This is a genomic window from Pseudomonas sp. BIGb0164 (assembly GCF_024810135.1).
Lineage (GTDB): Bacteria > Pseudomonadota > Gammaproteobacteria > Pseudomonadales > Pseudomonadaceae > Aquipseudomonas.
This window is the reverse complement of record NZ_JANUEA010000001.1, coordinates 288358-403700: the sequence shown is the minus strand read 5'-3', so window position 1 is coordinate 403700 and position 115343 is coordinate 288358. Positions and strand designations below refer to the sequence as shown.

Sequence of the window (115343 nt, the reverse complement as noted above, 5' to 3'; positions counted from 1 at the left end):
CGGAGCCGTAGAAGTTGTTTTCCTTGGGGTCGTCGGCATGGGTGAACACGGCAGCAATGTCGTAGCCGGCAGTCAGCAGGGCTTCAATGCCTGCACAGCCAATATCGTGGTAAGCGAAGACAACGGCTTTTGAATTCATGACGAAACCTGATCGGAAGGAGAAGTAGAAGTGGAGGTATGGGAAGACACCAGGCCGTCAACGACGACCACGGGGGCCGGTGCTGCCGGTGTGTTGCGCAGCACTTTTTCGATAAAGAAGCGCGGGCGGGCCCGCACGTCGCTGTACATGCGGCCCAGGTATTCACCCAAGAGGCCCATGCCGATGAACTGGCCACCGGTGAACACGAACAGCACCGCAAACAATACGAACATGCCGTCGCCGGCCCATTGCGCGCCGAAGGCCAGGCGCAACACGATCAGGGCAATGGCGAACAGTACGCCGAGGGCCGCCAGGCTGAAGCCGACCACGGAGAGCAAACGCAATGGCGTGGTGGTCATGCAGGTCAGCAGGTCGAACATCAGGCTGATGAGGCGCATCGGGCTGTATTTGGACTCGCCGTGCTCGCGCTCGGCGTGGTGCACCAGGATTTCCGTGGTGTGGCGGGCAAAGCCGTTGGCCAGGATTGGGATAAAGGTGCTGCGCTCGCGGCAGGCGAGCATGGCGTCGACGATGGTGCGGCGGTAGGCGCGCAGCATACAGCCGTAGTCGGTCATGGCCACGCCAGTGGAGCGTTGCACGGCCAGGTTGATCAGGCGCGAAGGCCAGCGGCGGAAGGCCGAGTCCTGGCGGTTGTTGCGCACGGTGGCAACCACGTCGTAGCCCAGGGCGGCTTGCTCGACCAGGCGGGGGATTTCTTCGGGCGGGTTCTGCAGGTCGGCGTCGAGGGTGATCACCACCTCGCCACGGCACTGCTCGAAGCCGGCCATGATCGCCGCGTGCTGGCCGTAGTTGCGGTTGAGGATCACCGCCACCACGTTGCTGCCGTCTTCTGCGGCAGCGTCTTCCAGCAGTTGGGCCGAATTGTCGCGACTACCATCATCGACCAGGATGATTTCGTATTCGTAGGCCAGTTGCTTGCAGGCTGCCGTCGTGCGACGCAGCAATTCAGGCAGGCTCTCTTGTTCGTTGTAGACCGGGATAACGATCGACACGCAATGAATAGGGTAGGGTTTCAAAGATTCATGACCTCGGGGCTAGAGCAGGTTGGAGCGTGAAAACGGCAGTAACCAGTGGCTGAAACTCAGTGAACTGATTAAACATGGCGTGGGGTTGCGGCATTCATTCGACGTTCCTGAGGACGGGCATTGGTTTCTTCCATGGGCTAGCTGAGTAAAGACGAAAGTTGTGAAAGGTAAAGCGTAATCAACAGGTTAGTCGTAGAACACGCGGCTTGTTCTCAAGTCCTGGGGCAGAGATTAAGCGGAAAAATGTTGAACGAATATGAAAGGCTGATGAAAAACTCGTTTATTTGACAGGTAGACAGCTAGGGTTCAGCTAAGCGACTGACACGCCAACGGATACTGTTTGCGGGCAAAACCCGAGGGTTTTCCCTAGGGCGTCGAGTGCTCGTTGTTTTATTCAACAATCTTCTCTGCATTGGCCTTCAAGTGCCGGTAAAGTAAGCCATCTCTTGCCAGGGTACTCGGATGAATAGCGTGCAGCTTTTGCGCGGCCAGTTGCGGCCGGCGTTGATGGGATTGTTGATGGCCGTGGCCTGTGTCACCACCGTGCGGGCCGATGACGGCGTGGCGCTGACCAGCATCGACCAGGTGCCGGACGGCGTGGAAGTCCGTGGCAAGCAGGTCGCGGCCTACACCTGGGACGACCATCAGGGCAAGAACCTGTTGGTGCTCGCCGAGCAGGTCAGCGAGCGCGACGATGACGGCACTCAATCGGCGTTTGTCTACGCGGCGCAGTACCTGCTGAGTGGCGACCATCCCAAGCGCGTCTGGATGCTCTACGACGACGTGCAACACTGCCAATTCGATGCATCGTTGCGCTTTGACATGGCGGCCACCAAGGTCACCGACCTCTCCGGCGACGGTATCACCCAGGCCACCGTGGGCTATTCACGCACCTGCACCAGTGACGTCAGCCCCAACGAATTCAAGTTGATCATGCACGTGGGCAAGTCCCAGAAGTACCGATTGCGCGGTGTCGACCGCGTGGGCGCCAGCTGGTGGGATGAGGAGGCCGGCGCCCTGCGCGGCATGCCGCTGCCCAAGGATTGCAGCGTGGCGGCGCAACAGGCGCTGGTCAGCCAGTACAAGGAACAGGGCACCGAATTGCCGCTGCCGGGCTGCTACAGCGAAGAGAAGGATTTCGCCAAGGCGCCGGAGGGTTACCTCACGTTCATGCGCCAGCACTGGTTTGCACTGATGCAGAAACAGGACGCCGACTGGAGCCAGTCCCAGGCCCAGCCGCAGGACCCGACCGACGACGAAGAGTAAGCCGTGATTTTGTGCCAGGGCTGATCGTGGGGTAGACTCGGCCTTCGCCAATTCACTAAATACCTCTATTAAACAAAGGCTTGTTAGAGGTATTTAATCCAAAGGCTGATCTACCTTGACTGAGTCTATCCGCAACCCGCTGACCCTTTACCTCACCCGTCTGGCGCCCTCCAGCCAGCTGACCATGCGCTACGTGCTGCAAGATGCGGCCGACCGCCTGGGCTTTGAAGACATCAACCTCGAAGACATCGACTGGCATTTGCTGCAGCCGGAGCACGTGATTGCCCTGGTGGCCGCGCTTCGCGAGGACGGCTATGCGCCGAACACCTCGTCGCTGTACGTGAACGCGGTGCGCGGCGTGATGAATGAGGCCTGGCGGATGAGCCTGATCAGCCAGGACCATTTGCTCAAAATGCGCTCGGTGAAGGCGGCTCCCGGCACTCGCCTGGGCCAGGGCCGCAACCTGCGCCGTACGCTGATCCGCGAAATGATGGCAGCCTGCGCCGCCGACCCGCGTCCCCAGGGCCTGCGTGATGCTGCGGTGATCGGCATCCTGTATGGCTCGGGCATGCGCAAGTCGGAATCGGTCAACCTGGACCTGGCCCAGGTCAACTTTGACGAACGCAGCCTGCGGGTGACCGGCAAGGGCAACAAGGAATTGATCAAGTATGCGCCGGCCTGGGCCTTTGAAAAGCTGCAAGCGTGGCTGGCATTTCGTCGCGAACAGCTCAAGGAGGGGGAGCAGGACGATGCTTTCCTGTTCAACCGCATTCGCCGGGGCAGCCACATTACCCGCGAGCGCATCACCAAGCATGCGATCTACTACATTGCCCGCCAGCGCGGCGAACAGGTGGGGGTGAAGATCATGCCTCACGATTTCCGCCGTTCCTTCATCACCCGGGTGATCGAAGAACACGACCTGTCGATCGCGCAGAAACTGGCGCATCACACCAACATCCAGACCACCGCCAGCTATGACGTGCGTGAGGACAACGAGCGGCGCCGCGCCGTCGACCGCTTTGACCTGTAGCGCGGATCAACCGTGCTGGCAGGCATCGCCGACGCGCACGTAGTCCAGCTCATGGCGCACGCCCTGGCTGTCCACGTACACCACGTGGCCCTTGACCGGCCCGCAGGCGGTCGATGCCGCGCTGGTGTTGCGCACGGCCTTGGCGATGTCCAGGTCTTCGGAATAATCGTCGGCCTGGGTGGCCGGCGCGTTGGCCCCGGGGCTGGGCGCATCCTGGGCGGCGGCGAAGGTGCTGAACAGGCTCAGCACAGCGGCAATAAGCACATAACGCATGATGACCTCCAGCACCGATCGGTAGCGGTTTGACTGTGGCCGCCATTCTATAAAGCCCGCCTGTGCGCCAGAAGGCATTGCGGCCGATACCGGACATCAGCCAAAACAATAGAAGTTTAAGCTTATGCATAAACGGTATTTCCATGCCGATGCTTAGGCTTCTTAAGATGACGTCATAACTCGTTATGACAAGTGACCTTGATGAACGAATCCGCCGTTGCCTTATCCCCGCTGTCCAGCATTCCCCTGCATGCCCAACTGCGTGATTTGTTGCGCAGCGGCATCCTGGATGGCCAATACGCCCCCAATACGCAGATGCCGTCCGAAGCCGAGTTGGGCGCGCGCTTCAAGGTCAGCCGGATCACCGTGCGCCAAGCCTTGGGCGACCTGCAGAAAGAAGGGCTGATCTTCAAGATTCACGGCAAAGGCACCTTCGTGTCCAAACCCAAGGCCTACCAGAACGTCAGCACCCTGCAAGGCTTGGCCGAATCCATGACCGAGCGCGGCTATGAAGTGATCAACCGCTTGCGCAGCTTTCGCTTTGTGCCAGCTGACAAGCAAGTGGCCGAGCGCCTCGGATTGGAGGAGGGCACCACGGTGGCGCAGATCAAGCGGGTGCGCCTGATCAACCGCGAGCCGGTGTCCCTGGAGATCACCTACCTCAACCAGGCAGTGGGCGAACGCCTTGAAAAAGCCGACCTGGTCACCCGCGACATCTTCCTGATCCTGGAAAACGACTGCGGCCTGCAACTGGGCCATGCCGACGTCGCTATTGATGCAGTCCTGGCCGACAGCGACCTGACCCAGGCGCTGAACGTTGAACCCGGCTCGCCGATCATGCACATCGAGCGCCTGACCCACACCGCCGACGGCCAGCCCGTGGACTTCGAGCACCTGTATTACCGTGGCGATGCGTTCCAGTACCGCCTGCGTATCGACCGCGAGCGAGGAACCCGCCCATGAGCCGCCAGACCCTGGAACTGGAATACGACATCGTGGTGATTGGCGGCGGTACGGCCGGCCCCATGGCCGCAATCAAGGCCAAGGAAGCCAACCGCGACCTGCGCGTGCTGCTGATCGACAAAGCCAACGTCAAGCGCAGCGGCGCGATCAGCATGGGCATGGACGGGCTGAACAACGCGATTATCCCGGGCCATTCGACGCCCGAGCAGTACACCAAGGAAATCACCATCGCCAACGACGGCATCGTCAACCAGGCGGCGGTGTATGCCTACGCCACCCACAGTTTCGAGACCATCGAGCAACTGGACCGCTGGGGTGTGAAGTTCGAGAAGGATGAGACCGGCGACTACGCGGTGAAGAAGGTCCACCACATGGGTGCCTACGTGCTGCCCATGCCCGAAGGCCACGACATCAAGAAAGTCCTGTACCGACAGCTCAAGCGTGCCCGGGTGAACATCACCAACCGTCTGGTGTGCACGCGCCTGCTGACCGACAGCGAAGGCGCGGTGAATGGGGTGATGGGCTTTGACTGCCGCACGGCGGACTTCCAGGTGATCAAGGCCAAGGCGGTGATCCTTTGCTGCGGCGCGGCTGGTCGCCTGGGCCTGCCGTCTTCGGGCTATTTGATGGGCACGTATGAAAACCCCACCAATGCCGGCGACGGCTACGCCATGGCCTACCACGCCGGGGCGGAGCTGGCGAACCTGGAATGTTTCCAGATCAACCCCCTGATCAAGGACTACAACGGCCCGGCGTGCGCCTACGTCACCGGCCCGTTGGGCGGTTACACGGCCAACAACAAAGGTGAACGCTTCATCGAGTGCGACTACTGGAGCGGCCAGATGATGTGGGAGTTCCACCAGGAGCTGGAAAGCGGCAACGGTCCGGTGTTCTTGAAGCTGGACCACTTGGCCGAAGAAACCATCCAGAACATCGAGCAGATCCTGCACAGCAATGAGCGCCCCAGCCGGGGCCAGTTCCACGCCAACCGGGGTACGGATTACCGCAGCGACATGGTGGAAATGCACATCTCCGAGATCGGCTTTTGCAGCGGGCATTCGGCCTCGGGCGTGTGGGTGAATGAACGTGCGGAAACCTCGGTAAAGGGCCTGTATTCGGCCGGCGACATGGCGGCGGTGCCGCACAACTACATGCTCGGCGCGTTTACCTATGGCTGGTTTGCCGGCACCAACGCTGCGCAGTACGTGGCTGAGCGAGAGTTCAGTGCGGTCAGCGCTGAACAAGTCGCCGCCGAACAGTCCCGGGTGTACGCGCCACTGGACCGCGACACCGGGCTGCCACCGGCCCAGGTCGAATACAAGCTGCGTCGCTTCGTGAATGACTACCTGCAACCGCCCAAGGTCACCCGCAAGATGGAGATCGGCCTGCAGCGCTTTGGCGATATCCAGCGCGACCTGGACCAGATGAAGGCCCACAACCCTCACGAATTGATGCGCGCCATGGAAACCAGTGTGATCCGTGATTGCGCCGAGATGGCTGCCCGCGCTTCGCTGTACCGCGCCGAAAGCCGCTGGGGGCTGTACCACCACCGTGTCGATCACCCGCTGCGCAATGACGCCGACTGGTTTTGCCATTGCCACCTGAAAAAGGGTGAAGACGGGCAGATGGTCAGCTTCAAGAAGCCGGTAGAGCCCTACGTAATCCCCCTGGACGCCGACGAGCTGCAAGCCTATGACCGCCTGCGTGTCGGTGCCGCCTGAGGCAATCCGTAATACCTGCAGAGAGCGCAAAAGCGCCAAGGACACCGTGAAATGGCCTACCAGCCCCAGGAAATATTCTTCCGCTCCAACGCGCCGGTGACGATCGACGAAGACAAGTGCATCGCCGAAAAGGGCTGCACGGTGTGCGTCGACGTGTGCCCCATGGACCTGCTGGCAATCAACCCGGCCACGCAGAAGGCCTACATGGCCTTCGACGAGTGCTGGTACTGCATGCCCTGCGAGAAGGATTGCCCCACCGGCGCCGTCAAGGTCGAGATCCCGTACCTGCTGCGCTGAGTGTGTTGATTCAAAGCCATCCGCCTACACCGGACGCCCACGCTGCACCCCCTCGTTTCCCACCGTGCCCGATCACGGCGGAGACGATCCTATAACCATGATTCGAGGGGAAATACCCAATGTTCTTGCGCGCAACCGTTGCCAGCCTGGTGCTGGCCTCCCTGAGCCTGTCCGTGCAGGCCCAGACCATCCGGGTGGCCATCGGCACCCAGGACACCACCATCAATTGCGCCGCTGGCGGCCTGCTGATCCGCGAACTGGGGCTGCTGGAAAAATACTTGCCCCACGACGGCCAATACAAGGACGCCACCTACGATATCCAGTGGAAGAACTTCACCAGCGGTGCGCCACTGACCAATGAAATGGTCGCCGGCAAGCTCGACTTCGGCGCCATGGCCGACTTCCCCGGGGCGTTCAACGGCGTGGCCTATGAAACAGCGGGCAAGCACAGCCTGTTTATCAGTGTGCTGTCGGGCAATATCAAGGGCAGCGGCAATGGCATCGTGGTGCCGGCAGGGTCTTCGGCCCAGTCCCTGGCAGACCTCAAAGGCAAGACCCTCTCCGTGCCGTTCGCCTCCACGGCCCACGGCATGCTGCTGCGTGCCGTGGCTGCCCAGGGCTGGGACCCGCTCAAGGACGTGAACATCATCGCCCAGGCGCCTGAAGTCGCCGGGTCGGCGTTGCAGGCTGACAAGATCGACGCTCACGCCGACTTTGTGCCGTTCGCCGAGTTGTTCCCCAACCGTGGCTTTGCCCGCAAGATCTACGACGGCTCGCAATCCAACACCCCGACTTTCCACGGTGCCCTGGTGGATGAACGCTATGCGCGCCAGTACCCCGAAGTGGTGGTCGCCTACCTGCGTGCGAGTATCGAGGCCAATCAATTGCTCGCCGCAGAGCCTGAAAAGTACAGCGAGCTGATCGAAAAAGTCACCGGCGTGGAGGCCGAGGTCAACTACCTGTTCCACGGGCCGCTGGGTGTGCAAACCCGTGACCTCAGCTGGAAGCCGGAATACCGCCAGGCCGTGGGCACGGCCATCGACACCCTCAAGCTGCTGAAAAAGGCCGACCGTGGCCTGGACCTCAACACCTTCATTGACGACCAGTACATCCGCGCTGCCTTTAAGGCGTCGGGCCTGGATTATCAAGCGCAACTGGCCAACTACGCCCAGGCGCCGCTCAAGGCCAACGATGCGCTCACGGGCAAGCCCATCACCGACTGGACCCACGTCGCGCAGATCTGGGTCAAGGGCGAGCCCAAGGTACGTGACTACGCCTCGGCCGAAGCGGCGTTCAGCGCACTGGCCAGTTTGAAAAAAGACGGCAAGGCCGTGCGTGCGGTGTACGCCCAGGCCCAAGACAGCGGCATCAAGCTATTGGCCAGCCAGGCCTGGTTTGCCAGTGATCGCCAGGGCAAGTTGAGTGCCTTCCTGCTCAAGGGCCAGGCGCAGCAATTCGCCGATGCCCAGGGCGGCCAGGTGTTTGACTTCACTCGCGCCGGCGCCCAAGCCGTCGCCGGTCGCTGACAGGAACATGCCCATGCCAACTGCCGCTTATCGCTGGCTGCCCCGGGCCAGTTCCTTGCTGGTGTGCCTGCTGTTCTGGCAACTCGCCGCCAGCCATCACTGGAACCTGTGGCTGGTGACCTTCGCCAATGTGCCCACGCCTGGCGCCGTGCTGGAGGCGGCGCTGGCCCTGGTGGACTCGGGCAAGCTGGCCCGGCACCTGGGGGCCAGCCTGGGCCGGGTGTTTGAAGGTTACTTGGTGGCGGTGCTGGTGGGCATCGGGTTGGGGATCGCCATCGGCCGCTGGAAGTGGGCCGAAGATGTCTTGCTGCCGCCGCTGGAGGTGATCCGCCCGATTCCTGCGGTGGCGTGGATTCCCCTGGCGATCCTGATGTTCCCGTCGTCGGAACTGTCGATGGTGTTCATCACCTTCACCGGCGCGCTGTTTCCGATTTTGCTCAATACCGTGCATGGCGTTGAAGGGGTGGACCCTCGATTGATCGCCTCGGCACGCAGCCTGGGGGCAGGGCGGGGTGCCATTCTGCGCGAAGTGATCGTGCCGGGCGCTGCGCCGAGCATCATCACTGGCCTTGCCATTGGCATGGGCACGTCGTGGTTCTGCCTGGTGACGGCCGAGATGATCTCGGGGCAGTTCGGTATCGGTTACTACACCTGGGAGTCATACACCTTGCAGAACTATGCCGACATCGTGGTCGGCATGTTGTTGATCGGCGTACTGGGCATGGGCAGCAGTTGGCTGGTCAAGCGCCTGGGCGCGGCATTCACCCCTTGGCATCGCCTGCGAGGTAAAGCCTGATGGAAGGTCGTATAGCAATCAGCGGGTTGTCGATTGTGCTGGGCGAAAAAGCCCAGGCTTTTGAGGCGGTCAAAGCACTTGATTGCAGCATCGAGCCGGGCCAGTTCGTGTGCATCCTGGGCCCGTCGGGCTGCGGCAAGTCCACCTTGTTGGGGGCGCTGGCTGGCCACCTGGTGCCGAGCCAGGGCACTTTGCACATGGACGGGCAGGCGGTGTCCGGGCCGTCCCAGCAGCGTGGCATGGTGTTTCAGCAACACACGCTGTTCCCCTGGCGCAGTGTGCGTGAGAACGTCGCGTTCGGCCTGAAGATGCGCGGCGTCGGCAAGGCCGAGCGGTTGGCGGCGGCGGATGAAATCCTCGCGCTGGTGGGGCTGGAAGGCTTTGCCGAACGCTGGCCGAATCAATTGTCGGGCGGCATGCAGCAGCGGGTGGAAATCGCTCGGGTGCTGATCAATCGCCCGCGTCTGTTGCTGATGGATGAACCGTTTGGCGCGCTGGACGCGCTGACACGCATGAAGATGCAGGCTTTGTTGCTGGATATCTGGACGCAGATCCGCACCACCGTGGTGTTTGTCACCCATGACATCGATGAAGCGTTGTTCCTGGCCGACCGCATCCTGGTGATGAGCCCGCGCCCAGGCCGCATTATCGAAGACTTCACCCTGGACTTCCCACGCCCGCGCCACACCGGGCTGATGACCACCCCTGAATTTACCCACCTCAAGCGCCACTGCCTGGAACTGCTGCACCACGAAGATGGACGCCAGTTGCCCCGGTTGAACCCGCTTGGGTTGCCCATTGATCATTCCATACCGCGATTTGCCATATGACCTATAACCCCGAAATAGAAGCCCTGCGCCCGCGCCTGCAGGCATCGGACGCTGCCATGCGACGCATTGCCCTGATCGACCTGGCCGACCTGGAAGAACCCGACGGCCTGGCATGGCTGGTGGACAGCCTGCGCCAGGACCCGGCCGTGGAAGTGCGCGCCCAAGCCGCCGCCTTGCTGGAAGCCTGGGAAGAGGATGAGGTGGTGCAGGCACTGTGCGAGGCGCTGACCGATGCGGAACCTGCGGTGCGCGAGGCGGCCGCGCAAAGCTTGAGCGTCTTGAAGACGGCCGAGGCGGGCAGACTGTTGTTGCCCTGGACCGAACACGCTGACGTGAGTGTGCGCACGGCGATCTTCCGTGCCCTGCGCGAGTTGCGCCTCGAGGCCGCTGCGCCCTCGGCGTTGCGGGCGCTGGCAGATGCCGATGCGGGTATCCGCCGCGAAGCCGTGGGTGTGCTCGGTTGGCTCAAACACCTGCCCGCGCTGGAAGCGTTGGCCAGATTGGCCAGCAGCGACCCGGACACCGAAGTACGCCGCGCTGCCACCGGCGCCCTCGGCCTGGCCAGCGATGAGCAGGTGTTGCCAGCGTTGTACCGGGCCCTGCTGGACCCAGCGTGGCAAGTGCGTGAAGAGGCGGCGACCACCCTGGGCAAAGTCGGCAGTCACAGCGCCGGCGAAGCACTGGTTGGCGCATTGAGCGATGAATACTGGCAAGTGCGCTTGCGGGCCACCCGCAGCCTGGGGCGGTTACGCTATGCGCCGGCGCTCGACGCACTCGTCCAGGCGTTGGGCCACAGCATCAGCAACCTGCGCAAGGAAGCGGCGTTGTCATTGGGTGAGTTGGGCGATCGCCAGGCGTTGAGTGCCCTGCGGGATGCGGCCGACGACGCCGACCCGGAAGTGCGCAAGGCGGTGCGGATCGCACTGGCGCAACTGCAATGACCACCGCTCCCAGTGGGATTGGCAAGGGCGCGGACGGGCGATTGCGCCTGGAATGGGCCGACCGCACCCAGTGGATCGAGCATGCGCGATTGCGTCGCGAATGCCCGTGCTCACAATGCCGGGCGTTCCGCTTGCGCGGCAGCCAACCCAGGGTGTCGGACGCCGTGCGTGTGCTGCAGATCCACCCACAGGGCTATGGCGTGCAACTGGTGTTCAGCGATGGGCACGAGCGTGGTATCTACCCGTGGGCGTACCTGGCCGGCCTGGGCAGCGACGCCTAGCGCAGCCGGCAGATACCGGCCTTGTCGATCAAGTGGTCGAGCACCGCCAGGGCGGCGATCGACAGGGATTTACGGTTCGGGTACACCGCATAGAACCCCTCGGTGGGCAGGTAGTATTCCGGCAGCACGCGTATCAGGTCCTTTTGATCGAATTGGGTGGTTACGTTGTTCAGCAGGGCAATTCCCAAGCCCTGGTGGGCCGCGTTGATCAGGCCCAGCATCGAGTCCGAAGAAAACCGGCCACGAATAGGCACGCTGTGGGTTTCATCGCCACGCATCAGCGTCAGCAGGTTTTCGTGGGTCTTGCCCAGGTACTGCAAATGTTCGTGGCCCATCAAGTCATCCAAGGTGTGCGGCGTGCCCTGTGTGGCCAAGTAGTGCGTGCTGGCATATAAGCCCAAGGTCACGTCGCGCAACTTGTGTATGACATAACTGGTTTTTTTCGGTTTACCCACGCGCAGCAGTAGATCGATACCTTCTTCAGTCAAGTTGGGTTCTATATCCGAGACGATCAGCTCCAGTTCGATCACCGGGTACTTGTCGAGAAAGACTTGCAAGAAGTTAGTGTCGGAGTATTCAAAGAAACTGGTGGACACATGCACCCTAACTTTGCCACGGGGTTCGCCGTCCATGTGTTTGATGGATTCTATCGCGGCATGAAGGGCGTCGATATTAGTGCAACTGTGCTGGTATAACCGCTCGCCGGCTGCGGTGCAGCGCAGGGCGCGGGTAGAGCGGAACAACAGCGGCGTGCCCATCATCTGCTCCAGGCTGGCCAGGCGGCGCCCCAGTGTATTGGCGGGCATGTCCAGTTTTTTACTGGCCAGCGCAAGGCTGCCGCTGCGCACGATTTGAACGAAGATAGCCACATCATCCAGCATAACGACCCTAGGCGCTCAGGTGAGCGAAATACGTAAGACGCCAAGCAGTACGCTATAGCGGAATTAGTTGTAATCAATGAAGTTTCAGGGGCCGCGATAGTACGGTTTGAGCGACTAATAATAAATACCTAAATATGGATTTCACTCCTCCATATTTGGATTTTTCATGTTTCGTTTATTCTTTGTTCAGCCAATGATATTGTGCGATGGCATTTTGACTCATCGCCAAGTAACAGCCTGGTTGTTTATCGAGCAAAGTGCTCCATTAACTTAAATCTGCCCCCAGACGCTATCGCACACCTGCGAGGCGTCGGCGTTTCTGCGCGCCGAGCAAACGGGAGCAACGAGGTTGTTACTTATGTCGCGTGGATTTGCCCTGGAACATCTGACTGTGCGCCGCAAGCTGGGCTTGGGCTTTGGTTTGCTTTTGGCATTTGCGGTGCTGCTGGCACTGACGGGGTTGTACGCCTTGCGCAGCGACGGCCAATCGCTCAAGCGCATCAACCGGCTGGGCAATCTGTTCGACCAGACCGTGTTCTCCCGTGACGCCAACTTTGTGTATGCCTTGACCGCAGACGCCACCCAATTGACCCGACACGATGCCAGCCTCGGGCAGATGGAAAAGCTGCTCGCCGGGATCGTCGCCGACGTGCACGCCGGGCAGTGGCCCCAGGAAGACCTGGCCAAGATCCGCCGCCTGGATGACAAGCTGCGCGCTTACATGAAAGCCCATGATGCGGTGGAAGTCGGCGTCAATGCAGGCCCCACGGTGCTCAAGTTGAATGCCGATCTAGCTGCCCTGCAAGATGAAATCAATGTGCTCTACGACGTTGAAGCGGTGCGGGCCAAGCGCCGTGTCGAAGCGGTGGTGATCGTGCTCGGCTCGCTGACGTTACTGGCCTTGCTGTTCGGCGGGTTGCTCGCGTGGCGCATTGGCCGGCAGATTGTCGCGCCATTGCAACAGACCCTTGAGGCGGCCGAACGTATCGCCAATGGCGACCTGACCGTGGAACTGCACAGCGAGCGTGCCGACGAACTGGGCCAGTTGCTGCGTTCGATCAACCACATGAGCCACCGCCTGCGCGACATGATGGCGCTGATCGGCGGCAGTTCTCATCGCCTGGCCGCATCCGCCAGCCAGTTTGCCGCAATCACCGTGCAAACCCGCGCGGGCATCCATAGCCAGAAGACCGAGACTGACCAGGTGGCGACCGCCATGGCCGGGATGACCACCACCGTGCTGGAAGTGGCACGCCATTCCGAACAGGCCGCCCAGGCTGCCAAGGAGGCCGACACCCAGGCCAGCAGCGCCTTGCAGGTGTCACAGCAGGCCGTGGAGCAGATTGAAACCCTGGCGCGGGACGTGGGTATGTCGGCCGAGTCGATGACCTGTCTGTATAAAGAGAGCGAGCGCATTGGCGGCGTGCTGGATGTGATCAAGACGGTGGCCGGGCAAACCAACCTGCTGGCGCTCAACGCGGCCATCGAAGCGGCAAGGGCAGGGGAGGCGGGCCGTGGTTTTGCCGTGGTCGCCGACGAGGTACGCAGCCTGGCCAAACGCACCCAGCAATCCTCCGAAGAAATCGAGAACCTGATTGCCGGGCTGCAACGCATTGCCGAGGAAAGCTCGCGGCGCATGCAGGCCAGCGTGGTGCAGACCCAGTCCACGGTGATCGGCGTGCGCGACACCGGTGAAGCACTGGCGACCATTACCCGCCAAGTGGCGGGTATCCAGCACATGAGCCTGTTGATCGCCACGGCGGCGGAAGAGCAGGCCAGCGTGGCAGACACCATCCAACGCAGCGTCATGACCGTGCGCGAAGTGGCCGACCAGTCGGCGCAGGCCAGCGCCGAGATGGCCGATTCCAGCGCCGACCTGGCCCAGTTGGGCGGCGAACTGCAGAACCTGGTCAAGCGGTTCAAGGTGTAACCCATGGCAGAGGCGCTCGAACACCGCAGCTGGCTGTTGCCCGACGATGCACCCGTGCGCAGGCATCGGCTGCGTGCCTTGTCCCGGTTGGGCAAGGTGTCCCTCAGTTTTGTGCTGATTCACCTGCTGGTGACCCTGTTGTTTACCGTCAGCGGTTATCGCTTCAAGGCCGCGGCCGATGACGCGCTGCTGGGTACGCGCCTGAGCGCCATTGTGCAGGCGCTGCCGGTGGTGATCGGCGATGACTACCTGGGCGAACTGCTGGGTGACGGACCGTTCGATGAGCCACGCTACCAGGCGATGTTGCAGCGCCTGGACGGCTACGCCAAAAAAGCCGGGGTGGATTCGATCTACGTGCTCACCCAGCGCGGGGGCCACACGCTGTTCGTGATGGACTCGGCCAATACCGCCGAGATCGCCAGCGGGCGCTACGGCCAGCATTTGGGCCACTACGACAGCGCGCCGCCGGAACTTGACGAAGTGTTTGCACAACGCCGCAGCCGGTTTGTGGAATACAGCGACCAGTTCGGCGATTTTCGCTCGCTCTTCCTGCCCATCAGAGGGCCGCACGGCAGTCAATTGGTGCTGGGCGCGGACGTCAGCCTGGAGGCGATCAAGGCCGAACGCCGCGCGTGCCTGTTGCTGTTCCTCGGCATCGGCTTGACCACCTTTGTGTTGGGCTTGCTGGTGATTGCCAGCCGCGAGTTGCGCATCTCTGAGTTGGCGTTTGAAGACCCGCTGACCGGGCTGCCCAACCGCACGCGGTTCATCATGGACGTCAACCGGGCCATCGCTGCCGGCCATAGGCCGCTGTCGGGGCTGACCGTGGCGATCTTCGACATCTGCGACGTCAAGCGCATCAACGCGCTCTACGGCTACGGCGATGGCAACCTGCTGCTGCAAGGCGTGGCAAGAAGGCTGGCCGCGGTGCTGGGGGAGGGGGAGTTGCTGGCACGGCTGCCCTCGGACGGTTTTGCCTTGCTGCTGCGCTGCGACCAGGACATCTGCCTGGCGCGGTTGGCGCGCACCTTGGACAAACCGTTCAGGCTCGGCGGCCAGCACGCGGTGATGGTCAAGGCACGCCTGGGGTTGGCGCGCTACCCGATCCACGGACGCAGTGTGCAGGACTTGTTGTGTTACGCCGAAGTGGCACTGGATGCCGCCCGTCACCAGGCGGTGAGCCATGTGTTCTATGACCCGGAACTGGAGCAGCGGCGTTTGCAGTCGATGGCGTTGCTGGATGATTTCGACCAAGCCATCGAGGCCGGTGAATTGCGCGTATTCCTGCAGCCCAAGGCGCGTTTGAGCGACGGGCATATCGGCGCAGCAGAAGCGTTGGTGCGCTGGGAACACCCGCGCCTGGGCCTGATTGCTCCGGGTGTGTTCCTGCCGATCATCGAGGACAACGGTCGGATCTGCGCCCTGAGCCTGTGGCTGTTGCGCGAGTGCATGCAGTTGAGCCGGGCATGTGACCTGCGCATCAGCGTCAACTTGAGTGTGCAGGATTTGGAGTCGCCGACGTTCCCGACTCAGGTCCAGGCCTTGCTGGCCCAGACCGGCGCCGATGCGGCGCAGTTGTGCCTGGAGATCACCGAGTCCAGCGCCATGCGCAACCCTGAGCAAGCGTTGGTGACGCTGACCCAGTTGCGTCAGTTGGGGTTCGCGCTGGCGATCGACGACTTTGGCACCGGCTATTCATCGCTGGCTTACTTGTCTCGGCTACCGGTGGACGAACTGAAGATCGACCGCTCGTTCATCACCCAGTTACACCAGCCCGAGCAACAGGAAATCGTGCGGGCCATTATTCAACTGGGCCTGATCATGAACCTGCGGCTGGTGGCCGAAGGGGTCGAAGACCGGCAGGTGTGCACGCTGCTGGCCAGCTTTGGTTGCCATGAAGTCCAGGGTTACGTGATCGCCCGGCCGATGCCGGCCCACGTGTTTCTCACTTGGCTGGCGGTACGTGCGGGGCATTGGACGCCAGATGCGCTGGCAGACGGCGCAAGGTCCACAGCGTAACCAGCATCGCCGCCAGGGCACACAGCGCAATGCCCACCACCATCGGTGCCGGGGTGTGGTCGGCAAACACGCCAACCACACTCATGCACGCCGCCGCCGTGATCATCTGGATCGCACCCAGCAGGGCCGACGCCGAGCCAGCTACCGCACCGTGATCCTCCAGGGACAACACGCCGGCTGCCGGCAACAGCAGGCCGAGAAAACCGAAACCGATGAACAGCAGTGTCATCATCACGGCCAGGCTGTTGCCCCATGCCAGGGTGACAGCGAGCAACGCCATCACCGCCGCCACGGCCATCACCGAGCTGCGGATCACCCGCGCCAGGCCAAAGCGCGCGCTCAGACGCGCGGTGAGTTGGCTCATGGCAAAGAACGACGCGGCGTTGAGGGCGAAGCACAGGCTGAACTGGGTGGGCGTCAGGCCGTAGTACTCGATGTACACGAACGGCGCGCTGCCGATGAACACAAAGAAAGTGGCCAGGCCAAACCCGCTGACCACTGCCAGCCCGATAAACACCGGGTCGCGCAGCAATGCGCCGTAGCTGCCGATGGCCGAGCCGAGGGTCTTGCCCAGGCGCCGCTCGGCCGGGTGGGTTTCGGGTAACTGCACGGCGGTCATGACCAGGCACAGCACCGCCACGACAGCCAGCGCCACAAACACTTCACGCCAACTCCACAACGAAATCACCACGCTGCCGGCCAACGGCGCGAGGATCGGCGACACGCTCATCACCAGCATCAGCAACGCCATCAGGCGCGCGGCCTCATGGCCGGTGTACAGGTCGCGCACGATCGCCCGGGGAATCACCATCCCGGCACACGCGCCGAAGGCCTGCAAGGCGCGAAAACCGATCAACACTTCAATGTTGGGTGCCAATGCACAGCCGACACTGGCCACGGTAAAAATCACCAGCCCCGCATAAATCGGCAGCTTGCGCCCGAACACATCGCTGATCGGCCCGTAGAACAACTGGCACACGCCGATGACCATGAAGAACACGGTAAGGCTCATCTGCACGGCGGCCGGCGAAGCCTGCAGGCTGGCGCCCAGGGTGGGCAGGGCAGGGAGGTAGCTGTCGATGGCGAACGGGCCGATGGCGGTGATCAACCCCAGGAGCAGGGCGAGGTGGGCGATGCTTCGAGACATGGGATATCCGGGGCAGGGCGACAAAAAAGAGTGCCAGCTTAGGGGGCGTACCGGGTGCATACAAGCGCCATTGACGTGGGTGCGCCCCTGACGTTGAATGAGCCCCTTCATTTGCCGCCAGCCGGGACATTGCAGTGCTCAGAAACGTGACGGACATGGATCTGCGGCTGCTGCGCATTTTTGCCGTGGTGGTCCGATGCGGCGGGTTCACGGCGGCCCAGGCCGAACTGAACATGAGCCAGTCGAACATCAGCACGCATATTTCCGGGCTGGAAAAGCGCCTGGGTTATCGAATTTGCGAGCGTGGCAAGGGTGGGTTCCGCTTGACAGAAAAAGGCCAGCGCATCCTCAAGGCGTCAACCGCCTTGTTCGGTGCGGTGGATGCGTTTCGTGACGAGGCCCAGGACTTGGCCGGGCGCCTGGTGGGAGACCTGTACCTGGGCTTGGCCGATAATATCGCCACTTTGCCCACGGCGCGCATCGATGCGGCCATCGCGCGCTTTTACCAGCGCGAGCACGACATGCACCTGCATATTTTCGTCAACTCGCCCACGGAGCTGGAACTGGCGGTGATCGATGGGCAGTTGGACATGGCCATCTCCTACTTTAGTCGGCCGCTGCCCACCTTGGCCTATCAACCGCTGTATAGCGAAGCCATCGGGATCTTCTGTGGGAGCAAGCACCCGCTGTACAGCGTCGCGGCCCCCAGCCTTGAACAGTTGGAGGCGTGTGACTGGATCAAGCACGGTTTTCTGCCCGCCGACCAGGTGCTGCCGGTGGTGCCCAAGCGCGCGTCCGCCACCGCGTACCATATGGAAGCCGTGGCCCATGGCGTGATGGCCGGGACACACCTGGGTTACCTGCCAGCCCATTACGCCGCCCCGTGGATCGCCAGTGGGCATATGCGTGCGCTGCACCCCGAGACCCTGCATTACGCCGTGCAACACAGCATGATCACCCACGTGGGGCACCCGCAAAGCGAAGCCGTGCGGGCGTTTATCGAGGATTTACTGCAGGAACACCGCGGGTAGTTCGCCGTAGACCGCGTGGCGATAGACCTGGCTGTAGGCCTGCGCATCGAGAGGACGGGCATTGGTGTCCGAGGACGAAGTGTCTGCCAGAGCTTGTGCACCGACCCACTCGGCGACGTCGGCGTCCAGGCCGATCTCACTCAACGTGTGCGGAATGCCCAGGCGTTGGCGCAAGTCCAGCACCCATGCCACGAAACCTTCGAAATCCGGCTGCGGCAACTCCAGGTAACGGGCCAGTCGGGCGATGTCGGTGCTGATGGCCTCGCGGTTGGCGACCAGCACGTAAGGCAGCAGGATCGCATTCAACAGACCATGGTGCTTGTGAAACCGCGCGCCGAGCGGGTGGGCGAGGGCATGCACGCCGCCCAGGCCTTTCTGGAACGCCACGGCGGCCATGGCGGACGCCACCAGCATGCCTTCGCGTGCAACCAGGTCTTGGCCATCGGCATGGGCCGCGAGCAGGTGCTGTTGCACCAGGCGCACGCCTTCGACGGCAACGCCGGACGACATCGGGTGGTACAGCGGCGAGCAAAAGGCCTCGATGTGGTGGGTGAGGGCGTCCATGCCGGTGGCGGCCGTGAGTGCCGGCGGCAGGCCACGGGTGAGCACTGGGTCGAGGATGACGGTGGCCGGCAACAACTCGGGATGGCTGATCACCTGTTTGATGGTGTGCTCGCTCAAGGTCAGCACGGCTTCGCGGCCCAGTTCAGAGCCGGTGCCGGCAGTGGTAGGCAGTGCGATCAGCTTGGGCAGGCCAAGCCGGGGAAAGTCCGCCAGGCTCGGGTAGCGGCTGACCACCTGGGACCATTCGAAACGCTCCAGGCCATGGCGGTCGACGGCGGCCAGGCTGATGCCCTTGGCCGCGTCCATGGCACTGCCGCCACCCAGGGCGATCAACGAGTCGTGGCCACCGGCCTGGAAGGCTGAGACGCCTCGGGCCGCGTCGCACATCGTTGGATTGCTGTGGATGTCACTGAAGACCGCAAAGGGAATGTCCGCCTGGCTCAACTGAGCCTTGAGCAGCGCCAGTGGTTCCAGGGCCAGCATGCCAGGGTCGGTGACCAGCAGGGGGTTGCGCATGTCCAGCAACTGGCAGCGTTGCACCAGGATCTCCAGTGCGCCAGGGCCGCAGAAGATGTCCGTGGGGTAATTCCAATAATGAAGGGCAGGCATCTGAAGCTCCGAGTCCAGGTTAATGTGTGCGCAGCGCAGGGCTGGCAAGGCGTTGATTGGGCTTGGCCCAGAACAGGTAGATCAGACCCAGCAGCGCGAGTACCGAAAACACCAGGATCACTGCCCAGACCTGGAACCACGGCGCATCGGGCGGCGCCAACGCTGCCCGGGGCCAGGCGACGTTGATGCTTTCGAACACCAGCCAGATAAACGCTGCGACGTTGACCGGCATGCCCCAGCGACCGAGGCTGAAGGTGCCTGGTTCGGCTTTCCAGGTGCCGTTGAGGCGGGCGAGCAGGGCGCAGCTCACCACGATCAGGAAGACAAAGAAGAAGCCGCCACTGCCGAACGCGATCAAGGTACCGACGGCGGTGGCATTCAAGCCCAGGGCCAGGCCGAAGCTGGCAAACAACGTGCTGAACACCATGGCGGCGAAGGGCACCTTGCGTGCGTCAACCCGGCGCAACAGCGCCGACCCCGGCAGGATTTCATCCCGGGCCATGCCGAACACGGCGCGACCGATATAGGTTTGAACCGACACCACGCAGGCGATAAAAGCCACCAGCACCACCGCCACGAAGGGACGTTCGGCCCAGGCACCGAAGGCATCGACCACGGCCGGTGTGACAGGGTCGATGACTTGGCCGGACACCATCGCGTCGGTGTTGGTGTAGGACAGCGTCACGGCAAAGGCGGTGAGCATGACGGTCAGGCCCACCAGGATCATCGAACGCAGGATGGCGCGTGGCGTCGAAGTGCGGGCATCGGCGGTCTCTTCGGAGACTTGGGAGCAGGCGTCAAACCCCAGGAACGCCCAACCGCCCACGGCCATGGCCGTCAGGAAACCAGACACGTACGAGCCCTCGCTTGCCGGACCAGGCGTGATGCCTTCCAGCAACAAAGAAAACGAATGGTTGCGAAAGAACAACAACAACAGCACGCCAATGCCAATTGAAGCGATGGCCTCGGCGACGATTCCGGCATTGACGAAGTACTTGAGCGGGTTGATCCCGAACAGGTTCACGCCGAGGCCGACCAACAGCAAAATCGCGCCGCAGAACACCTGGGCATTGGCCGAAGGCGGCTCGCCGGTAAAGAACAACCACAACCAGAAACCACCCAGGTAGGCCACCGTGGTCAGGGACGCCAGCGCAGACGCCAAGTACATGAACCCGGTAAACCAGGCCCAACGATCACCTGCCAGGCGCTTGACCCACTGGTAGCAACCGCCTGCGAGGGGATATTGCGAAGCAAGCTCGGCATACACCAGGGCCACCAACAGTTGCAGGGCCAGGCATAGCGGCACGATCCAGACCCAGGCAGGGCCGGCATTCATGGCGCCCAGGGACATCACGGAATAGATGCCCACCACAGGGGAGACCGTGGCGAACCCCACGGAAAACGACGACCACAGCGAGAGCCCCCGATGCAGTTGCTGGTCATAGCCATGGCTGTGCAACAGGCGCTCATCGGCGTTTTGCCGTTCAGACAAATGAGAGGACATAGGTATTCCTTGGGTCGGCAGACACATTATTTTTAGGATCGCCCTTGTGATCAGGGCGTACCGACGACGCGTGCTCCATCACGGGGAGGAGTGAGGAGAGCTTAAAAGGCGCAAACATTTGGAAAAATCCATATGTTTGTAGGCTGACATCTAGAAAAAGTGATGTGTCGGACGTGAAGTTGTTAGCGCCGTGGAGAGACACAGCCGTTAACTCAACTAAATAGTCATTTAGTTGAGTTGGCTATCAGGGCAGGGGGCTCAAGGCTGGGAGAGGGCGGCAGTACGTCGTTCAGCGATGCGTTCAACGGTTTGCATATGTTCCGTTCCCCATTGGCAAAGCGCCCCCAGCGCCGTAGCCAGGGAATGCCCGAAAGGGGTCAGCGAGTACTCGACCTTGGGCGGTATTTCCTGGAAATCCACGCGAGAGATGATCTCGTCGCGCTCCAACTCCTTGAGTTGCTGGATCAGCACCTTATCGGTTACGCCGCCAATCGCGCGTCTTAATTCACCGTATCGATGAACATTTTGCGCCAGGTTGAACAGCACCAGGGGCTTCCATTTGCCGCCAATCACCGCCAGGGCGGCTTCGAGCCCGCAATTGAATGAGTTATTGGCCATGATCTAGAAGGCTCCACATAGGGTACTTACTAAAAGGTGCATACTATTCAAAAAAATAGCGCAGATCTACAGTTGGGCCTCAACCTTATTCTTTGGAGTTCACCATGAGCAGGCTCAACGGAAAAATCGCAGTGATTACTGGCGGCAACAGCGGCATCGGCCTGGCAACCGCCATTCGTTTTGCGGCGGAAGGCGCTCAAGTCGTCATTGTAGGACGCCGGCAAGAGGAGCTGGACAAAGCGCTGCAACTGATCGGTCCTGAAGCCATTGCCATACAAGGCGACATTTCAAAACTGGACGACCTTGATCGCGTGTTTACGCAAGTCAAAGCCGCCAAGGGCCGAGTTGACGTGCTGTTTGCCAACGCCGGCCTGGGGGATTTCCAGCCGATCGGCGCGATCACAGAAGAGTCGTTTGACCGAACCTTCGGCATCAACGTCAAAGGCACGCTATTCACCGTACAAAAAGCCTTGCCACTGATGAGCGCCGGCAGCTCGGTGATCCTGACCGGATCGACCACGGGAACCATGGGTACACCAGCATTCAGTGTGTACAGCGCGACAAAAGCGGCGCTGCGTAATTTTGCCAGGAGCTGGGCGCTGGACCTGAAAGGCACGGGCATTCGCGTCAACGTGCTGTCGCCAGGTCCGATCTCGACACCAGGCTTGGACCTGGCGCTTTCAGGCACAGGTCAGAAGGAAGCGATTATTGACGACATGACCGCGCAGGTTCCGTTGAACCGCATTGGCAAGCCGGAAGAAGTTGCGGCGGCGGCGTTGTTCCTGGCATCGGATGAGAGCAGCTTCATGACGGGCAGTGAAATGTTTGTTGATGGCGGGTTTGCTCAGGTTTGAGAGAGATGGGGGTTTTGCCTGTTGAAATCTGACGGGCACGGCCTCTGATTATGCAATACTGAATTACGCATAATGTATATTATGTTAAATCACATATTGCATCAGATTGTTCATGCTCTCTCTGGACCACTGACACCAAAAAACCGCTTCTGGCGTCCACTCTCTCAACGGGTCAATCCAATCCGTATTACGAACTACGACCCATCCGTAATATCAGTCACCTGAATCACTTGATCGCCCGGCAACTGCCCAATGCCCTTCTTCTCCCTGCGATCGCTAATCCACCCCCCAACCTGAGCAGCAAACTCCGCTGGCGACTTGCGCCCAACCTTCCTCGCAAGATCAAGAATGGTCTGTTGGGCCAGCGCGTCTTCCATACGCTTCTGCGCCGTCATCATGGCCGCATGGACTGAGCAGTGGCCGTCCAGCGCCCACGCCGGTGGAGCACCGTCAAACAACGCGCAGCGCCCGCGGATCTCGCGGCAATTGAAGATGAGTTTGTGGCCGTCGATTGCGTTGACGATATCGAGCAGGCTGATTTCGTCAGACGGCCTGGACAGCTTGAAGCCGCCGCGTACGCCTTCGGTGGCCACGACCAGTTTGGCCTTGGCCAGCTTGGTGAAAATCTTCCCGAGGTAATCCAGGGGCACACCTTGCAACTCTGCGAGGTCGCGCACGCTGGCCTCTCGGCTTTCGCCGCCATCGCCCACCAGGAAAATCAGGCAATGAATGCCGTATTCAACGCCTGCGCTGTAAAGAGACATGCCAATCTCCGACTTAATTAGTCGCACAACCTAACAGAAAACCGTGGGGCAATCCAGCTCACAACGCGTTAAACCACTGTTTTACAGACACCAGACCGCTATGCCAAGAGCCCCATTTCGTAAGGCTTTGGAGACTTTTCCCGCGCCGTTTAAAGCACAGCCTCGCAAAAAATAACCTTGCACGAATTAACTACGACAAATATAGTCGCCGTTATCGAGCCACCCACCACCTCACCCTCAAGGTAAAAAAATGAAGCAGCACATTCTGATTATTGGCGCGGGTTTCGGCGGCCTGTGGACGGCACTGAGCGCGACGCGTCTGTTCGACATCCATGACCGCAATGACATCGACGTAACCGTATTGGCCCCGCAAGCCGAGCTGCGCATCCGTCCGCGTTTTTACGAACCGGATGCTCACCAGCTGTTCGCGCCGATTGGCGAGCTGTTCGAGGCAGTAGGCGTGACCTTCGTCAAAGGCGCGGCCGAGACGATCGACGTCGAACAAAAACACGTCGCCTACCTGGATGCCTCCGGCAATCGGCAGGCGCTCAACTACGACAAGCTGGTGCTGGCCACCGGCAGCCGGCTTGCGATGCCAGGCACACCGGGTGTGGCGCAGCACGCATTTGATGTCGACCAGATAGAGCAAGCCGTGCGTCTGGAGAACCACCTCAAAGCGCTGGCAGACCGCCCCTACAGCAAAGGCCGCAACACGGTGGTTGTGGCTGGCGGCGGCTTCACCGGCATTGAAACGGCAACCGAAATGCCCGCACGCCTGCGCGCCATCCTGGGTGAAAACGCGGATGTCGAGGTGATCATCGTCGACCGCAGCGAAGCAATCGGTGCGTCGATGGGCGCTGACATCGGCCAGTCAATCGCCGAGGCCAGCGCGGAGCTGGGTGTGAAGTGGCAGTTGAAATCCTCGGTGGTTGCCGTCGATGAAAATGGCGTCACCCTGGACAATGGCCAGCATCTGGAAGCCAGTACCGTGATCTGGACCACCGGCGTGCGCGCCAGCTCGCTGACCGAGCAGATCCCCGCTGAGCGGGATGCGCTCGGGCGCCTGCATGTGGATGCAAACCTCAAAGTCATCGGCCAACCCGATGTCTTCGCCACCGGCGATGTGGCTTACGCCGCCACCGATGCGCTGGGCAACCACGCGCTGATGACCTGTCAGCATGCGATCATGCTGGGCCGCTACGCCGGCAATAACGTCGCCGCGCAGGTTCTGGGGGTGGATCCGACACCCTACAGCCAGCCCAAGTACGTGACCTGCCTGGACCTGGGTGGTTGGGGCGCGGTGTACACCGAGGGTTGGGATCGCCAGGTCAAGTTGACTCGCCAGGAAGGCAAATCGCTCAAGACCCAAATCAATACGGTGTGGATCTACCCACCGGCTGCCAACCGTGAAGCGGCGTGGGCAGCGGCGGATCCATTGATCCCGATTGCCTGACAGGCCTTTGACGAGAGTGGCCGGTACCCATCCCGGCTCACCTCTCAGCTAACAATCACCGCAATACGCCATAGATCTCAGCAACCACCTGCCTCGTCGCCTCCTCGATCGTCCCTTCATTACGACATAACACCCATCCATGCGCAGCAGCCGCTCGCTCGAATGCCTCGGTACACGCGGTATGTTCTTGCAGCGAATGGATCACGGTACTGCCCAGTCCACGCCCGCGTGCGGCAGCCCTTGCCCACGAGATCTCGGGTGCAGTGACGACCCCGACATGCAGATCCGGCACTCGCACGTTTCGCTCGATGTTCAACCGCAGGATCTCTTCCATCGGGACGCTGCGGCGAAAGGCGGCATCCGACGGATACCAGCGGTCAATCAAGACAATACTGCCTGCTGGCTGCTTGGGCAGCACGTGCTGGGAGATCCAGGCGCGACTCTCCGCGAAGCGCTCGCACACCGCCCACTCCAAATCCCGCCCCGGGTGCCTGGCGAGCGTGTTCACGAGAGCCATTGTTTCACTTCTATCGGGATCGTTATTTCGCTCGCACAGCCGGATCACCTTGTTGCCGTCAGCTCTCAGGGCTTTGGTAACGGCCTCCAACAACGTGGTTTTACCCGTGCCCTTGGGCCCATCGAAAGAAATGAACAGTGGTGGTTTCACTCATTGACCAACGATTGATAAGGGCATTGGTGGACTCTAACCGATTTTCTGGAAAGGTACGGCACGCCCATTCCATGCGGGAATAAACGTTAGTCCCATTTGCGTACTACAGACGCTTCATTGCGCCCTTTAGCGTGCCTGCTTCGACGCCAACCAACGCCCCGCCAGTAAGGAACCCTTGATGCACAGACTATTCCGGACGATCCTCGTTTTCTCAGCACTGTCCCTGTCCATAGGGTCTGCTTTTGCGCAGTCGGTCGACACCACCCAACCGCATTCCAGCGAAGTCACCCTGGTCGATATTCCCGTCAGCCCGTCCCACAAGATCACCGTCGAGCGTCGCGGCAAGATCGTCCTGATTGGCATCAACCGGCCCAACATCCAGAACAGGCTTGATCCGGAAGCCTATCTGGCCCTCGCCAAAGCCTATTACGATTACGACCATGACCCTTCGCTGCGCGCCGCTGTGTTGTTCGGATACGGCGATAATTTTTCCCAAGGTGTAGACGTTGAGGGCTTCAAAGCCGTTGCCAGTTCGGGCGGCGTCACGCTCGGTGACGGGTATATTGATCCGCTCGGCAAGAAAATGCCCTTCCTCACCAAACCCTTGATCGTGGCGGTGCACGGCGACACCTGGAACCTGGCGCATGAGCTGTTTCTGGTTGCCGACATACGGGTCGCCGCGAACAACACCGACTTCGGGCAAGACGAAAACACTCACGGCCGTTTCCCGGGCGGTGGTTCGACGGTGCGCTTCGTGCGCGAAGCCGGCTGGGGCAACGCCATGCGCTACATTTTGACGGGCGATCATTGGACGGCCCGTGAGGCTTATCGTATGGGCACAGTCCAGGAGATTCCCGATCCACAGTCAGCGCTCGACAAGGCGATCGAGCTTGCGAACAAGATCGCCGCCAATGGGCCATTAGGCATCAAAGCCTCGCTGGTCACTGCGCATCGCGTGATCGACCCGGTGCAAGCTGAGGCGTTGTCCGGGTTGGATGCGCAGCGGGCAGCACTGTATAAATCGGAGGATTTCCAGGAGGGTCGCAAGGCCGAGGCTGAAGGGAGAACGCCGGTCTATCAGGGCAAATAGAGACTGGGCACGCTTCGCATCAAGCTGCCTGTTGCCGGGCAGCTTGACGAGTAGCACCTTCAGGCCCTAAACCTCTCGATCTCCAACCCCAGACTCTCTCGCAACGTCGTCCCCTCATACTGCGTCCGATACACCCCCCGCGCCTGCAACAACGGCACAACCTCCCGGGTAAACCGCGTGAACTGCTCCGGGTGCCCGATATAGATGTTGAACCCGTCCACCGCCCGCGCTTCAAACCAGTCCGCCATTTTCTGCGCCACGGTGTCCGCGCTGCCCACAAACGCCCCCGGGCGCAGTTGCCGACCAAATTCCACGGCCTGGCGCAAGGTGAAGCCTTTCTCTCGCGCCTGATCAGCAATGCGTTTGGCCGCCGTGAAGAAACTGCTGCGCGCCGCTTCCAGGCTCTCCTGGGGAAACGGCGCATCCAGGTCGTACTGAGTGAAATCGTGCCAGCCAAAATTACGCCCGAACTCCTTCAACGCCAGTTCAAAGCTATGGTCGGCCTGATGGTAGTGCTGCTCGATTTCCCGAGCATGGGCGTCGGTATCGCCCACGTAAATCTCAGCGCCAGGCATGACCAGCAGTTGCCCGGGGTCACGGCCGTGCTGCTCTGCCCTGCCCTTTACCTCTTTATAGAACGCCTGGCCCTGCTCGATGCTGGCGGCATGGGTGAAGATGACATCGGCGGTGGCTGCGCCCAGGTCGCGGCCTTGCTCGGAGTCGCCGGCCTGGAAGATCACCGGCTGGCCTTGGGGTGAGCGTTGGATGTTCAACGGGCCGACCACGGAAAAATGTTCGCCCTTGTGGTTCAGGTTGTGCAGTTTGCTGGGGTCGAGGAATTGGCCGGTGCTGCGGTCGCGCACGAACGCATCGTCCTCGTAGGAGTGCCACAGTCCCTGCACCACCTGCACGTGTTCGGCGGCGCGGCCATAGCGAGTGTCGTAGTCGTAGTGTTCGTCACGGCTGTAGTTGCCGGCGGTACCGGCATCGCCACTGGTGACCACATTCCAGCCAGCGCGGCCTTTGCTGATCAGGTCCAGGGAGGCCAGGCGTCGGGCCACGTTATACGGCGAGTTATAGGACGTGGTCAGGGTGCCGACCAACCCGATATGCCGCGTGCTCACGGCCAACGCCGACAACAGCGTCAGCGGTTCCAGGCGATTGAGGTAATGAGATGGCGAACCGGGGGTGATGAACTGGCTGTCGACGATAAACACCAGGTCGAACAGCGCCGCCTCGGCCTGGCGGGCAATGTCGATGTACCAGTCGACGTTGACGCTGGCGTCGGCCGGCAATTGCGGGTCAAGCCACAGGTTGTGGCGGCCTGGCCCGCCGCAGCCCATGGTTAGGGCGCCGAGTTTCAGTTGTCGTTTGCTCATGTCTGGGGAATTCCTTGAGACGTTCAGGGCTGCTGTTGGGCGACGGCAGGTTGCAAGGACGCTGCAAAAGAGTCATCGAACAAGCTGGCTGCCGAGTACGACTTGACCAGGCCCTGGCCGGCGAAAAAGTCCACGGTTTTTTGCGCTTCCACCGGCGACTCGGCCGTCACCGGTTCCACCGTGGTGCGTGCCCGAGCAAACCAGGCGCGGGCGATGTCGGCGTCTGCTCGGGTGCGTTTGGCCCAGGCATCGGCATAAGCGTCGGCGTTGGCCGGGTTTTGGCGAGCCCACTCACGGGCTTTTTTCAGGCGCTGCAGAAAGTCGCTGATCGGTGCGCGCTTGGCGTCCACGGCCTTGGCGCTCGCGGCAATATAGCTCTGGGCGGGAATCAGGCCTTCGGCGGTGGCCAGCACGCGCGCGCCCTGCCGTTCCTGCTGTGTGACATAGGGTTCCCAGGTGGCAATCACGTCCACCGAACCACCCTCCAGGGCATGGGACGCATCCAGTGCGCTGAGGTAGCGCAGTTCCAGCGAGTCCACCGGCACGTTAGCGTTGGCGAGTGCCGTCAGCAGCAATTGCTGGCTCCAGGAACCTTTCCACACGGCAGCGCGCTTGCCGGAGAGGTCCGCCAGGCTGTGGATCGACGAATCCTTCTTCACCAGGATGGCCACGCCATCGAGGTTCTGCCGGGTAATGCCGATGACCTTGATCGGTGCGCCCAGTGCGCCGAGGAACAACACCGGCGCATCCCCCAGCAAGCCGATATCCAGGCTATTGGCATTGAGCGCTTCGGCCACCGGCGAACCGGCGGTAAATTGCTTCCACTCAAGGGTGTACGGCAGGTCATCCAATACCCCCGCCGCTTCCATCACGGCCTGGGCGTTGTAACTTTGGTCGCCCACCACCAGCGTTTGCGCGTTCGCGGCCAGGCACAGCAGTGCGGCGGCAAGCCCGGCCGCCAGTTTTGTCAGGTAACGCACGTTCGCTCCAGATGCCCTTTCGGGCACGTCAGGTCGATCCGCGTGCGCGGTCTCGGCAGTGTTGTAGGGCGGTCACAATGACGGCCAAACCCGCGCCTGTAAAATACTCATAATGCATAACCTAATTCTTTATAAATGCAGTAAATGCATTTTATGGCACTAGGCAGTCATCCTGACGCAGGCCCTCATATTGCGTAGCGCCAAGCACCACCTACACTGATTCAAACCCAGCGATTCCGGGCTCTTTTCTCACCGGGCCTCGCCGATGCAGCTGCATTCATCGTTCAAAAATACAGATCGATCAGAGCAACCATGAAAGAGCAGCCCCGGCAGCGTGCATCCAGCTCCAAACCGGTCGGTATTTCCCGACAGACACACCTTCTGGCGCCCTTGAGCCTGCTGTGCATCGCCTTGGCGGGCTGCACCGTCGGGCCGGATTTCACGCGACCGGATGTCCCTGCCGGTGCCGACTACCAACGCGAAAAACTCACCAGCACCGCCAAGGCCGACATCAATACCGGCGGCGCGGCCCAGCGGCTGGTGGCCGGCATGGATATTCCCGGGCAATGGTGGACGCTGTTCCGTTCGCCCACGCTCAACACCTTGATAGAAGAAGCCCTGCGCGCCAACCCGGACGTCAGCGCGGCCCAAGCCTCCTTGCGCCAGGCCAACGAGCTGGTCTACGCCGACCAGGCATCGCTGTTTCCCTCCGTCACCGCGAATGCCTCGAAAACCCGCGAGAAAGTCTCCGGCGTCACGGCGGGCTTGCCAGAGTCGCCCATCCTGACGGTCAGTTCAGCCTCCCTTAACGTGTCTTACGCACCGGACGTGTTCGGCGGCACGCGCCGGCAAATCGAGTCCACCACGGCGCAAGCCGACTACGAGCGTTTCCAGCTGGAGGCGACCTACCTGACGTTGACCGCAAATGTGGTCAACACCGCGATCAGCCTGGCCTCTCTACGCGACCAAGTCGCCGCCACCGAGGAAATCATCCGGTTGCAGGGCGGCCAGCTCGAACTGTTGCAGGCGCAGCGGCGACTCGGCGCCATCGGCGACAGCGACGTGTTGACCCAGCAGACCGCCCTGGCCCAAACCCGTGCGACGCTGCCGCCCTTGCAGAAGCAATTGGCGCAAACCCGCAACCAGTTGATGGCTTACCTGGGCCGGTTTCCGAACCAGGACCGTGGCGAGGCGTTCAATCTGGCGTCCCTGAACCTGCCGCAAGAGCTGCCGGTCAGCCTGCCCTCGGCGATCGTTGGTCAACGTCCGGATGTGCGCTCTGCCGAGGCGCAACTGCATCAGGCCAGCGCCAACATCGGCGTAGCGGTGGCCAACCAGTTGCCCCAGTTCAGCATTACCGGGTCCGTAGGGTCAACCGTGGCCAGCGGGACCAAACTGTTTTCCGCCGGCTCCGGTGTGTGGAGCCTGGCCGGCGCCATCGCCCAGCCGATCTTCGATGCGGGCAAGCTGGAGCACCAGAAGCGCGCGGCCGTGGCCGCCTATGACGAGTCGGCAGCGCGCTATCGCGGCACCGTGATCACGGCATTCCAGGACGTGGCCAACTCACTGCGCGCACTCGACGCCGACGCCGACGCGCTCAACCAACAGGTGGTGGCCGAACGTTCCGCCCAGGCCAACCTTGATCTGGTGCAAGCCCAGTTCAAGCTCGGCGCCGTGGCCTACATCAACCTGCTCAACGCCCAGCAGACCTACCAGAACACCGTGCTGGCCCGGGTCAAGGCACAGGCGGCGCGCTACAGCGATACCACGGCGCTGTTCCAGGCTCTGGGCGGCGGCTGGTGGAACCGCACCGACGTCGATCCGGCCACCGCCGGCAAACCGGACCGGTTCGGCCTGCCCTCGTGGCAAGAAATCATGCCGGCCAAGAATGCGGCGCGCCTGAACTGAACCATTGAAACAGTGAGAACCTTCCATGGCTGACGTCAACACCGCCCCTGCCCTGCCCCACGAACCGGGCGCACCGCGCAAGCGCCGCTTGTGGCGGCCGATGCTGCTGATGATCCTGGTGGTGCTGGTGATTGTCGCGATCATTGCCGGGGTGAAGTACGTGCAGATTTCGGCACTGATCGCCCAGTCGAAAGTGCCCTTGCCCGCCGCCGTTGTGACCGCCCTGCACGTGCCATTCGAAGAGTGGCAGCCTAACGTCTCTGCCGTGGGCTCAATGAAAGCGGTGCGCGGTGTGGACGTGACCACGGAAGTTGGCGGCATCGTACGCACCCTCGGCTTCAAGCCCGGGCAGGAAGTGGCGGCCCAGGCGCTGCTGGTGCAGTTGAACGCCGACTCGGACATCGCCCAGCTGCATTCCCTCGAAGCCACCGCCGACCTGGCCGTGATCGTGCTCAAGCGCGACAAGGCCCAGTTGGCCGTCAACGCTATCTCCCAGGCCCAGGTCGACACCGACACCGCCGACTTGAAAGCCAAGCTCGCCGCCGCCGAACAACAACGGGCGCTGGTGGAGAAAAAATCCATCCGTGCACCCTTTGCCGGGCGCATCGGCATTACGGCAGTCAACCCCGGCCAGTACCTCAACCCCGGCGACAAGATCGCCACGTTGCAGACCTTTGACCCCATCTACATCGACTTCAGCGTGCCCCAGACTCAGCTGGAAGCCATCGCCATCGGCCAAGCCGTGTCGGTCACGGCCGACGGGCTGACCAACCAGACCTTCACCGGTCGCGTCAGCACCATCGACACCCAGTTCGACGCCACCACGCGCAACGTCACCGTGGAAGCCACCGTCGACAACCCCAAGCAACGCCTGGTGCCTGGGATGTTCGCCCGCGCCGTGGTCAACGCGGGTAGCCCGCAGCGTTACCTCACCGTGCCGCAAACTTCGGTCACCTATAACCCTTACGGCACCACCGTGTTCATCGCCACGTCGAGCAAGAACGACAAAGGCGAAGAGGTGCTCACGGCGCAACAGACCTTCATCACGACCGGACCGACCCGGGGCGATCAGGTGGCGATTCTGTCTGGCGTGAAGGAAGGCGACCTGTTGATCACCAGCGGCCAGATGAAGCTTAAAAATGGCTCGCCGGTGAAGATCGATAACAACGCCGCGCCGTTGAACGACCCCGCGCCGACTCCGCAAGAACACTAAGGGTGTCCCATGAAGCTTACCGATACCTTTATACATCGACCGGTCTGGGCGATTGTCGTCTCGCTGTTCATCCTGATCCTGGGGCTGCGCTCGATCTTCGAACTGCCAGTGAACCAATGGCCGCGCACGGAAAACACCGTGGTCACCATCACCACCGCGTATTACGGCGCGGATGCGTCCACGGTCGCCGGCTTCATCACCCAGCCGTTGGAATCGGCCATCGCCCAGGCCCAGGGTATCGACTACCTGTCATCCACCAGTATTACCGGGGTCTCGACCATCACCGCCACCCTGCGGCTTAACTACGAGGCCAGCAAGGCGCTCACCGAGATCAACACCCAGGTCAACTCGGTCAAGAACCAGTTGCCGGCCCAGTCCCAGGAACCGGTGCTCACCGTGGCCGTCGGGCAAACCACTGACGCCATGTACCTGGGCTTCTACAGCGACACCTTGCCCACCAACAACATCACCGACTACCTGGTGCGGGTGGTCAAGCCCAAGCTGGATTCGCTGCAAGGCGTGCAAACCGCCGAAATCCTCGGCGGGCGCCAGTTTGCCCTGCGCGCCTGGCTCGACCCGAACAAGCTGGCGGCGCACAACGTATCGGCGCAGGACGTGTCCACCGCCCTGGCCAACAACAACTACCTGTCGGCCGTCGGCTCTACACGCGGACAAACCGTCACGGTTGACCTCACGGCCGGCACCGATTTGCACACGGTGGATGAGTTCAAGCGCCTGGTCATCAAACAGAAAGGCGACGCCCTGGTGTACCTGGAAGATGTCGCCACCGTCACCCTCGGCGCCGAAAGCTACGACAGCAGCGTGGCGTTTTCCGGCAAGCGCTCGGTGTTTATCGGAATCAAGGCGGCGCCGAGTGCCAACATCCTGACCGTGGCCGAGAGCGTGCGTGAAGCTTTCCCGGAGCTGCAGTCCCAGTTGCCCAGCGGCGTGCGCGGCGAGATCGTGTATGACTCCACGGCCTTCATCAACACCTCGATCTATGAAGTGGTGAAGACCCTGGTCGAGGCCATGATCATCGTCTCGGTGGTCATCTACCTGTTCCTCGGCTCGTTCCGCGCGGTGATCGTGCCGTTGGTGGCGATTCCGCTGTCGTTGGTCGGCACCTTTTTTGTCATGTACCTGCTGGGGTATTCCATCAACCTGTTGACCCTGCTCGCCCTGGTGCTGGCCATCGGGCTGGTGGTGGATGACGCCATCATCGTGGTGGAGAACGTCGACCGACATATCAAGGAAGAAGGCAAGAGCGTCCTGGACGCCGCGTTGACGGCGGCACGGGAATTGGGTGGGCCGATCCTGGCGATGACGGTGGTGCTGGTCGCCGCCTATGTGCCGATCGGGCTGCGCAGTGGCCTGACGGGTGCGCTGTTCAAGGAGTTCTGTTTCTCGCTGGCCGGCGCGGTGACGGTGTCGGCCGTGGTTGCGTTGACCCTGTCGCCGATGATGACGTCCACACTGTTCAAGCCCGGGCAGGAAGAAGGACGCTTCGCCCGCCGCCTCGACGGCTATTTCGACTGGCTGCGCAAGCGTTACCACCGCGTCCTGTCAGGCGGGCTGGATATCTGGCCGGTGCTGGTGACCTTTGGGTTTGTGCTGTTCCTGCTGGTGGCCGCCAGTGGCATGACCGCCAAGAGCGAGCTATCACCCACCGAAGACCAAGGCCTGGTGTTCATGCAGATCAAAGGCCCGCCCACCGCCTCGCCGCAGCAGATGGAGCGCATTGCCGACCAGGCGTTCCAGATCGCCAACAAAGAGGCGGAATACGCGCAGATGTTCCAGCTGACCGGGTTGCCGATTCTCAACCAAGGCCTGGGCGGCGTACTGCTCAAGACCTGGGACGACCGCACCCGCTCCCAGGCCCAGTTGATCCTGGAACTGCAGCAAAAGTGGAACCAGGTGCCGGGCGCAACCATTGCCGCGTTCCCGCTGCCGTCGCTGCCAGGCGCTCAGGGTTTGCCCGTGCAATTCGTGATCACCACCACCGACTCAATCGAGAACCTCAACGAGGTGGCCCAGGCGGTAATGGCCGAAGCGCAGAAACAACAGCTGTTCTACTTCTCCGACATGGACCTGAAACTCGACAAACCCCAGGCCCGCCTGGTGGTCGACCGTGAAAAAATCGCCGCCCTGGGCATGACCCAGGCCGACGTCGGTGCCGCGTTATCCGCCGCCTTGGGTGGCAACTACGTGAACTACTTCTCCACTGCCGGGCGCTCGTACAAAGTGATTCCCCAGGTGTTGCAAGTCGACCGCCTGAACCCGGAGCAGATCCTCGATTACTACATCCGCACGCCGTCGGGCAGCATGATCCCGGCGCGTACGGTGGCGCATATCGAAACCTCCACGCAGCCGGAGTCGATCAACCACTTCCAGCAGCTCAATTCGGCAACCCTTTCGGGTGTGAGTGGCGTGGCCCAGGGCGAACTGCTGGCCAAACTCAACACCATCCTGAAAAACGTCGCGCCGTCGGGCTACACCTCTGATTTTTCCGGCGAATCGCGCCAGTTCATCCAGGAATCGGGAGGGTTTGTCGGGCTGTTGCTGTTCTCGATCCTGATCGTCTACCTGGCCCTGGCGTTCCAGTTCGAAAGCTTCCGCGACCCGGTGGTTATCCTGTTTTCGGTGCCCCCTGCCCTGTTTGGCGCGCTGGCTTTTATCACCATGGGTTACGCCTCGATCAACGTGTACACCCAAGTGGGCCTGGTGACGTTGTTGGGCTTGATCACCAAGCACGGCATTTTGATCGTGCAATTTGCCAATGAACTGCAACGCGCCGGGCGCAGCAAGCGCGAGGCTATTGAAGAAGCTGCAGCGGTTCGGCTGCGGCCGATCTTGATGACCACGGCGGCGATGGTGCTGGGCGTAGTGCCGCTGGTGTGGGCCTCCGGCGCTGGCGCTGCGGGCCGGCACGACATGGGCCTGGTGATTTTCAGCGGGCTGTCGATTGGTACCCTGCTGACGCTGTTCATGGTGCCGGCGATGTATATGTTCATTGGTGCGACGCACCATCAGGAAGCAGAACAGCCGGTACCGGAGTACCCGGTGCGAGGTTGATTGAGCACTTCAGCACAATCATCGAGCGCTTCAGCACAGCCCTCTATTCGGGGACTGCCTAGAATCGACGCTCACCTCCCACTTGGACGCCTCCTGGATGAAACTCAACGCCTTTGTGCCCGCACTCGCCATCGCCCTGTCAGCCAGCAGCCACGCTGCCAGCTTCAGCCTCAGCAGCCCGGACATCGCTGACGGGCGCCCGCTGACCAAACAGCAAGAGTTCAGCGGCTTTGGCTGCAACGGTGACAACCTTTCCCCGGCGCTGGCCTGGAGCAACGCTCCCCAGGGCACTAAAAGTTACGCGATCACCGTCTATGACCCTGACGCTCCCACGGGTAGCGGATGGTGGCATTGGACGCTGGTCAATCTCCCGGTTTCCGTAAACAGCCTGCCGCGCAATGCCGGCATGCACCTTCCAGCCGGCGCCGTCGAAGGCCGCACGGATTACGGCAAGCCCGGTTTCGGCGGCGCATGCCCACCCGTGGGTGACAAACCCCATCGTTATCAATTCACGGTATGGGCGTTGAAAGTCGATAAGCTGCCGATCGACAATCAGGCCAGCGGTGCCCTGGTGGGCTACATGCTCAACGCCAACAGCCTGGCCAAGGCCACCCTCACGTCGCCCTACGGACGCTAGCCACGATGGATGCACACGACGCCCTGCAGCACCGCGAAAACATTATCGAAAGCTGTGTGATCCAGGCCCGACACCTTCACACCCTGCGGCGGGTGCCGATCTTCATGACGGCGTTGTGTCGTGTGCGCCAAGGGCAAAAGCGCTTGCAGTGGGACGAGCAGGAAATGCTCGCCGGCCCGCAGCATCTGGTGCTGATGCCGGCTGGACGTGAGCTGGGCGTGTCGAACTTCCCGGGGGCACAGGGTCACTACATCGCGGATGTGGTGTCGTTTCCGGTGTCGGTGTTGCGTCAGTTCATGGCCCGCTACGGCGAGCAATTCGCCCGCTCCGCGCCGGGGCATGTGAATACCGAGTTGTGTGTGCGCCTGGATAAACAGACCCGGCAAGCCTGGGATCAACTGTTGGTTGCACTGAATTCGGGCGCGCCCGCCGCGTTATGCACGCACTATGGCGAAGCGGTCCTGCTGTGCCTGTGCTTGTCCGGCCAGGCGGGCCCGTTGTTGATGGGGCGCAATGATCCGCTGTCCGAACGCGTGCAGCGACTGATGATGAGCAATTTGTCCAAGGACTGGACGATTGCTGCCGCGGCCCATCAGTTGAATGTGGGTGAGTCCACACTGCGACGCCAGTTGGCCAACGAAGATGCAAGCTTTCGCTCGATCCTCGAAAATGTGCGGCTGGCAGCGGCCTTGCAGCGTTTGCAAACCTCTTCCGACCCGATTGGCGAGATCGCCAGCGCCTGTGGCTACGCCTCGCCTTCACGCTTTGCCGTGCGCTTCAAAACCCACTACGGGCTTTCACCAAGGGCACTGCGCGCCGCGATTTGACGGCGTTTCGCCTTGTCCATCGACTAACTGTGAACCCTGGATCCATGTGTTTGGCACATGCCTCATGCTCAAACGTCATAATCCCTTGTTCACCTGCATGGTAATCTCGCGCCACCACGAATAGACATTGATCGTCACAAGACGATGACCAGAGCCAGGAAACAACATGCCGAAAATCTCTCACTCAGCACTGCGCCGTAATTTCCGTGAACTGCTTGCAAAGCCGATCTGCGTAGAAACCGCCTCCGTCTTCGACCCCATGTCCGCCCGTATCGCGGCCGACCTGGGCTTTGAAGTCGGCATCCTCGGCGGTTCGGTCGCATCCTTGCAGGTACTGGCGGCACCCGATTTTGCGCTGATCACCCTGAGTGAGTTCGTCGAGCAAGCCACGCGGATCGGCCGTGTGGCCCAACTGCCATTCATTGCCGACGCCGACCACGGCTACGGTAACGCGTTGAACGTGATGCGCACCGTCGAAGAGCTCGAACGTGCCGGCGTCGCCGCGCTGACCATCGAAGACACCCTGCTGCCCGCACAATTCGGGCGCAAATCCACCGACCTGATCTCCATCGATGAAGGCATCGGCAAGGTCAAGGCCGCGCTGGAAGCCCGCGTCGACCCGGCGTTGTCCATCATCGCGCGCACCAATGCCGGCGTGCTGCCGACCGAAGACGTCATCGAACGCACCAAGGCCTACGAAAAAGCCGGCGCCGACGGGATCTGCATGGTCGGTGTCAAAGACTTCGATCACCTGGAGCAGATTGCGCAGAACCTCACGGTGCCGCTGATGCTGGTGACCTACGCCAACCCCAAGCTCAACGACAGCGAGCGCCTGGCCAAGCTGGGCGTGCGCATCGTGGTGGCCGGCCACGGCGCCTACTTTGCCTCGATCAAGGCCACCTACGACAGCCTGCGCGCCCAGCGCAACATCACGTCCAGCACGTCGAACCTCAGCGCCACCGAACTGACCCACACCTACACGCTGCCTGAGAGCTACGTGGCATGGGCCGAAGAATTCATGGATGTGAAAGAGTAACAACCCCGCCCTGCTCTCCTGCCAATGGCAGGAGAGCCCGCATCACTTCGTGAACATCCGGGCCACACGCGTTACGAATCTGGGCGCGCCGAAGATAGGCGCGTGAATCAGATGCCCTGGCCGCCAGACACTTCGATACGCTGGGCATTGACCCAGCGGTTGTTCTCGGACAACAGGCCGGCGATCATCGGGCCGATGTCGTCGGGTACACCGGCACGCCCCAGGGCGGTCATGTCGGCGAAGATCTTGTTCACTTCCGGGTTGTCGCGCACCGCACCGCCGCCAAAATCCGTCTCGATGGCGCCCGGTGCCACGGTATTCACCGCAATCCCGCGACCGCCGAATTCCTTGGCCATGTACACCGACAGCACTTCCACCGCCGCTTTCACCGCCGCATAGGCCGCGTAGCCGGGGAACGATACGCGGGTGAGCCCGGTAGACAGGTTGACGATACGCCCGCCGTCGGCGATCAGCGGCAACAACGCCTGGGTGAGAAAGTAAACGCCCTTGAAGTGCACGTTGACCAGGCCGTCGAACTGCGCCTCGCGGGTGTGTTCGATCAGCGCGTAGTCACCGTGGCCGGCGTTGTTCACCAGGTGATCGAAACGGTCGCGCTGCCAGTGATGGCGCAGCACGTCAGCCAGCTCGCTGGCGAACGCGGCAAAACCGCTGACATTGCCAGTGTCCAAGGGCAGCGCCACGGCTTTGCGGCCCAGGGCCTGGATCTCGGCGACCACCGCCAGCGCATCGTCTGCACGGCGCTGATAGGTGACGATGACATCGCCGCCCTGGCGCGCAATGCTCAGGGCAGTGTTACGACCGAGACCGCGGCTGGCGCCGGTGACGAGGGTGATGTGGGTCATGGCAAGGCTCCTCTGTGGGTGTGGGCCCATGATAGGAAGCTGCCTGGCAGAAGGCGTTGCCGGAAACTGGAGGTTGTTTGCCTATTGCTGCCAATCAGGCCGAGGCCATGGCCCCGCCTTTAGCCGCCTCAACCTCCTTGATCGGCGGCAGGCCGAACATCCGCGCGTATTCGCGGTTGAACTGCGACACGCTTTCATAGCCCACATTGAACGCCGCGCTACTGGCCGAGGCCCCTTCGGCCATCATCAGGCGACGAGCCTCGATCAGGCGCAGGTTCTTCTGGAACTGCAGGGGTGACAACGAGGTGATCGCACGGAAATGCCGGTGGAACGACGACGGGCTCATGCCCGCCGTTGCGGCCAGTTGATCAACCGGCAGCGGTTGCTTGAAGTCTGCCCGCAGCACCGCGACCGCCCGTGCTACGCGATGGGCCTGGCCTTCTGCCCAACCCAACCTGCGGATCGCAGCGCCGTGACGGCCCACCAACAGCCAGTAATGCAGCTCACGTACCCGCTGTGCATACAGCACTGGAACGCACTCGGGAAAGTCGAGGGTACGCATCAAGCGCAAGGCGGCATCGACCACTTCGGCATCGGTGCGCTCGGCAGCTTTGAGCAGCGTGTCGACGCTCGACGGTTGCGGTTTCATCTGCAACGACAATTCGGCAATGACGGCCGGGTCCAGGTCGAGCACGATCGACAGGTAAGGCTCTTCGGCACTGGCCCGGGTGATCTGGCTGACGGTTGGGACATCGGCGGTGATCAACAGCGAGTCGCCCGCCTGGAAGGTATGGGTCTGCGTGCCCAGGGTCACGTCCTTGGCGCCCTGCAGCACCAGGCAGATCAGGGGGTTGGGCATGGCGTGGATCAGGCCGCTGGGCGTGGTCGAGCGAATGGTCGTCAAACCGGGAACCGGGGTCTGGGCGACACCTGCAGCGTCGGCGTTGGCCTCGACATACTGGCGCACAGCGTCGAGCAGTGTATGGGGCATCGGGATCATCCGTTCTGTGTCAAAACGCGCCGCGACTGAAAGTATGCGGCCAGACACAGATTAAGCGAAACGATGCCCTGCGTATCCACCTGCACCGACCAGGTCGGCACAGGTGACCCACGGTCAATAATTGGCGTTGGGGTTGCCCACGTCCACATAGCCATTTTTCGGTGCGATGATCACGTCCAGTGGCGGCGGCGTCACGCCGAAGCCCTTGAACTGGCCCGACAGCCCCTTGTACCAGTCCTCCTGTTGTTTTTTGCGTGCATTGTCAGCCTTGATATCGGCAATGATCGCGTAGATCAGCCCACCCACCGCCGCAATCCCGCCCACGGCGCCCGCCAGTGCACCGGCTGCGCCGCCGATGGCGCCGGCTGCTTCTGCCACGCCGGCTGCGACGGTGGTGATGCGCGGCACCACATAGGTGGCCACTTCTACCGCGCCGGCCACAGCCGACAACCCATTGAGACCGGCAAACGTGCCCTGGAAACCTGCCGCCACCTTGTCACCGCTTTGCGCCGAGTTCTTCGCCGAAATCGCCCCGGTGACCAACCCCAGCACGTTGCCCGCGACACCGCCCAGGCTCTTGCCGACGTTCTCCACGTCTTTGACGAATTTGGGCGCATCAAACTTGTAGGTGCCCTGCTTGGTGCGATCGAACTGATCCTGGACGAACTTGGCGCCGCCTTCCATGAACAAGCCCGCCGCCTGGAACGACTGGCCCACTGTTTGCGCGGTGCTGCCGCCCTTGCCGTTGGCGATCCGCGTGCCGATGGCGCCGGCCAGCAACACGCCGGAAACCCCATGCATCACCCCGGCCTTGTAGGTCGCGCTGACCCCGGCCGGCAGCTTGCCGCCCCAGGTGCTCTGGACCTTCTTGATGGCGTCGTCGAACTTGGCGCCGCCGCGCATGGCGTCTTCCACCGCACGAATGCCACTGATGATATCGGCGGTTTTAGGCGGTGCTTCCCCGGGCGGGGTGAAAGCCGCGATGTTGTCGTTGATCACCTGCTCGAGGCGCGGGTCATTGGCGCCGGTCACGCCCAGGCCACGGTAGAAGTCATCGATGGACTGGCCTTTGAGCAAGTCCTCGCGGCCCATTTTGGCGGCCGCGTCATTGAAGCTTGAGGTGCCCGCCTGCACGGTCTTGTCATCGAGCACGGCGTCGAAGATCGCCTTGTTCACGCCGGACTGAATCACCGCCTTGTCCGCCGGCATGCCGCTGGCAATCAGGTCATTTATCTCTTTGCCGGAAGTGATGTTGGCGTAGTCGGCCTTGACCCTGTCCTTGATCGCCTGCGGGGCATTCTCGAAGGCTTTCTTGTAGTCCGGCTGCTTGCCCAACGCCTGGGCGTAGAAGTCGGGGTATTTGATAAAGCTCGACAGCGCGTCGGTGGTGCTCACGCCTTTGGGGGCGAACGCATTTTCCAGGGCGTCGGTGCTGGATGACGCTTCCAGGCGGCGCTCCATTTCGGCTTTCAATGCCGGGTCGGCAGCGACCATTTTCTGCAACTGCTCGGTGCCTTGGGTGTTGAGGAACTGCTGGACGTCCGGGTCCTTGCTGAGCGTGTCGATACGGCTTTGCACATCGTTGATGAAGTCTTCGCGCTGCTGGCCGGGCGACTTGCCTTCGCCGGACCATTCATTGGCGCCATCCGGGCCCTGGTGCGCAAACGCGTCGGCGCCGGCCTTGTAGTTGGCCAGGCCGGTGGACAGTTCGATGATCGCGGCCGTCTTGTCAGCCCCACTGGCGCTGGTGTTGCCCGTGGTGAAGTAATCGGCGCCGACTTTGGACGCATCGCCCCCAGCGGCCTTGACGGCGTCTTCGGTGGCCTTGGCGTTGAGGTCCTTGATCTGGTCGTCGGCGCTGTTGCCGTCCAGGCCCTTGAGGTTGTCGTAGCCGTACTTGCCAAAGTCCTGCAGGCGCCCGGCCTCGGTACCGTGGCGGGCTTCGCCGTCCTTGGTGAAGCCGTCGATCCTGCCGTTGCCCACATCGCCGCCGTCGATGTGCTTGCCGGTCTCGTCGTAGTTCTCGACATAGTTGAGCACTTGCGCGGCGCGCCAGGCGGCATCGGGGTCGTGTTCAAAATCACCGACACGCTCGCGCAGCTTGTCCTTCACACCACTCTGGTTGCCGAGATTCTTGAGCAGCGGGTTGTCGTCGATGATCTGCTGGGCGCTGCGGGTGTCGCCCACCGGGCGACCTTCGCCCGGCAAGGGCAAGTGATTGGAGGGCGCGTCCCCCTTGGATGGCGTCTTGGGCTTGGTGATCGGCAACTCGCCCTTGAGGGTGTCCCAGCCGTATTTGCCGAAGTCCTGCAAGCGCCCGGCCTCCGTACCGTGGCGTGCGTCGCCGCCTTTGGTGAAACCGTCGATCCTGCCGTTGCCGGCGTCATTGAGTTCTGCCCGCTTGACCGTGGGCTTGCCGTTTTCGTCAAGTTTCTCGATGTGCTCCAGCACGCGGCTGGCGCGGTAGGCCGCGTCCGGGTCATGTTCGAAGTCCCCCACGCGCTCGCGCAGCTTGTCTTTCACACCGCTTTGGTTGCCGAGGTTCTTGAGCAGCGGGTTGTCATCGATGATCTGTTGGGCGCTGCGGAAGTCACCCTGGGGGCGCTTTGTATCGGGACCGAGACGGTTGTCGTCCGGCTGATTGTCTACCGCCCTGGACACCGCTTTGTTCCAGTTCGCGTTATCGCCTGCGGCGGGTTTGCTATCGACCGGATTGACCTGCATCACCTATCTCCTGGTACGGCGTGGGAGACGGGATTATTGAGGGTTAAGTGCAACAGTCTTGTTACACAGACAGAATGATCGGCGCAATCATCCTGCCATCACTCGAACGACGGTTATAGATGAAAATTTATATAACTTAGTTTAAATAAGCGTAAAAAATCCGCCGCAGAGCCTGCGGCGGCAAACCAAAGGTTTTTGTCGAAGCAGAGCGGCTAAGACCCGTTCAACGCTACACCTGCGACCGATTAAACATAGTGAAGTTTAATTAATCGAGTTTAATCATCCGCAGGGCTGCAGGCCGCGCAGTCTGTGCTTAGAATCAGCTTCGGCACTCATGCCGAACACAATAAAAACGGCAACGCCTCACTTCGAACCCTGCCCATAAAACCTTATGCATTGTCCAAATAAAGTGCGGTGTTTCTGTGCGCGCGTTAATTATTCCGGGGAAGTAAAGAACATGATCAAACAGTGGAGCCTGTTAACACTGGCCGTGTGTGCCAGTATCAGCCAAGCGGCCTTCGCCGAGTCAGTCAGCGACCAGGCCGATTCCAAGGGGTTCATCGACGGCAGCAGCATCACCGGGCTGTTGCGCAACTACTACTTTGACCGCGATCGGCAAAGTGGCAAGGCCGACAACCGCGACTGGACCCAGGGCGCAATGCTCAACTACGCCTCGGGCTTCACCCAAGGCACCATCGGCTTTGGCGTGGATGCCTATGCCTATGGCGCGATGAAACTGGACGCCACCCACGCCGATGCCGGCACCGGCGAATTGCCCACCGACCGCAATGGCGACCCGAAGGATGGCTACGGCTCAGTGGGGGCTGCGGTGAAGATCAAGATCTCCAAGACCCAGCTCAAGTTCGGTGACATGCAACCCACCGCACCGGTTTTCGCCACCGGGGGCACGCGGATCCTGCCGCAGACCGCCACCGGTTTTGACCTGACCAGCAGCGAAATCGCCGGCCTGGACCTGGAAGCCGGCCACTTCACCAGCACCAACAGCGGCATGACCAGTGACCATGAGCACGACATCTACGCTACCTACGCCAACGTCGCGGCCAACAGTGCGAGTTTCGTCGGCGGCAAATACACCTTCACGCCGTCCTTGAGTGCGACGGTGTACGCCGGTGAGCTGGAAGATATCTGGCGCCAGTACTACACCAACCTCAACTATGTGTTGCCGCTGGGTCATGACCAGTCGCTGGCACTGGACGGCAACCTGTACCGCACCCTCGACACCGGCAGCGCCAAGGCCGGTGCGATCAACAACACCACCTATTCGTTGGCGGCGGCCTATTCGTTCCTGCAGGCGCATACCCTGACGCTGTCGTTCCAGAAAGTGCACGGCGACACGCCTTTCGACTACATCGGCACCGGCAACAACGGCGCCGGCGAAGGCGGCGATTCGGTGTTCTTGGCCAACTCGATCCAGTGGGGTGACTTTAACGGCCCGGGCGAACAGTCCTGGGGCATCCGCTATGACCTGAACATGGCGAGTTACGGCGTGCCGGGCCTGAGCTTCATGACCCGCTATGTCAACGGTACCGACATCAACGGCACGCACACCCCGGCCAACAGCGCCTACGTGGGCGACTACGGTGCCGACGGCGACCACCACGAGACCGATGTGGAAGCCAAGTACGTGCTGCAAAGCGGCCCGGCGAAAAACCTGTCACTGCGCGTGCGCGATGCGATGGTTTCATCCAACGCCGATCAGCGTGACGGCAAGCTCAATGAGCTGCGCCTGATCGTCGACTATCCGTTCACCCTGCTGTAATCACACCGGGCCCAGCCGTTGGCGCATGCCTGCGCTGGCGGCTGGACCGGCTTGCACCACGCACTGCTCCAGCGGCACCAGAACGCCTTCAGCGGTGGCCATTGTCGGCTGCACCGGCTTGCCGGTCTCGCGTTGCACCACCTCGACACTCCTGCCCTCCTCGGCAAAATGCCGATTGCCCCACGCCACCAGCGACATCAGCACCATGCCGAAGTCCTCACCCCTGGCGGTGGGCACGTATTCATAACGCGGTGGCCGCTCGCTGTAGGCCCGACGCTCCAGCATGCCCGCCTCCACCAAGCCATTGAGACGACGCGTCAACATGTTCGGCGCGATGCCCAGGCTGCGCGAGAACTCATCAAAACGCCGCAAGCCATGCAACGCATCGCGCATGATCAACATGCTCCACCACTCCCCTACCCGTTCAAGGCTGCGAGCGATCGGGCATTCTTCACTGACAAGGGATTTGCGTTGCATCGGCGTTCCTGTGTGCGAGTACAAACTTGTGTGACGCCATGTTACTTTCATGATGATAGTGACGTCCATAGGGTCTGTACCCTCAACGCAACCGGAGTCGATTGATCATGAGTAAACGTATCGTGGTGACAGGCATGGGCGCATTGACGCCGTTGGGTGCCAGTGTTGAATCCACCTGGCAACGCCTGTTGAACGGACAATCGGGCATTCGTCGCCTGCCGGAAGAATTGATCGGCGATTTGGCCGTCAGCATCGGCGGCCAGGTGCAGAGCGTGGAGCAGGATCCCCAAGCCGGTTTTGACCCGGATCGACTGTTGGCCGCCAAGGAGCAACGCAAGATGGACCGCTTCATCCTGTTCGCCCTGGCAGCGGCGGATGAGGCGCTGAAGCAAGCCGGCTGGGCGCCAAAGACTGCCGAGGAACAGGAACGCACCGCCACCATCATTGCCTCGGGCGTGGGCGGCTTCCCGGCGATTGCCGATGCGGTGCGCACCACCGACAGCAAGGGCCCGCGTCGCCTGTCGCCGTTTACCATTCCGTCGTTCCTGAGCAACATGGCGGCCGGGCATGTGTCGATCAACTACGGCCTCAAAGGCCCGTTGGGCGCGCCTGTGACCGCCTGTGCGGCGGGCGTGCAAGCCATCGGTGACGCTGCGCGGATGATCCGTGCCGGCGAGGTGGATGTGGCCGTGTGTGGCGGTGCCGAAGCGGCGATCCACCGGGTTAGCCTGGCCGGTTTCGCGGCGGCGCGGGCGCTGTCCAGCGACTTCAACGATAGCCCCGAGCGCGCATCACGCCCGTTTGACCAGGCCCGCGACGGCTTCGTGATGGGCGAAGGCGCCGGCATCCTGGTGATCGAAGCACTGGAACACGCCCTGGCCCGTGGCGCCCAGCCGATTGCCGAGCTGGTGGGTTACGGCACCAGTGCCGATGCGTATCACATGACCGCCGGCCCGGAAGACGGTGACGGTGCGCGTCGGGCAATGACCCAAGCGCTGCGCCAGGCTGGCATCGAACCTGCGCAAGTGCAGTACCTGAACGCCCATGCCACCTCCACGCCCGTGGGTGACAAGGGCGAACTGGCAGCGATCAAGACAGTGTTCGGTGCTCAAGGCAGCCCGGCGATCAGCTCGACCAAATCCGCCACCGGCCACTTGTTGGGCGCTGCGGGCGGGATCGAGGCGATCTTTACCGTGCTGGCCCTGCGTGACCAGGTGGCCCCGGTGACGCTGAACCTGGAAAACCCGGACGCACTGGCCGACGGGTTGGACATGGTACGCGGCGAAGCGCGACAGTTGCCGATCGAGTACGCGCTGTCCAATGGCTTCGGGTTTGGCGGGGTAAATGCCAGCGTGCTGTTCCGACGCTGGGTGTGAAACAACAGGCGCCGTCGACTACCGACGGCGCTTGCCGGTCAGCGGCCTTGCAACAGCAAGCCGAGTGGCGCCAGCGGGCCGACGGGGATGAACTCGCACTGGCTCAGGCCCTCATCGCCCAGGGGCAGACCTTCTACCAGGGTTTTGGCCTCTTCGATGCTCTGCACTTCCAGCAGGAAGATCACGCCCAGCACGTCGTGCCGAAACCAGAATTGCTCGATCTTGCCGTCCAGGTACAACTGCAGGGTGGCGGGGACTTCCTTGGGCATGATCCGCGCCTGCTGCTCGGGGCTCAGTGGCTGGGGGATCGAGACGATGGCCATGACTTTCATAGTGTTGCTCCGGTGAGGTTTGGAGTCGCCAATATGGCAGTCGTGAGAGCGATGCAGTATCGTCCTAAATGCCAACTTTGAGACCATTTACGCCATGCGCTTATCCATCCTTGCCTTGGAAGGCTTATTCGACACCGGGCTCTCGGTGTTTCTAGATGCCTTCTCGCTAGCCAACACGCTTTCGCCCACCGGGCCGGTGTTCGAGGTGTCCCTGGTCGGGGTCCGCAAGAAGGTCCGCACCCGCCACGGCCTGCTCATTCCGACCCAACCGATCAATGAACAGCAGAAACCCGACTGGGTCGTCCTGCCCGCGCCGGCCACCGCCAGCCCTGAGCTGCTGGTGCCCGCACTGGCGCGAGCGGATGTGCGAGACGCCAAGGCGCAGCTGTTGAAATGGCATGCCCAGGGCGCGCAGATCGCCGCGTCATGCGTGGGCACGTTTTTCTTCGCCGAAACCGGCCTGCTGGACCATCGCCAAGCCACCACCACCTGGTGGCTGGCCCCGCTGTTTCGCCAGCGCTATCCCCACGTGAAACTGGATGAATCACGCATGCTGGTGCAGACCGATGTGGGCGTCACCGCAGGCGCCGCCATGGGCCACCTGGACCTGGCGCTGTGGCTGATCCGCCAGGCCAGCCCGGAATTGTCGAATGTGGTGTCGCGCTACCTGCTGGCGGATATTCGCACCTTGCAGGCGCCGTACATTATTCCCAACCACCTGGCCCAGGCTGATCCATTGATCCTGCGCTTCGAGCGCTGGTCACGGGAGCGCCTCAAGCAGGGTTTCTCGCTACAGGAAGCCGCCTCGGCCCTGGCCACCAGTCGCCGCACGCTGCAACGGCGCTGCGAAGACGTGCTGGGCAAGTCACCCCTGTCGTACTTCCAGGACCTGCGTGTGGAACGTGCGCAATCGCTGTTGCACGGCGGCGACATGGACATCGAAGCCATTGCCAGTGAGGTCGGTTATGCCGACGGCTCCACCCTGCGCACCCTGTTGCGCCAACGCCTGGGCCGCGGCGTGCGCGAGCTGCGCAGTGACCTGCGCTGAGCCAAGGGGTTAAACTGACGGCCCTTTTTCCTGCCAAGAGAACCCCATGGCCAACCACGACCTGTCCTTCACGCCCGATCCTGATGCCGACTCGATTTCTTCCGACGTGATCGGTTTCAACGGCATCCTGGTCTCCACCCAGGTGCCAACCCGCGCCGATGGCAGCCTGGAACTGGGCGATATCACCCTGCAAAGCGAATGCACCCTGCAAGCCCTGAAAGTCGCCTTGGAAAAAGCCGGCAGCTCCATGGACCGGGTGATGCACCTGACCATCTACCTCACCGACATGGCCGATCGCGCCGCGTTCAACGAAGTCTACAAGCGATTTTTCGCCAAACCATGGCCGGTTCGCGCCGCCGTAGGCGTCGCCGCCTTGGCGGTACAAGGCATGCGCGTGGAAGTCACCGCGATGGCGGCCAAGGCCTGACGCCAATCCACTGTGCGGGCTGGCTTGCCAGCGATGGCGGCGGCACAGCCCATACACATGCAGCCTGCCCCACCGCCTTCGCAGCCTCGCTAAAGCTCGACAGCTCCCACAGGGGGCCGCGTTCACCCGTTGAAATACGCTCAACTGTGGGAGCTGGCTTGCCTGCGAGGGCGGCGGCACAGCCAGTACAGATAGCGCCTGACCCACCTCGCTGAGGTCCGACAGCCCTGCGGTAGATGCTGCCCAGGCATTTCACGGCTACAATGCGCGCCTCAACCGTGACAAGCCTGACTAAAAAAACTATGTCCTTGCCCAAGCATCACCTTGAATTGCTCAGCCCTGCCCGCGATGTCGCCATCGCGCGGGAGGCTATCCTGCATGGCGCCGACGCCATCTACATCGGCGGCCCAAGTTTCGGCGCGCGCCATAACGCCTGCAACGACGTCAGCGATATCGCCGGGCTGGTCGAGTTCGCCCGCCGTTACCACGCGCGCGTGTTCACCACCATCAACACCATCTTGCATGACAACGAACTGGAACCGGCGCGCAAGCTGATCCATCAGCTTTACGACGCCGGCGTTGACGCCTTGATCGTGCAGGACATGGGCGTGATGGAGCTGGATATTCCGCCCATCGAGCTGCACGCCAGCACCCAGACGGACATCCGCACCCTGGGCCGCGCCAAGTTCCTCGACCAGGCCGGTTTTTCCCAACTGGTCTTGGCCCGTGAGCTGAACCTGCAGGAAATCCGCGCCATCGCCGACGAGACCGATGCCGCCATCGAGTTCTTCATCCACGGCGCGCTGTGTGTGGCGTTCTCCGGGCAGTGCAACATCTCCCACGCGCAGAATGGCCGCAGCGCCAACCGTGGCGACTGCTCCCAGGCTTGCCGCCTGCCATACACCTTGAAAGATGACCAGGGCCGTGTCGTGGCCTTCGAAAAACACCTGTTGTCGATGAAAGACAACAACCAGAGCGCCAACATTCGCGCCCTGGTGGAAGCCGGTGTGCGCTCGTTCAAGATCGAAGGCCGCTACAAGGACATGGGCTATGTGAAGAACATCACCGCCTACTACCGCCAGCGCCTCGATGACGTGCTCGAAGACCGCCCGGACCTGGCCCGCGCGTCCAGCGGCCGTACCGCGCACTTCTTCCTGCCCGACCCGGAAAAAACCTTCCACCGTGGCAGCACCGACTATTTCGTCACCGACCGCAAGGTCGACATCGGCGCCTTCGACACCCCGACCTTCACCGGCTTGCCGGTAGGTATGGTGGAAAAAGCCGGCAAGCGTGACCTGCAAGTGGTCACCCATGAGCCGCTGTCCAATGGCGATGGCCTCAACGTGCTGATCAAGCGCGAAGTGGTGGGGTTCCGCGCCAACATCGCCGAGCCTAAAGGTGAGTTCGAGGAAGACGGTGAGAAGCGCTATCGCTACCGCGTCGAGCCGAACGAAATGCCGGCTGGCCTGCACCAATTGCGCCCGAACCACCCGCTGAACCGCAACCTGGACCACAACTGGCAACAGGCGCTGCTCAAGACCTCATCCGAACGCCGCATCGGGCTGACCTGGGCTGCTCGTCTGCGTGAAGAACAGCTGGAAGTGACCGCCACCAGCGAAGAAGGCATCAGCGCCAGCGTCACCCTGCCCGGCCCGTTTGGCGTGGCCAACAAACCGGAACAGGCGCTGGACACACTGCGTGACTTGCTCGGCCAGTTGGGCACTACCGAATACCACGCCACGAACATCCAGTTGGATGCACCGCAGGCATTCTTCATTCCCAACTCGCAGCTCAAGGCCTTGCGCCGCGAAGTGATCGAAGCGCTGACAGCTGCCCGCGTGGCCGCTCACCCCCGTGGCGGGCGCAAAGCCGAGACCACACCGCCACCGGTGTACCCGGAAGCGCATTTGTCGTTCCTGGCCAACGTCTACAACCAGAAAGCGCGTGACTTCTACCACCGTCATGGCGTGAAGCTGATCGACGCGGCCTTTGAAGCCCACGAAGAAACGGGCGAAGTGCCGGTGATGATCACCAAGCATTGCCTGCGGTTCTCGTTCAACCTGTGTCCTAAACAGGCCAAGGGCGTGACCGGGGTGAAGACCAAGGTCGCGCCGATGCAGTTGATTCACGGTGATGAAGTGCTGACCCTCAAGTTCGACTGCAAGCCCTGCGAAATGCACGTGGTCGGCAAGATCAAGGGCCACATCCTCGGCCTGCCACAACCGGGCAGCTCGGTAGAGCATTTCAACCCCGAAAACATCATCTTCCAAGGCACCCACTAACTGTAGTGAGCGGGCTTGCCCCGCGCCGCGGTGTGTCAGACGTACAAGAGGCGCCTGACACGCCGCCGCGCGGGGCAAGCCCGCTCACTACAGCACTGTGTTGATTCGTCTTACTTATTTCTCAACGCGCCGGAGTGAAGGTCACGGGCCGATAAGTGAACGTCCACGCCTTGATCGGATTGTAATGTGGATTTTTCTTTGCAGCTCTAAACTTTTCGCTGGCTAACTTACCCGTCACAAGTTGCGTACTGACGTGGTCCACCGCTCGACGCTCTACGGGGAGCAGCTCAACCTCACCGCCCAAGGCTTCTGCAATGTGGTACTTCGCCACGCCTTTTAGTCCGTTGATCTTCTCGGGGCTCATATAGGCAGACAGGGTACCCTCATAGCCTTTGACAGGCTTGCCAATAAGCCTACTGAACTCAGCAGCAAAGGATGCATTTTCGCCATTGCCGGAGTAACACATCAGTAACCGCACGTTGTCGTAATCGCTCGGGTTGATCCCTTTGGCCCTTAATGCATCCAGCAATTCTTGTGGCGTGTGCGGCTTGCCGTTGTAGACAATCCTGGCAGGCGTTTTGGTGTTAGTGCGCAATGACCAACCGCCTGGATCTTCTCCATGCGCCAGGATATTCAGTCGTACTTTCGATTCTTTCTTATTGAGGTCCACAAAGGTAAAGAGACCATCGTCGACTGTTGTGAGGCTGTCCATGGTACCGCCCAATTTGATCAATTTTCCCTTCTGGGCAGTTATTTCTTCGACCGGCACCTTCCCTGTCATACCGGGATAGGCAATGGGTTTCTCTTTAGGTACCGGAGCGGTTACCGTGATGGGTTCCTTGCCATTTGGTTTAGGTGTGTAGGTGCCTTCAACACCCTGCCGCTCATACGCTTTTGGTGCGCGGCGCCCAAGTGAATAACGGCCCTTAGTGTTGCCGAGTCCCTTGATTAATCTTGAGCCTCTTTTAACCACAGGCTTTAGCAGTTTCCCCACCCATTTTGTTGGTAAGACCGACAGCGCAGCGTCACCTACGGCAAAACCGGCATCAACAAGACCTGCCTTGCGCTCTGCCTCAGTGTGTCCATTGTTGGCCTGCCATGCACCAATCACGATCTGAGTGGGCGCCGTCAAAAACACCGCAGGCGGGATAATCACCCCCACCGCCCCCGCTATGTGGGATACACGAGATATAAGAATCTTACGGTTCGACTTGATCCTTTCGTCACCGTCCGATACCGCATCCCATGCCTGGAGTTTGGTCAGGTTTTCGAACATATTTCCTTCGATACGGCTGTGAGGTCGACCATAGCCCACTACGCCGGGAAGATAGTTCTTAGTGTTTTCACCGATATTCTTTAATGTGCTGCTGACGCCTTTTTTGATAGGCCCATCGCGAAGATGGTAATCGGTAAAGTGCCGCTCCAACTCTGCACGCCCCTCCTGACTCTTTGCCACGTCATGGATCCACTGACGCATCGCGGCCTCGTCCTTGAATTCAAAGAACGATTGCCCATCGCCGGGCATATACACCACGATCCGACCGGTTTGCTTGTGCTTCAGCACGGCAATGTCAGTGGCTCGATAATTATTGATTTCCAACATCGAGCGTTCTACATGCTCCGAGTCGGACTTTCCGGGGGTATCGAACTCTGCCGCTTCAACCACCATCGCCAAACCTTCTTTCGACAGCTTACCGTTCGCTGCGTCGAGCCCGGCACGGAACATATAATTTTTTTCGTGTAACGCCTGCATAGTCCCCATGTTTTCCTTCCAGAACTTTTGCTGCGCCGCTCCGTACAGTTTTGCGATATCTCGATTACGTGCAATTGAGGGCAGTAAAGCAGGATCTATATCGATTTTTTTATCAGGGCTGTACTTCGGATTGTTCGGATCCCCCGAAAAGATAACGATTTGCCCTCCGCTGACACGATCATCCAGCCAAGGATCGTTGTCCGCGACTGCCTGTGTTAACGACTTGGGCGCGCTCGTCGGTTTGTGGTCACCGATCACATAACCTTTGGGATGGAATCCGTGTTTCTTATAGTCAGGATCATCTTCACTGAAGTGCTGAATAAACACCTTGTCGGGGTCAATATCAATCTCTGATGGGCCATTTTGTTTTGTGAATTCCTTGATGTCTTTGCGCACCTGCTCAGCCACTACCTTTTCAGGGGTAGGATATTGCTCTTCCATCTGATCGGCCAGATCAACAATGGTTTGAGCCGACTGTTCAATTTTTTCACCCGGCGCTGCGGCATTCGGCTTGCCAGGCTCTATTCGAGGCGGCGTAATATCAACGACCTTCGCTGGCGTATTGGCTATTTCCACCACCGTGGCGGGGTGTTGCTGCTCGTGGGTTTCACGTTTGCGCCTACTGCGTGAGGCGCCGTCGGAAGCGTCCGGCGCCGGCCAATTGAGTTGCGCCGGATCGTCAGCCAGCTTTTTCAGCCAAGTGTTCATCTCGGCAACGCTATTGAACGTTTGAAAGGACGGCGCAAGTTGATGGGGGATTAACAGCACCACATTGGGCTTCTTTGACTCAGAAGGCACGCGCTGTATAACGATAGCGTCCTTGGCCACATTGCCCTCTGCCTTCAAACGGCTCACTTCAACCTTTGGTAAACCTTGTTTGCCGAGAAATAATACCGCATCGAGCAGTTGTTGGACCTCAGGCCGCAAGTTGCCAGTATTCAAGCCGTTCACCATGTACTCACGAACGTTGTCCTTGATGGTGTTTGAGACGTCGTCAAGTCCGGCAGCCCCCGCCGGTTTGATCTGGTCTGGCGCCGAACGCCAGGAAGCTGTCGAGTCAAACAAAGGAGTTGAATGTCCGAAATTACCAATTGAGTCATTGATCATGATTAGCGATTACCAAGGTTTGCCGACGCAACCTTTTCAAGGCGCCGTTGTTAAAGCGTTAAGGGCCAACTCATCCTTTACATGCCAGGCATTCACATCATTGACCGCCCTGTTGTTCTATTCAGCACAACTCAGCATTGCCCATTCCGATGTACCGACAACTTATTTACTACTCTGTGTGGCGCGCGTAATGCTTACTTCGGTTGACACTTTTATTTATAAGGCAATCGCTATCCAGCGAAAGCTCCACCCTCTGTTGGCGGATCTATTTCAAAGCAATGCAGTATTTCTACTGCGATGCTTGCCATCTCTTGGGTGGTGCTTACGTGGGAGTTTGTTCCAATGAACTCATAATTATTCTTAATATCCTACACGCTAGCGGACATACCGTTACGCAGGTGTGCGTCTACGAAGGATGGCGAGGCTACCCCAGCCCCGCTGCAGCCCAGCCGCCGCCAATAAGATCGCCACCACGCCCAGCCATTGCAGCCAGCCCAGGCGGTGCCCGAAGGCAAACCAGTCGACAAAAATCGCCGCAATCGGGTAGATGAACGACAGCGCGCCAGTCAACGCCGTCGGCAGTTTCTGGATCGCGCCGTAGAGCAACACATACATCAAGCCGGTGTGCACCATTCCCAGGGTGACCAACGCCGCCCAGGCAGTGGGCGCAGTCGGCAGGCTGTTCCAGGGCACCAAGGGGGCCAGCAACACGGCGCCGGTTGCCACCTGGATCAGTGCCATCAAATGCGGCGGCACCGCCTTCAGGCGCTTGATGATCAATGCCGCGACCGCATACAAAAACGCCGCCCCCAACGCCAGTGCGATCCCCACCAGATAATCCCCGCCACTCTGCTGCCCGCCATGGGCGGTGACAATCGCCAGCATGCCGAGGAACGCCACGCTCAACCATGCCAGCTTCAACACGGTGATTTTTTCACCGAGAAACACCGCCGCCAGCAGCACCAACATGAACGGCTGCACGTTGTACACCGCCGTGCTGATGGCGATGGACGCGTGGGAATAGGATTCAAACAGCAGTAACCAATTGCCGACAATCGCCACGCCACTGAGCACCGCCAGCCCGACCTTGGCCCAACTGAGCAGGTCCAGGCGCAGGTAACCGAGCACGGCGCACACCAGCAGCAGCGTCAGCCCGCCGATCACACAACGCCAGAACACCACTTCGATCACCGACACGCCGGACACCAGCACAAACCAACCAATGGTGCCGGAGATCAGCATGGCGGCGATCATTTCCCACGAACCGCGACGGATAGATGTGTCCACGATGGAAGCTCCTCAAGTGAGGCTCAATTATGGCAATCTGCTCGGCAGCAGCTCCAGCGACTAAAAAAGGCAAAACCTTAGAATCACCTTTTCTTATTAGGCGGACACCATGCTTGACACCATCGACCAGCAACTGATCGCCGCCCTGATGGACGACTCGCGATTGTCCCTCAAGGCCCTGGCCGGCATTACCGGGCTGTCTTCGCCCAGTGTCGGCGAACGCCTGCGCCGCCTTGAAGAGCGCGGCGTACTGACCCACTACACGGTCGACATCGACCCCAAGCATTTTGGTTACCTGCTGCAGGCCATCGTGCGTATTCGCCCCCTGCCCGGCCAATTGCAAGAAGTCGAACGCCAGATCCAGGCAATTCCCGAGTTCACCGAGTGCGACAAGGTCACCGGCGACGACTGCTTCATCGCGCGCCTGCACGTGCGCACCATGGAGCAACTGGACACCCTGCTTGACCGCCTCAACCACTACGCCGAAACCAACACCGCCATCGTCAAGAAGACCCCGGTGAAACGACGTTTGCCACCGCTGCCGCATTGATGATTTTGAGTCACTTGCGCAGTGACTTGATCGCTATTCTGTCAACAGTCGACGGTCTTTATGCTGGGCTCCACTCATTGGAACCACAGGTGTAAAGCTCATGTACGTGATTACCGGTATTACAGGCAAAGTCGGCGGCGCCCTGGCGCGCAATCTGCTCAAGGCGGGCCAACCGGTTCGTGCGGTGATTCGCGATGAGGCCAAGGCGGCGTATTGGGCGGATCTGGGCTGTGAAGTGGCATTCGCCCAGATGGAAGACGCCCAGGCGCTGACCGTTGCGTTCAAAGGTGCCACCGGCGTGTTTATCCTGCCGCCACCGGGGTTTGACCCACTGCCCGGTTTCCCCGAGGCCCGTGCGGTGATCGCCGCCGTGAGCCAGGCATTGCAGGCGGCAGCACCGAAGAAGGTGTTGTGCCTGTCCACCATTGGCGCCCAGGCCGAGCAGGTCAATCTGCTGACCCAGCGCACCCTGATGGAGCAAGCCCTCGGCGCCCTCGATCTGCCGGTGACCTTCCTGCGTCCGGGCTGGTTCATGGAAAACGCGGCTTACGACGTGATCACAGCGCGCGAAACCGGGGTGATCCACAGTTTCCTGCAACCCTTGGACAAGGCCATACCGATGATTGCCACGGCGGACATCGGCGTATTGGCGGCGCAACTGCTGCAACAGGACTGGTCCGGGCAGCGGGTGGTGGAATTGGAAGGGCAATGGGTGAGCCCCAACGATATTGCCCAGGCATTGGCGCAGATACTCGAACGTGACGTACGCGCCGAGGTGGTTGAGCGTGATACCTGGGAAGCGTTGTTGCGTTCACAAGGCGCGCAGAACCCATTGCCACGCATGCGCATGGTGGACGGTTTCAACGAAGGCTGGATCTGTTTCGAGCATGAGCATGTGATCAAGGGCAGCACACCGCTGCTGACTGTATTGCGTGAACTGGCGCGCTAAACCCACCACACACCTGTAGGCGCCGGCTTGCCGGCTCCTACAGTTTTATCTGTGTGGTTTATTCGTGCAGGGATCTGGCGGCCGATAGCAAGCCTTGGAACTGGTGGTAGCGGGCCGACAACACCTCGTACTGCGCAGCATCCGGCATATACCGCGCCTTCACCGGCATCCCCGCCTGCAGCAGGTTCGCACCCTGCCCGACGGCCAGGAACCCCAGCTTCGCCGCACCGATGCACGCGCTCAGCTCACTGCCGTGCAGGGTGAAGATCTCCCGCCGCAGGATATTGGCCAGCAACTGTGCCCAATACTCGCTGCGTGCACCGCCGCCCACCAGGGCACACGCGCCGACGTCAGCGCCCGCCGATTGCACCGCACGCAACGCATCAAGCAAACCAAAGCCCACCCCCTCCATCACCGCATAACCCAGCATCGCGGGCGTGCAGTCATGGCCCAGGTTCATAAAGCCGCCACGCAGCAAAGGGTCGTTGTGCGGGGTGCGCTCACCCGCCAGGTAGGGCAAAAACAGCGGGGTCGACAACGGCACAGGGTGCCCTATCGGCAACTGCACCTGCACCTGATCCAGTAACGTCTGCTCATCCGCCGTGCCAGTCAGCCGCGTGACCCAGCGCAAGCAACTGGCACCCGCCAGCATCGCGCCCATGGTGTACCAACGGTCTGGCAACGCATGGCAAAAACTGTGCACGGCACTGGCCGGGTTGCCGGCCGCATGATCAGTGATCGCGACAATCGCCGCGCTGGTGCCCAGGGTGATGAAACCATCGCCGGCATTGATCGCGCCAATACCGACGGCGGCCACCGGGTTGTCGCCGCCACCGCCTGCGATCACCACCTGCGACGACAGACCCAGTTCGGATGCCGTCAACTGGGCACTCGCTGCGCCGCCTTCGACCAACCGTGGCATCTGCGCAGGGGCCAGGCCCGTCGCGCGTACCATGGGGGTGAACCATTGGCGGTTCGCCACGTCCAGCCACAGCGTTCCCGCCGCGTCGGACATCTCGCTGATACGCTCGCCCGTCAGGCGCAAACGCAGGTAATCCTTAGGCGAAAGTACGCAGTCAATGGCCGCGAACACCTCAGGTTCGTGCCGTTGCAGCCACAGCAGTTTCGGCGCCGTCAGCCCGGCCATGGGCAGGCTGCCGGTGACGTCGGCAAAGCCCGGGCCCAGCTGCTCGGCTTCGGCCACAGCGCGTGAGTCGTCCCACAAAATCGCCGGGTACAACACTCGGTTGTCATCCCCCAACAGCACCGCGCCATGCATCTGCCCCGACAGGCCGATGCACGCCACTTGGGCAAACGCTGCATGGGCACGCAGTTGCTCCAAGGCCTGCAGGCAGGCCTGCCACCAATCCTCTGGCGCTTGTTCGGACCAGCCGCTGTGGCGTCGCGACACGCTCAGGCGCACGCCGGCATGGGCCAATACAGCGCCATCAAGGTCCATCAGGATGGCCTTGAGTTCCGAGGTGCCAAGGTCGATGCCGAGGGAAACGGGTGTGCTCATACGCGTGTCATTCCAATCCAGTACAGCCACATGAATGTCTGATTTGCAGGCTCGGTGCCAGCCGCACGCTGTGGGTGGGCGCGTCGGGTGAGGCCATGCGTTGCAGCAGCAGATGCACCGCGCGGGTGCCCAGGTCCTGCACTGGCTGGGCAATCAGCGTCAGGCGCGGCACGAAGAAATCCGCCCAGTCAAAATCGTCGAAGCCCACCAGGGCCATTTGCGCCGGTACCTCGATGCGCGCATCGCGCAAGGCATGCATGGCGCCGAGGGTCATCAGGTTGTTGCCGGCCATGATCGCCGTGGGCGGCGTCTCCAGGGCCAGCAAGTGTGCGGTGGCGGCCCGCGCCGGCTCGCTGCTGGAACCGCCGTTGACCAGCAACTGCGGATCAAACGCCAGACCGGCGGCGTGCAAGGCCTGGCGGTAGCCGGCCACGCGTTCATCGGTGGTGCCCAGCCCCGCACGTCCGGCAATGAAGCCGATGCGTCGGTGGCCGTGTTCAATCAAATGGCTGACCAGCGCCTGGGTGGACTGGGTGTTCTCCACGCCGATCTGGTCAAACCGCTCACTCATCATGCGATCCACCAACACGGTCGGCACCTCGTTGGCCTGCAAGTACTCCAAAGCCAAAGAACCCGTAGACGGTGCCAGCAAGATCCCATCGACCCGCCGATGGTGCAGCGCCGTGACCACCCGCAATTCCTGCTCCGGGTCGTCGTGGGGGTCGACAAACAGCATCATGTAGCCGTGCCGCGCACACTCGGTTTCGATCGCGTGCACGGTTTCGCTGAAGTAGTGGTTGGACAGCGCCGAGATCGCCACGCCAATCGTGCTGGTGCTCGACCGAGCCAGCGAGCGCGCCAGGGTGTTGGGGATGTAACCCAGTTCCTCGATCGCACGCTGCACCGCCTGCACGGTGGCCGGGCTGACTTTGCGGGTGCCGTTCAGCACATGGGACACCGTCGACGTCGACACCCCCGCCCTGCTTGCCACGTCATCCATGGTGACCACGACGCTGCTACCCCTTTTTTAGTGGATCAATGTTTACTCGACCAGCCGCTGTACGAACCGACGTTGTCACGGGTGATCAGTTTTGGCGTGAGCAGGGTAACCGCTTCGGCCGGGGCCTTGTCATTGAGAATGTCATTGCCCACGTTCACGGCAGTCTGGGCCATGGCCCAGGGGTCCTGGCTGGCAGAAGCCTGGATCTGCGACTCGGTCTTCAGCGCGTTTTCGATGTCCGGGGCGCCGTCCACCGACGTGATGATGATGCCGCTGCGCTTAAGCTGTTTGGCCGCCAGGTCGCTGCCGATGGCTTGCGGGTCGTTGATCGCGAACAGGCCGTCGATTTTCGGGAAGCGCGTGAGGTAACCCTGCATCACGTTCAAGCCGCCCTCGCGGGAGCCCTTGCCGTCTTGGTCATCGGACAGCACCTTGATCTCCGGCGCGCTGGCCAGGGCGGCTTTGCAACCCTTCACGCGGTCGGTCACGGCGGTCACCTGCGGGCCGTTCTGGATGATCACATTGCCTTTGCCCGAGAGCTTGTCCACCAGGAACTGGCAGGCCAGCTTGCCGGCTTCGACGTTGTCGGTCTGCACCGTGGCGTTCACGCCCTTGGCATCCACGTCCACCGCCACCACCACAATCCCCGCGTCGCGGGCTTTCTTGATCGCCGAGGCCATGGCGGACGGGTCCACCGCGTTGAGCAGGATCAGGTCAACCTTGGACGAAATGAAGTTGTCGATCTGCGAAAACTGCTTGCTCAAGTCATAGTCAGCCGACACCGACGTGACCTTGACGTTGGGGTTCAGCTCTTTGGCCCGCGCGGTGGCGCCGTCGGCCAGGGTCACGAAATACGGATTGCCCAGCGAGCCCATGCTGATGCCCAGGGCTTTGAGTTCACGGGCTTCTACCGCCTGGGACATCAGGGCAGCCAAGGCGACAACGGGAAAGATGCGTTTGAGGTTCATACCGGTCTCTCTTGTGATTGTTAGGGGAGTCAATTCAGGTCCGCGCACCGGACTGGCGATACCGATCCAGCGCCACCGCGCCAATGATCACGATGCCCTTGATGATGTACTGCCAGATGTCCGACACCCCCAGCAGCACCAGGCCGTTGGTGAGCACCGCGATGATCAGGGCGCCGATCAGCGTGCCGCCGATGGTGCCGACGCCACCGGTAAAACTGGTGCCGCCGAGGATGACCGCAGCAATCGCATCCAGCTCATAGGACTGGCCCAGTTGCAGGCCATTGGCGGCGAACAGGCGCGAGGCGCTCATCACCGCGCCCAGCCCGGCCAGGGCGCCGGACATGGCGTAGACGAACAGCAGCACTTTCCACACCTTGATCCCCGACAGCCGCGCCGCTTCCGGGTTACCGCCCACCGAGTAGATCTGCACGCCCATCACGGTGCGGCGCAGAATGAACCACGACAGCACCACCACCGCCACGGCAATGACCACCAGCCACGGCACGCCAAGGATCGAGTCGTTGCCGATAAAGGCAAACGGCAGGTCGGGGTTGAACACGGTCTTGTCATCGGCCAGCAGGCGAGCCAGGCCGCGCATGGCAGTCAGTGCACCCAGGGTGACAATAAACGGTGGCAGGCGCATGAACGCGATCAGCCCGCCATTGACCAGGCCCAGCAACAGGCCGAAGCCGATACCGGCCGCAATCCCGAACATGCCGAACTGCGGCGACAGCGACACCTGCAACGCCACCACGGCAGAGGCCGCCAGGATCGCCCCCACGGACAGGTCGATCCCCGCCGTGAGGATCACAAAGGTCATGCCCGCCGCCAGCACCACATTGACCGAGGCCTGCTGGGTGATGATCGACAGGTTCTGCACGGTCATGAAGTTCTCGCTGGCCAGGGCGAACCCCACCAGCAACAGGACCAGCACCGGCAACATGCCCACTGTGCGCATCAGTTCACGTGCGCGTTCTGCCTTACCTGTTGGAGCAATGTTCAACTCAGCCATGGGCAACCACCTGATCGCCACCGGTGGCGAGGTCAATAATGCGTTCCTGGGAAATGGCGTGGCCCGATGCCCCGCCGACTTCGGCCACCAGCTGGCCTTCACGCATCACCAGCACGCGGTCGCAGGTGCCGATGATTTCCGGCAGCTCGCTGGAGATCACCACGATGCCCACGCCGGCCAGCGCCAGTTGATTGATGATGCGGTAGATCTCGGATTTGGAACCGATGTCCACGCCACGGGTGGGCTCGTCGAGGATCAACACATGAGGCTTGACCTCCAGCAAGCGCGCCAACAGCACCTTTTGCTGGTTGCCGCCCGACAAGGCGCCGACGTTGACCTTGCCCGAGGCCACGCGAATCGACAGTGACTGGATCGCATCCTTGGAGCGCTGCGACGCGTGCTTGCGGTCGAGCACGCCACCGGCATGGGCATCCGGCACACAGGCGCAGACGTTGATGTTGTCGGCCACGCTCATGTCCAGGAACAGGCCCTGGGCCTTGCGGTCTTCGGTGAGGTACACCACGCCGGCGCGGATGGCGTCGGCCGGGGTGCGCAATTGAGTGACCGTCTTGCCCACCACTTCCAGGGTGCCGCTGGTGCGCGGGTCGGCGGCGAAGATCAAGCGCGCCAGTTCCGTGCGCCCTGCCCCGACCAAACCGGCGATGCCCAGCACTTCGCCGGCGTGCAGGTCAAAACTGCAGTGGCGCACACGCTTGCCGTCCGCCATGTCGCGCACGCGCATCACCACGTCGCCGGGGTTGTACGCGGCGTGTTCCTTCTTGTAGAAGCCGGACAGGTCGCGCCCCACCATCATTTTCACCAGCACTTCGGCCGACAGCACATCGCGGGTCAACTCGCCAATGTACTGGCCGTCGCGCAGCACCGAGACGCGGTCGGACAACTCGTAGATTTCGGCCATGCGATGGCTGATATAGATGATCGCCAGGCCCTGGCTGCGCAGTTGCTTGATCAGCGCAAACAGGCGGTCGGTTTCGCGGGAGGACAGCGGCGTGGTGGGTTCGTCCATCACCAGGATCCTGGCGTGGCCGTGCAACGCGCGGGCGATTTCCACCAGTTGGCGCTCGGCGATCGACAGGCTGCTGACCGGCGTCGACGGTTTGAATTCGGCGCCCAGGCGGTGCAGCACGTCCACACAACCGGCCTGCATGCCTTTGCGATCGATGGTCCAGCCACGGCGCAGTTCACGGCCCAGGTAGATGTTCTCGGCCACGCTGAGGTTGGGGCACAGGCTCAGCTCCTGGTAGATGACGGCGATGCCGTGGGTCTTGGCGCTGGCGGGGTCGAAGGTGGCGACGGGCTGGCCGTCGATGCAGATCTGACCACCGGGGTCAGCCTGGTAGGCGCCGGAAAGGATTTTCATCAGCGTGGATTTGCCGGCACCGTTCTCCCCCATCAAGGCGTGGATTTCGCCGGGGTAGACTTTCAGGCCGACTGACTTGAGCACCCGCACACCGTTGAAGGTTTTGCTGATGCCCTGCATTTCAAGCAAGGGTTCAAGGCTCATGAATGAGCTCCTGGTTTTATTATTTTTGTTGTCGAGTGCTGCCGACTCTAAGCCAGATACATTTTGTTGCGCAAGCGCTTGCGTATGCCGTTTATCGCTTGATTAAACGTTTCACCTCGTTCAATTGGATGAAATCTCTGTCATCCCCCGGGGGTGACCGCCATCAAAACGCCATAAACTCTGCTAAGGTTCAGAAACCTCATCTCCTCCTCGTCGCCCTGTGGCGATCTTCTGTGAGCATGCTCTGCGCCATCGCCGTTGACGATGGCGGGCCTGATACCACGGAACATCGCCGCGATGGACACACGCCCCACCGACCCGCCGCAATCACGCGCCGAAAAGATCGTCGAGTTCAAACGTCAGAAAACCCTGCTCAAGACCGGCGCCCTGCAAGACGCCATCTTCAACAGCGCCTATTTCTCCAGCATCGCCACCGATGAAAAAGGGGTGATCCAGATCTTCAATGTCGGCGCCGAACGCATGCTCGGTTATGCCGCCGCCGACGTGGTCAACCGCATCACCCCGGCCGACATCTCCGACCCGGCCGAGCTGATCACCCGCGCAGCCGCCCTCAGCCAGGAACTGGACACACCGATCACACCGGGCTTCGAAGCGCTGGTGTTCAAGGCTTCGCGGGGTATCGAGGACATCTACGAGCTGACGTACATCCGCAAGGACGGCAGTCGCCTGTCGGCCATGGTGTCGGTGACGGCCCTGCGCAACCGGCATGACACGATCATCGGCTACCTGTTGATCGGCACCGACAACACCGCCCGCAAGCAGGAAGAAGTCGAGCGCAAAGGCTTTGAACGGGCGCTGGAGGAAAAGAACCTGGAACTGGAACACGCCAGCCACATGAAGTCGGAGTTCCTGGCCACGATGTCCCACGAGCTGCGCACCCCGTTGAACGCGGTGATCGGTTTTTCCGAAGCCCTCAAGGATGGCCTGGTGGGCGAGATGAGCGACACCCAGCGCGAATACATCGGCGACATTTTCACCAGCGGCCAGCACTTGCTGGCGCTGATCAACGACATCCTCGACCTGTCCAAGGTCGAGGCCGGCATGATGGGCCTGGAGCTGGAAACCGTGGACCTGGCCGGGCTGTTGGCCAACAGCCTGTTGATCGTGCGGGAGAAAGCCGCGTTGCAGCGTATCCAGTTGAAACTCGACAGCCCCGATGACTTGGGCCTGCTGCAACTGGACCTGCGCAAGACCAAGCAGATCGTCTACAACCTGCTGGCCAATGCGGTGAAGTTCAGTGAGCACGGCAGTTGTGTGACCCTGGCGGTGCGTGAAGTCAGCCGTGAGCAGGTGGGCCGCATTCGCGGTGATTGGCCCGTGCACGGATTTGAACTGCCCCCCAGTGCGCAACAAGTGTTTCTCGAATTGAGCGTGAGCGACACGGGCCTGGGCATCGCGCAGGACGACATGGGCAAGTTGTTCCAGGCGTTCAGCCAGATCGACAGCAGCCTGGCGCGCAAATTCGAAGGCACCGGGCTGGGCCTGGCGATGGTCAAGCAGCTCACCGAGCTGCATGGCGGCAGTGTCGCAGTGGCCAGCCGCGAAGGCCTGGGCGCACGCTTTGTGGTGTGGCTGCCGCTGCACCGTGCCTTGGAGTCGGAGGCACCATGGCCTGCATCCTGATCGTGGAAGACAACGAAGCCAATATGCGCCTGGCCCGCTTGCTGCTGGTGAATGCCGGCCATAGCGTGCTGTGGGCCGCCGATGCCGAAACCGGGCTGACCCTGGCCCGGGAACAGCAACCGGCGCTGATCCTGATGGACATCCAGTTGCCGGGCATGGACGGTCTGGCCGCCACGGCGCTGCTTAAAAAAGACCCGCTCACGGCACATATCCCGGTGATCGCACTGACCGCAATGGCCATGAAGGAAGACCGCGAGAAGACCTGCCTGGCCGGTTGCGATGCCTATGTGATCAAGCCGCTGCGCTACAAGGCGCTGTATCAGGTGATCGACACGCTGTTGCCCTCCCCACCCCTTGGATGAACCCGCCATGGCAACGTTGCTGATCGTCGATGATGAACTTCAGGTGCGCAAACTGCTGGAGACCCTGCTGCAATACGAGGGCTACCACACCCACAGCGTTGCCAGCGGCGAAGAGGCCCTGGCCCTGGTGGCCGAGCAGCCCCCGGACCTGATCCTGCTGGACATCATGATGCCGGGCATGGACGGCTACGAAGTGGCCAACCATCTCAAGAACGACCCGGCCACGGCGAATATCCCGATCATCATGCTCTCGGCGCTGAGTGAACCCAGCGCGCGACTGAGCGGCCTGCAGACCGGCGCCGAAGAGTTCATCAGCAAACCCGTGGAGCGTGTGGAGCTGTGGCTGCGCGTGCGCAACCTGCTGCGCCTGAAAACCTATGGCGATCAACTGAAAACCCACAGCCTGATGCTCGAACAGCAACTGCGCGAGCGCGGCAGCGAAACCGCGAAGATGAACGTGCACGACCTGGCACGGTTGGACCTGGAAAACGCCTTGCGCCAGGCCGTCACCGCCGGTGAGTTCCAGCTGCACTACCAACCCAAACGAACAGTGGCCGACGGCCAGGTGTGCGGCCTGGAAGCCTTGTTGCGTTGGGAGCGGCCTGGGTATGGCGCGGTGTCGCCTGCAGTGTTCGTGCCGATCCTGGAGCAACTGGGCCTGATCGTTGCCGTGGGCCGCTGGGTGATCGAACACACCTGCCAGCAGATCGCAACCTGGCAACGCGGCGCCATCGGGGCCATTGAGGTGTCGGTGAACGTGTCCGGCCAGCAATTGATCGAAGGCGACCTGATAGCCGATATCCGCCAGTGCCTGGCCGACGCCGGCGTGGCGCCCCAGTGGCTGGAAGTGGAACTCACCGAAAGCTCCTTGATGGAAAATATCCAGCACACCATCAGCAGCCTGCAGCGCCTGCGCGACATGGGCGTGAAAATTGCCATCGATGATTTTGGCACCGGCTATTCCAGCCTGGCGTACCTGCGACGTTTTCCCCTGGACACCCTGAAGATCGATATCGCCTTCATCCGCGAAGTCACCACCAACCCCCAGGACGCTGCCATTGCCCGCACGATCATCGAGTTGGCCCACAGCCTCAACCTGCGCGCCGTGGCCGAAGGCGTGGAAACCCCGGCGCAGCTGGCGTTCCTGAAAGAGGCCGGGTGTGACCAGGTCCAGGGCTACCTGTTCAGCCGGCCTTTACCGGTGCCCGAGCTGGAACGCTTGCTGCTGACCACTCGGGGCGCGTGACAGCTCCTCGCGCAGGCAGTCGATCAAGCTGCGGTGGGTGGCACTCAAGCGCTCTGCGCTGCTGATCAACGCCAGTTCCGAGGCCGGCACCGGCGGCAACTCCGTGCAAATGCGGTGGCTGGGCAATACCGCGCTGGTGGGCAGGATACTGACTCCCAAGCCAGACGATACCGCCGCCTGGATACCCGTGAGGCTATGGCTGCCAAACGCCACGCGCCAACTGCGTCGTGCCTTGTCCAGGGTGCGGATGGCGCGCTGTCGATAAATGCAGCCTTGGGGGAACAGCGCCAATGGCAGGGTTTCGACCTGCAGGTCCTGATGCTGGCCACATACCCACACCAGCGACTCCGGCCAACTGCCATGGCACTCGCCGCTGCCGGCTTCGCGTTTGATCAGGGCGACGTCAATTTCGCCGGCGTCCAGTTGCCGACGCAGATCGGTACTCATGCCGCTGACCGTTTCCAATCGCGCTTCGGGCCGGGCGCGCACGAAACCGGACAGCATCGAGGCCATGCGCGTGGCGTCGAAGTCTTCCGGTACGCCCAGGCGCACGGGCACCACGTGGGTTTCGGTGTTCAACGCATCCCGGGCCTCGCGGGACAGGTTCAGCAGGCGGCGGGCGTAATGGGTCAGCAATTCGCCGTGCTCGGTGGGGCTGACTTGCTGACCGGAACGGTCACGCACCAGCAACACCTGGCCAACATTTTCTTCCAGCTTGCGGATCTGTTGGCTGACCGTGGACTGGGTGCGATGCACCCGCTCGGCGGCGCGGGTGAAGCTGCCTTCGTCCACGACACAGACCAGGGTTTGCAGCAGTTCCAGATCAAACATGGCGACGGCCTTCATATCGACTATACAAATGTGATGCAGAGGTTAATTTAATTTCCAACTGACAGCCAGGGTTTCTATGCTGTCTGTATCGCTCACGACCCCACAGGTGACCCCATGCCGCTCGAACACTCCCCTCGCCCGCTCTGGCTGACCTTTGACTGCTACGGCACGTTGATCCAATGGGATGAAGGCCTGCGCGCCGCTGTCGACCGTATTCTCGATGCCAAGGGTGACCACCAGGTGGACCGCGAGACACTGATCAGCGTCTACGACCACCACGAACACGCCCTGGAACAAACGCCACCCCATCGCAGCTTCCGCACCCTGGCCGGGCTGGGATTGCAGTTGGCGCTCAAAGAGCTAGGCCTGAGCGCCAGCCCTGACGATGCAGCCATCCTGACCGACAGCATCGGCGCCATGCCGCCGTTCCCCGAGGTGCTGGGCACACTGAATCAGTTAAAGCAGCAGGGTTACAAACTCTGCATCGTCTCCAATACCGACGATGACGTGATTGCGGGCAATGTCGCGCAACTGGGTGGGCATATCGACCGGGTGATCACCGCGCAGCAGGCAGGGGCCTATAAGCCGGATCGCCGCTTGTTCGACCATGCCCATGCGCAACTCGGGGTGAGCCTCGACCAGGTGGTGCACATCTGCGCCAGCCCGCACCTGGACCACGCTGCCGCACGGGATATCGGCTTTCGGTGCGTGTGGATCGACCGTGGTACCGGCCGCCAGCTGCTCGCCGACTACACGCCGGACGCAACCCTGTCGACCCTCGACGGCGTGCCCGAGCTGTTCAAGTCCCTGGGGTGGTAACCATGGCCCACACCTTTACACCCACATCGCTCGGCCCCCGCGCCGGGCGCTTCAACCTCGACACGATTGCCGCCATCGAAGCCCGGGTGGAACTCGCCGCCTGCCTGCAATTGGCGGCGCTGCATGGCCTGGAAGAAGGTATCTGCAATCACTTTTCGGCCACGGTGCCGGGGCATGACGGTTTGTTCTTCGTCAACCCGTTCGGCTATGCCTTCGAGGAAATCACCGCGTCGCAATTGCTGGTATGTGATTTCGCCGGCAACGTGATCGATGGCGACGGTACGCCGGAAGCCACTGCGTTCTACATCCACGCCCAACTGCACCAGCAGCAGCCGCGCATCAAGGCGGCGTTCCATACCCATATGCCCAATGCGACCGCGCTGTGCCTGCTGCAAGGCCCACCGCTGCTGTGGCTGGGGCAGACCGCGTTGAAATTCTACGGGCGTACGGCGGTGGATGAGCACTACAACGGCCTGGCCCTGGACAACCGCGAGGGGCTGCGGATCGCCCAAGCGCTCGGCAACGCCGATATCCTGTTCCTGAAAAACCATGGGGTGATGGTGGCTGCGCCGAATATCGCCGAAGCCTGGGACGACCTGTACTACCTGGAGCGTGCAGCCGAGGTGCAGTTGAAAGCCATGGCCAGTGGGCAACCCTTGCTGCCGATTGACCCGGCTGTGGCTCAACAAGCCTATGCGCAAATGCGTGAAGGCGACCCGGCGAGTGCCAGGGCGCATTTGGACAGTGGGATGCGTCAGTTGAAGCGGTTGGGTTCGTGCTTTGATATCTGACTTTTCGTTGGCTGGGCGTGTTAGCACATACACAAGATTGGCGTAGGGGTTTGTAGGGATACTCTTCCCCTTTTGGCTCTATTCAGGTTGTTCGGCTGTAAGCGGCATCCAATCTACGTTAAACCCGCCTAAAACAAAGTCTTCCTGTTTTTTGAGTAAATATTTAGGCCGCCGATTATTTGAACGTCCTGCCAGGATTGCTTGCCAAGCAGGTGGAACAACGACGGAGATAACATGTTTTAAATGTTCCTCTTCGCTAAACTCGCACGTCCTAGACAAGTCCATCAAGCCTTCCAAAAAAACAATGATATTATCCGCAAAAATTATTCTCTCAACGTAATCATCTACACCAGTATGAAACGCTTCTACAGTTTTTTCCAAGCCTTGCTCGGTGTAAAGCGGCGAACTCAGTTTTATTAGGCGTAGGCGCCTCATTTGATTGACGTGCTCAGCACCTTTATAGGCTTCAGCGATTCCGCCTGAAACATAGAAACATCGTATAATATCCGCAACCGCCTCATTTGACATATCAACGGCCACACGCTCATACATCGTTATTGTTCGAGGCGCAAAATAATAGCTCTTCGATTCAGCTTCTCGAAAATTGACCACTGAGTAGTTCATGACCTCAACAGGAGAGTTGCAAATCAACGCCTGTGAATACAACAATGACTCAGCCCGACAAATTAACTCATCGTTCTCAAGGTGTTTCTCGAATCGATGCATATTGGCTGCGGCCAAGCTGAGTTGACGCCAAACAGAAAAATCAGAAACGACACGCTTTAAATCAGGCTGTTCGCACGACACGAATAAATAATTTAGAAAGTCCATATAGGCTGTTGCGCGTATGATTTGCCGATCATAAGCAATACGATCCTCTTCATTCGCAGCAAGAGCAGCCTCTTCAACGAGGCGCATCATTGTCACAACGAGCATTCTCTTTGCAATATCAGGCGCACGCTCATGCCCAGCATCGCAACCACTTTTTATTATTTCCGATACACAAGAACCTTTTTTACTTACCAGCCACGCCTCTAAGGCCGCTTCAAACTCTAACAGCGTGAAACTCGGTTCTTTAATCAATAGATCCATTTCATAGCGGATGTGCTGCTGGCTTTCAAGTTTACGCAAGCTTTGCAGTGCCACCACTTTTTCAAAAAGCGCTTTGAATGGAACACTGTCCTCCGAGGCATTCTTTTCCAATGAAAGCGACACTGCGTGTTTTATTGCGTCCGACGCCCCTCCTGCGGTATTTTTTTCACGAACGACCTGATCATTTCCGAGCAACGATGGATAAACCTCCAACATTGTTTTTGGAGCTTCGTGCTTTAGGATTGTATGAAGGATAATTGCCTTCCAATTGAGCTCGCTGTCTTTATGGCGCTTACCGACATTTCTAAGCAAGCCTAAATCTCGGACTATTACCTTTACCAGGCGAGGATTGCGCGGCAGCCACTCAAGCGCATGCTCAATGGCTTGTGGAGGAATAAAATCAGCACAGTCCGCCAAAAGACGTCGCCCCATCGCGACCATCTCTGCTTCTGTGGGCTCAGGTACAACCATCTGGACATCAATGATTTTTTCTAGGAAACGCCGAGCATCTCTACCGAATATAGGCGAATAGTTACTGAGGGCTGAAGAGACCACCTCGAGATCAAAAGCAAGTACAAATGCAAATTTTGGCCAATCAAGCAGCTCTCTTAGAGCAAGCATTGTTTTAGGTATCACTGCAGGGTCAGCTCTATCAAGGTCATCAATGAACACAACCACCCTGTATCCATTGAGTTCATGCTGTAGCCTGGCCAAGTCTTTTTTATCTATTGCCGTCCAGGTCACGGCCTGATTAACAGCGCTACGCATTACCGAGATTGTACCCGAAGAGATAGGCTCCAACGGCGAACTAAAAAAACCAGCCAACGCTTCCGCAAATGAGCTTATCGCTTTAAGCAGCTTATGAAGCAACCGCTTAACTTGGCGAAAAGCATAAAACAATAAATTCCCTTGTAAGCGCACTCGCGCAGCGAGTTCGTGATAGAAGCGAAAAACAACTTCGTCCGGCGCTGAAACATTCCAAGCGGAGAAGCGCACAACAATTATTTTAGAACCACTGTTGCTCTTGGCGCGCTGCTTCTCTCTCGTTTTTATTTGTTGCTCTATGAAATTGAGCACACTGGTTTTCCCTGTGCCCCACTTACCATACAGCGCAATTCTTATGGACCATGCATCGGGCGTCGTGTCGATGGCTCTTAATACTGATTTAGCGAGTCCCCAGCGATTCAGGTCATCCTGATCCTGAATTAAAGCAGGCGCATCGAAACCGCCTTCACTTTGGATGGGATAAGTAAGTTTGTTCTTTAGAACAAAAATATCCAGATACCCAAGCAACAGGAAATGAACCAAAAATATTAGTTCCTCGACAAAATTAAAGAAAAAACTGAATGCGTAAAGAAAATAACTAAAACAGCTGCCTAACATAAAAAATCCCTGAAATTGCATCGATTCCCTTCTGAGGGTGACCTCTAACAAGCCATCACCCTATCGCGCGCCTCCAATGATGGCAAGTAGCTACCAGCTGTCGTTAAGGGTCAAGGGGCCCGCCGTTGTAGCCCTCGGATAACCGCGTTCCGGTGAACTTTGCGACCACCGCGCCCTGGGCCACCAGGCGTTCACGGTGGCCGGTGACCATGCGTCCGGTTTGCTCGGCATGCAACGCGACTTCGGAAGCCGGGTCGCCAGGGCGTCCGATGATACGGGCAAAGCGCTGGCCCTCCTCGACGTAATCACCCAGGCCAATCTCAAACACCAGCACACCGGCACAGGGCGCCAAAACGGTCTCCATGCAACCCATGTCTATCGCATCGCCCTGCCATTCGTTGATGACTGCCACTTCATCAATCACACCATTGATGCACAACCACGCCCAGATTCCATCAGCGTCCTGCTTGGCCAGCGCGTCGCTGACATCCGCCTGGCCGCGCAACTCGACAGTGGCCGCCAAGCGCGGCGAGCCGTGGTGGATGATGGCTTCTTCAAACGCGCCGTCGCCGCCTTCATCCCACACGATCACCACCTCAGCGCGCAATGCCGCCGCCAGCGCCAGGCCGTGTTCCGGCCAGAAGCTGCGGTGGATATACAGGTACGGCAGCGCTTCATCGTCGGTGTGCAGGTCCAGCACCAGGTCGGCGTCCTGCGCCAATTGCACCAGGCTTTTTTGCCACTGTGCGAGGGTGTTGGCGGGGCGTGCCTGGGCCAGCGAATGGTCGAAGCCACGGTTGAAATTCTGCCCGGTGGCCTCGTGAAAACGCCCGAGCAATTTGCCCTGGCGAAACTGGCTGATGCCAAACGGGTTGGCCTGGGGCACCACCGTCACGGTCCCGCGCAGACGGCCCTGGTTCTGGCAAGCCTGCAAGCGTGGCAGTAACTGGTGCAGCACCAGCATCCCAGCGATTTCATCGGCATGCACGCCCGCTTGCAGGTGCACCCGGGGCCCGCTGTCGTCGCCTTCGAACCGCCAGGCGCCGATGTGCAACGGGTTGCCGGCGTCACCGGTCACCTGCCACGAAAGGTCTTTTGCCATGCCTTGCCCTCCTCTGATGATTTAAACGCTAGAGATTGAACAGATGTTCAACTAACCTTTGGCACTCTGGTGTTTCTTCAAGGGCATTCCCGTGACCGTCGTCCCTCCCAAATTGCGCCGTGCCGACCCCGACGAACGCCGGGACCTGCTGATTGCCGCCACCCTCACCAGCCTCGGCCGCGATGGCCACGCGGGCATTTCCGTACGGCGTATCGCCGCCGAAGCCGGGGTGTCGGTGGGCTTGCTCAACCACCATTTCGGCAGCATCGATGCGCTGATCGCCGAGACCTACCACAAGCTGGCCAACGAGCTGACCACCGCGCTCTGGGAGCAAGTGGAACAGGTCGAAGGCGCCGCCGCGCGCCTGGATGCGTTTCTCAGCGCATCCTTTTCACCTCGGGTGATGGACCCGGACCTGCTCGGCGTGTGGGTGGTGTTCTGGAGCCTGATCCGTCACTCGCCTCACGTGAACCAGTCCCACGAAAACAGCTACCGCGCCTACCTGGCGTTGATCCAGCAACTGCTCGACGACCTGGCCCGCGCCGAGCAGTTGGTCATCCACGACAGCCACTTGGCCGCCATCGGCCTATCGGCGATGCTCGACGGGCTCTGGCTCGAGGGGTGTCTCAACCCCGGCACCTTCAGCCCCGCTAACGGGCTGCACATCTGCCGCTGCTGGGTACAGGGGCTGCGTCACGGAGCATTCGGCGCCGACCACGTCTTGTGATTCCGGGTGGCGCGCACTGAGCATGGCCAGGGTGCCGCTGACCGCGATCAAGACCGCGCCGATGATTAGCGAGGCGTCCATCGAGGTGCCCCAGACCAGGCTCGACAACAGAAACGCCCAGATAAGCCCGGTGTATTCGAACGGTGCCAGTAAGGTTGCCGTGGCGCGCCGGAAGCTGGCAAACAACAGGAACTGGCCGATACCGCCGACCAACCCCGCCGCGAGCATGCCCAGCCAGGACGGTGTGGGCGCTGGGGTGTGGGTCCAGGGCAAGGTCACCGCCATGCAGATCACGAAGACGACGTTGGTGATCAGCATCTGCTCCAGCACCGAGGTGGTCGGGTCGACCTGGCGCAATTGGATGTACGTGAACGCCCAGCAAAGGGCAGCGGCCAAGGTCAGGGCAATCGGCAGCGGGTCGACCATGTTGCTTGGGCGACAGGCGATCATTACGCCGACAAAGCCAATGATCAGCGAGATCCACTGGCCGCGACTGGCGCGCTCCTTGAGAATCAGCGCTGCCAGCAAGGTGACCATGATCGGCGCCGAGAAATACAAGGTGGTCATTTCCGCCAGGGTCAGGTCCTTGGCGGCGGTGTAATACAGCAACCACGCCAGCAACGACAGCAAGCCACGCACGACCAGCAATTTACGGCTGACCGAGGTCCAGGCCCGCCGCAGCAAGCCCAGGCGCCCGGCGATCACACAGGCGGCAACCACCACCAGGCTGCGCCAGAACAGGATGGTGAACACCGAATAATCGGCCACCAGCCACTTGATCACCGCGTCCTGCAACGCCAGGAACGCGTAGGCCAGGGAGCACAGGGCAATCCCTTGCAGCGAGCGGTCCTTGGTCATCCTGCCGACCTGCGCAGCGGCGTGCCGCGCCGTTCGGCGATGGCGTAGACGCCTTCGATCAGGAACGTCAGGCACAGGTACACCCCGGCCACCAGCAGCAGCGGTTGATAGATCTGCAGGGTCTGCGCACGCACCACGTTCGCCGCGCCGAGCAGGTCCACCACGGCAATCGTCGACGCCAGCGCAGTGGATTTGAGCAGCATCACCGTTTCACCGGCCAAGGTCGGCAGCAACAAGCGCATCGCCCGTGGCAGGCGCACCCGCAGCAAGGCCTGGCGTGGCGTCATGCCGAAAGCCGAGGCGGCTTCCATCTCACCCTTGGGCACTGCCAGCAGGCCACCGCGAATCACCTCCCCCACATAGGCGCCCACCGACAGCACCAGGGCAAACACGATGTACCAGTAGCCGTCGCGCAGGAACGGCCACAGGAAGCTGCCGCGAATCATCGGGAACTGGGCGAACAGACTGCCCAGGCCGTAATAGAAGATGTAGATCTGGATCAGCAACGGTGTGCCCCGCAGCACGCTGGTGTAGGCCAGCGCACTGCGGGCCAGCCACTTGCGCCGCGACAAGCGCGCCAGTGCCACCAGCACCGCCAGGGCAAAGCCGAGCACCGCCGACATCACCAGTAGCGACAAGGTGGTCTGCAAGCCTTTGGCGATCAACCCCGCGTAGTAACTTATCCACTCAGGCATGGGCCCCTCACTCGACAACCGGCATCCAGCGACGAATACGTCGCTCCAGGCGCCCGGACAGGTAGTTGGAAGCCAGCGTCACCAGGTAATACAAGGCGGCGGCCGTGAGGTAGAACAGCAGGTATTGGCGGGTGGAACCCGCCGCCTGCTTGGCGGTGTAGAGCAACTCGTTGGTGCCGACCACGCTGATCAGGGCACTGTCCTTGATCAGGTTGATCCACAGGTTAGACATGCCCGCCAAGGCGTAAGGCGCCATGATCGGCAACGTCACCCGACGGAACAGGCCAAAGCCGCTCAAGCCAAAGGCCCGCGCCGCTTCGATCTGGCCATGGGGAATGGCCAGGATCGCCGCGCGGAAAATCTCCGAGGCATACGCGCCCTGCACCAACCCCAACACCAGGATCGCCACCAGCGGCCCGCTGATATTCAACTGCTCGAAGCCCAGACTGACAATCAACGCATTCAGGCCCATGGCGCCGGCGTAATACAGCAGCAGGATCAGCAGCAGTTCCGGCACCGCCCGAAACACCGTGGTGTAGCCGCGCATCAGCATTGCAATCGGGCGTGGGGCGCTGAGTTTGGCGCACGCCACCACCAGCCCGATCAGCAACCCCACGGCAAAGGCGCCGGCGGAGATTTGCAGGGTCATCCATAACCCCTTGAGCAGCGCGTTACCCCACCCTTGTTCGCCGAAGCTTAAAAGGTCGAACATTATTCGCTCTTCTGGGCGATTTGTTGGTAAGGGCTGTCACAAGTCTTGCTGACAAACGCCGGGGTATCAGTGCGTTTACACGGGCTGACCGACAGGCCGAAGTAGTGCTGGGACAGGTCGTCATAGTCCTTGCTCACCAGCAGCTCGCCGATGGCCTTGTCCAGGCGCGCCTTGAGCGCGGTGTCTTCCTTGCGCAAGCCGGCACCGACGCCACGGCCGATGATCGGGTCGTAGGGCACGCTGGCGATGTGGGCCAGGCCGCTGGCTTCCGGGGTCTTGACCATCATGGCGATGGCGGTGTCATCGGCCATCATGTAGTCGATGCGCCCGGCGATCAGGTCGGCGTTGGCCGACTCCTGGGTGTCGTAGTACTTCAGGTCGGCGATGTTCTCGTAGTACTTCTTCAGGTAGTTGGCGCTGACCGTGGAGATCTGCACGCCGATCAACTTGCCCTTCAGGCCTTCAGGCGTGATGTCCACGGTGGCGCCCTTGGGCCCTGCCACGCCCAGCAGCGAGTCGTAATAGGCGCGGCTGAAGGCGATCTGTTTTTCGCGCTCGTCGGTCACCGACATCGAGGAGAAAATCACGTCGATCTTTTTGGCCAGCAGTGACGGGATAATACCGTCCCAGGCCACTTCCTTGATCTGGCACTCGGCTTTCATGCCCTCGCACAGCTTGTGGATCAGGTCTACTTCAAACCCCGACCACTGGCCATTGCCGCCTTTTACCGTGAACGGCGGGTAAGGTTCGGCCGCCACCGCGAACACAATGGGTTTTTCCGCAGCCCAGGTAAAACCTGCGGCCAACATCAACACTGCACTGCCCAACCACGTTGCCATGCGTTTGCATTTCATGAGTTGCCCCGTCTTTTTATGGAGTTAGCGAGTTTGATGCGCGTTGACGAACTGCCGGCAACGCTCACTGCGTGGGTCGATAAACACCGAGTCCGGCGAGCCGGTTTCCTCGATCATGCCTTGGTGCAGAAAAGCCACTTTGGACGACACATCCCGGGCGAAGGCCATTTCATGGGTGACCAGGATCATGGTGCGGCCTTCTTCGGCCAGGGAGCGGATAACGCGCAACACTTCGCCCACCAGTTCCGGGTCGAGGGCTGAAGTGGGTTCGTCGAACAGCATGACTTTGGGGCGCATCGCCAGCGCACGGGCAATCGCCACCCGCTGCTGCTGCCCGCCGGAGAGAAACGCCGGGTATTCATTGCGCTTGGCGGCCAGCCCCACGCGGTCGAGCAAGGCTTCGGCGCGCTCGATGGCTTCGGCCCGGCTTTCGCGCAGCACCTGGGTGGGCGCCTCGATCAGGTTTTCGAGCACAGTGCGATGGGGCCACAGGTTGAAGTTCTGGAACACCATGCCCAGGGTCGAGCGGATGCGCACCAGTTGCTTGGCATCCGCCACCAGCGGTGCGCCGGGGCGGCCGTAGTTGAGCTTGATGCTCTCACCGTCTACGTGAATGCTGCCCTGGTCGGGCACTTCGAGCATGTTGATGCAGCGCAGCAAGGTGCTTTTGCCCGAGCCACTGGCGCCGATCAGGGAAATCACATCGCCTTCGTTTGCGGTCAGGGAAATGCCCTTGAGCACTTCGATATTGCCGAAGCGCTTATGCAGATCGACCACCTCGATCATCTTTTTGACCTCGGCCGGTTGCACCACTTCAATCTTTGCGACGGGCGCCGGCGCGATCCGTGGCTCGCCCGCCAGTCGGCCGACAAAGCCCGCAATGCGCTGGCACGCCTCGGCCAGGCGCTCATCGCCCAGGGTGAACGACAGCCGCACAAAGCCTTGGGCAGGTTCACCAAAGGCCGCCGCATCGAGCACCGAGACCCCGGCCTCGCGGAACAATCGCCAGGCAAAATCCAGCGAACTCAAGCCCGTGCCGCGCACATCCACCAGCACAAACATGCCGGCCTGGGGCGCCTGCACCTTGATCCCCGGGCAAGCACTCAGGCCGGCTACCACCAGGTCACGTCGGCGGCGATAGATCTCGCGCATGCCGACGGTCACTTCATCATGGGCCAGCACGGCGGCCGCAGCGGCTTCCATCACAAACCCGGGCAGGCCATAGAGCATGCTCAGCACCAGGGTTTCGGCATGGGCGACCATCGGCGGCGCGGCGATGATCCAGCCGATACGCCAGCCGGTCATCGCGTGGGACTTGGACAGGCTGCCGATCACGATGCAGCGCTCTTCCATGCCAGCCAGCGCGGCGAGGCTGTGGTATTGGCCGTCGAACACCAGGCTTTCGTAGACCTCATCCACCACCACCCACAGGTCATGGGCGATGGCCAGGTCGGCAATCACTTGCAGTTCCTGGGGGTTGAGCACCACGCCGGTGGGGTTGTTCGGGTTGGAAAAGAAGATCGCCCGGGTGCGCGGGGTGATTGCAGCGGCGAGTGCCAGCGGGTCCAGGCGAAACCCCGACTCCGGCGAGCACGGCACGCGCACCAGGGTTGCGCCACTGGCCTTGAGCGTGGCTTCGTAGGTGACATACATCGGGTCGAGTACCAGCACTTCATCCCCGGCCTGCAACAGGCACAGCGAGCTGATGAACAATGCATTCTGGGCGCCGGGCACGATGATCACATTATCGGCCGCCAATGAGCGGCCCAGCGTCTGGCTGTAGCGCCGTGCCACGGCATCGCGCAAGGACGTACGGCCGGGGATTTCGGTGTAGTGGGTGTCGCCGTCGCGCAGTGCGCTGACGGCCGCGTCGGTGATGAACGAAGGCGTGGCAAAATCGGGATCGCCGACGCTGAGGATGATGATGTCTTCGCCCTGGCTGGCGGCGTGGAACGCGGCGTGGTGAATGTCCCAGGCGGCAACGCCCTGCCCTGCAATTCGCTCAACGAAGGGGGAAAACCGCATGCCAGAGCCTCTCGTTCAAGAAGAAAAAGCGCGAACCCGTTTGCAGGCAAACGGGTGGATGCGGTCAACATAGTTCAAACTGAACAGTCGTTCAATGGCTAAATTTGAGCGGGTGTCGTTTATCGAGCAAAGAGGTCGTGAATGAAAATTTTCAGGTAGGTGAGATTCAAATGTGGGAGCGGGCTTGCTCGCGAATGCGGAGTGTCAGTCACTGAATATGTTGACTGACCCAACGCATTCGCGAGCAAGCCCGCTCCCACAATAGACCCGGTTTTACGGTGAGATCAGCGGGCTTTCAGGCCGATGGTGCCGGCGGACTGGTCGTATAGCACCGCGTTATCGAAATACGTCAGCAAGCCGGCATTGATCCCGTGGAAGTTGTGTTCGCCCTGGGCGGTGATGTAGCGCACATAGCGCCCGCCGCCGTTATCCACTTTGAAGTGCTGGCCCATCTGGCTGCCGTCCCCCAGGGTCAGGCTGAAATGCGCCGGGGTGCCCACCGGCCAGTTGGCTTGCAGTGCATCGGCATAGATATGAAAACCCGCCGCGCCGGTGTCCAGGATGCTGTTGCCGCACACCTGCTGGTGGGTGTCCAGACGCTGCAGGCAACCTTGCACGCCGTGGTCTTTCCAGTAGGCGCTGGCATCCCCGGGTTTCACCGCAAAGCGTTGCAGGCTGAGGGTGCGAAAGCCTTGGGTCTCCGCCGCCGTGGGGTTGAGGATCAACTGCCCGGTGCTCTGCCCGGGCCGAGGCAGTACCACCAACCAGCGGCCGCCCATGGCCACCAGCGGGTTGGTCGCGGGGTTGCGCAACATGCCAACGCCCATGATCGCCTTGAAGCCCTCGCCCCGCTCGGGGTTGCCGCCCATGAGAAAGTCCTTGGCGGACACTTTGGAGGCCGGGCATTTAGGCCGCGCATCGCTGCAACTGATGCTGTCGACCAGTTGCAGCGGCACGTGTGCCGTGGCAGTGCCCAGGCTGACCGTGGCCAGTGCCAGCTTGCCGTTCAGGCGCACGCCGCTGCCATACTGAATCGCCGCCGGCACGTTCTGCGCCACGGCATCCTGGGGTTTGAGCACGCCGGGTAGTACGCGCAATCCCACCGAGCCGGTGTCGAATTGGGTTTCCAACGGCGTGCCGCCAATCTTCAAGGTGACGCTGTAGCGCAAATCACCATTGGCCATGGTGGCGCTGTGAATCGGGATCACTTCTCGGGTAGCCGCTTGGGCCACACCCACAGACAGGAACAGGCAAGCCAACACAGTCAAGCGCATGGAGGTAGGTCCGAATCAGGTCAAAGGGGGGGGGCTTACAACTGGGTCATCAGGTCACAGCGATAATCTTGCAGCTCACCGGCCGAACCCAAATTCAGTTCGGTGAGCGCCAGGTGCGTGCTCAGCAGCACAAAGCTGCCGTCGGCGCGGGGCGTCATCAGCAGGCTGTAGTGGCTCATCGAGCTGCCCTGGGCCTCGACGTAATCGTGCAACAGCGCCATCGGGTCGAGCACCTCGGCATCGGTTGCCGACAACGTGCGGGCGCTGTAGGTATGCCCCATCAGCGGCCTCGGCAACACCTGCCACTGTTCATCCAGTGCTTTGCCTTGCTGGCTCAAGGCGACAAACACCTCGGGGCGCAGGCAAGCGATGTGCACGTGCAACTGGTTCTGCGAGCGGCCAAAACGCGAGTTGATCGCCACGGAGACGAAGGCGTCCGGGATTGGCTTTTTCAGGCCGTCGGATAACGCCGCGCGGTGCTTCCAGGCCTGAGTAAAATAATGCGGCAACAGCTGGCGCCCCAGGGCGGGGTCTTCAATGCCGGTGACTTTGTCCACGGGAATCAGCAAGTCATGCAACGGGCCGTTGCGGTCCTTGAGCAGCGCGTAACCCCGGTCCAGGTCCACCGCCAGGCACGGGTCGGGCTTGTGCTGCTGTTGCTGGTCGGGAACGCATTGCTGGCTGACGATGTGCCACAGGGCATTAGGGTCACCGCGCCATTTCAGGGCGCCTGCCACTAACAGCCCACAGAGCAAACCACCAGCGATCGTGAATAGGGTGCCGCGCTTCATGCAAAAACCTCAACGTACGGGGATGTCATTTTTTGTTGTCGCTGACATCCCTGTCGTAAGGGTTAACGCTTGGCGGGGGCCATAAATTCCGGCCCGATCGGATCTTTTATCGTGCTGGCCAGAATACGGTCGATATGTGTCAGGTCATCGGCGGTCAGGTGCCAGCCAAACGCCTCTTCATAGCCCTTGAGTTGCTCCGGTCGGCGTGCGCCCCAGAGCGCGATGGTCGGCCCTTGATCCAGCACCCAGCGCAACGCCAGCGCCAGTATCGACTTGCCGTGACACTCGCGGGCGTACACCTCCAGCGCGCCGACGGCGGCCAGGTATTGTTCGAAACGCGGCGCCTTGAATTTGGGGTCGATCCTGCGCACATCGTCGCCACCAAAGCTGGTGGCCGAATGCATGCTGCCGGTCAGCAGCCCCCTGCACAGCGAGCCGTAGGCCAATACCACCAGCCCGTGGTTCTTGGCATACGGCAGGATGTCGCTGTCGATGGCGCGCTCGAACAGGTTGTAGGGCGGTTGCACGGTGGCCAGCGCGGTGTAGCGGCTGAAGTCATCCATCTGCGCCGGTGAATAGTTGCTCACCCCCACGGCGAGGATCTTGCCCTCGCGGCGCAAGCGCTCCAGTTCATCGGCGGTTTCTTCCTGGGCCACCAGGGGGTCAGGCCAGTGGATCTGATACAGGTCGATGTAGTCGGTTTCCAGGCGCACCAGAGAGTCTTCGACTTCCTTGCGGATGCGCTGGGCCGTGGCGTTGCGGCGCGTGGTGCCGTCATCCCACTGCAGGCCGGCCTTGGTGGCGATCACCGCCGTGTGGCGCACGCCGCGCAAGGCCTTGCCGATCAGCTCTTCGGACAAGCCGAAGCCATACACCGGCGCCGTGTCGATCAAGTTGATGCCGCTGGCCAGGGCGTGGCGAAGGGTCTTGATCGACAGCTCATTGTCCGAGCCGCCCCACAGACGGCCACCCATGGCCCAGGTACCGAGGGCGATCCTTGACACGGCCTTGTCGATACCGGGGATCTTGAGGGTTTCGATACTCATAAAAAATCACGCTGCCCATAGCAATACTTTGAAAAGCAATTACTCTAGGTCATCCCGGGTTGAATAGGGCTCAACGCCGCATACAACCGAATTCTCCTAAAAAAGTCTTGATATGGCCGCTTTTAACCGCTCCGAACTCGCCGATCTCAATGTGTTCATGGCCATCATCCGGCGCCGCAGTTTTCGTCACGCCGCGCACGAACTGGGCGTGACCACCTCGGCGTTGAGCCACACCATGCGCAACCTCGAAACCCGCCTGGGCGTGAAATTGCTCTACCGCAGCAGCCGCGCCGTCGAGCCCACCGACGCCGGTAACCTGCTCGCGGAAAAACTCAGCCAGGGTTTCGCCACGATCCAGGACGGCCTCGATACCTTGGAGCTGTACCGCGAAGCGCCGATCGGCCGCCTGCGCCTGAATGTGCCTCGGGATGCTGCCGTGCTGTTGCTGGCGCCGATCCTCGGCGAATTCACGCAAGCCTACCCGCAACTGCGCCTGGACCTGATCGTGCAGGACCAGATGATCGACATTATCGCCGAGGGCTACGATGCCGGTATCCGTTACGGCGCCACCGTGCCCCAGGACATGGTGGCCGTGCCGTTGACCGGCGAGTTGCGCTGGATCATGGTCGCCTCCCCCGCATACCTTGCCCGTCATGGGGCACCCCGCGAACCCAAAGACCTGCTGCAGCACGCCTGCATCCGCATGTACCTGGGCGACAAGACCACTTACAAATGGGAACTGGGCAACGGCGCGCGCCAGCAACGCATCGATGTGCCGGGGAATTTCAGCGCAGCCGACACCGAGACCATCGTCAACGCTGCACTGCAGGGCGTGGGGATTGCCTACTGTTTGTCCAACCGTGTCGAACTGGAACTCAAGGACGGCCGCCTGGTGGAGGTGATGCCAGACTGGGCCTGCCTGGGTGATCCGTTGTGCATGTACTACCCCAGCCGCCGCCAATCGCAGCCAGGGTTGCGGCAGTTGATGGACATGATCCGGATGAAAACCATTGGTTCGCAATTGATCGAGTCCCAGTGAGCCGGCCGGGATAAATACAGCAACGAAAAACCGGCCCTTGAGCGGAATCACCAGGGACGTTTGTGACACGCATGTTGAGCACAAGGCAACCCATGCCTCCAACTGCCTATCACACGACGAGCCATTCCTTGATGATCAACCCAAGCACCGTAAATACCGGCTACACCTTGCCCAACGATGCGCCTCAGTCGAACTCCGCGAGGCCGCGACGTGCGACTGATGAATTCTCTGAGCTCGATACTTACGACCCCCATACCCGCACCGAAGGCGACAGTGAGCTGGCAGCACTGTATCGCATCGCACTGGCGAAGACCGCCGGCCCCTCGGCGCCTCAATCAGACCTCAAGATCGACTCCATTCCAGCCAGCTCGACCTTCGGGCAATGGTGGCGCCAGTTGGCCCGAGCGTTTCAGTCGCCAGACGTGCAACAGTGGATGCAGGAACGGGGCATAAAACCAGATTCGATCAAAATCAACCCGGCCTCCGGCCAGATAGCGTTCTCGCTTAAAAAAGACCCAGTGCAAGAAGTTCATACACTCGGGCTCGACGACCCGGGCTGGGCAGCGGTCAGTGGGCCGATTCTGAATGCGGGCCGAATCATCGTTTCGGGATACGCCTTCACCACGTTCGCCCCGCCGCTGTCTACCACTGCCAACAGCGCGCCCTTCACCCTTGTACAACGTTTTTACAAAGAGCCCGTGCTCTCGTCCCCGGATGCGATCAAGCAACGCGTGGCCGAACTGCTGCAGGACAAGACCTTTATCGAGCTGACACCGCAGTTCTTTTCGGACTTGCACAGCAGTCGTAGCGACGATCGGTTGGAGGAGCAACAGGCGCAGCTGGCCGATATCCGTAACCGCTACCAGGCTGCTCATGACTTGCAGCACCTGGCGAGTCTTACCAGGAAGGGCAGCCGGGAAGAGTCGGAAATAGCCCACGAACTCGACACCCGAGTTGTCTATGTCGACAGCGCCGGTACCTACATGCCTTCGATGGCAGGCAAGCACAACAGCGTGAGCCTGAAGCAGTTTATCGAGGACCATGGCTGGAAAATCCCCACCACGCTTGATCAGTTGGACAACCTGGTCACTGCGTTGATGACCCCTGCCCCCAAGGCGCCGGTCAACGGTAACTACGGCGGCGCGCGTGCATGGCCCGAGCCGTTGGATGCCGCGAGCGAGCAACAATTGAGAGGCGATATCCTTCAAGGCAAGGTCGGCGATATTGATTTTCGACCGTCCAGCAGCGTTCTGGAGTATTTGCTGGAGGGCCATCCGGCGCGAACCGGTGATCCAAGGCGCTTGATTGATAGCTTGATCGAATCGCCCAAGGGACAGGCCGTGGGCCGGGCCATCCAGGCCCAGTTTGAGGCGCGCTCGGTCAAAGGCAGTGTCAATGACTGGTTGCTGGCGGCCCTGACGCTGGACCTCTCTGAATCGCCGGAGGCTGCTCCGGGTGCGGCGCAAACCCGTATCGCGGGTTATACGCTGTTGTCCGCGCAGAACTCGGGCAAGACTGCTGCGGCAGTGTTGAATGAGTTAACCAACGAACTGGCAAAGGGATCATCACCTGAACAAGCCAAGATCCAAGCCACGCTGATGTTGTCCAGCCGGGCACCGGAATTTCTGGTCAAGGACATTCCGCAAGATCTGGTCCTGGGCACTCACAGCTGGGTCAGTTTTTCCACCGCCGTCGCCCGTATAGAAGCGAATGCCCCCGGGGCGACCGCAACGATGAGCTACGCCCAAGTCATGACCCAGGCCAGCATCGCGCCCATCTCCGACGAAGACGAACGTACTGAATTTGTCGCCCAAAGCGCTGCGCTCAAGGAATGGGCCGTTGCCAACGGGTTGCCCTACCCGATAGCCGAGACTGCAATGGGCAGCGTGCGCAAGGCGTTTGCAGCACAGGTCAGCGAACTCGCGAAAGCTTCGCACGCCTCCACGGCCGTGATGCCGACAGCCAGGGACATGGCACTGGAGCGCCTGAAAAAGGCCTTGCCAGGCGTGGCCCCGAAGCACTTCGAAGAAAAATGTATCCGTGTTGAGCCTTCCAACCGTTATTTCCCGGGGCCCTACTCGATCCTGGACCTGTATATCGATGGCCGGGGCATCCTGGGCGCGCCAAGCTCTGCGGATAACTGGGGGGAAACGGGCAGAGACCTGATACGCACGCTCACATTAGGGCAGGCTGACCTGCCCGATGACGGCAGGCCGGGTGCCTGGGTCTCTTCGTCCAGTGCATTTGACGTCAATGACGCTTTGCAAAAACTCAAACAACTGCCGTCGATATCCGACGCGTTCAATGCAGCATTCTCGGATTATTCCGAGGCGATCAGGACTGCAACCGCCGCGCAAGTAAAACACATGGTGGCGAAGCTGCCTTTGGCGGACCGTCAAAATTTTGAGTTTGGAGAAATCACCATTGCCAGGAAAACCCATTTCGAATGGGGCGGCAAACTTGCCAGTGAATACGACAAAGAGATTGAAGGGTGTGTGCTGATCAAGATCAAGCGCGATGGACAAGTCCACACTTACCAACTGGACCGCCTGAAAGGCAGCATCACTCGGCAGCCGGACAAAGCTGATTTCAAGACTGGCCAGCCCTACTACAAAGAATCCCGTCCATTCTACGAATACAAAGTAATCAAACCTGAAGGCCATTACCCAGCCGGGCTAACGGAAGAATCCTCGAACGCGAGTGGTATTCCCGATAGCTTCGGCAGCGCAAGGACCGCCTACCTTGCGGACGCCGTTCTCCATGACATGGATATTCCCGGGCTGAAGAAGGCAGCCAGGGGCCTGACAACCTTTGATACCGAAGTGCCAATCCACGAAAAAGCGGCGCAGATCGCCCTTAACCTCATCCCGTTCAGGTCGGCCATCGTCAATTTTCAGAACGGCAAAATTGCCCAAGGTTTGGGCGATCTGTCGTGGGACATATTCGGTTTCCTCGTCGGCTTCGGTACAGCGGTCAAAGGCGCGAAAGCAGCGGCAAGCGGGATTGGCGCCCTGGCCAGGGTCGGGCACAACCTCAAGATCCTGGGGCGCGCCACAGTTGGCGCACTCAACCCGGTGAATGGGGTGGATAATCTGGCGCGTGGTGTTGTGAATGGTGTACGGCGGGTTCCGAGGGCGGCGTACAACGGATTCAAACACTTACGCGGCTCATACCGCAGCGGCAACCTGTTGGACGTAGTAAAAAACCCGGACATTGCGCAGGGCACCTACAAATCCATCAATACGACGCAGGACGTTGGATCCTTGGCGAAATACGATCCGGCTACCGGTAATTGGCATGCCTATGATCCGCGCACAAGCCAAGCGTATGGAAAACCACTGGAGCAGTTCAGGGGCACCGCATCTTCGCTTGCCAGCAAAGATTCAAGTTTGTTAAGCGCAGGCCTTGCTCGTGATAACGTCATCCAACTTGGCGGCACCATGCAAGAAATTAAAGTCATAGGTTCAGGCATGCACACTTACGTCGATAATTATAAAGGCGTCAAACGCCTTAATATCATTGCGCACGGTGAAGGGCCTGATAGTGCCAATAATTTTTTGAAAAATGGCACTTTTTTGTACGCAGACGGCAAACCTCAAGACGCCAAGAGCCTCATCAGTTTGCTCAAGTCCAAAGGCATCAACCCGGCAGACTACGATAATGTGCGGCTTATTTCGTGTTACGGTGCAAATGGCGGAGCTTCATCGTTTGCCCAGCAGTTTCAGACGGCAATCAACAAACCTGTAAAAGCTTTTGAAGGACCGGTGTACGCGAATGCGTCCCCGGAAAAGTTGGACGTGCTTCATGAAAACTTCGTGGGAAACGTTAAACGGTTTCACCCAAATCTGCCGCCGGATCAAGTCCAGTTGCTTGCAGAGTTGAGGTATAGCCAATTTAACGCGCGCAAGACGACGCAACAGATTTTAAAAAATGACGGAGCAACGATACAAATTTCAATCGACCGTCCAGACGGTTCGCATTCTACCGAACTAGTCAACATCAACTACAAACCGCGGCATTTTACGTCCTGAAGACTGCCAGTAAACTTAAAGCGGCGACAACGAGAAGTTGCCGTCCGCCAAGTAATCGCTCACCACACCACAGAGTTCCAAGGACAACTCTGGCACTCGCTCAATCCGCGCACGCCGCTTCGTCTGGTTCTAAGAGCGGCACCTCTGCATCATCCATCAACGACCCCGGGTCTTCGTTACCCGGGTCGTTGAGTTCCTCTTCTAATTCCTCTCCCAGTTCTTCTGACATGACTGTCTCCCTAACCCCCTTGGGTATCGATATCGGCATCGGTTTCAGGCTTGGGCTCGCGCTCGGGCTTGAAGTCTGGACTGTAGTCGTTTTCCCGCGCCTTGGGGTCTTTGGCCTTGGGGTCTGCGTTCAGCGCCGGGTCTTTGGGGGCGTCTGCGCCCGTCGCGGGTTGTTTGTGCGTGCTCATGGTTTACCTCTGCATCGTTATTGCTTGCGTAAAGTTAAGGTCACGTTCCCAGCGACGAAGTTCCATTTGTCTAGGAACCGGGGTTGTCTACCTGGATGTAGAACGCGTAAGCCCCCAGCAATAGCCAGAACACCATGAACAGCCACGGCGCACGCATGGAAAACAGCAGCGACTTGCGGTAGCCCTTGTGGGAGGACTCGGTCTCACAGAACAGCGGCGAATCATCGTAGGCCAGCCCCATCACTGGCTCGCTACGCAACAGCTCACTTTGCTTGTAATGCCAGTGGTCGATGATTTCGTACGCCGCGCGAATCCCCGGCCAGGCGTTCAATGAGCTGAGAATGCCGAGCATCACCAGGAACACCGGCACCACCAGGGTGAACAACTTGCCCCACTCCGGGTTGAGGTTGCCCATGCCGGACACGAACGCGATGACCAGGAACGATTGCGCCGTGAGGTAGGCGTCGGTGCGGTTGGCCAGGATGGTGGTTTCGTACTGGATCTCGCGGCGGTAGAAATCCAGGCGATCCTTGGGCGAGCCGAAGATCTTGGCGTTGTGTTCGCTGTGATCGGTCAGCGCCGCCTCCGGCGTATGGGGCGAAATGATTCTGGGCACGGCCATGCTCCACACAGGTTCGAATCCCCTTAGAAGAAACGGGCCCGGGCGAAGTTCAAGTTTGTTCGCGCACCAATCGAGAGCACGGAGTGCACTGTAGTGAGCGAGCTTGCTCGCGCCGGGCTGCGCAGCGCCACCCCATAAAACGGGAGCGCTGCGCACTCCAGCGCGGGACAAGCCCGCTCACTACAAAGAGGTCGGGTGTTTTGAGGGTTTCGGCACAAGCATTGCTTTATCCATTCATCTGCCCGGAAACAGGAGCATTCGTTACCCCCCGACCCAGAGCCCACCCCATAAGAAAGTAAGGACCAGGCCCAGTGGCACCCTCAGCCACGGGCTCATAAAAAATGCGGTTTTTAAAGCGGCAGTGCCACCCGGCAACACTGGGCACTGACAAGGTACTGGAATGGCTCGATCTTTCTTCGACGAAATGAATGACGCGCAAGGCGTATGCCGCGCGCATTATCAGGATTTCTCCCGCTGGCTGGCCAACACGCCGCCGGAACTGCTGGCCCAGAGGCGCCGCGAAGCCGATTTGCTGTTCCATCGGGCCGGGATCACCTTCACCTTGTATGGCGACGAGCAAGACACCGAGCGCCTGATCCCCTTCGACATCATCCCCCGCAGCATCCCCGCCAGTGAATGGGCCGTGATCGAACGTGGCTGCATCCAGCGCGTCAACGCACTGAACATGTTCCTCGCCGACATCTACCACGACCAACGCATCATCAAGGCTGGGATCATCCCTGCCGACCAGGTGCTGGGCAACGAGGGCTACCAGAAGGCCATGGTCGGCCTGGACCTGCACCGCGACATCTACTCGCATATCTCGGGCGTTGACCTGGTGCGCGACGGCGACGGTACCTACTACGTGCTCGAAGACAACCTGCGCACCCCCAGCGGCGTGAGCTACATGCTCGAAGACCGCAAGATGATGATGCGCCTGTTCCCCGAAGTGTTCGCCAAGCAACGCATCGCGCCGGTGGACCACTACCCCAACCTGCTGCTCAAGACCCTGAAAAGCGCCAGCCGCCTGGACAACCCCAACGTGGTGGTGCTGACGCCTGGGCGCTTCAACAGCGCATTCTTCGAACATGCCTTCCTCGCCCGGGAAATGGGCGTGGAACTGGTGGAAGGCGCCGACCTGTTCGTGCAAGACCTCAAGGTATTCATGCGCACCACCGACGGCCCCAAGGCCGTGGACGTGATCTACCGGCGCATCGACGACGCCTTCCTCGACCCGCTGGCGTTCAACCCCGAGTCGATGCTCGGCGTGCCCGGCCTGGTCGCCGCCTATTGCGCGGGCAATGTGGTGCTGGCCAATGCCATCGGCACCGGCGTGGCCGACGACAAATCGATCTATCCGTATGTGCCGGAAATGATCCGCTTCTACCTGGACGAAGAGCCGGTGCTGCAAAACGTACCGACGTTCCAGTGCCGCAAACCCGATGAACTGTCCCATGTGCTGGCCCACCTGCCGGAACTGGTGGTCAAGGAAACCCAGGGCTCCGGTGGCTACGGCATGCTGGTGGGCCCGGCGTCCACGGCGGCCGAGATCGAGGACTTCCGCCAGCGCATCAAGGCGCGCCCCCACGCGTATATCGCCCAGCCGACCCTGAGCCTGTCCACCTGCCCCACCTTTGTCGAAAACGGCATCGCCCCCCGGCATATCGACCTGCGGCCCTTCGTGCTGTCGGGCAAGGAAACCCGCCTGGTGCCGGGCGGCCTGACCCGCGTGGCGCTGAAGGAAGGCTCGTTGATCGTCAACTCGTCGCAGGGCGGCGGAACCAAGGACACCTGGGTGGTGGAGGGCTGAATCATGTTGAGTAGAACCGCCGCAGATCTGTACTGGATGTCCCGTTACCTGGAGCGTGCCGAGAACCTGGCACGCATGCTCGAAGTCAGTTATTCGCTGTCGCTGATGCCCCAGGCAGGGCGCAGCGATGGCCTGGATGAGCTGGCGATGTCGTTGCTCAGCAGCGGCACCCTGGACAGTTACCTGGAACGCCACAAGCAGCTGGACGCCGAACGCATGCTGCACTTCTTCGCCCTCGACGAAGAAAACCCCGCCAGCATCTACAACTGCCTGCGCGCCGCCCGGGGCAACGCCCACGCGGTACGCGGGCGCATCACCGCCGACATGTGGGAAAACCTCAACGCCACCTGGCTGGAAATGCGCAGCATCGCCGCCGGCGGCCTGGCGCGGCATGGCATCAGCCACTTCTGTGACTGGGTCAAGCAGCGCTCGCACCTGTTTCGCGGCGCCACCTCCGGCACCATCATGCGCAATGACGCCTATCGCTTCATTCGCCTGGGCACCTTTGTCGAGCGAGCGGACAACACCCTGCGCCTGCTCGATGCGCGCTACGAGATGTTTGGCGAAGAATCGGAAGAGGTCAGCGACCTGTCGGCACGCGGGTATTACCAGTGGAGCGCGCTGCTGCGGGCGTTATCGTCATTCGAGGCCTACACCGAGCTGTACCCGAATGCGTTGAATGCACGGTCGGTGTCTGAGTTGCTGTTGCTGCGCAGTGACGTGCCACGCTCATTGCACGCCTGCATCGAGGAGTTGAGCCACATCCTCGCCGACTTGCCCGGCAGCTACGGGCGCACCGCCCAACGCCTGGCTGCCGAGTTCGAAGCGCGGCTGCGCTACACCGGGATCGACGAAATCCTCGAAGACGGCCTGCACAGCCGCCTCACCGACTTTATCGACACCGTGCGCGAACTGGCCAGGGCCATTCACAGCTCTTACCTGGAAGTGGTGTGAGTGCAATTGGGTCACTTAACTGTCAATTCGGGTGATTGACCCTCCTTTGATACCGCTCTTATGTTGGGCAGGTGCAACGCCTTCCCACCATAAGAACAGGTACAGAGCATGTCCGAACTGACCCTCACCCCCGCTGCTGCCCTCACCTTGCAACGTTGGCACGCCATGCTGGCCGCCCGTGACCTCAAGTCCCTGCCCGAGCTGCTGGCCGCCGACGCGGTGTTTCGCTCGCCCATGGCCCACACGCCCTACGCTGGCGCGCCCGTGGTGTCGATGATCCTCAACACCGTGATCAAGGTGTTCGAAGACTTCACCTACCACCGTGAACTGGCGACCGGCGATGGCCTGAGCGTGGTGCTGGAGTTCAGCGCACGGGTGGGCGACAAGCAGCTCAAGGGCATCGATCTGATCCGTTTCAACGAACAAGGGCAGATCATCGAATTTGAAGTAATGGTCCGTCCGTTGAGCGGGTTGCAGGCTTTGGGTGAGGAAATGGGCCGACGCCTGGCGCCGTACCTGGCCAAGGCTAAATCCCAGGCTTGACACAGGACCACTGTGGGAGCGGGCTTGCTCGCGAAAGCGGTGGGTCAGTCAATTCATATGTATCTGACACATCGCATTCGCGAGCAAGCCCGCTCCCACACAGTGGTTTTGTGGTGGTTATTGGTTTTTTACCAATACCGGCTCGGCGCGGTATTGGTCGGGGAACAGTTTTTTCAGCTGCGCCACTTTTGGCAGGTCATTGATCACGATGTAGGGGTAAGACGGGTTCTCGGTGAGGAAATCCTGGTGATAAGACTCCGCCGGGTAAAACGCCTTGCCCATCTCTACCTTGGTCACGATCGGCTTGTTGAAAGCCTTGGCCGCGTCCAGCTGGGCGATATACGCCTGGGCGACTTTCTGTTGTTCGGCGTTCTGCGCAAAGATTTCCGAACGGTATTGGGTGCCGCTGTCAGGGCCCTGGCGGTTCAGCTCAGTGGGGTTGTGGGCCACCGAGAAGTAGATCTGCAACAACTTGCCGTAGCTGACCTGGCTCGGGTCATAGGTCACCGACACCGATTCGGCATGCCCGGTATCGCCACCGCTGACGGTCTCGTATTGCGCGGTGCTCGCCGCGCCACCGTCGTAGCCGGACACAGCGTTTTTCACGCCCTGCACATGCTGGAACACCCCTTGCACGCCCCAGAAACAGCCACCGGCAAACACGGCGGTTTGCAGGTTGCCGGAGGTGGCGGGCAGGTCCAGGGTGGGGGGTGCGATCATCACCGCGTCTTCAGCACCACCGAAAGAGAACGCCGAGCTTTGGCCGACAAAAGCCGCGAAAGCGAGTACCGGTAAAAACTTGAGTAGTTTCATCACTATCACTCCAGAACACGGTCGATTGTGGGAGCTGGCTTGCCTGCGATGGCGGTGCGTCAGTGCCAGATGAAGTGGCTGGCCCGGCGCTATCGCAGGCAAGCCAGCTCCTACAGTGATTGGGTTTTCAATTCAGCCGAACGTGAAGGCGTACGCCGATACGTTCGGGTCCAGAAATTCAATGCTGAAGGTGCGGTCCTGCACCGCGCCGGGCTGGCGCACCAGCTGGTACAGGCGCTGCTCGGTCACGGTACCGCTGCCATCCGGCGCCACGTCGGTGCCATGGGCATCGCCCGGGGCCTGGCCGTCGACCGTCACCTTGAAGCGTACCGGCTTGCCATCGGCGCCAGGGCCCAGCACCAGGTGCAGGTCGCGGGCATGGAAGCGGTAGACGATGCGCCCACCTGCCTGATCGAGAGTGGCTTGCTGGCCACCGACGTTCCACGGGCCTTCCAGCGTCCAGTTATTCAGCGCCAGGGTGCCGGCTACGGGGTAGTTCACGACCTTGTCGGTACCCAGGGTGCCAGCGGTGACGAAGTTTTCGGCGCGCTGGAAGCCCAGGTAGGTTTCCGGCGACTGCACTTCGTTCATGTCCGGCGCCTGTTGCACGCCCTTGGCGTCGGCCTCTATCAGGCCACCGGCCACGTTCTTGGCCCCGGCTTCGCGCAGCAGTTGCTGGATCACCCGCTCCGACTCGGCGTAGTCGCCTTCGCCAAAGTGGTGATAACGGATCTGGCCCTTGGCATCGGCAAAGTAATGCGCCGGCCAGTATTGGTTATTGAATGCGCGCCAGATCTTGTAGTTGTTGTCGATGGCCACCGGGTAGGTGATGCCCAGGTCCTTCATGGCCTTGGTGACGTTGTTCACGTCGCGTTCAAAGGCAAATTCCGGTGCGTGCACGCCAATCACCACCAGGCCCTGGTCGTGGTACTTCTCGGCCCAGGCTTTCACATACGGCAAGGTACGCAGGCAGTTGATGCAGGAGTAGGTCCAGAAATCGACCAGCACCACCTTGCCTTTCAAACCTTCGGCGGTCAGCGGCGGGCTGTTGAGCCATTGCACGGCGCCGTCCAGGGGCGGCAGCGCACCCTCGATGGGCAGTGTGTCGCTGTGGTTGGCAGCCATCATCATTGCGCCACCGGCCATCATCGCTCCGCCCTTCGGTTCAGGCTTGGCACTCAGCTTATCTACCAGGCTTTGTTCCAGGCCACCGGTGGAAGCCGTCGACAACCGCGACAGCACGCCGGTGTCCAGGCCCAAAGCGATCGCCGCCACACCGGCCAGCATCAACGCGCCCAGGCCACGGCGCAGCCATTCACCGGCACCCAGGGACTTTTTCATGAAGCCAAAGACTTTACCGCCGACCAGCAGCGCCAAGGCCAAGGACGTCGCAGCCCCCGCGGCGTAAGCCAGCAAGAGCAAGGTAGTGCCGATGCTGGCGCCCTGCAGCGCCGCGCCGGTGAGCACCAAGCCGAGGATTGGCCCGGCGCACGGCGCCCACAGCAAACCGGTGGCCACGCCGATCAGGAACGAAGCGCCCGGACGCGGCTTGGCGTCGGCCCCGGCGGCTTCCGAGAGACGACTGCCGGCCGCCACCAACGGGCGTGTCAGCCGCTCCGACAGGTGTGGCAGCAGCAGCGTGAGTCCGAACAGGGCAACGCACAGCAACGCGAGCCAGCGCCCGTACTGATTGACTTGCACCACCCAGCCGCCGCCCACCGCCGCCAGCGAGGCCACCAGGGCGAACGTCACCGCCATCCCCGCTAACAGCGGCAAGCCACTGCGCATAAACGGTTGCCCGGTGCGAGCGAAGACAAAAGGCAGAACAGGCAGGATGCACGGACTGACAATCGTCAGCACGCCGCCCAGATATGCGAGAACCAGAAGCCACATGGGATCGTCCCTTATACGAATGAATAGACATCGGCTTACGCCGCCGTGAACGTCATGGCGGCGCCATTCATGCAATAGCGCAGGCCGGTGGGTGGCGGGCCGTCGTCGAACACGTGCCCTTGGTGACCGCCGCAACGCCGGCAGTGGATTTCCTTGCGCACCACGCCGTAGGAGGTGTCGACGTGGCTGGCGACCGCGTTGTCCAGCGGTTGCCAAAAGCTCGGCCAACCGGTGTGGCTGTCGAACTTGGTTGTCGAGGAAAACAGCGGCAGAGCACAACCGGCGCAGGCGAAGGTGCCGGTGCGGTGTTCATCGTTGAGCTTGCTGCTGTAAGGGCGTTCGGTGCCCTCCTCGCGCAGCACGTCGAATTGCTCGGCCGTCAGCAGGCTGCGCCACTCGGCCTCGGTGTGGTTGACCTCGAAGGTTTCGGCGGCTTCGGCGTCGCTGACCACGTTGAGTTGCTTGAGCAGGCCACCGGCCAGGACGGCGACACCCAGGCCGCCACCAGCCAGCAGTATTTGTCGTCTCGAATACATATAACCCTCCCATGAACTCGTCCGTAGTGAGCGGGCTTGCCCCGCGCGGCGGTGTGTCAGGTCGACATAAGGCGTCTGGTAAGCCGCCGCGCGAGGCGAGCTCGCTCACTACAATGGCGCTATCGTGCGCTGTGGGCGGTCGCGGAATCCTCACGCAGAGTTAAACAATTCGTGATAACTACACTGTGGCAAAACCCGCACAATGCGCGGACTACACGTAAAGGTTTCTCTACATGGATCAGCCAAAACGAGTCCTGGTGGTCGAGGACGACGCCCATATTGCCGACCTGATCTGCCTGCACCTGCGGGACGAGCAGTTCGAGGTGGTGCACAGCGCCGATGGCACCGAAGGCCTGGGCCTCTTGGAACAAGGCGGTTGGGATGCCTTGATCCTCGACCTGATGCTGCCCGGTGTGGACGGCCTGGAGATCTGCCGCCGCGCCCGAGCCATGGCGCGCTACACGCCGATCATCATCACCAGCGCACGCTCCAGCGAACTGCACCGCATCCTCGGCCTGGAGCTGGGTGCCGACGACTACCTGGCCAAACCGTTCTCGATGCCGGAACTGGTCGCCCGGGTCAAAGCCCTGCTGCGCCGGGTGGATGCCATGGCGCGCAACCTGAAGATGGACGCCGGCAGCCTCGACCTCGGCCAGTTGTTCATCAACCCGTTGACCCGCGACGTCACCTTGCAGGGCCAGCGCCTGGACCTGACCCCGCGTGAGTTCGACCTGCTGTACTTTTTCGCCCGCCAGCCGGGCAAGGTGTTCTCGCGCATGGACCTGCTCAATGCGGTGTGGGGTTACAGCCACGAAGGCTATGAACACACGGTCAATACCCACATCAACCGTCTGCGCGCCAAGGTCGAAGTCGACCCGGCCAACCCGACGCGCATCCTCACGGTGTGGGGCCGTGGCTACAAATTTGCCGAGAGCGCGCCATGAAACTCACCCTGACCCAACGCCTGTCGGTGGTGTTTGCCGTGTTGCTGGTGATTTGCAGCGGCACATCGGCGTGGTTGCAGGTGCGCTCCAACCACATGCACGAACTGGAAGTGGTGCAAGGCCTGTCCCGCGACTTGGCGGCGCACATTGCCCGTGACACCCAATTGATGGACGCCGACGGCCTCAAGCCTGACGCCGTGCGCAACCTGTTCAGCCAGCTGATGCTGGTCAACCCGAGTGTCGAGGTGTACCTGCTCGACATCGACGGCCGCGTGGTCGGCAATGCCGCGCCCAGCGGGCATTTGCTGCGTGACCGCGTCGACCTGACGCCGGTGCGCCGCTTCCTCAGCGGCGCCATGCTGCCGATCCTCGGCGACGACCCGCGCAGCGTTGACGGGCGCAAAGTGTTCAGTGCCGCACCGCTCAAGGCCAACGGCCAGCAAACCGGCTTCCTCTACGTGGTGCTGCTGGGCGAAGCCCATGACGTGTACGACGCCAAGGACGCGACTGGCATGGCACTCAAGATCGCGCTGTGGTCCATCGGCCTGGTCGCGCTGCTGTGCCTGATGGCGGGCTTGATCGCGTTCGCCTGGATCACCCGGCCGCTGCGCCAGTTGACCGACAAGGTCGGCCAGTTCGATATCAACGGCGCGCCCAAAGCCCCCGCGCCGCTGACGCCCGAACTCACCAGCGGTGATGAGATCGCCGTGCTCGACCACGCCTTCGTGCAGATGGAAAACCGCCTGGGCGAACAATGGCGCGCCATTACTCACCAGGACCAGGAACGCCGGGAAATGGTCGCGAATATCTCCCATGACCTGCGCACGCCCCTGGCCTCGTTGCACGGCTACCTGGAAACCTTGTCCCTCAAGGACGCCAGCCTGAGCCCCGAAGAGCGCCGCCGTTACCTCGGCATCGCGCTGGACCAGAGCCGCAAGGTCGGCGGCCTCGCCCAGTCATTGCTGGAGCTGGTGCGCCTGGAACACGGCTTTGTGCAGCCGGTGATCGAAGGCTTTTCGCTGCCCGACCTGGTGCAGGACATCTTCCAGAAGTTCGAACTCACCGCCGAAGCCCGGGGCATTACCCTGACCGCCACCCTGCCCCCCCAGGTGCCCACGGTGCTGGCGGATTTGGGCCTGATCGAACGGGTGCTGACCAACCTGCTGGACAACGCCCTGCGCCACACGCCGGTGAATGGCGAAGTGGAAGTGCTGCTGGCGAGCGCGGCGGATGGCGTGGCGGTGACGGTCAGCGACAGCGGCCCCGGCATCGACGCCGAACTGCGCGAAGGCTTGTTCCTGCGTGCCTTCACCATCGGCGGCGCGCGCCGGGATGGTGGCCTGGGCCTGCGCATCGTGCACCGCATCCTGCAGTTGCACGGGCGCAGCATCCAGCTGGTGGACCGCCCCGGCCATGGCGCGACCTTTACGTTCTCCCTAGAAACCCGAGCATCAGCGCGTTGACCTGAGCGCCCTGCTCGTTCTGGATCCAGTGACCGCAGTTGGGGAGCACGTGCTGCTCCAGCGCGGGCACCGAATCGGGCATGCGCTTGATCGTGTGGGCTTCGAACACCCCGACCGGGTCGCGGTCGCCGATCAGGAACAGCGTCGGTTGCAGCACCTGCCGGCCGGCCAGGGCTTCGGTGCGCTGCCAGTTGCGTTCGAAGTTGCGGTACCAGTTCAACGGGCCGCGAAAGCCGTGCTCGGTAAAAGTCTGCACGTAGACGTCGAGGTCCTGCTGGCGGCACCAGTTCGGCAGCGTGGCGGGGGTTGAGACACCGTCAAGCAAGGTGGCGTCGGGGGATTTCTTCTGCAGGAACACGTCCTGATCCTGCATGAACAACCGCAGGGTGCGCTCGATGTCAGCATTCAATTCCCGTTCGGCCACACCGGGTGCCTGGAAATACAGGATGTAGTTGAAACGGTCGGCGTACAGCTCGCGCATGATCTCGATCACTGGCCGGCGGGCGCGCCCGGCGAACGGCACCGACATCGTGATCAACCGCGTGACCCGCTCGGGCTCCAGCAATGCCAGGTGCCAGGCCACTACGGCGCCCCAGTCGTGGCCAACCATTACCACCTCGCGGTGGCCGAAATGGTCCATGGCCTGCTGGATATCGCCGCACAGGGTCAGCAGGTCGTAATCGGCAATCTCGGCGGGCGAACTCGACCGACCATAGCCGCGCATCTCTGGCGCGAAAACCCGGTAGCCCGCCGCCGCCAACGCCGGTATCTGCTCGCGCCAGGAATGCCAGCATTCAGGAAAACCGTGCAGCAGCCACACCGGCTGGCCGTGTTCAGGGCCGGCGATGTGCACGCTCAGCTCGATACCGTTGACGCGAAGGGTGTGCTGGCTCATGGGTTTAGCCTGGCGAAGGGTTTGCCACAGCCTGGCGCATCCGGTGGGTCGAGGCCAGCATCATTGATGCCAGGAATACATCAACCGACTGCCCACCACTGCGGCAACAACTGACGCACCCGTGGCTCGCCAAAACGGTCATCGATCAACATCACCACGCCTTCGTCCTGCTGGCTTCGGATCACCCGGCCGGCCGCCTGCACCACCTTCTGCAGGCCCGGGTACAAGTAGGTGTAGTCGTAGCCGGCACCGAAGATGGCGCCCATGCGCAGCTTCATCTGCTCGTTGACCGGGTTCAGTTGCGGCAGCCCGAGGGTGGCGACAAAGGCACCGATCAAACGTGCGCCAGGCAGGTCGATGCCTTCACCGAAGGCGCCACCGAGCACGGCAAAACCGATGCCCTGGCTGTGCTCGGTGAACTGGTCGAGGAAGGCCTGCCGCTCGGCCTCGGCCATACCCCGTGATTGTTGCCACAAGGGAATATGCGGGTGCGTTTCGGCCAATAACTGCGCCACCTGTTGCAGGTAATCAAAGCTGCTGAAAAACGCCAGGTAGTTGCCGGGCTTTTTTGCGAACTGGGCGGCGATCAACGCGACGATGGGCGCCAGCGACGCCTCGCGGTGTGCAAAGCGCGTGGACACCTGATCGACAATGCGCACCGTCAGTTGCTCGGCCTTGAACGGCGACTCAACGTCGACCCACGCCGTGTCCGGTGGCAAGCCGAGCAGGTCGGCGTAGTAGCGCTGTGGGCTCAAGGTGGCGGAAAACAGCACGCTGCTGCGCGCCGCTGTGAGCCTGGGCCGCAGGAACTCGGCCGGCACCACGTTGCGCAGGCACAGGGTCGAGCTGCTGCGCTTGCCGCTGAACTGGCGCTTGTTGATATCGAAGATGAAGTGTTCGTTGAACAGCTCCGCCACCTTGGCAAATTGCAGGGCCTCGAAATAGAACGCCTGCAGGTCGCCGGTGAGGGATTCGGGATGGTCGTTGAAGTAGTCGCCCAGGGCGCCTGTGCACAGGCTCAAGGCCTGCAGCAGTTTGTCGGGCCGGGTTGCGTAGGCCTGATACGGCGCCAGTTGTTCCTTATGCAGCGCGTTCCACTCGCGGTTGAGGCGTTGCAGGGGCTTTTTCAGCGCTTCGGGCGCGGTGTCACGCAGGGTCTTGAGGCTGTATTGGTCGAGGCTGGCGCTGTACATCGCGCGCGCACGTTCCACCAGGTTATGCGCCTCGTCCACCAGCACGGCGACGCGCCATTGGTTGAGCTGGGCCAGGCCGAAGAGCATGGCGCCGAAGTCGAAATAGTAGTTGTAGTCAGCGACCACCAGGTCAGTCCAGCGCGCCATTTCCTGGCTCAGGTAATAGGGGCAGACGTCATGGGCCAAAGCCACCTCGCGCAGGTTGCGCTGGTCAAGCAGGCGCACCTGAGAAGCGGCCTCGCGGGCAGCCGGCAGGCGATCGTAAAAGCCCTTGGCCAACGGGCAGGAATCGCCGTGACAGGCCTTGTCCAGGTGTTCGCAGGCCTTGTCGCGGGCCACCAGTTCCAACACCCGCAGCGGCAGGTCGGGGTGACTGTCGTACAACACCTGCGCTGCGTCCAACGCCAGCTTACGCCCCGGGGTCTTGGCGGTGAGAAACAGCACCTTGTCCAGCTGCTGGGGCGCCAGGGCCTTGAGCAGCGGGAAGATCGTGCCGACGGTCTTGCCAATGCCCGTGGGCGCTTGGGCCATCAGGCAACGGCCGGTGCTCACGGCCTTGTAGACCGATTCGGCCAGCACGCGTTGGCCGGGGCGAAACCCGGCGTGGGGAAACGCCAGGGTGGTGGCGGCGCTGTTGCGCGCGTCGCGATGCTGCATTTCCTGCGTGGCCCAGCCGAGGAACAACGCGCATTGCTGATTGAAGAAGACCTCCAGTTCGGCGGCCGGGTAGCGCTGGTTCAGCAGGGTCTCGCCCTCGCCGACGATGTCGAAGTACACCAGCGCCAGGTCGATGGCGTCGAGACCCAGCTTCTGGCACATCAACCAGCCGTACACCTTGACCTGGGCCCAGTGCAGTTGCCGGTGGTTGGCGGGCTGGGCGTCGAGGTCGCCGCGATAGGTTTTCACTTCTTCCAGGCGATTGGCGTCCGGATCGTAGCCGTCTGCCCTGCCCCGCACCTTGAGTTGCAGGTACTCGCCTTCCAGCGCCACTTCGTTCTGGTAGTGCGCACTGCGCCGCGAGGCCACGGTGCGGTGACCGACGATACCTTCCTGGGCACTGGGCGACGGGGTAAACCGCAGGTCCAGGTCGCCCACCTTCGCCGTGAACTCACACAGCGCGCGCACCGCCACGCTGTAGCTCAAGCGGGTTCTGCCCAGCGCACGTAGCACACCGTCACCGGCATCTGGTATTCACCGCAGAACTCCAACCAGCGCAGTTGGTTGTCCTGCAGGCGATCGCCCGGGCCCTTGACCTCGATCATGCGGTAGGTCTTTTCGGCCGGCCAGAACTGGATCAGGTCGGGCATGCCGGCGCGGTTGGCGCGAATGTCCAGCAGCAGGCGCTCGAACCAGTAGCGCAGGTGCTCGGCGGGCAGGCAGGCCAGGGCTTGCTCCAGCAGCTCGTCACTGAGCAGGTTCCAGAACACGAACGGCGACTGAATGCCCCACTTGTCCGCGTAGCGCTGGCGGATCGTGGCCTTGTAGCGTTCATCCCTCAGTTGCTCGAAGCAGGCGGCGAACAGCGCGGCGCGGCGCTGGTGGAAGTCTTCGCTGTGCAGGTCTGCAGGGCCGCGTTGGAACGGATGGAAAAACGAGCCGGGCAACGGTGCGAAAATCGCCTCCCAGCACAGCAGGCCGAACAACGAGTTGATCAGGCCATTCTCGACGTAATGCACCGGCGCGTCCGGCTCGCTCAGGTGCGCCTGCACGCAATATTCCACCGACATCAGCTCATCGGGTGGTGCCAGCGCCAGGTCCAGTCGGGTGACCGCCCGGGGCTTGGCCTTGGGCAACGGTGGCTCACCCAGCTTGCGTCGCAGCCGGGGCAACACGCGCAGCAGGTGCTGCTGTTCGGCGGCGCTTTCCGGGGCCTGCTGTGCGGTACAGGCCAGGGCCATGGCCTGGGCGTAGTCCTCGCGGCGCTCCAGTACGCGGATCAGCCGCGAACGTGCCCCGGGATAGGCACATTGCCGGTAAATCTGCTCGGCGAGGTCCAACTCGGCGCTGCGCTCGCAGTACTGGCCAATCTGGAACAACAGCTTGGCGCGGCGTTTTTCCAGCCAGGGGTTGTCGGTGTGCAGCGTGGCGATGTGAGCCAACACCTGGTCGAGTGCCAGCCCGGCTTCAAACGCCTGCTGACACCCGTGCAGGAACAGGTAGCCGTGCACGTCGTCACGGCTGCGCAAGCCACGGGATTCGGCGCAGAACTCGACCTTTTCGTAGGTGTAGATGCCCAGGTCAGCCAGCACGAATTCGGACCAGTCCTGGTGCAGGTTGCCGAAGAACATCAGGCGCAGGCGGTCGCACAGGTCCATCACGGTGAGGCTGTACAGCGTGTCGGTGGTGTGCGGACACCACTGGGTAAAGCTGCGAAGCTCGGTGAACTGTGCGGCCAAGGCCTCGAGCCAATCGGCCTTGTTGGCCTTGGGCTGCTCGATCCACGGCTTGAAGACTGCCAAGACCTCGCCTTTTTGCAGCAAGGCGAACAGTGTTTCAAAGGTCAGGGGGCTGTGCTCATCCACCCAACCCAACTGCACCAGCGGCGCGGTTGCCGCGTGGGTGCAGCCGACTTCCACGTAATTGAGTTTGCTCGCCCGAAAATGCATGCCCTTGCGCATCACCATGCGCACCAATAACGCCTGGGAGGCCTGGGGCAAGCTGTCAAAATGCTGAATGAAATGCTGTTCGTCAGGGTCGAGCAAATCGGCATAGCGTTGCCCCAGCCAGAGCAGCACTTGCCGGAAGTTATGCAGGTAATAGAGCGGATCGTCGAGGGGATTGGCCATTTCACGAGGGATTCGAACACTGGTTATGCATACAGATTGCCGCCCCAAAGGGCGTGTTGCAATCGGTAATAGATAAATGGCGCACGCAACTTTTAGTTTTAAAGTGATCAGATACAAGCATTCATCGCGTAACATTTGTTGCCCGCTGCCGTCTGGTGCGGGACTTTTCAAGGTTAAAGGTAGGGTTATGAGCATGAAGAATTTGGGTCTGCCGCTGGTTGCACTCACTTTTCTGGTTTTGGCCGGTTGCGCAACGCAAACCGTCGTGACGCTGCAAAACGGTACGCAGTACCTGACCAAGGATCAGCCCAAGACAAACACCGCCGACGGTTTCTACGAGTTCGTCGACATCGCCGGCAAACACGTGCGAGTCAAGGCCTCCGACGTCGCCACCGTCCGCAAGGAAAACTGATTGTAGTGAGCGGGCTCGCCCCGCGCCGCGGTACACCAGGCCCCCTTGTATTGACCTGATACACCGCCGCGCGGGGCAAGCCCGCCCACTACAACGACCGACCGGTCGCGCAGCGCAAACCGTCGTGACCATGAAAAAGCCCCGCATCGGCGGGGCTTTTTGTTGGAGCGCATGGGTGTCAATACCGGTAGTACGGGTGGTAATACGGGTGATAGTAGGGATGGTAGTAGTAGGAGTGGTAGTACGGCCGGTAGCAGCATGGCCCCGGATAGGCCGGGTACACCGCACACCCGCCCAACCCCAGCAGCACCACGGCGCACAGTAACAATCGAAGTCGAGACATGCTCAATTCCTCACACATGACGCGCGAAACCTCTCGCAGGTAGTCATTGAACGTGTGAGCCCCGGGCAATCCGTCGCGGCATCGGCCCGCCGGTCAGTGAAGATTTTTTTACCGAAGGATTTGCCCCACTGTCGCGTTTAACCGGTAAGCCCCTTCAACGTCGAAGGCGGCAGAACGGAGGAACGACGGCCATGGCACTCATGTCCCGAACGGTACGCGCTCTTTTACTCATTCCCCTGACCCTGGCGGCCCTGGCCAGCGCGCCGGCGTTTGCCGACACCCTCATCATTCGCCAGCCGCCCCGGGTGATCGTGGTGCAGCAACCGCCGCCACCGGTGTATTACGGCCATTGGGGCTACGGCCCGCGGCCTTATTACTATCCGCATCACTATTACGGCTACGGCTATGGCTACCCCCACCGGCCCTATTGGGGTGGCGGTTGGCGGGGGCAGCACTGGCGTTGATCAGCCGATCACCACACCGTCGGCCCACAGGCCCCCATGGCCCACGCCCACCAGGGTGACCGAGTCGTTACCAAAGGTGAGCACCGTATCCGCGCCGACCACCTTGGCGTGGTCGCGCAGGTCGGTGCTGCCCTGCACGTCCTTGAACACCAGCGTATCGGTGGGCTGGTAGCCGATGATGCGGTCATTGCCAAAGTGCCCGCTGAACAGGAAGGTGTTGTGGCCACTGTTGTCGCGGATCGTGTCGTTGCCCTTGCCGCCTTCGATGAAGTCAGCCCCCTTGCCGCCCTGGATCAGGTCATTGCCGTCGCTGCCGATGATGAAGGTGTTGCCCTTGTGGGGCTCGGCGTTGCGGTTGAGGTCCTGCACCCAGGTGTTGGCCCGCGCCGGGTCGGACAGGTTGGCGACGATCACCGTGGAATCGCGGGTCATCTGGTCGTAAAACCCGGATTCCACAATACGCGTCATGCCATCGCCATAGCCGGTGGGCAAATGGGAGATCCAGGTGGGCAGGTTGACGATGGAAAACGGCAGCACATTCCATAAGGTCGACGCGTAGTGATCGTTGAAGCTGACGATATTGTCGGTGGTCGACTCGTGGGGTTTGTCGTGCACACCGAGCGACGACAGGTTGAAGGATGAGCCATCCAGTGCGCGGAACACCGGGTCGTTTTCATAGCCGATATTGAGCACCTTGTCCCCGGCGCTCTGGGTCGGCGACGCATAGGCAACGTAGTTGGCGTCCTTGTAGAAACCCGCCCATTTGTTGGTGCTCAGGTCGGCCATGCTGTTCACCGCCAAACCGCCAAGGCTGTGGCCGCTGACCACCACGTCCTTGCCGCTCAGGCCGTGGGCGCTGGCGTAGTCAGCGACGTTCTTGAGCAAGTTGCCAAAGGCCTCGCCGCTATAGTTTTTCGCATAGTCCTTGGGCCCCAGCGCCGCCAGCAGGTCACTGACCAGGTCGCCGATGGAATCGCTGATCAAGGTTTCCCGTGGGCCCGAGGTGCCACGAAAACCGATGCCGATTTCCAGCAGCTTGCCGGCGTCATCGTACTTGCCCAACACCTCGACTTGCGCCGTGGTGTAGCCGGCCTTCTCGCCGAAGAACGTGCCTCGCGCATCCACCTTGCCGGTGTAACCCAGGGTGCTCGCACTGATTGGCGTCCAACCGGCTTTTTGCACGGCTTCCAACGCGGCCTTTTCGGAGTCCGGGTTCCACGGAATGCCCGGGATCACCCCCTGGGAATCAGTACTGCCCAGCAGCGCACCGACCAAGGTGGCCGGCAAGCCGAGCCCCAAACCGTTGTGCTGGTAGCCCACGGCAAAGCCGTTATCCAGGTTGTGGTAGGAATACAGCGTGATCGCCATGGCATCGGCAAACAACGCTTTGGAGCCCTCGGAGCCGAGGTTTTTATAGTCGAAGATTCCCATCGCAGCGCCTCTTTTTGTTGTTGTACAAACCCCACTGTGGGCGCCGGCAAGCCGGCTCCTACACGAATCAATGACCGAAGGCTTCGTCCACCTTGGCCAGGTCGGTGTCACGCAAGTTGCCGGCGTAGTAATGCAATTTGGTCCAGGCCATCAGGTAGTCGTAACGGGCCTGGGCCAGGTCGCGACGGGTGCTGTAGAGCTGCTGCTCGGCATTCAGCGCATCGAGGTTGACCCGTTCGCCACCGAGGATGCTTTGCTGGGTCGACACCACCAGCGCTTCGGCCGAAGCCAGGGCCTTCTGATAGGCGCGCAACTTGCTGACGCCCGACAAGCAGGCGCTGAACTGACGGCGCAGTTCGATCAGGGTTTCGCGGGTCTTGCCTTCCAGCTCGTACTCGGCCTGCTCCATGGCGCGACTGGCCTGGCGTGTCGCGGCCGAGACGCCGCCACCGGCATACAGCGGCATGCTGACTTCGACGCCGATGGTGTTGGTGTCGTAGCGCTGGTTGTAGGTATTGCCGCTGTCGGACTCCTGCTGGCGTGAGCTGGCATACGCGGTGATCTTGGGCAAATGCCCGGCACGGTTGCGCTCCACTTCGTAATGCGCCACCTCCACGGCCTGGCGCTGGGACGCCAGCGTCGGGTTATTGCTGATCGCCAGCTCGTGCCAGCTGTCGTAGTTGGCCGGTGCCAGGGCGAACGCGGCGAAGCTCGGGTTGAGCGGCGCCAGGTCCTGGATATTCACGCTTTGCACACCGATCAACGCGCCCAGCTCGCGCAGCGATGCGTCTTGTTCATCCAGGGCCTGGATCTCTTCTGCGGTAGCCAACTCATAGCGTGACTCTGCTTCCAGAATGTCGGTGCGGGTACCCTCGCCCTGCTGGAACAGATGCCGGTTCTGCTGGAACTGCTGCTCGAAAGCCTTCTTCTTGGCGCGGGCGATGTCGATCTGGTCCTGGGCAAACAGCGCCTGGGTGTAATAGGTCAGCACTCGCACCAACAGCGCCTGGCTCTTGTCGCGAAAGCTCTCGTCGGCAAACAGCGCCTGGGCTACGCCTTTGCGGTAGTTGGCATAGGCTTCGTAGTCGAACAACGGCTGCTGCAAGCTGAAGGTAGAACCGTAGCTGCTGTAGTTGCGGTCATCGTGGTAATTGCCGCCGCGCCCGTCGGGCAAGGTGGCCTGGGAGTTGTTGCGGCCTTTGTTGTAGTTGTAGGACAGCTTGGGCAGCAAGCCGGCACGGCCGATGGTGCGGTTTTCCAGGCCGGCATCGCGCTCCTTGATGGCACCGAGGAACACCGGATCGTTGCGCAACGCCTGCTCGTAGACATCAAACGGCCCCATGGCCGCCTCGGCGCTGGAACACAGGCACAGTAAGGCGAGGAACACAGGCTTCATGCTCATTCCTCGGTCAACGCAGAACCGGCGCGATCGAGCAGCGGCTTGAACAGGTAATTGAGCAGCGAACGTTCGCCGGTACGTACAAACATCTCGGCAGGCATGCCCGGCTTGATCACCAGGCCGTGGAGTTTCTCCAGCGCCGCCTCACTCACGGTGGTGCGCAGCACGTAGTACGGCGCGCCGGTTTTTTCATCGAGCATCTGGTCGGCAGAGATCAGGCTCACCTCCCCCGGCACGCGGGGTGTACGGCTCTGGTTGAAGGCGGTGAACAAAATATCCACGGGCAAGTGGGTGCCCACCTTGTCCACCAGGTGCACCGGCAAATGCCCTTCCACTTCCAGGCGCGTGCCCTGGGGCACGATTTCCAGCAGGGTTTCGCCAGCGCGCACCACGGCGCCTTCGGTGTGCACGCCCAGGTTGACCGCAATGCCGTCGGCCGGCGCGTTGATTTCGCTGTGTTGCAGGTCGAAACCCGCCGAGGTCAGTTGCTGCTCCAGGGTCAGGCTGCGCAATTGCGCGTCGGCCAGTTGGCTGCGCACTTCCTTCTGGTACTCCTCGCTGTGTTGCTGCAGCTTGAGGCGCGATTCAACAATGCCCTGCTCCACGCGGCCGCTTTCGCCGGTGTTCTGCGCCAGGTCCTGTTGCACCTGGGACAGCTGGCGCTGGTATTCCATCAAGCGGTTGCGCGGGATGTAGCCGTTGTCGGCCAAGGGCTGCAGGTTGCTAAGTTGATCGCGCAGGGACTGGGCCTGAGCGGTCAGGTCGCTGCGCGCTCGGCGCATGCCGCCCAGTTGCGCGGTGGCACCGTCAATGTTTGCGCGAATACCGGCCTGCTCGCGGGCAAATGCCTCGCGGCGGCTGCTGAACAGTTGGCGCTGACCTTCCAGCACCAGCGCCAGCGCTGGGTCGGGGTTGCTGCTCAACTCGACCGGAAAGAGGATGCTGGCACGGTTGTCGCGCTCGCTCTGCCAGCGGGCGACGCTGGCCCAAGCCATGCGGTACTGGGCCTGCAGCGATTGCACATCGGCCTGGTTCTGGGTCTGGTCGAGCCGAAACAGCGGCTGGCCCTGCTTCACCGCCTCGCCTTCGCGCACCAGAATGCGGCTGACCACGCCGGGGCTGAGGGTTTGCACGGCCTTGCGCTTGCCCGAGACCACCACCGTGCCCTGCACTGGAATGCCCTGGTCCAGCGGCGCCAGGCTGGCCCACAGGAAGAAGCCGCCGGCACCGACCACGGTCAGCAGCCAGCCCATGCGTACAAAAAAGCGTGCGTCGCGTTGTTCAAAACGCGGTTCAACAGTAAGGCTACTCATGCGCCGGGGTTCCTTGCGGCTTGATACTGACGGCTGAGGCTCACGCCGGCCTTTTCCCGTGGGGTTTCCTGCTGCCCGGACAACGCTCGCAGCACGTCCTGGCTTGGCCCGAACGCCTGCAGGTGGCCTTCGTTGAGCACCAACAATTTGTCGGCCTGGGCCAACGCCGAAGAACGGTGGGTGACCAGCACCACGCTGCTGCCTTGGGCCTTCATCTGCACAATGGCGCTGGCCAACGCGGCTTCGCCGATGGTGTCGAGGTTGGAGTTGGGTTCGTCCAGCACGATCAGGCGCGGCGCGCCGTACAACGCGCGGGCCAGTGCAACCCGTTGTTTCTGCCCGCCCGACAACCCGCCGCCGTTGTCCCCCAGCACAGTGTCGTAGCCCTGGGGCAAACGCAGGATCAGCTCATGCACCCCGGCTTGTTGAGCCGCCTTGACCACCTGCTCGGGGTCGGCGTCGCGAAAGCGCGCGATGTTGTCGGCGATGCTGCCGCTGAACAGTTCGATGTCCTGGGGCAAATAACCAATGTGCGGGCCGAGGTCATCACGGTCCCAGCGATGGATGTCGGCACCGTCCAGGCGCACGATGCCTGCCAGGGTCGGCCACACACCCACCAACACGCGGGCCAGGGTGGACTTGCCAGAACCCGAGGCGCCAAGCACACCCAACACTTCGCCGGCCCCCAGGTTGAAGCTGACCTGCTGCAAGGTCGCCACGCGCCGCCCGGGCGGCCCGGCACTGACGTGCTCGAAACTCACCTGCCCCTTGGGCACTGGCAACGCCATCTGCTCAGCTTCCGGGGGAAACTCGCGCAACAGGTCGTCCAGGCGTTGGTAGGCCAGCTTTGCCGAACTCCATTGCTTCCACACCGCGATCAACTGGTCGATGGGGCTGAGTACACGGCCCATCAGGATGGAGCCGGCGATCATCATCCCGGCGGTCATGTCGCCCTTGATCACCAGCAGCGCGCCCAGGCCCAGCACCAACGATTGCAGGCACAGGCGCAGGGATTTGCTCAGCGAGGTGATCACCGAGCCGGTATCGCTGGCCTGGTTCTGCAAGCCGAGGAATTGCGAATGCACGGCAAACCAGCGTTTGCGCAACGCACCGAGCATGCCCATGGCCTGGATGGTCTCGGCGTTGTGCAAATGGCTGGTGGCCAGTTGCGTGGACTGCTGGGAGAAGCCACTGGCCTCCCCCAACGGTTTTTTGGTCATGTATTCATTAAGGCACGCCAGGCCGATCAGCAGCACCGCGCCCGCCGTGGCCAATACGCCCAGCCACACGTTGAACAGGAAAATCACGAACAGGTAGATGGGAAACCACGGCGCGTCGAAGAACGCGAACAGCGCAGGTCCGGTGATGAACTGGCGCAAGTGGGTCAGGTCCCCCAGGGACTGCCCGGCATGCCCCTGGCCGCGTTGCAGGTTGCGCTCGAACGCCGCTTTATAGACGCGCAAGTTAAAACGCCGCTCCAACTGGCTGCCGATACGGATCACGATAAAACTGCGGATGACTTCCAGGGTGCCAATAAAGGCAAAGAAGCCCACGACCATCAACGTCAACATCACCAGGGTGGTTTCATTCTGGGAGGACAGTACGCGGTCATACACTTGCAGCATGTAAATCGACGGCACCAGCATCAGCAGGTTAATCAATGCGGTAAAACAGCCAATGCTGATCAAAATGCTCTTGTATTCACCCAGCGCCTTGAACAAGGGCGCAACGGCATGGGGCTTGGCCATATGTTTTGATCTTCCTTGAACCTAATTGCGCGCAATAGTTGCCCACCCCCAGAACAAGGGACAGCCAACTAATAAAATCAAGTTATATGTTTATAACGAACAACTAAGGCGTGCGCTGCAATATCAGGATGGTGCCCGACGGAGTGCGCCCCTGGTATTGGCCGTCTTTCTGGCGGTTCAAGTGGGTAATACCGGTGCCTTCGGCATTCATCAGCCAGATCCCGTCCGGCGTCGGTGACCAGCTCCGGGGCGTGTCGCCCAGCCATTGGGTTGCACAGGCCACATCGCCGCCCAGGGCATTGGCCTGTTCCAGCAGGTCAAGGGCACAGACCTGGTCCTGTTGCTTCAACGCCCAGTGCCCGGCCAATTGGGCGGTGGTGGGTAACACGAGACTGCTCGCCATTGCGTGGGCTCCTGCCGACACGAACAACACCTGTGAAACACAGGCGATCAAATGAGAAAAACGCGGCATTTCCAGCTCCTTCCAAGTGCGCGGCGCCGTAGCGCCGCGCGCTTTACATCACGCCACGATATCGCTGACCGCTGCCTGGCCGACGGTGGTGACGAGGAAATCCGCCACGCCGTGACCCGAGAAGTCGACTGCCAATGTACCCAGGTTGGTGCCTGCCGCGTAGGTCAGTACAGCATCACCGGCATGCCCGGTAAACGCATTGACGAAGGTCAGGCCTGCACCTTTGGTAATGCCGGACAGGTCGATCTTGTCCGAACCCGAGGTGAAGTCAAAGATCTTGTCCGACGCGCCTGGCTTGGAGTCCGAGCTGGCCCCGTAGACGAAGGTGTCGTTGCCGGCCCCGCCCCACAGTTGGTCCGCACCGCCACCGCCGTAGATGATGTCGTTGCCGGCACCGCCCTTGATGACGTTCGCTGCGTTGTTGCCGATGATCAGGTCATTACCCGAACCACCGAAGGCATTCTCGATGGTGACGCCCTTGGCGATGGACACGTTGCCCACCAGGCCGCCAACGTCGGAGAACGAGGCCTCATTGAGGTTGATCTTCTGGTTCTGGGTGAAACCGGAGAAGTCCAGGGTGTCGTTGCCACCACCGTCCCACACCGAGAACACCAGCTTGTCGGCGTTGGACGTAGCGCTGTAGAAATCACGCCCGGTGTTGGAGTTGAAGCCGTAGGTGGTATCGCCGGCGCGGGTGCTGTAGTTGGCGCCGTAGAGCTTCTGGATCGCGGCAATGTCGTCGATCAGCGGGCCCGAAGCGTAAGCCTCGACGCCGCCTTTGCTGAAGTTCTGGTTGGTGTTGCTCTCGCTCCAGTAACTCATGACGCTGTAGCCGCGCGTGTCCTGTCCATAGGTCGCGTCGTTGTAGGTCGGGTTGCCGTTCCCGGCGTTGTAGTCACCAGGGTGAGCCAGGCCCAGGGTGTGGCCGATTTCGTGGGTCAGGGTCTGCCGGCCGTAGTTGTTGAGATCCGGCGTCTTGTTCGGCGTGTAGCTGCTGTTGGTCAGGTACCACGAGGTGCCGTCGTAGCCTGCGCCGGTGCCGGGCAGGTAAGCGAAGGCCGCTGCGCCGTCCTGGCCACCGCTGTAGTTGCCGAAGGTCATGTGGGCGTCACCGCCGGTGGCCTTCTCGGTGAAGGTCACGTTGGCCACGTCCGACCAGGATTGCATGGCCAGTGCGGCCTGTGCTTTCTGCTGGGCGTTGAACTGGCTGAACCCGGAGATGCCATGTTTGTTCATGGTGCTCGAGGAGGCCGAGGTGAGGAAAGTGTAGGTCAGATCGATCTTGCCGTTGCCATTGACGTCCCGGTACGCCGCGCCGTCCCGCAGCAGCTGGGTGGCTGCCTGGTCCACGGAGTAGGACGGTTTGCCATTGACCGTGAGGTTGCCGCCACGGTCGTACAGATGGCTGAAGCTATCGATTTGCGAGTACGCGGTGCTGGCTTGCGCGGCAGATACAATAGCTTTGTCTTTCACTTTTGACATAAACGTACTTCCTTGTTTGCAAGTGCATCAGTCTTTGTTCGATAGGAACCCCGCGGGCGAGATCGTCCTATCACTCGCCTCTTTTGAAGGCGTAAGAAAACTGACACAACTTGAAATCATTCGTCTACATCTATTTCCCGCTTTAAAAACTGGCCAACTAATATTTCTCGCAAGTCAAATCCAGTATTTGCTGGGCCGCCTTGAGTTTGTCCGACAAAAAACATACACCCCTTATTTAAATATTAAATACCGCTAAAGCCGCCCCGCTCTAATGGCGGACTTAATTAATGGATCCAATATATTGTCACGGTGTCATTGGCAACATTAAAGAGCCACTAGTTATCTTAATAATCAGAGTTGCCCCCTATTACCGGGACACACTCCAACCTGTCGTGCGCAATGCCTGTAATAAGGTCTCGGCTTTCAAGCCCGGCACTGTCACACCGTCGTCAGTGAGCATGTCTTCCCCGGCCAGGATCGCGTTGATGATCGCCTCCTCCACGGCCTCGGCGGCGGCGCTGAACAGCGGAGAAATATGGTCGTTATTGACCATGTGCAGCGCGGTACTCAGGGGCAAATCCTTGCGCCCGTAGTCGGCGGGCGGTAATGCTGTGTTGCCGGTGGCGAATGCCAGGAACAGGTCGCCGCTGGAATCCTCGGTGCCGCCGCCCGTGCGCGCAATGCCGATGGACGCGCGCTGGGCCAGGCGCTTGCATTGGTGAGGCAGCAACGGTGCGTCGGTGGCGATGATCACCACAATCGAGCCCATGCCCGGCGTGCCGCGCTCCGCGAACGGTGACGGGATGTCCATCAACGTGCGCCCCACCGGGTAGCCATCCACCCGCAGCTCTTGACGCTTGCCATGGTTGGCCTGCACCAGCACGCCGACGGTCCAGCCGCCCTGCTCGGCCGTCAGGCGCCGCGACGCCGTGCCGATGCCGCCCTTGAATTCGTGGCAGATCATGCCGGTGCCACCGCCCACCGCGCCTTCCTGCACCGGGCCGCCTTCGGCACTTTCCAGGGCTTGGCGCACATGCTCGGGTTTGACGTGCTGGCCCCAGATGTCATTGAGCAGGCCGTCGTAGGTTTCCATCACCACCGGCATGCACCAGTACACCGCCGGGTCCGCCAGGCGCTCACGCTCCAGGGCGATCAGGGTATCGCGCACGATGCCGATGCTGTGGGTGTTGGTGATGGCCAGCGGCGTGGTCAACAGCCCGGCTTCGCTGATCCACTCCAGGCCCGTGGCGTCGCCGTTGCCATTGAGCACGTGGTACCCGGCAAAACAGGGTTGCTGCCGCGCCTCTCCGGCACGCGGCTGCACCACCGTCACCCCGGTGCGCACCTGTTTGCCGTCGACACGGGTCTTGAGCGTGGTGTGACCGACCCGCACCCCCGGTACATCGGTGATGGCATTCAACTCGCCGGGCATGCCCAGCCCCAAGGTGATGCCCAATTGACGTGCACGCATAACCACTCCTTACAATTTCTGAAACGCCGGACTCAACCGGCCACTGATGCAATACAGAATCACCGACAGGGCCAGCAAGCCGACGATGATCATGATGTCGCGCACCGACGCTGCCGCCACCAGGGTCACCAGCAGGTAGCCCGCACCCAGCACCGCCAGCAGCGCCGGAACGGGCCACAGCGGCATGCGATAGGGATGCTCGCGGTCCCGCAGCAATACCCGACTCATCAAGGCGCTCAACGCCACCACCAGGTACACCAGCATGATCAGCAATACGCTGAACGAGGTGAGGTCCGCCAGGTTGGAGCTGAAACTCAACAGTGCCGAGGGAATCGCCAGGAACAGCGTAGCCAACCACGGCGAATCCCAGCGCGGGTGAATACGGGTGAACAGCTTGTTGATGCCTGGCGTCCACAGTGCATCGCGGCCACTGCTGAACACCACGCGGCCGATCTGGATGACGATGGCGACAATCGCGTTGAACACCGACAGGAAGATCCCGGCGCTGACCAGGCGTGACAGGGTTTCGTTGCCGTGACTGGTCAGCAGATAACCGATCGGGTCGGGACTGCTGATCATCGCACTCAGGGACGGCGCGCCGATCAGCAGCGCGGTGATCGGCACCAACTCGATGATCACCACCAGCCCCAGGGACCACAGCACGGCCTTGTGCACGCCTTTGCCGCCGCATTTCATGTCTTCGGCCAGCAGCACCGCCGGGCCGTAGCCATTAAACGAGAACAGGCCGATGCCCACGGCGCCGATGACCAAGGCCCAGGGTGCCAGGTGCAGCGCCCCGTTTTCGACGATCTGTGGCTGGAACAACACGCTGGCCGGCTGCACCGGGTTGCCGAAGCCGAGAAACACGATCACCAGCAGCGCAGCGACTTCGAGCAACAGGCAGGTGCCGGTGATCCAGGCGTTGAGTTTGATATTGAGGATGCCCAGGGCGTAACTGCACACCACGATGACCAGGGCGACGGTTTGTGAATCGAACGTCGTACCCAGGGCGTTATTCAGATAAGTCGCCGCGCCGGTGGCCAACACCGGCGGGATAAACAACAGCATCACCAGCACCGTCAAAAACGTCGCATACCCGGCCATGCCGCCAAACACGCGCTTGGCGTACACGTATTCACCGCCCGCGCTGTTATGGGCACGGCCCAGCTCGGCGTAGCAAAAGGCAAACATCAGCGCGAGCACGGCGGCCATCACAAAGGCCAGGAACACACCGCTGCCGGCCTGCTGGATGGCAAAGGGCGCGATCACGAATACGGAACTGGCCGGGGTCACCGCCGAGACGGTAATCGCGACCACGTCGAAGACACTCAAGGTGGGTTTCAGCACGCCATCGGGCGTGGGGGAAGTGCTCATATCGTTATCCTCTGTCGTTGTTTTTGGTGTGAGGCAGAAACGAAACGTCTGAATATCGCGAGATATGTTTCCCGCTGAATGATGGCAACCATAAACAGGGCGTTCATGTCAGCCAATTCCCCTATTGGCGTACTCCCCTTGACGCCACCCGGCAAAAGCCGAACCCTTGGCCGATCTTTGGGTTGGCGGGAGCCTGTCACATGAGCCTGTTTCAAGAAGTCGGCCTGCATGCCGGGTTGGGGCGCACCGTCGCGCACATCGGCACAGAGCGGTTCTGGAAACAGCTGGTGCTGTTGTTGCACCACTGCCTGCCATTCGATAACGCCCTGGCGATTTTCTACCCGGCCGACGGCCCGCCCCAGGCCCTGGAAGAGTATGACGCCCAGCCCAGCAGCAAGCCGGCGTCGATGCTGGTGTACCTCAATGGCCTGTATTTGCTCGACCCATTTTTCCAGGCCTGCCGCGAGGGTTATGCCAGCGGCGTGTACCGCCTGGAGGAAGTCGCGCCGGACCATTTTCGCCAGAGTGAGTACTTCCTCAATTACTTCCACGACAACGTGCTGGAAGACGAGGTGCAGTTCATCCTGCAACTGCCGGGTGCGGGCACCTTGTCGTTGTCATTGGGCATGCAGCGGCGGTTCAGTGCCGAAGAGACCGGGCTGATGACTACGGTGGCGAATTGGGTATTGCCGTTGATGCAGCAGCATTGGCAGCAAAGCACCCAACGCCCCGCAGCGATGGACAGCCAGATCCGCGATGCGTTGAGTCATTTCGGCTGTGGCGTGCTGTCGGACCGCGAACTGGAAGTGGCGCGGCTGGTATTGCGCGGGTTTTCATCCAAGGCCATGGCCGAACGCCTGAATATCTCGCCGGACACGGTGAAGGTGCACCGTCGGCACTTGTACGCGAAGCTGGATATTTCGTCACAGCCGGAGCTGTTTTCGTTGTTTATCCAGTCGTTGGGGCATGACCTGGAGAATCCCTGAACGAGCGAGTCTGGATCATCGAAGACGACAGGCTTTGATACGCGAATCCTAGTGATGATCAGCCTCGACGCCCATCCCTTAATCAGCCTGGCCCTCTATGATCAGGTTACAGTCAACCCGTCGACCTTTGGCTGACTTGAAAGTCACCCCGGTAAGGCTTAGCAAACCGTTACTTCCTCTGGAAAACACGGCAGAGCCTTCCTCTGCCGGCTCGGAGTCAGGCGATTCAAAAGGTTTGTAATACATTCCCAGAAGCTTGCCATCTCCCAAGCTGAGCAAGCCACTGGGAGTATCACCTGCGAGTGTCACCTGGAAAGCTTGCCACCTGTCCTCAGTACCTTGTTGTCCGATACACCGCTCCTCTCCGAATTGCTGGTCATGGTAGACCGTAGCGGATTGAACGTGCCTGGTGGTCTCGTCGGGATCGGTTATCACCCCAGCCCATGACCCGGTGAACCCGTCAGTGTTGAGTACTTTTTCTAAAGCTGTCCTATTCATATCTCACCCCTAGCTGTGTGCTGAAACGACGAGTGAATAAAATAGGGGGAAAACTAAAAAAAAGAACCTGTCAGAAATGGCAGTATAAAAAGTGGATTACTTATAGCCATTGTCGCAGATGCATCTGCACGCGATGCACAGCCGGATCTGTTTTCTTTGTTTATCCAGTCGTTGGGGCATGACCTGGAAACCCCCTGACACCCCACGACCTGTAGGAGTCCGGCTTGCCGGCGATGGCGATCTTGCGGGCGCTATCGCCGGCAAACCGGGCTCCTACGGGTTTGGCGGGGTGACATCCAACCTCAGCGACCCGTACGGATGGTGTTCCACACCCGTGTACGAATCCGGTCGATGTTCAGCGGCATCGCTTCCAGTGCGAACAGCTTGCCCATCATGTCCGGGCTCGGGTACACCTTGGTGTCGGCCTTGATGGCCGGGTCTACCAGGCTGTCGGCGGCGGCGTTGCCGTTGGCGTAGTGTACGTAGTTGGTGATGCTGGCCATGACTTCCGGGCGCAGCAGGTAGTTCATGAACGCGTAGCCGGCTTTTTCGTCGGGGGCGTCGGCGGGCATGGCGACCATGTCGAACCAGATCGCGGCGCCTTCCTTGGGAATGTTGTAGCCGATGTTCACGCCGTTCTTGGCTTCCTTGGCGCGACTTTCAGCCTGCAGGATGTCACCGGAGAAGCCCACGGCCACGCAGATGTCGCCATTGGCCAGGTCAGCGGTGTACTTCGAGGAGTGGAAGTACGCCACGTAAGGCCGCACTTTCATCAGCAGGTCTTCAGCTTTCTTGTAGTCCTCGGCCTTCTTGCTGTGGTGCGGCAAGCCCAGGTAGTTCAGCGCGGCCGGCAGCAGCTCCGGGCCGTTGTCGAGGATTGCCACGCCGCACTTCTGCAACTTGGCCATGTTCTCGGGCTTGAAGATCAGGTCCCAGGAATCCACCGGCGCGTTGTCGCCCAGTACCGCCTTGACCTTGTCGATGTTGTAGCCGATGCCGGTACTGCCCCACAGGTACGGGAAGCCATGGGCATTGCCCGGGTCGTTGGTTTCCAGGGCCTTGAGCAATACCGGGTTGAGGTTTTTCCAGTTGGGCAACTGGCTCTTGTCGAGCTTTTTCAGCGCCCCGCCCTGGATCTGCCGGGCCATGAAGTGGTTGGAAGGAAACACCACGTCATAACCGGATTTACCGGTCATCAACTTGCCATCGAGGGTTTCGTTGCTGTCGTACACGTCGTAGGTAAAGGCGATGCCGGTTTCTTTCTGGAAGTTCTTGGTGGTGTCCGGCGCGATGTAGTCCGACCAGTTGTAGATCTTCACCGTCTCGGCGGCCTGGCTGATAGAGGCCACCAACATCAAGGGCAACAGGGCAATGGCTTTCATGGTTCGATTTCCTGGCGGTTTTAGGGCTGTTTTTATGGCAGGCGATCAAGGATCAAAGCGTTACAGGATCAACACGTAGGTCTTGCGCACGGTTTCCTGGATGTCCCAGATCCCGGTGCTGTTGGCCGGCAACATCAGTGCGTCGCCGGCTTCTATGTGAACGATTTCACCGTTGTCAGGGGTGAAGGTGCAGCGGCCCTGGATAAAGTGGCAAAACTCCTGGGATTTGATCTGCCGACGCCAGACGCCCGGGGTGCATTCCCAGATGCCGGTTTCGACGCCGTCGCTGCGCTCAACGCTCAAGGTCGAGGCCACGGCGATGGGCTCGCCCAAGGGCACGGCCACCGGTGACGAGTCGGGCAAGTGGGCGTTCAGCGTGTCTTTGAATTGAGTGATGCTCATGGGCTTTCCCGTGTGAGTGAAACGACTTAGTGCATGAAACCTTCCATGAACCCGGCCACGCCGGTCGCCAGTTTGCGGCGCCAGGGGGCGGTGTTGGGGTTGGCCAACACCTGGTCTTCATGGACAAAACTGCGAATGATCGCGTTGTAACCCAGCCACCGGCACGGCTCGGGCTCCCAGGCCTTGAGCGCCTCCAGGCCCCGTTCGCGGATGACCCATGGCTGGTGGGTCAGCGGCGTATCCAGGCCCAGGATCAGGTCGGCCAGGGTGCGCCCACCCAGGTTGGTGGCGCCGACGCCCTCCCCGCCATAACCACCGGACAGCGCGATGCCGGTCTTGTGGTCGCACAGCATGTGCGGTCGGAAGTTGCGCGACATGCCCAGGTTGCCGCCCCAGGAGTGGGTAATCCGCACCTTTTTGAGCTGTGGGAAGAGTTCGCCGAACAGGTAGCGACGCAGCTCGACCTCGCTGTCGGTCAGATCGAAGTTGTGGCGCAACTTGCCGGCGAACTGATAGCCGCCACGGGCACCAAACACCAGGCGGTTGTCGGCTGAACGCTGGCCGTAGGTGACCTGCCGGCTGCTCTCGCCGAACGCCTGGCCATGGCTCAGGCCGATTTCATCCCAGGTGCTGGAGGGCAGCGGCTCGGTGGCGACGATCAAGCTCTGCACCGGCAACTGATAGCGCCCCAAGGGCGGCAAC

Annotated in this window: 100 protein-coding genes and 1 pseudogene (2 of these 101 only partly in view); 45 read left to right on the top strand and 56 right to left on the bottom strand. The window is 61.2% G+C overall.

The window, feature by feature from the left end; translation table 11 throughout:
- On the bottom strand, positions 1-139 hold the start of the coding sequence (arnA, locus tag M2394_RS01615; protein WP_178920168.1) for a bifunctional UDP-4-amino-4-deoxy-L-arabinose formyltransferase/UDP-glucuronic acid oxidase ArnA. 1853 nt of this gene lie to the left of the window's left edge; 139 of the gene's 1992 nt are visible here — the first part of the coding sequence; its start codon is at positions 137-139; its stop codon lies beyond the left edge, outside the window.
- Positions 136-1176 carry an undecaprenyl-phosphate 4-deoxy-4-formamido-L-arabinose transferase gene (gene arnC / locus M2394_RS01610; protein ID WP_176996095.1) on the bottom strand — a complete coding sequence of 347 codons (1041 nt, stop codon included), beginning with the start codon at positions 1174-1176 and terminating at the stop codon, positions 136-138. The genes arnA and arnC overlap by 4 nt, the downstream gene beginning before the upstream one ends.
- A gap of 471 nt (positions 1177-1647) precedes the next feature.
- Here arnC and M2394_RS01605 point away from each other — a divergent pair, with 471 nt between their 5' ends.
- Both M2394_RS01605 and xerC read left to right on the top strand, forming a co-directional pair.
- Positions 1648-2451, top strand: coding sequence for a M949_RS01915 family surface polysaccharide biosynthesis protein (locus M2394_RS01605; protein ID WP_178920167.1), 804 nt, complete (start codon positions 1648-1650; stop codon positions 2449-2451).
- 115 nt (positions 2452-2566) lie between these two features.
- A complete protein-coding gene (gene xerC / locus M2394_RS01600) occupies positions 2567-3481 on the top strand; it encodes a tyrosine recombinase XerC (protein WP_178920166.1) in 915 nt (304 codons plus the stop codon).
- A gap of 6 nt (positions 3482-3487) precedes the next feature.
- Here xerC and M2394_RS01595 read toward each other — a convergent pair whose 3' ends face one another.
- Positions 3488-3754, bottom strand: a complete 267-nt coding sequence (locus M2394_RS01595) for a DUF2790 domain-containing protein (RefSeq protein ID WP_259171395.1) — start codon at positions 3752-3754, stop codon at positions 3488-3490.
- 201 nt (positions 3755-3955) lie between these two features.
- On the opposite strand from M2394_RS01595, the gene M2394_RS01590 reads away from it, so the two are divergent.
- The 8 genes from M2394_RS01590 to M2394_RS01555 all read left to right on the top strand — a co-directional run bounded on the left by M2394_RS01590 (position 3956) and on the right by M2394_RS01555 (position 11109).
- Positions 3956-4717, top strand: a complete 762-nt coding sequence (locus M2394_RS01590) for a GntR family transcriptional regulator (protein ID WP_178920164.1) — start codon at positions 3956-3958, stop codon at positions 4715-4717.
- Positions 4714-6438: a fumarate reductase/succinate dehydrogenase flavoprotein subunit gene (locus M2394_RS01585; RefSeq protein ID WP_178920163.1), complete on the top strand. Its 1725-nt coding sequence runs from the start codon at positions 4714-4716 to the stop codon at positions 6436-6438. Before M2394_RS01590 ends, M2394_RS01585 begins: the two co-directional genes overlap by 4 nt.
- Before the next feature lie 51 nt (positions 6439-6489).
- A complete protein-coding gene (locus M2394_RS01580) occupies positions 6490-6735 on the top strand; it encodes a ferredoxin family protein (RefSeq protein WP_028616162.1) in 246 nt (81 codons plus the stop codon).
- A gap of 119 nt (positions 6736-6854) precedes the next feature.
- Complete coding sequence (locus M2394_RS01575) at positions 6855-8261, top strand: ABC transporter substrate-binding protein (protein ID WP_259171394.1); 1407 nt, start codon at positions 6855-6857, stop codon at positions 8259-8261.
- Between the two features lie 13 nt (positions 8262-8274).
- Positions 8275-9057, top strand: a complete 783-nt coding sequence (locus tag M2394_RS01570) for an ABC transporter permease (RefSeq protein ID WP_259171393.1) — start codon at positions 8275-8277, stop codon at positions 9055-9057.
- On the top strand, positions 9057-9887 hold the full coding sequence (locus tag M2394_RS01565) for an ABC transporter ATP-binding protein (RefSeq protein ID WP_178920160.1): 831 nt from the start codon (positions 9057-9059) through the stop codon (positions 9885-9887). Before M2394_RS01570 ends, M2394_RS01565 begins: the two co-directional genes overlap by 1 nt.
- Positions 9884-10828, top strand: a complete 945-nt coding sequence (locus M2394_RS01560) for a HEAT repeat domain-containing protein (protein WP_259171391.1) — start codon at positions 9884-9886, stop codon at positions 10826-10828. The genes M2394_RS01565 and M2394_RS01560 overlap by 4 nt, the downstream gene beginning before the upstream one ends.
- Positions 10825-11109 carry a DUF971 domain-containing protein gene (locus M2394_RS01555; RefSeq protein ID WP_259171390.1) on the top strand — a complete coding sequence of 95 codons (285 nt, stop codon included), beginning with the start codon at positions 10825-10827 and terminating at the stop codon, positions 11107-11109. Before M2394_RS01560 ends, M2394_RS01555 begins: the two co-directional genes overlap by 4 nt.
- Here the strand turns inward: M2394_RS01555 and M2394_RS01550 are convergent.
- Positions 11106-11978, bottom strand: coding sequence for a LysR family transcriptional regulator (locus M2394_RS01550; RefSeq protein WP_178920157.1), 873 nt, complete (start codon positions 11976-11978; stop codon positions 11106-11108). The two genes, M2394_RS01555 and M2394_RS01550, sit on opposite strands and share 4 nt — an antisense overlap.
- A gap of 370 nt (positions 11979-12348) precedes the next feature.
- Between M2394_RS01550 and M2394_RS01545 the strand changes: the two genes are divergently transcribed.
- Positions 12349-13920 (top strand): methyl-accepting chemotaxis protein, encoded by a 1572-nt coding sequence (locus M2394_RS01545; RefSeq protein ID WP_259171389.1) that lies wholly within the window; start codon positions 12349-12351, stop codon positions 13918-13920.
- A gap of 3 nt (positions 13921-13923) precedes the next feature.
- The gene (locus M2394_RS01540; protein ID WP_259171388.1) at positions 13924-15939 is read left to right on the top strand and encodes a bifunctional diguanylate cyclase/phosphodiesterase; all 2016 of its coding nucleotides are present in this window, start codon (positions 13924-13926) and stop codon (positions 15937-15939) included.
- Here M2394_RS01540 and M2394_RS01535 read toward each other — a convergent pair.
- Positions 15866-17086 (bottom strand): multidrug effflux MFS transporter, encoded by a 1221-nt coding sequence (locus M2394_RS01535; RefSeq protein WP_259171387.1) that lies wholly within the window; start codon positions 17084-17086, stop codon positions 15866-15868. The two genes, M2394_RS01540 and M2394_RS01535, sit on opposite strands and share 74 nt — an antisense overlap.
- A gap of 134 nt (positions 17087-17220) precedes the next feature.
- Between M2394_RS01535 and M2394_RS01530 the strand changes: the two genes are divergently transcribed.
- Positions 17221-18117 (top strand): LysR family transcriptional regulator, encoded by an 897-nt coding sequence (locus M2394_RS01530; RefSeq protein WP_259171386.1) that lies wholly within the window; start codon positions 17221-17223, stop codon positions 18115-18117.
- On the opposite strand, the gene M2394_RS01525 is transcribed toward M2394_RS01530, so the two are convergent.
- The 3 genes from M2394_RS01525 to M2394_RS01515 all read right to left on the bottom strand — a co-directional run bounded on the left by M2394_RS01525 (position 18094) and on the right by M2394_RS01515 (position 21412).
- On the bottom strand, positions 18094-19290 hold the full coding sequence (locus M2394_RS01525; RefSeq protein ID WP_259171385.1) for an iron-containing alcohol dehydrogenase: 1197 nt from the start codon (positions 19288-19290) through the stop codon (positions 18094-18096). The genes M2394_RS01530 and M2394_RS01525 overlap by 24 nt on opposite strands.
- 19 nt (positions 19291-19309) lie before the next feature.
- Entirely contained in the window at positions 19310-20794 is a 1485-nt protein-coding gene (locus tag M2394_RS01520; RefSeq protein WP_405046540.1) for an APC family permease, read from the bottom strand.
- Positions 20795-21052: 258 nt separating this feature from the next.
- Positions 21053-21412, bottom strand: a complete 360-nt coding sequence (locus M2394_RS01515) for a helix-turn-helix domain-containing protein (protein ID WP_178920152.1) — start codon at positions 21410-21412, stop codon at positions 21053-21055.
- A gap of 104 nt (positions 21413-21516) precedes the next feature.
- Between M2394_RS01515 and M2394_RS01510 the strand changes: the two genes are divergently transcribed.
- Positions 21517-22266 carry an SDR family NAD(P)-dependent oxidoreductase gene (locus tag M2394_RS01510; protein ID WP_259171384.1) on the top strand — a complete coding sequence of 250 codons (750 nt, stop codon included), beginning with the start codon at positions 21517-21519 and terminating at the stop codon, positions 22264-22266.
- Positions 22267-22460: 194 nt separating this feature from the next.
- Here the strand turns inward: M2394_RS01510 and M2394_RS01505 are convergent, their stop codons facing one another.
- Positions 22461-23030 (bottom strand): Rrf2 family transcriptional regulator, encoded by a 570-nt coding sequence (locus M2394_RS01505; RefSeq protein ID WP_259171383.1) that lies wholly within the window; start codon positions 23028-23030, stop codon positions 22461-22463.
- A gap of 250 nt (positions 23031-23280) precedes the next feature.
- On the opposite strand from M2394_RS01505, the gene M2394_RS01500 reads away from it, so the two are divergent.
- Positions 23281-24483: an NAD(P)/FAD-dependent oxidoreductase gene (locus M2394_RS01500; RefSeq protein WP_259171382.1), complete on the top strand. Its 1203-nt coding sequence runs from the start codon at positions 23281-23283 to the stop codon at positions 24481-24483.
- Between the two features lie 55 nt (positions 24484-24538).
- Here the strand turns inward: M2394_RS01500 and M2394_RS01495 are convergent, their stop codons facing one another.
- The gene (locus M2394_RS01495; protein ID WP_259171381.1) at positions 24539-25150 is read right to left on the bottom strand and encodes a dTMP kinase; all 612 of its coding nucleotides are present in this window, start codon (positions 25148-25150) and stop codon (positions 24539-24541) included.
- 181 nt (positions 25151-25331) lie between these two features.
- Between M2394_RS01495 and M2394_RS01490 the strand changes: the two genes are divergently transcribed.
- The gene (locus M2394_RS01490; RefSeq protein WP_259171380.1) at positions 25332-26243 is read left to right on the top strand and encodes an enoyl-CoA hydratase-related protein; all 912 of its coding nucleotides are present in this window, start codon (positions 25332-25334) and stop codon (positions 26241-26243) included.
- Positions 26244-26302: 59 nt separating this feature from the next.
- On the opposite strand, the gene M2394_RS01485 is transcribed toward M2394_RS01490, so the two are convergent.
- Positions 26303-27622 (bottom strand): LLM class flavin-dependent oxidoreductase, encoded by a 1320-nt coding sequence (locus M2394_RS01485; RefSeq protein ID WP_259171379.1) that lies wholly within the window; start codon positions 27620-27622, stop codon positions 26303-26305.
- A gap of 23 nt (positions 27623-27645) precedes the next feature.
- Complete coding sequence (locus M2394_RS01480; protein ID WP_178920142.1) at positions 27646-28602, bottom strand: ABC transporter substrate-binding protein; 957 nt, start codon at positions 28600-28602, stop codon at positions 27646-27648.
- Between the two features lie 312 nt (positions 28603-28914).
- Here M2394_RS01480 and M2394_RS01475 point away from each other — a divergent pair, with 312 nt between their 5' ends.
- From M2394_RS01475 to M2394_RS01450, 6 genes are all read left to right on the top strand, one after another.
- The gene (locus tag M2394_RS01475) at positions 28915-30510 is read left to right on the top strand and encodes an efflux transporter outer membrane subunit (RefSeq protein ID WP_259171378.1); all 1596 of its coding nucleotides are present in this window, start codon (positions 28915-28917) and stop codon (positions 30508-30510) included.
- Positions 30511-30535: 25 nt separating this feature from the next.
- Positions 30536-31723 (top strand): efflux RND transporter periplasmic adaptor subunit, encoded by a 1188-nt coding sequence (locus tag M2394_RS01470; RefSeq protein WP_405046539.1) that lies wholly within the window; start codon positions 30536-30538, stop codon positions 31721-31723.
- Between the two features lie 9 nt (positions 31724-31732).
- Positions 31733-34795 (top strand): efflux RND transporter permease subunit, encoded by a 3063-nt coding sequence (locus M2394_RS01465; protein WP_259171377.1) that lies wholly within the window; start codon positions 31733-31735, stop codon positions 34793-34795.
- 97 nt (positions 34796-34892) lie between these two features.
- A complete protein-coding gene (locus M2394_RS01460; protein ID WP_178920139.1) occupies positions 34893-35432 on the top strand; it encodes a kinase inhibitor in 540 nt (179 codons plus the stop codon).
- Between the two features lie 5 nt (positions 35433-35437).
- A complete protein-coding gene (locus M2394_RS01455; RefSeq protein ID WP_259171376.1) occupies positions 35438-36259 on the top strand; it encodes a helix-turn-helix transcriptional regulator in 822 nt (273 codons plus the stop codon).
- 166 nt (positions 36260-36425) lie between these two features.
- Positions 36426-37295, top strand: a complete 870-nt coding sequence (locus M2394_RS01450) for an oxaloacetate decarboxylase (protein WP_176996135.1) — start codon at positions 36426-36428, stop codon at positions 37293-37295.
- Positions 37296-37402: 107 nt separating this feature from the next.
- Here the strand turns inward: M2394_RS01450 and M2394_RS01445 are convergent, their stop codons facing one another.
- From M2394_RS01445 to M2394_RS01435, 3 genes are all read right to left on the bottom strand, one after another.
- Complete coding sequence (locus tag M2394_RS01445) at positions 37403-38158, bottom strand: SDR family NAD(P)-dependent oxidoreductase (protein ID WP_178920137.1); 756 nt, start codon at positions 38156-38158, stop codon at positions 37403-37405.
- A 94-nt stretch (positions 38159-38252) separates the two neighbouring features.
- On the bottom strand, positions 38253-39149 hold the full coding sequence (locus tag M2394_RS01440; RefSeq protein WP_259171374.1) for an AraC family transcriptional regulator: 897 nt from the start codon (positions 39147-39149) through the stop codon (positions 38253-38255).
- 123 nt (positions 39150-39272) lie between these two features.
- A complete protein-coding gene (locus tag M2394_RS01435) occupies positions 39273-41882 on the bottom strand; it encodes a hypothetical protein (protein ID WP_259171373.1) in 2610 nt (869 codons plus the stop codon).
- A 457-nt stretch (positions 41883-42339) separates the two neighbouring features.
- Here M2394_RS01435 and M2394_RS01430 point away from each other — a divergent pair, with 457 nt between their 5' ends.
- Positions 42340-43662: an OprD family porin gene (locus tag M2394_RS01430; RefSeq protein ID WP_178921177.1), complete on the top strand. Its 1323-nt coding sequence runs from the start codon at positions 42340-42342 to the stop codon at positions 43660-43662.
- On the opposite strand, the gene M2394_RS01425 is transcribed toward M2394_RS01430, so the two are convergent.
- A complete protein-coding gene (locus M2394_RS01425) occupies positions 43663-44139 on the bottom strand; it encodes a helix-turn-helix domain-containing protein (RefSeq protein ID WP_178921179.1) in 477 nt (158 codons plus the stop codon).
- Between the two features lie 107 nt (positions 44140-44246).
- Between M2394_RS01425 and fabF the strand changes: the two genes are divergently transcribed.
- Entirely contained in the window at positions 44247-45515 is a 1269-nt protein-coding gene (fabF, locus tag M2394_RS01420) for a beta-ketoacyl-ACP synthase II (protein WP_259171371.1), read from the top strand.
- Positions 45516-45553: 38 nt separating this feature from the next.
- On the opposite strand, the gene M2394_RS01415 is transcribed toward fabF, so the two are convergent.
- Positions 45554-45847: a hypothetical protein gene (locus M2394_RS01415; protein ID WP_178921183.1), complete on the bottom strand. Its 294-nt coding sequence runs from the start codon at positions 45845-45847 to the stop codon at positions 45554-45556.
- Between the two features lie 94 nt (positions 45848-45941).
- Between M2394_RS01415 and M2394_RS01410 the strand changes: the two genes are divergently transcribed.
- From M2394_RS01410 to M2394_RS01400, 3 genes are all read left to right on the top strand, one after another.
- The gene (locus M2394_RS01410) at positions 45942-46895 is read left to right on the top strand and encodes a GlxA family transcriptional regulator (RefSeq protein ID WP_178921185.1); all 954 of its coding nucleotides are present in this window, start codon (positions 45942-45944) and stop codon (positions 46893-46895) included.
- 46 nt (positions 46896-46941) lie between these two features.
- Positions 46942-47322: a RidA family protein gene (locus M2394_RS01405; protein WP_178921187.1), complete on the top strand. Its 381-nt coding sequence runs from the start codon at positions 46942-46944 to the stop codon at positions 47320-47322.
- Between the two features lie 302 nt (positions 47323-47624).
- A complete protein-coding gene (locus M2394_RS01400; protein WP_259171368.1) occupies positions 47625-49604 on the top strand; it encodes a U32 family peptidase in 1980 nt (659 codons plus the stop codon).
- A 121-nt stretch (positions 49605-49725) separates the two neighbouring features.
- Here the strand turns inward: M2394_RS01400 and M2394_RS01395 are convergent, their stop codons facing one another.
- Together M2394_RS01395 and M2394_RS01390 are read right to left on the bottom strand one after the other, a co-directional pair.
- The gene (locus M2394_RS01395) at positions 49726-52464 is read right to left on the bottom strand and encodes a dermonecrotic toxin domain-containing protein (protein ID WP_259171367.1); all 2739 of its coding nucleotides are present in this window, start codon (positions 52462-52464) and stop codon (positions 49726-49728) included.
- A 390-nt stretch (positions 52465-52854) separates the two neighbouring features.
- Positions 52855-53751, bottom strand: coding sequence for a DMT family transporter (locus tag M2394_RS01390; RefSeq protein WP_259171366.1), 897 nt, complete (start codon positions 53749-53751; stop codon positions 52855-52857).
- 109 nt (positions 53752-53860) lie between these two features.
- Here M2394_RS01390 and M2394_RS01385 point away from each other — a divergent pair, with 109 nt between their 5' ends.
- Positions 53861-54301, top strand: coding sequence for an Lrp/AsnC family transcriptional regulator (locus M2394_RS01385; RefSeq protein ID WP_259171365.1), 441 nt, complete (start codon positions 53861-53863; stop codon positions 54299-54301).
- Positions 54302-54401: 100 nt separating this feature from the next.
- Positions 54402-55250, top strand: coding sequence for an NmrA family NAD(P)-binding protein (locus tag M2394_RS01380; RefSeq protein ID WP_259171364.1), 849 nt, complete (start codon positions 54402-54404; stop codon positions 55248-55250).
- 58 nt (positions 55251-55308) lie between these two features.
- On the opposite strand, the gene xylB is transcribed toward M2394_RS01380, so the two are convergent.
- From xylB to M2394_RS01355, 5 genes are read right to left on the bottom strand one after another with little or no spacing between them, the layout of a single operon-like run.
- Positions 55309-56769 carry a xylulokinase gene (gene xylB, locus M2394_RS01375; protein WP_259171363.1) on the bottom strand — a complete coding sequence of 487 codons (1461 nt, stop codon included), beginning with the start codon at positions 56767-56769 and terminating at the stop codon, positions 55309-55311.
- Between the two features lie 7 nt (positions 56770-56776).
- Positions 56777-57778, bottom strand: a complete 1002-nt coding sequence (locus M2394_RS01370; RefSeq protein ID WP_178921199.1) for a LacI family DNA-binding transcriptional regulator — start codon at positions 57776-57778, stop codon at positions 56777-56779.
- Positions 57779-57804: 26 nt separating this feature from the next.
- A complete protein-coding gene (locus M2394_RS01365) occupies positions 57805-58737 on the bottom strand; it encodes an ABC transporter substrate-binding protein (protein WP_259171362.1) in 933 nt (310 codons plus the stop codon).
- A 34-nt stretch (positions 58738-58771) separates the two neighbouring features.
- The gene (locus M2394_RS01360; protein ID WP_176998280.1) at positions 58772-59749 is read right to left on the bottom strand and encodes an ABC transporter permease subunit; all 978 of its coding nucleotides are present in this window, start codon (positions 59747-59749) and stop codon (positions 58772-58774) included.
- Entirely contained in the window at positions 59742-61274 is a 1533-nt protein-coding gene (locus M2394_RS01355) for a sugar ABC transporter ATP-binding protein (protein ID WP_259171361.1), read from the bottom strand. Before M2394_RS01355 ends, M2394_RS01360 begins: the two co-directional genes overlap by 8 nt.
- A gap of 297 nt (positions 61275-61571) precedes the next feature.
- Between M2394_RS01355 and M2394_RS01350 the strand changes: the two genes are divergently transcribed.
- From M2394_RS01350 to M2394_RS01340, 3 genes are read left to right on the top strand one after another with little or no spacing between them, the layout of a single operon-like run.
- Positions 61572-62918 carry a HAMP domain-containing sensor histidine kinase gene (locus tag M2394_RS01350; RefSeq protein WP_259171360.1) on the top strand — a complete coding sequence of 449 codons (1347 nt, stop codon included), beginning with the start codon at positions 61572-61574 and terminating at the stop codon, positions 62916-62918.
- Entirely contained in the window at positions 62903-63280 is a 378-nt protein-coding gene (locus tag M2394_RS01345) for a response regulator (RefSeq protein ID WP_259171359.1), read from the top strand. The genes M2394_RS01350 and M2394_RS01345 overlap by 16 nt, the downstream gene beginning before the upstream one ends.
- Positions 63273-64526 carry an EAL domain-containing protein gene (locus M2394_RS01340; protein WP_259171358.1) on the top strand — a complete coding sequence of 418 codons (1254 nt, stop codon included), beginning with the start codon at positions 63273-63275 and terminating at the stop codon, positions 64524-64526. Before M2394_RS01345 ends, M2394_RS01340 begins: the two co-directional genes overlap by 8 nt.
- On the opposite strand, the gene M2394_RS01335 is transcribed toward M2394_RS01340, so the two are convergent.
- Positions 64476-65357, bottom strand: coding sequence for a LysR family transcriptional regulator (locus M2394_RS01335; protein WP_259171357.1), 882 nt, complete (start codon positions 65355-65357; stop codon positions 64476-64478). The two genes, M2394_RS01340 and M2394_RS01335, sit on opposite strands and share 51 nt — an antisense overlap.
- A 114-nt stretch (positions 65358-65471) precedes the next feature.
- Here M2394_RS01335 and M2394_RS01330 point away from each other — a divergent pair, with 114 nt between their 5' ends.
- Positions 65472-66176 carry a haloacid dehalogenase type II gene (locus M2394_RS01330; protein ID WP_259171356.1) on the top strand — a complete coding sequence of 235 codons (705 nt, stop codon included), beginning with the start codon at positions 65472-65474 and terminating at the stop codon, positions 66174-66176.
- A 2-nt stretch (positions 66177-66178) separates the two neighbouring features.
- The gene (locus M2394_RS01325; RefSeq protein WP_259171355.1) at positions 66179-66967 is read left to right on the top strand and encodes an aldolase; all 789 of its coding nucleotides are present in this window, start codon (positions 66179-66181) and stop codon (positions 66965-66967) included.
- 78 nt (positions 66968-67045) lie between these two features.
- Here M2394_RS01325 and M2394_RS01320 read toward each other — a convergent pair whose 3' ends face one another.
- Entirely contained in the window at positions 67046-69463 is a 2418-nt protein-coding gene (locus tag M2394_RS01320) for a KAP family NTPase (protein ID WP_259171354.1), read from the bottom strand.
- An 82-nt stretch (positions 69464-69545) separates the two neighbouring features.
- Entirely contained in the window at positions 69546-70544 is a 999-nt protein-coding gene (locus M2394_RS01315) for a succinylglutamate desuccinylase/aspartoacylase family protein (RefSeq protein ID WP_259171353.1), read from the bottom strand.
- Between the two features lie 91 nt (positions 70545-70635).
- Between M2394_RS01315 and M2394_RS01310 the strand changes: the two are divergent.
- A pseudogene (locus M2394_RS01310) lies at positions 70636-71175 on the top strand (TetR/AcrR family transcriptional regulator); the annotation flags it as partial.
- On the opposite strand, the gene M2394_RS01305 reads toward M2394_RS01310, so the two are convergent.
- From M2394_RS01305 to M2394_RS01265, 8 genes are all read right to left on the bottom strand, one after another.
- Positions 71131-72129, bottom strand: a complete 999-nt coding sequence (locus M2394_RS01305; protein ID WP_259171352.1) for a DMT family transporter — start codon at positions 72127-72129, stop codon at positions 71131-71133. The pseudogene M2394_RS01310 and the gene M2394_RS01305 overlap by 45 nt on opposite strands.
- The gene (locus M2394_RS01300; protein ID WP_178921217.1) at positions 72126-72824 is read right to left on the bottom strand and encodes an ABC transporter permease; all 699 of its coding nucleotides are present in this window, start codon (positions 72822-72824) and stop codon (positions 72126-72128) included. The genes M2394_RS01305 and M2394_RS01300 overlap by 4 nt, the downstream gene beginning before the upstream one ends.
- Before the next feature lie 7 nt (positions 72825-72831).
- Positions 72832-73536, bottom strand: coding sequence for an ABC transporter permease (locus tag M2394_RS01295; protein WP_178921219.1), 705 nt, complete (start codon positions 73534-73536; stop codon positions 72832-72834).
- Positions 73536-74390 carry a transporter substrate-binding domain-containing protein gene (locus tag M2394_RS01290; protein ID WP_178921221.1) on the bottom strand — a complete coding sequence of 285 codons (855 nt, stop codon included), beginning with the start codon at positions 74388-74390 and terminating at the stop codon, positions 73536-73538. The genes M2394_RS01295 and M2394_RS01290 overlap by 1 nt, the downstream gene beginning before the upstream one ends.
- 24 nt (positions 74391-74414) lie before the next feature.
- Positions 74415-76415 (bottom strand): aminotransferase class I/II-fold pyridoxal phosphate-dependent enzyme, encoded by a 2001-nt coding sequence (locus M2394_RS30375; RefSeq protein WP_178921223.1) that lies wholly within the window; start codon positions 76413-76415, stop codon positions 74415-74417.
- A 284-nt stretch (positions 76416-76699) separates the two neighbouring features.
- Positions 76700-77689, bottom strand: coding sequence for a hypothetical protein (locus M2394_RS01275; protein ID WP_259171351.1), 990 nt, complete (start codon positions 77687-77689; stop codon positions 76700-76702).
- 35 nt (positions 77690-77724) lie between these two features.
- A complete protein-coding gene (locus tag M2394_RS01270; protein ID WP_178921227.1) occupies positions 77725-78480 on the bottom strand; it encodes a CDP-diacylglycerol diphosphatase in 756 nt (251 codons plus the stop codon).
- A 62-nt stretch (positions 78481-78542) separates the two neighbouring features.
- Positions 78543-79526, bottom strand: coding sequence for an aldo/keto reductase (locus M2394_RS01265; protein ID WP_178921228.1), 984 nt, complete (start codon positions 79524-79526; stop codon positions 78543-78545).
- Between the two features lie 112 nt (positions 79527-79638).
- Between M2394_RS01265 and M2394_RS01260 the strand changes: the two genes are divergently transcribed.
- Together M2394_RS01260 and M2394_RS01255 are read left to right on the top strand one after the other, a co-directional pair.
- On the top strand, positions 79639-80565 hold the full coding sequence (locus M2394_RS01260) for a LysR family transcriptional regulator (RefSeq protein ID WP_259171350.1): 927 nt from the start codon (positions 79639-79641) through the stop codon (positions 80563-80565).
- Positions 80566-80696: 131 nt separating this feature from the next.
- Entirely contained in the window at positions 80697-84596 is a 3900-nt protein-coding gene (locus M2394_RS01255; RefSeq protein WP_259171349.1) for a hypothetical protein, read from the top strand.
- A gap of 100 nt (positions 84597-84696) precedes the next feature.
- Here the strand turns inward: M2394_RS01255 and M2394_RS01250 are convergent, their stop codons facing one another.
- The 3 genes from M2394_RS01250 to M2394_RS01240 all read right to left on the bottom strand — a co-directional run bounded on the left by M2394_RS01250 (position 84697) and on the right by M2394_RS01240 (position 85628).
- Complete coding sequence (locus tag M2394_RS01250) at positions 84697-84825, bottom strand: hypothetical protein (protein ID WP_259171348.1); 129 nt, start codon at positions 84823-84825, stop codon at positions 84697-84699.
- A gap of 10 nt (positions 84826-84835) precedes the next feature.
- Positions 84836-85012: a hypothetical protein gene (locus M2394_RS01245; protein WP_178921232.1), complete on the bottom strand. Its 177-nt coding sequence runs from the start codon at positions 85010-85012 to the stop codon at positions 84836-84838.
- A gap of 70 nt (positions 85013-85082) precedes the next feature.
- Positions 85083-85628 (bottom strand): hypothetical protein, encoded by a 546-nt coding sequence (locus M2394_RS01240; RefSeq protein WP_178921234.1) that lies wholly within the window; start codon positions 85626-85628, stop codon positions 85083-85085.
- 406 nt (positions 85629-86034) lie between these two features.
- Here M2394_RS01240 and M2394_RS01235 point away from each other — a divergent pair, with 406 nt between their 5' ends.
- The 3 genes from M2394_RS01235 to M2394_RS01225 all read left to right on the top strand — a co-directional run bounded on the left by M2394_RS01235 (position 86035) and on the right by M2394_RS01225 (position 88941).
- Entirely contained in the window at positions 86035-87444 is a 1410-nt protein-coding gene (locus M2394_RS01235) for a circularly permuted type 2 ATP-grasp protein (protein WP_259171347.1), read from the top strand.
- 3 nt (positions 87445-87447) lie between these two features.
- Complete coding sequence (locus M2394_RS01230; protein WP_017253783.1) at positions 87448-88398, top strand: alpha-E domain-containing protein; 951 nt, start codon at positions 87448-87450, stop codon at positions 88396-88398.
- Between the two features lie 108 nt (positions 88399-88506).
- A complete protein-coding gene (locus tag M2394_RS01225; protein WP_259171346.1) occupies positions 88507-88941 on the top strand; it encodes a nuclear transport factor 2 family protein in 435 nt (144 codons plus the stop codon).
- A gap of 117 nt (positions 88942-89058) precedes the next feature.
- Here M2394_RS01225 and msrA read toward each other — a convergent pair whose 3' ends face one another.
- From msrA to msrB, 3 genes are all read right to left on the bottom strand, one after another.
- The gene (gene msrA, locus M2394_RS01220) at positions 89059-89754 is read right to left on the bottom strand and encodes a peptide-methionine (S)-S-oxide reductase MsrA (RefSeq protein WP_259171345.1); all 696 of its coding nucleotides are present in this window, start codon (positions 89752-89754) and stop codon (positions 89059-89061) included.
- Between the two features lie 132 nt (positions 89755-89886).
- Positions 89887-91647, bottom strand: coding sequence for a cytochrome c biogenesis protein DipZ (locus M2394_RS01215; protein ID WP_259171344.1), 1761 nt, complete (start codon positions 91645-91647; stop codon positions 89887-89889).
- 35 nt (positions 91648-91682) lie between these two features.
- Positions 91683-92183 carry a peptide-methionine (R)-S-oxide reductase MsrB gene (gene msrB / locus M2394_RS01210; RefSeq protein ID WP_178924887.1) on the bottom strand — a complete coding sequence of 167 codons (501 nt, stop codon included), beginning with the start codon at positions 92181-92183 and terminating at the stop codon, positions 91683-91685.
- A gap of 233 nt (positions 92184-92416) precedes the next feature.
- Here msrB and M2394_RS01205 point away from each other — a divergent pair, with 233 nt between their 5' ends.
- Together M2394_RS01205 and M2394_RS01200 are read left to right on the top strand one after the other, a co-directional pair.
- A complete protein-coding gene (locus M2394_RS01205; protein ID WP_259171343.1) occupies positions 92417-93127 on the top strand; it encodes a response regulator transcription factor in 711 nt (236 codons plus the stop codon).
- A complete protein-coding gene (locus tag M2394_RS01200) occupies positions 93124-94590 on the top strand; it encodes a HAMP domain-containing sensor histidine kinase (protein ID WP_259171342.1) in 1467 nt (488 codons plus the stop codon). The genes M2394_RS01205 and M2394_RS01200 overlap by 4 nt, the downstream gene beginning before the upstream one ends.
- Here the strand turns inward: M2394_RS01200 and M2394_RS01195 are convergent.
- The 3 genes from M2394_RS01195 to M2394_RS01185 form a co-directional block, all read right to left on the bottom strand.
- Entirely contained in the window at positions 94553-95485 is a 933-nt protein-coding gene (locus M2394_RS01195) for an alpha/beta fold hydrolase (RefSeq protein WP_178924881.1), read from the bottom strand. The two genes, M2394_RS01200 and M2394_RS01195, sit on opposite strands and share 38 nt — an antisense overlap.
- A gap of 80 nt (positions 95486-95565) precedes the next feature.
- Positions 95566-97821 (bottom strand): ATP-dependent DNA helicase, encoded by a 2256-nt coding sequence (locus M2394_RS01190; protein WP_259171701.1) that lies wholly within the window; start codon positions 97819-97821, stop codon positions 95566-95568.
- The gene (locus M2394_RS01185; RefSeq protein WP_259171341.1) at positions 97818-99464 is read right to left on the bottom strand and encodes a VRR-NUC domain-containing protein; all 1647 of its coding nucleotides are present in this window, start codon (positions 99462-99464) and stop codon (positions 97818-97820) included. Before M2394_RS01185 ends, M2394_RS01190 begins: the two co-directional genes overlap by 4 nt.
- A gap of 187 nt (positions 99465-99651) precedes the next feature.
- Here M2394_RS01185 and M2394_RS01180 point away from each other — a divergent pair, with 187 nt between their 5' ends.
- Positions 99652-99876 carry a YgdI/YgdR family lipoprotein gene (locus M2394_RS01180; RefSeq protein ID WP_178924878.1) on the top strand — a complete coding sequence of 75 codons (225 nt, stop codon included), beginning with the start codon at positions 99652-99654 and terminating at the stop codon, positions 99874-99876.
- 178 nt (positions 99877-100054) lie between these two features.
- Here the strand turns inward: M2394_RS01180 and M2394_RS01175 are convergent, their stop codons facing one another.
- Complete coding sequence (locus M2394_RS01175; protein ID WP_176998315.1) at positions 100055-100219, bottom strand: hypothetical protein; 165 nt, start codon at positions 100217-100219, stop codon at positions 100055-100057.
- Between the two features lie 191 nt (positions 100220-100410).
- On the opposite strand from M2394_RS01175, the gene M2394_RS01170 reads away from it, so the two are divergent.
- On the top strand, positions 100411-100683 hold the full coding sequence (locus M2394_RS01170) for a hypothetical protein (RefSeq protein ID WP_178924876.1): 273 nt from the start codon (positions 100411-100413) through the stop codon (positions 100681-100683).
- Here the strand turns inward: M2394_RS01170 and M2394_RS01165 are convergent, their stop codons facing one another.
- The 8 genes from M2394_RS01165 to M2394_RS01130 form a co-directional block, all read right to left on the bottom strand.
- Complete coding sequence (locus M2394_RS01165) at positions 100684-102114, bottom strand: lipase (RefSeq protein ID WP_259171340.1); 1431 nt, start codon at positions 102112-102114, stop codon at positions 100684-100686. It abuts the gene before it with no gap.
- Positions 102115-102181: 67 nt separating this feature from the next.
- Positions 102182-103510: a TolC family outer membrane protein gene (locus M2394_RS01160; protein ID WP_259171339.1), complete on the bottom strand. Its 1329-nt coding sequence runs from the start codon at positions 103508-103510 to the stop codon at positions 102182-102184.
- Positions 103511-103512: 2 nt separating this feature from the next.
- Entirely contained in the window at positions 103513-104826 is a 1314-nt protein-coding gene (locus M2394_RS01155) for an HlyD family type I secretion periplasmic adaptor subunit (protein ID WP_178924869.1), read from the bottom strand.
- Entirely contained in the window at positions 104823-106574 is a 1752-nt protein-coding gene (locus M2394_RS01150) for a type I secretion system permease/ATPase (RefSeq protein WP_259171338.1), read from the bottom strand. The genes M2394_RS01155 and M2394_RS01150 overlap by 4 nt, the downstream gene beginning before the upstream one ends.
- 103 nt (positions 106575-106677) lie before the next feature.
- Positions 106678-107046 carry a protease inhibitor Inh/omp19 family protein gene (locus M2394_RS01145; protein WP_259171337.1) on the bottom strand — a complete coding sequence of 123 codons (369 nt, stop codon included), beginning with the start codon at positions 107044-107046 and terminating at the stop codon, positions 106678-106680.
- A gap of 48 nt (positions 107047-107094) precedes the next feature.
- Positions 107095-108528 (bottom strand): serralysin family metalloprotease, encoded by a 1434-nt coding sequence (locus M2394_RS01140; protein ID WP_178924863.1) that lies wholly within the window; start codon positions 108526-108528, stop codon positions 107095-107097.
- 367 nt (positions 108529-108895) lie between these two features.
- Positions 108896-109999 (bottom strand): P1 family peptidase, encoded by a 1104-nt coding sequence (locus M2394_RS01135; RefSeq protein ID WP_178924861.1) that lies wholly within the window; start codon positions 109997-109999, stop codon positions 108896-108898.
- 9 nt (positions 110000-110008) lie between these two features.
- Positions 110009-111373 (bottom strand): APC family permease, encoded by a 1365-nt coding sequence (locus M2394_RS01130; protein ID WP_259171336.1) that lies wholly within the window; start codon positions 111371-111373, stop codon positions 110009-110011.
- 200 nt (positions 111374-111573) lie between these two features.
- On the opposite strand from M2394_RS01130, the gene M2394_RS01125 reads away from it, so the two are divergent.
- A complete protein-coding gene (locus tag M2394_RS01125) occupies positions 111574-112359 on the top strand; it encodes a helix-turn-helix transcriptional regulator (protein WP_178924857.1) in 786 nt (261 codons plus the stop codon).
- Between the two features lie 800 nt (positions 112360-113159).
- On the opposite strand, the gene M2394_RS01120 is transcribed toward M2394_RS01125, so the two are convergent.
- The 3 genes in view from M2394_RS01120 to M2394_RS01110 are tightly spaced (at most 60 nt apart) and all read right to left on the bottom strand, a layout consistent with a single transcriptional unit that may run on beyond the window.
- The gene (locus tag M2394_RS01120) at positions 113160-114239 is read right to left on the bottom strand and encodes a polyamine ABC transporter substrate-binding protein (protein WP_178924855.1); all 1080 of its coding nucleotides are present in this window, start codon (positions 114237-114239) and stop codon (positions 113160-113162) included.
- A gap of 60 nt (positions 114240-114299) precedes the next feature.
- Positions 114300-114641, bottom strand: a complete 342-nt coding sequence (locus M2394_RS01115) for a cupin domain-containing protein (protein ID WP_176998327.1) — start codon at positions 114639-114641, stop codon at positions 114300-114302.
- A gap of 26 nt (positions 114642-114667) precedes the next feature.
- Positions 114668-115343: the end of an FAD-binding oxidoreductase gene (locus M2394_RS01110; protein WP_259171335.1), read on the bottom strand. The gene runs 731 nt beyond the window's last position; only the last 676 of its 1407 coding nucleotides appear in the window; its start codon lies beyond the right edge, outside the window — the gene reads right to left on this strand; it ends in the stop codon at positions 114668-114670.

What these genes read in the sequence shown, in the direction of transcription:
- M2394_RS01215 (WP_259171344.1), bottom strand. Translation starts at nt 91,647, where the DNA reads ATGTGGCTTCTGGTTCTCGCATATCTGGGCGGCGTGCTGACGATTGTC.
- M2394_RS01345 (WP_259171359.1), top strand. Translation starts at nt 62,903, where the DNA reads ATGGCCTGCATCCTGATCGTGGAAGACAACGAAGCCAATATGCGCCTG.
- M2394_RS01145 (WP_259171337.1), bottom strand. Translation starts at nt 107,046, where the DNA reads ATGCCGCGTTTTTCTCATTTGATCGCCTGTGTTTCACAGGTGTTGTTC.
- M2394_RS01225 (WP_259171346.1), top strand. Translation starts at nt 88,507, where the DNA reads ATGTCCGAACTGACCCTCACCCCCGCTGCTGCCCTCACCTTGCAACGT.
- M2394_RS01245 (WP_178921232.1), bottom strand. Translation starts at nt 85,012, where the DNA reads ATGAGCACGCACAAACAACCCGCGACGGGCGCAGACGCCCCCAAAGAC.
- M2394_RS01455 (WP_259171376.1), top strand. Translation starts at nt 35,438, where the DNA reads ATGGATGCACACGACGCCCTGCAGCACCGCGAAAACATTATCGAAAGC.
- fabF (WP_259171371.1), top strand. Translation starts at nt 44,247, where the DNA reads ATGAGTAAACGTATCGTGGTGACAGGCATGGGCGCATTGACGCCGTTG.
- M2394_RS01155 (WP_178924869.1), bottom strand. Translation starts at nt 104,826, where the DNA reads ATGAGTAGCCTTACTGTTGAACCGCGTTTTGAACAACGCGACGCACGC.
- M2394_RS01460 (WP_178920139.1), top strand. Translation starts at nt 34,893, where the DNA reads ATGAAACTCAACGCCTTTGTGCCCGCACTCGCCATCGCCCTGTCAGCC.
- M2394_RS01315 (WP_259171353.1), bottom strand. Translation starts at nt 70,544, where the DNA reads ATGGCAAAAGACCTTTCGTGGCAGGTGACCGGTGACGCCGGCAACCCG.
- M2394_RS01335 (WP_259171357.1), bottom strand. Translation starts at nt 65,357, where the DNA reads ATGTTTGATCTGGAACTGCTGCAAACCCTGGTCTGTGTCGTGGACGAA.
- M2394_RS01430 (WP_178921177.1), top strand. Translation starts at nt 42,340, where the DNA reads ATGATCAAACAGTGGAGCCTGTTAACACTGGCCGTGTGTGCCAGTATC.
- M2394_RS01505 (WP_259171383.1), bottom strand. Translation starts at nt 23,030, where the DNA reads ATGTCTCTTTACAGCGCAGGCGTTGAATACGGCATTCATTGCCTGATT.
- M2394_RS01485 (WP_259171379.1), bottom strand. Translation starts at nt 27,622, where the DNA reads ATGAGCAAACGACAACTGAAACTCGGCGCCCTAACCATGGGCTGCGGC.
- msrB (WP_178924887.1), bottom strand. Translation starts at nt 92,183, where the DNA reads ATGTATTCGAGACGACAAATACTGCTGGCTGGTGGCGGCCTGGGTGTC.
- M2394_RS01330 (WP_259171356.1), top strand. Translation starts at nt 65,472, where the DNA reads ATGCCGCTCGAACACTCCCCTCGCCCGCTCTGGCTGACCTTTGACTGC.
- M2394_RS01295 (WP_178921219.1), bottom strand. Translation starts at nt 73,536, where the DNA reads ATGTTCGACCTTTTAAGCTTCGGCGAACAAGGGTGGGGTAACGCGCTG.
- msrA (WP_259171345.1), bottom strand. Translation starts at nt 89,754, where the DNA reads ATGAAACTACTCAAGTTTTTACCGGTACTCGCTTTCGCGGCTTTTGTC.
- M2394_RS01560 (WP_259171391.1), top strand. Translation starts at nt 9,884, where the DNA reads ATGACCTATAACCCCGAAATAGAAGCCCTGCGCCCGCGCCTGCAGGCA.
- M2394_RS01125 (WP_178924857.1), top strand. Translation starts at nt 111,574, where the DNA reads ATGAGCCTGTTTCAAGAAGTCGGCCTGCATGCCGGGTTGGGGCGCACC.
- M2394_RS01450 (WP_176996135.1), top strand. Translation starts at nt 36,426, where the DNA reads ATGCCGAAAATCTCTCACTCAGCACTGCGCCGTAATTTCCGTGAACTG.
- M2394_RS01540 (WP_259171388.1), top strand. Translation starts at nt 13,924, where the DNA reads ATGGCAGAGGCGCTCGAACACCGCAGCTGGCTGTTGCCCGACGATGCA.
- xylB (WP_259171363.1), bottom strand. Translation starts at nt 56,769, where the DNA reads ATGAGCACACCCGTTTCCCTCGGCATCGACCTTGGCACCTCGGAACTC.
- M2394_RS01520 (WP_405046540.1), bottom strand. Translation starts at nt 20,794, where the DNA reads ATGTCCTCTCATTTGTCTGAACGGCAAAACGCCGATGAGCGCCTGTTG.
- M2394_RS01515 (WP_178920152.1), bottom strand. Translation starts at nt 21,412, where the DNA reads ATGGCCAATAACTCATTCAATTGCGGGCTCGAAGCCGCCCTGGCGGTG.
- M2394_RS01440 (WP_259171374.1), bottom strand. Translation starts at nt 39,149, where the DNA reads ATGCCCCATACACTGCTCGACGCTGTGCGCCAGTATGTCGAGGCCAAC.
- M2394_RS01325 (WP_259171355.1), top strand. Translation starts at nt 66,179, where the DNA reads ATGGCCCACACCTTTACACCCACATCGCTCGGCCCCCGCGCCGGGCGC.
- M2394_RS01230 (WP_017253783.1), top strand. Translation starts at nt 87,448, where the DNA reads ATGTTGAGTAGAACCGCCGCAGATCTGTACTGGATGTCCCGTTACCTG.
- M2394_RS01130 (WP_259171336.1), bottom strand. Translation starts at nt 111,373, where the DNA reads ATGAGCACTTCCCCCACGCCCGATGGCGTGCTGAAACCCACCTTGAGT.
- M2394_RS01275 (WP_259171351.1), bottom strand. Translation starts at nt 77,689, where the DNA reads ATGCGCTTGACTGTGTTGGCTTGCCTGTTCCTGTCTGTGGGTGTGGCC.
- M2394_RS01595 (WP_259171395.1), bottom strand. Translation starts at nt 3,754, where the DNA reads ATGCGTTATGTGCTTATTGCCGCTGTGCTGAGCCTGTTCAGCACCTTC.
- M2394_RS01140 (WP_178924863.1), bottom strand. Translation starts at nt 108,528, where the DNA reads ATGTCAAAAGTGAAAGACAAAGCTATTGTATCTGCCGCGCAAGCCAGC.
- M2394_RS01350 (WP_259171360.1), top strand. Translation starts at nt 61,572, where the DNA reads ATGGACACACGCCCCACCGACCCGCCGCAATCACGCGCCGAAAAGATC.
- M2394_RS01525 (WP_259171385.1), bottom strand. Translation starts at nt 19,290, where the DNA reads ATGCCTGCCCTTCATTATTGGAATTACCCCACGGACATCTTCTGCGGC.
- M2394_RS01425 (WP_178921179.1), bottom strand. Translation starts at nt 44,139, where the DNA reads ATGCAACGCAAATCCCTTGTCAGTGAAGAATGCCCGATCGCTCGCAGC.
- M2394_RS01175 (WP_176998315.1), bottom strand. Translation starts at nt 100,219, where the DNA reads ATGTCTCGACTTCGATTGTTACTGTGCGCCGTGGTGCTGCTGGGGTTG.
- M2394_RS01415 (WP_178921183.1), bottom strand. Translation starts at nt 45,847, where the DNA reads ATGAAAGTCATGGCCATCGTCTCGATCCCCCAGCCACTGAGCCCCGAG.
- M2394_RS01535 (WP_259171387.1), bottom strand. Translation starts at nt 17,086, where the DNA reads ATGTCTCGAAGCATCGCCCACCTCGCCCTGCTCCTGGGGTTGATCACC.
- M2394_RS01320 (WP_259171354.1), bottom strand. Translation starts at nt 69,463, where the DNA reads ATGCAATTTCAGGGATTTTTTATGTTAGGCAGCTGTTTTAGTTATTTT.
- M2394_RS01290 (WP_178921221.1), bottom strand. Translation starts at nt 74,390, where the DNA reads ATGAAATGCAAACGCATGGCAACGTGGTTGGGCAGTGCAGTGTTGATG.
- M2394_RS30375 (WP_178921223.1), bottom strand. Translation starts at nt 76,415, where the DNA reads ATGCGGTTTTCCCCCTTCGTTGAGCGAATTGCAGGGCAGGGCGTTGCC.
- M2394_RS01435 (WP_259171373.1), bottom strand. Translation starts at nt 41,882, where the DNA reads ATGCAGGTCAATCCGGTCGATAGCAAACCCGCCGCAGGCGATAACGCG.
- M2394_RS01380 (WP_259171364.1), top strand. Translation starts at nt 54,402, where the DNA reads ATGTACGTGATTACCGGTATTACAGGCAAAGTCGGCGGCGCCCTGGCG.
- M2394_RS01570 (WP_259171393.1), top strand. Translation starts at nt 8,275, where the DNA reads ATGCCAACTGCCGCTTATCGCTGGCTGCCCCGGGCCAGTTCCTTGCTG.
- M2394_RS01400 (WP_259171368.1), top strand. Translation starts at nt 47,625, where the DNA reads ATGTCCTTGCCCAAGCATCACCTTGAATTGCTCAGCCCTGCCCGCGAT.
- M2394_RS01445 (WP_178920137.1), bottom strand. Translation starts at nt 38,158, where the DNA reads ATGACCCACATCACCCTCGTCACCGGCGCCAGCCGCGGTCTCGGTCGT.
- M2394_RS01580 (WP_028616162.1), top strand. Translation starts at nt 6,490, where the DNA reads ATGGCCTACCAGCCCCAGGAAATATTCTTCCGCTCCAACGCGCCGGTG.
- M2394_RS01545 (WP_259171389.1), top strand. Translation starts at nt 12,349, where the DNA reads ATGTCGCGTGGATTTGCCCTGGAACATCTGACTGTGCGCCGCAAGCTG.
- M2394_RS01180 (WP_178924878.1), top strand. Translation starts at nt 99,652, where the DNA reads ATGAGCATGAAGAATTTGGGTCTGCCGCTGGTTGCACTCACTTTTCTG.
- M2394_RS01270 (WP_178921227.1), bottom strand. Translation starts at nt 78,480, where the DNA reads ATGAAGCGCGGCACCCTATTCACGATCGCTGGTGGTTTGCTCTGTGGG.
- M2394_RS01500 (WP_259171382.1), top strand. Translation starts at nt 23,281, where the DNA reads ATGAAGCAGCACATTCTGATTATTGGCGCGGGTTTCGGCGGCCTGTGG.
- M2394_RS01510 (WP_259171384.1), top strand. Translation starts at nt 21,517, where the DNA reads ATGAGCAGGCTCAACGGAAAAATCGCAGTGATTACTGGCGGCAACAGC.
- M2394_RS01405 (WP_178921187.1), top strand. Translation starts at nt 46,942, where the DNA reads ATGGCCAACCACGACCTGTCCTTCACGCCCGATCCTGATGCCGACTCG.
- M2394_RS01490 (WP_259171380.1), top strand. Translation starts at nt 25,332, where the DNA reads ATGCACAGACTATTCCGGACGATCCTCGTTTTCTCAGCACTGTCCCTG.
- M2394_RS01355 (WP_259171361.1), bottom strand. Translation starts at nt 61,274, where the DNA reads ATGAGCCTTGAACCCTTGCTTGAAATGCAGGGCATCAGCAAAACCTTC.
- M2394_RS01165 (WP_259171340.1), bottom strand. Translation starts at nt 102,114, where the DNA reads ATGGGAATCTTCGACTATAAAAACCTCGGCTCCGAGGGCTCCAAAGCG.
- M2394_RS01305 (WP_259171352.1), bottom strand. Translation starts at nt 72,129, where the DNA reads ATGACCAAGGACCGCTCGCTGCAAGGGATTGCCCTGTGCTCCCTGGCC.
- M2394_RS01565 (WP_178920160.1), top strand. Translation starts at nt 9,057, where the DNA reads ATGGAAGGTCGTATAGCAATCAGCGGGTTGTCGATTGTGCTGGGCGAA.
- M2394_RS01205 (WP_259171343.1), top strand. Translation starts at nt 92,417, where the DNA reads ATGGATCAGCCAAAACGAGTCCTGGTGGTCGAGGACGACGCCCATATT.
- M2394_RS01120 (WP_178924855.1), bottom strand. Translation starts at nt 114,239, where the DNA reads ATGAAAGCCATTGCCCTGTTGCCCTTGATGTTGGTGGCCTCTATCAGC.
- M2394_RS01115 (WP_176998327.1), bottom strand. Translation starts at nt 114,641, where the DNA reads ATGAGCATCACTCAATTCAAAGACACGCTGAACGCCCACTTGCCCGAC.
- M2394_RS01465 (WP_259171377.1), top strand. Translation starts at nt 31,733, where the DNA reads ATGAAGCTTACCGATACCTTTATACATCGACCGGTCTGGGCGATTGTC.
- M2394_RS01160 (WP_259171339.1), bottom strand. Translation starts at nt 103,510, where the DNA reads ATGAAGCCTGTGTTCCTCGCCTTACTGTGCCTGTGTTCCAGCGCCGAG.
- M2394_RS01170 (WP_178924876.1), top strand. Translation starts at nt 100,411, where the DNA reads ATGGCACTCATGTCCCGAACGGTACGCGCTCTTTTACTCATTCCCCTG.
- M2394_RS01135 (WP_178924861.1), bottom strand. Translation starts at nt 109,999, where the DNA reads ATGCGTGCACGTCAATTGGGCATCACCTTGGGGCTGGGCATGCCCGGC.
- M2394_RS01475 (WP_259171378.1), top strand. Translation starts at nt 28,915, where the DNA reads ATGAAAGAGCAGCCCCGGCAGCGTGCATCCAGCTCCAAACCGGTCGGT.
- M2394_RS01585 (WP_178920163.1), top strand. Translation starts at nt 4,714, where the DNA reads ATGAGCCGCCAGACCCTGGAACTGGAATACGACATCGTGGTGATTGGC.
- M2394_RS01195 (WP_178924881.1), bottom strand. Translation starts at nt 95,485, where the DNA reads ATGAGCCAGCACACCCTTCGCGTCAACGGTATCGAGCTGAGCGTGCAC.
- M2394_RS01385 (WP_259171365.1), top strand. Translation starts at nt 53,861, where the DNA reads ATGCTTGACACCATCGACCAGCAACTGATCGCCGCCCTGATGGACGAC.
- M2394_RS01605 (WP_178920167.1), top strand. Translation starts at nt 1,648, where the DNA reads ATGAATAGCGTGCAGCTTTTGCGCGGCCAGTTGCGGCCGGCGTTGATG.
- M2394_RS01575 (WP_259171394.1), top strand. Translation starts at nt 6,855, where the DNA reads ATGTTCTTGCGCGCAACCGTTGCCAGCCTGGTGCTGGCCTCCCTGAGC.
- M2394_RS01365 (WP_259171362.1), bottom strand. Translation starts at nt 58,737, where the DNA reads ATGAACCTCAAACGCATCTTTCCCGTTGTCGCCTTGGCTGCCCTGATG.
- M2394_RS01265 (WP_178921228.1), bottom strand. Translation starts at nt 79,526, where the DNA reads ATGAGTATCGAAACCCTCAAGATCCCCGGTATCGACAAGGCCGTGTCA.
- M2394_RS01250 (WP_259171348.1), bottom strand. Translation starts at nt 84,825, where the DNA reads ATGTCAGAAGAACTGGGAGAGGAATTAGAAGAGGAACTCAACGACCCG.
- M2394_RS01590 (WP_178920164.1), top strand. Translation starts at nt 3,956, where the DNA reads ATGAACGAATCCGCCGTTGCCTTATCCCCGCTGTCCAGCATTCCCCTG.
- M2394_RS01300 (WP_178921217.1), bottom strand. Translation starts at nt 72,824, where the DNA reads ATGCCTGAGTGGATAAGTTACTACGCGGGGTTGATCGCCAAAGGCTTG.
- M2394_RS01150 (WP_259171338.1), bottom strand. Translation starts at nt 106,574, where the DNA reads ATGGCCAAGCCCCATGCCGTTGCGCCCTTGTTCAAGGCGCTGGGTGAA.
- M2394_RS01360 (WP_176998280.1), bottom strand. Translation starts at nt 59,749, where the DNA reads ATGGCTGAGTTGAACATTGCTCCAACAGGTAAGGCAGAACGCGCACGT.
- M2394_RS01470 (WP_405046539.1), top strand. Translation starts at nt 30,536, where the DNA reads ATGGCTGACGTCAACACCGCCCCTGCCCTGCCCCACGAACCGGGCGCA.
- M2394_RS01255 (WP_259171349.1), top strand. Translation starts at nt 80,697, where the DNA reads ATGATCAACCCAAGCACCGTAAATACCGGCTACACCTTGCCCAACGAT.
- M2394_RS01555 (WP_259171390.1), top strand. Translation starts at nt 10,825, where the DNA reads ATGACCACCGCTCCCAGTGGGATTGGCAAGGGCGCGGACGGGCGATTG.
- M2394_RS01200 (WP_259171342.1), top strand. Translation starts at nt 93,124, where the DNA reads ATGAAACTCACCCTGACCCAACGCCTGTCGGTGGTGTTTGCCGTGTTG.
- M2394_RS01185 (WP_259171341.1), bottom strand. Translation starts at nt 99,464, where the DNA reads ATGGCCAATCCCCTCGACGATCCGCTCTATTACCTGCATAACTTCCGG.
- M2394_RS01235 (WP_259171347.1), top strand. Translation starts at nt 86,035, where the DNA reads ATGGCTCGATCTTTCTTCGACGAAATGAATGACGCGCAAGGCGTATGC.
- M2394_RS01410 (WP_178921185.1), top strand. Translation starts at nt 45,942, where the DNA reads ATGCGCTTATCCATCCTTGCCTTGGAAGGCTTATTCGACACCGGGCTC.
- M2394_RS01260 (WP_259171350.1), top strand. Translation starts at nt 79,639, where the DNA reads ATGGCCGCTTTTAACCGCTCCGAACTCGCCGATCTCAATGTGTTCATG.
- M2394_RS01395 (WP_259171367.1), bottom strand. Translation starts at nt 52,464, where the DNA reads ATGATCAATGACTCAATTGGTAATTTCGGACATTCAACTCCTTTGTTT.